This is a genomic window from Streptomyces sp. NPDC085460 (assembly GCF_044541975.1).
Lineage (GTDB): Bacteria > Actinomycetota > Actinomycetes > Streptomycetales > Streptomycetaceae > Streptomyces.
Genome location: NZ_JBITTO010000008.1, coordinates 111,838 through 225,750 on the forward strand (window position 1 = coordinate 111,838; position 113,913 = coordinate 225,750).

The 113,913-nt window shown below is 73.8% G+C and carries 97 protein-coding genes, 3 tRNA genes and 1 pseudogene (2 of these 101 cut by a window edge); 56 read left to right on the forward strand and 45 right to left on the reverse strand.

The genetic code is table 11. The annotated features are described in order from the left end of the window. The 3 genes from ACIGHB_RS21755 to fabF form a co-directional block, all read left to right on the forward strand. Positions 1-492, forward strand: the end of a protein-coding gene (locus ACIGHB_RS21755; RefSeq protein ID WP_360311330.1) for a ketoacyl-ACP synthase III. The gene continues 540 nt to the left of window position 1, outside the view; the window shows 492 of its 1,032 coding nt (coding positions 541-1,032); the start codon falls outside the window, past its left edge; it ends in the stop codon at positions 490-492. A 57-nt stretch (positions 493-549) separates the two neighbouring features. Further along, positions 550-798 carry an acyl carrier protein gene (locus ACIGHB_RS21760; RefSeq protein ID WP_030756408.1) on the forward strand — a complete coding sequence of 83 codons (249 nt, stop codon included), beginning with the start codon at positions 550-552 and terminating at the stop codon, positions 796-798. Positions 799-908: 110 nt separating this feature from the next. Beyond that, complete coding sequence (fabF, locus tag ACIGHB_RS21765; RefSeq protein ID WP_360311329.1) at positions 909-2,171, forward strand: beta-ketoacyl-ACP synthase II; 1,263 nt, start codon at positions 909-911, stop codon at positions 2,169-2,171. A 117-nt stretch (positions 2,172-2,288) separates the two neighbouring features. On the opposite strand, the gene ACIGHB_RS21770 is transcribed toward fabF, so the two are convergent. Both ACIGHB_RS21770 and ACIGHB_RS21775 read right to left on the reverse strand, forming a co-directional pair. Further along, complete coding sequence (locus ACIGHB_RS21770) at positions 2,289-3,095, reverse strand: hypothetical protein (RefSeq protein ID WP_399915202.1); 807 nt, start codon at positions 3,093-3,095, stop codon at positions 2,289-2,291. Positions 3,096-3,175: 80 nt separating this feature from the next. Then, positions 3,176-3,670: a DUF3145 domain-containing protein gene (locus ACIGHB_RS21775; RefSeq protein ID WP_360311325.1), complete on the reverse strand. Its 495-nt coding sequence runs from the start codon at positions 3,668-3,670 to the stop codon at positions 3,176-3,178. 264 nt (positions 3,671-3,934) lie between these two features. Here ACIGHB_RS21775 and ACIGHB_RS21780 point away from each other — a divergent pair, with 264 nt between their 5' ends. After that, positions 3,935-4,852 (forward strand): SGNH/GDSL hydrolase family protein, encoded by a 918-nt coding sequence (locus tag ACIGHB_RS21780; RefSeq protein WP_399915205.1) that lies wholly within the window; start codon positions 3,935-3,937, stop codon positions 4,850-4,852. A 48-nt stretch (positions 4,853-4,900) separates the two neighbouring features. Here the strand turns inward: ACIGHB_RS21780 and ACIGHB_RS21785 are convergent, their stop codons facing one another. Continuing rightward, positions 4,901-7,363 (reverse strand): glycoside hydrolase family 3 protein, encoded by a 2,463-nt coding sequence (locus tag ACIGHB_RS21785; protein WP_399915639.1) that lies wholly within the window; start codon positions 7,361-7,363, stop codon positions 4,901-4,903. A gap of 132 nt (positions 7,364-7,495) precedes the next feature. On the opposite strand from ACIGHB_RS21785, the gene ACIGHB_RS21790 reads away from it, so the two are divergent. Together ACIGHB_RS21790 and ACIGHB_RS21795 are read left to right on the forward strand one after the other, a co-directional pair. Continuing rightward, a complete protein-coding gene (locus tag ACIGHB_RS21790; protein ID WP_360311319.1) occupies positions 7,496-8,077 on the forward strand; it encodes a TetR/AcrR family transcriptional regulator in 582 nt (193 codons plus the stop codon). A 324-nt stretch (positions 8,078-8,401) separates the two neighbouring features. After that, a complete protein-coding gene (locus ACIGHB_RS21795) occupies positions 8,402-9,118 on the forward strand; it encodes a carbon-nitrogen hydrolase family protein (protein WP_360311317.1) in 717 nt (238 codons plus the stop codon). A 153-nt stretch (positions 9,119-9,271) separates the two neighbouring features. Here the strand turns inward: ACIGHB_RS21795 and ACIGHB_RS21800 are convergent, their stop codons facing one another. Then, complete coding sequence (locus ACIGHB_RS21800) at positions 9,272-11,461, reverse strand: M4 family metallopeptidase (protein ID WP_399915207.1); 2,190 nt, start codon at positions 11,459-11,461, stop codon at positions 9,272-9,274. A 136-nt stretch (positions 11,462-11,597) separates the two neighbouring features. Here ACIGHB_RS21800 and ACIGHB_RS21805 point away from each other — a divergent pair, with 136 nt between their 5' ends. Continuing rightward, positions 11,598-12,578, forward strand: coding sequence for a LysR family transcriptional regulator (locus ACIGHB_RS21805; RefSeq protein ID WP_360311313.1), 981 nt, complete (start codon positions 11,598-11,600; stop codon positions 12,576-12,578). A gap of 61 nt (positions 12,579-12,639) precedes the next feature. On the opposite strand, the gene ACIGHB_RS21810 is transcribed toward ACIGHB_RS21805, so the two are convergent. The 3 genes from ACIGHB_RS21810 to ACIGHB_RS21820 all read right to left on the reverse strand — a co-directional run bounded on the left by ACIGHB_RS21810 (position 12,640) and on the right by ACIGHB_RS21820 (position 15,091). Next, positions 12,640-13,476 carry an EI24 domain-containing protein gene (locus ACIGHB_RS21810; protein WP_399915209.1) on the reverse strand — a complete coding sequence of 279 codons (837 nt, stop codon included), beginning with the start codon at positions 13,474-13,476 and terminating at the stop codon, positions 12,640-12,642. Positions 13,477-13,585: 109 nt separating this feature from the next. Next, entirely contained in the window at positions 13,586-14,008 is a 423-nt protein-coding gene (locus ACIGHB_RS21815) for an organic hydroperoxide resistance protein (protein ID WP_360311309.1), read from the reverse strand. Positions 14,009-14,071: 63 nt separating this feature from the next. Further along, complete coding sequence (locus tag ACIGHB_RS21820) at positions 14,072-15,091, reverse strand: NADP-dependent oxidoreductase (RefSeq protein WP_360311307.1); 1,020 nt, start codon at positions 15,089-15,091, stop codon at positions 14,072-14,074. Between the two features lie 92 nt (positions 15,092-15,183). Between ACIGHB_RS21820 and ACIGHB_RS21825 the strand changes: the two genes are divergently transcribed. Next, complete coding sequence (locus ACIGHB_RS21825; protein ID WP_399915212.1) at positions 15,184-15,627, forward strand: MarR family winged helix-turn-helix transcriptional regulator; 444 nt, start codon at positions 15,184-15,186, stop codon at positions 15,625-15,627. Between the two features lie 167 nt (positions 15,628-15,794). Here the strand turns inward: ACIGHB_RS21825 and ACIGHB_RS21830 are convergent, their stop codons facing one another. Then, entirely contained in the window at positions 15,795-16,796 is a 1,002-nt protein-coding gene (locus ACIGHB_RS21830; protein WP_399915214.1) for a hypothetical protein, read from the reverse strand. A gap of 372 nt (positions 16,797-17,168) precedes the next feature. Between ACIGHB_RS21830 and ACIGHB_RS21835 the strand changes: the two genes are divergently transcribed. The 4 genes from ACIGHB_RS21835 (at position 17,169) to ACIGHB_RS21850 (ending at position 22,837) form a co-directional block, all read left to right on the forward strand. After that, entirely contained in the window at positions 17,169-18,266 is a 1,098-nt protein-coding gene (locus ACIGHB_RS21835) for a rod shape-determining protein (RefSeq protein ID WP_360311302.1), read from the forward strand. Positions 18,267-18,305: 39 nt separating this feature from the next. Continuing rightward, positions 18,306-19,844 carry a GAF domain-containing protein gene (locus tag ACIGHB_RS21840; RefSeq protein ID WP_399915216.1) on the forward strand — a complete coding sequence of 513 codons (1,539 nt, stop codon included), beginning with the start codon at positions 18,306-18,308 and terminating at the stop codon, positions 19,842-19,844. Positions 19,845-19,999: 155 nt separating this feature from the next. Next, positions 20,000-21,235 (forward strand): nitrate/nitrite transporter, encoded by a 1,236-nt coding sequence (locus tag ACIGHB_RS21845; protein WP_399915219.1) that lies wholly within the window; start codon positions 20,000-20,002, stop codon positions 21,233-21,235. 60 nt (positions 21,236-21,295) lie between these two features. Further along, positions 21,296-22,837, forward strand: a complete 1,542-nt coding sequence (locus ACIGHB_RS21850) for an acyl-CoA synthetase (RefSeq protein ID WP_399915221.1) — start codon at positions 21,296-21,298, stop codon at positions 22,835-22,837. Positions 22,838-22,886: 49 nt separating this feature from the next. Here ACIGHB_RS21850 and ACIGHB_RS21855 read toward each other — a convergent pair whose 3' ends face one another. The 4 genes from ACIGHB_RS21855 to ACIGHB_RS21870 all read right to left on the reverse strand — a co-directional run bounded on the left by ACIGHB_RS21855 (position 22,887) and on the right by ACIGHB_RS21870 (position 29,227). Continuing rightward, positions 22,887-26,570, reverse strand: coding sequence for a S8 family serine peptidase (locus ACIGHB_RS21855; RefSeq protein WP_399915223.1), 3,684 nt, complete (start codon positions 26,568-26,570; stop codon positions 22,887-22,889). 180 nt (positions 26,571-26,750) lie between these two features. Next, positions 26,751-28,007 (reverse strand): MFS transporter, encoded by a 1,257-nt coding sequence (locus tag ACIGHB_RS21860; protein WP_399915225.1) that lies wholly within the window; start codon positions 28,005-28,007, stop codon positions 26,751-26,753. Beyond that, a complete protein-coding gene (locus tag ACIGHB_RS21865; protein ID WP_399915227.1) occupies positions 28,004-28,471 on the reverse strand; it encodes a GNAT family N-acetyltransferase in 468 nt (155 codons plus the stop codon). Before ACIGHB_RS21865 ends, ACIGHB_RS21860 begins: the two co-directional genes overlap by 4 nt. A gap of 270 nt (positions 28,472-28,741) precedes the next feature. Continuing rightward, positions 28,742-29,227 carry a MarR family transcriptional regulator gene (locus ACIGHB_RS21870; RefSeq protein WP_360311290.1) on the reverse strand — a complete coding sequence of 162 codons (486 nt, stop codon included), beginning with the start codon at positions 29,225-29,227 and terminating at the stop codon, positions 28,742-28,744. Positions 29,228-29,333: 106 nt separating this feature from the next. Here ACIGHB_RS21870 and ACIGHB_RS21875 point away from each other — a divergent pair, with 106 nt between their 5' ends. From ACIGHB_RS21875 to fxsT, 4 genes are all read left to right on the forward strand, one after another. Beyond that, positions 29,334-29,750: an organic hydroperoxide resistance protein gene (locus ACIGHB_RS21875; RefSeq protein ID WP_399915230.1), complete on the forward strand. Its 417-nt coding sequence runs from the start codon at positions 29,334-29,336 to the stop codon at positions 29,748-29,750. Positions 29,751-29,918: 168 nt separating this feature from the next. Beyond that, positions 29,919-31,448: a hypothetical protein gene (locus tag ACIGHB_RS21880; RefSeq protein WP_360311286.1), complete on the forward strand. Its 1,530-nt coding sequence runs from the start codon at positions 29,919-29,921 to the stop codon at positions 31,446-31,448. Then, complete coding sequence (locus ACIGHB_RS21885) at positions 31,445-32,575, forward strand: AAA family ATPase (protein ID WP_399915232.1); 1,131 nt, start codon at positions 31,445-31,447, stop codon at positions 32,573-32,575. Before ACIGHB_RS21880 ends, ACIGHB_RS21885 begins: the two co-directional genes overlap by 4 nt. Further along, positions 32,575-36,999, forward strand: a complete 4,425-nt coding sequence (gene fxsT / locus ACIGHB_RS21890; protein WP_399915234.1) for an FxSxx-COOH system tetratricopeptide repeat protein — start codon at positions 32,575-32,577, stop codon at positions 36,997-36,999. The genes ACIGHB_RS21885 and fxsT overlap by 1 nt, the downstream gene beginning before the upstream one ends. A 28-nt stretch (positions 37,000-37,027) precedes the next feature. Here fxsT and ACIGHB_RS21895 read toward each other — a convergent pair whose 3' ends face one another. Continuing rightward, complete coding sequence (locus ACIGHB_RS21895; RefSeq protein WP_399915641.1) at positions 37,028-38,344, reverse strand: cation:proton antiporter; 1,317 nt, start codon at positions 38,342-38,344, stop codon at positions 37,028-37,030. Between the two features lie 138 nt (positions 38,345-38,482). Here ACIGHB_RS21895 and ACIGHB_RS21900 point away from each other — a divergent pair, with 138 nt between their 5' ends. From ACIGHB_RS21900 to ACIGHB_RS21930, 7 genes are all read left to right on the forward strand, one after another. Further along, positions 38,483-39,700 carry a hypothetical protein gene (locus ACIGHB_RS21900; protein WP_399915236.1) on the forward strand — a complete coding sequence of 406 codons (1,218 nt, stop codon included), beginning with the start codon at positions 38,483-38,485 and terminating at the stop codon, positions 39,698-39,700. Next, positions 39,697-40,887 (forward strand): caspase family protein, encoded by a 1,191-nt coding sequence (locus ACIGHB_RS21905; protein WP_399915238.1) that lies wholly within the window; start codon positions 39,697-39,699, stop codon positions 40,885-40,887. Before ACIGHB_RS21900 ends, ACIGHB_RS21905 begins: the two co-directional genes overlap by 4 nt. Positions 40,888-40,964: 77 nt before the next feature. Continuing rightward, complete coding sequence (locus ACIGHB_RS21910; protein ID WP_360307686.1) at positions 40,965-41,159, forward strand: hypothetical protein; 195 nt, start codon at positions 40,965-40,967, stop codon at positions 41,157-41,159. A gap of 20 nt (positions 41,160-41,179) precedes the next feature. Then, on the forward strand, positions 41,180-42,985 hold the full coding sequence (locus tag ACIGHB_RS21915; protein WP_399915241.1) for an HEXXH motif domain-containing protein: 1,806 nt from the start codon (positions 41,180-41,182) through the stop codon (positions 42,983-42,985). An 83-nt stretch (positions 42,986-43,068) separates the two neighbouring features. After that, positions 43,069-43,497: a hypothetical protein gene (locus ACIGHB_RS21920; RefSeq protein ID WP_399915243.1), complete on the forward strand. Its 429-nt coding sequence runs from the start codon at positions 43,069-43,071 to the stop codon at positions 43,495-43,497. Next, positions 43,497-44,843: a hypothetical protein gene (locus ACIGHB_RS21925; protein ID WP_399915245.1), complete on the forward strand. Its 1,347-nt coding sequence runs from the start codon at positions 43,497-43,499 to the stop codon at positions 44,841-44,843. The genes ACIGHB_RS21920 and ACIGHB_RS21925 overlap by 1 nt, the downstream gene beginning before the upstream one ends. Before the next feature lie 2 nt (positions 44,844-44,845). After that, positions 44,846-45,661 (forward strand): hypothetical protein, encoded by an 816-nt coding sequence (locus tag ACIGHB_RS21930; RefSeq protein ID WP_399915247.1) that lies wholly within the window; start codon positions 44,846-44,848, stop codon positions 45,659-45,661. A 13-nt stretch (positions 45,662-45,674) separates the two neighbouring features. Here ACIGHB_RS21930 and ACIGHB_RS21935 read toward each other — a convergent pair whose 3' ends face one another. Further along, the gene (locus ACIGHB_RS21935; protein WP_399915249.1) at positions 45,675-46,091 is read right to left on the reverse strand and encodes a PPOX class F420-dependent oxidoreductase; all 417 of its coding nucleotides are present in this window, start codon (positions 46,089-46,091) and stop codon (positions 45,675-45,677) included. 79 nt (positions 46,092-46,170) lie between these two features. On the opposite strand from ACIGHB_RS21935, the gene ACIGHB_RS21940 reads away from it, so the two are divergent. Together ACIGHB_RS21940 and ACIGHB_RS21945 are read left to right on the forward strand one after the other, a co-directional pair. Further along, positions 46,171-46,644: a hypothetical protein gene (locus ACIGHB_RS21940; RefSeq protein WP_399915251.1), complete on the forward strand. Its 474-nt coding sequence runs from the start codon at positions 46,171-46,173 to the stop codon at positions 46,642-46,644. Positions 46,645-46,734: 90 nt separating this feature from the next. Then, positions 46,735-47,301: a TetR family transcriptional regulator gene (locus ACIGHB_RS21945; RefSeq protein WP_399915253.1), complete on the forward strand. Its 567-nt coding sequence runs from the start codon at positions 46,735-46,737 to the stop codon at positions 47,299-47,301. A gap of 142 nt (positions 47,302-47,443) precedes the next feature. Here ACIGHB_RS21945 and ACIGHB_RS21950 read toward each other — a convergent pair. The 3 genes from ACIGHB_RS21950 to ACIGHB_RS21960 all read right to left on the reverse strand — a co-directional run bounded on the left by ACIGHB_RS21950 (position 47,444) and on the right by ACIGHB_RS21960 (position 47,844). Then, positions 47,444-47,517 (reverse strand) — tRNA-Ile (locus tag ACIGHB_RS21950). Between the two features lie 176 nt (positions 47,518-47,693). Next, a tRNA-Asn gene (locus ACIGHB_RS21955) sits at positions 47,694-47,766 on the reverse strand. Positions 47,767-47,771: 5 nt separating this feature from the next. After that, a tRNA-Asn gene (locus tag ACIGHB_RS21960) sits at positions 47,772-47,844 on the reverse strand. A 146-nt stretch (positions 47,845-47,990) separates the two neighbouring features. Here ACIGHB_RS21960 and ACIGHB_RS21965 point away from each other — a divergent pair. From ACIGHB_RS21965 to ACIGHB_RS21980, 4 genes are all read left to right on the forward strand, one after another. After that, positions 47,991-48,305: a YtxH domain-containing protein gene (locus ACIGHB_RS21965; protein WP_399915255.1), complete on the forward strand. Its 315-nt coding sequence runs from the start codon at positions 47,991-47,993 to the stop codon at positions 48,303-48,305. A gap of 36 nt (positions 48,306-48,341) precedes the next feature. Then, positions 48,342-49,781, forward strand: coding sequence for an FGGY family carbohydrate kinase (locus tag ACIGHB_RS21970; protein WP_360307666.1), 1,440 nt, complete (start codon positions 48,342-48,344; stop codon positions 49,779-49,781). Between the two features lie 141 nt (positions 49,782-49,922). Then, the gene (locus ACIGHB_RS21975) at positions 49,923-51,656 is read left to right on the forward strand and encodes an ABC transporter ATP-binding protein (RefSeq protein WP_399915257.1); all 1,734 of its coding nucleotides are present in this window, start codon (positions 49,923-49,925) and stop codon (positions 51,654-51,656) included. Next, positions 51,656-53,584: an ABC transporter ATP-binding protein gene (locus tag ACIGHB_RS21980; protein ID WP_399915259.1), complete on the forward strand. Its 1,929-nt coding sequence runs from the start codon at positions 51,656-51,658 to the stop codon at positions 53,582-53,584. The genes ACIGHB_RS21975 and ACIGHB_RS21980 overlap by 1 nt, the downstream gene beginning before the upstream one ends. 210 nt (positions 53,585-53,794) lie before the next feature. Here ACIGHB_RS21980 and ACIGHB_RS21985 read toward each other — a convergent pair. The 6 genes and pseudogenes from ACIGHB_RS21985 to ACIGHB_RS22010 all read right to left on the reverse strand — a co-directional run. After that, a pseudogene (locus ACIGHB_RS21985) lies at positions 53,795-54,805 on the reverse strand (RNA polymerase sigma factor); the annotation flags it as partial. 121 nt (positions 54,806-54,926) lie between these two features. Continuing rightward, positions 54,927-56,840 (reverse strand): DNA primase, encoded by a 1,914-nt coding sequence (dnaG, locus tag ACIGHB_RS21990; protein WP_360307652.1) that lies wholly within the window; start codon positions 56,838-56,840, stop codon positions 54,927-54,929. Positions 56,841-56,869: 29 nt separating this feature from the next. After that, entirely contained in the window at positions 56,870-58,129 is a 1,260-nt protein-coding gene (locus ACIGHB_RS21995) for an FAD-dependent oxidoreductase (RefSeq protein ID WP_360307649.1), read from the reverse strand. A gap of 128 nt (positions 58,130-58,257) precedes the next feature. Continuing rightward, the gene (locus ACIGHB_RS22000; protein ID WP_399915262.1) at positions 58,258-59,559 is read right to left on the reverse strand and encodes a deoxyguanosinetriphosphate triphosphohydrolase; all 1,302 of its coding nucleotides are present in this window, start codon (positions 59,557-59,559) and stop codon (positions 58,258-58,260) included. Positions 59,560-59,594: 35 nt separating this feature from the next. After that, the gene (locus tag ACIGHB_RS22005; RefSeq protein WP_399915264.1) at positions 59,595-60,383 is read right to left on the reverse strand and encodes a sirohydrochlorin chelatase; all 789 of its coding nucleotides are present in this window, start codon (positions 60,381-60,383) and stop codon (positions 59,595-59,597) included. A 248-nt stretch (positions 60,384-60,631) separates the two neighbouring features. Then, positions 60,632-61,330 (reverse strand): hypothetical protein, encoded by a 699-nt coding sequence (locus ACIGHB_RS22010; protein ID WP_399915266.1) that lies wholly within the window; start codon positions 61,328-61,330, stop codon positions 60,632-60,634. A 75-nt stretch (positions 61,331-61,405) separates the two neighbouring features. On the opposite strand from ACIGHB_RS22010, the gene ACIGHB_RS22015 reads away from it, so the two are divergent. The 3 genes from ACIGHB_RS22015 (at position 61,406) to ACIGHB_RS22025 (ending at position 65,023) form a co-directional block, all read left to right on the forward strand. Continuing rightward, positions 61,406-62,131 (forward strand): aquaporin, encoded by a 726-nt coding sequence (locus ACIGHB_RS22015; RefSeq protein WP_360307637.1) that lies wholly within the window; start codon positions 61,406-61,408, stop codon positions 62,129-62,131. A gap of 38 nt (positions 62,132-62,169) precedes the next feature. Continuing rightward, positions 62,170-62,847, forward strand: a complete 678-nt coding sequence (locus ACIGHB_RS22020) for an ElyC/SanA/YdcF family protein (RefSeq protein ID WP_360307634.1) — start codon at positions 62,170-62,172, stop codon at positions 62,845-62,847. 73 nt (positions 62,848-62,920) lie between these two features. Next, positions 62,921-65,023 (forward strand): molybdopterin oxidoreductase family protein, encoded by a 2,103-nt coding sequence (locus tag ACIGHB_RS22025; protein ID WP_399915269.1) that lies wholly within the window; start codon positions 62,921-62,923, stop codon positions 65,021-65,023. 4 nt (positions 65,024-65,027) lie between these two features. On the opposite strand, the gene cutA is transcribed toward ACIGHB_RS22025, so the two are convergent. From cutA to ACIGHB_RS22045, 4 genes are read right to left on the reverse strand one after another with little or no spacing between them, the layout of a single operon-like run. Next, entirely contained in the window at positions 65,028-65,747 is a 720-nt protein-coding gene (cutA, locus tag ACIGHB_RS22030) for a divalent cation tolerance protein CutA (RefSeq protein WP_360307628.1), read from the reverse strand. Continuing rightward, positions 65,744-67,669, reverse strand: coding sequence for an ABC transporter ATP-binding protein (locus ACIGHB_RS22035; protein ID WP_399915271.1), 1,926 nt, complete (start codon positions 67,667-67,669; stop codon positions 65,744-65,746). Before ACIGHB_RS22035 ends, cutA begins: the two co-directional genes overlap by 4 nt. Next, the gene (locus ACIGHB_RS22040) at positions 67,666-69,405 is read right to left on the reverse strand and encodes an ABC transporter ATP-binding protein (RefSeq protein ID WP_399915643.1); all 1,740 of its coding nucleotides are present in this window, start codon (positions 69,403-69,405) and stop codon (positions 67,666-67,668) included. Before ACIGHB_RS22040 ends, ACIGHB_RS22035 begins: the two co-directional genes overlap by 4 nt. A 12-nt stretch (positions 69,406-69,417) precedes the next feature. Beyond that, positions 69,418-70,053 carry an NADPH-dependent FMN reductase gene (locus tag ACIGHB_RS22045; RefSeq protein ID WP_399915273.1) on the reverse strand — a complete coding sequence of 212 codons (636 nt, stop codon included), beginning with the start codon at positions 70,051-70,053 and terminating at the stop codon, positions 69,418-69,420. A gap of 175 nt (positions 70,054-70,228) precedes the next feature. On the opposite strand from ACIGHB_RS22045, the gene ACIGHB_RS22050 reads away from it, so the two are divergent. The 4 genes from ACIGHB_RS22050 to ACIGHB_RS22065 all read left to right on the forward strand — a co-directional run bounded on the left by ACIGHB_RS22050 (position 70,229) and on the right by ACIGHB_RS22065 (position 73,355). Beyond that, the gene (locus tag ACIGHB_RS22050) at positions 70,229-71,029 is read left to right on the forward strand and encodes an aminotransferase class IV (RefSeq protein ID WP_399915275.1); all 801 of its coding nucleotides are present in this window, start codon (positions 70,229-70,231) and stop codon (positions 71,027-71,029) included. A gap of 27 nt (positions 71,030-71,056) precedes the next feature. Further along, positions 71,057-71,866: a sporulation protein gene (locus tag ACIGHB_RS22055; protein ID WP_399915277.1), complete on the forward strand. Its 810-nt coding sequence runs from the start codon at positions 71,057-71,059 to the stop codon at positions 71,864-71,866. Positions 71,867-72,109: 243 nt separating this feature from the next. Next, a complete protein-coding gene (locus ACIGHB_RS22060; RefSeq protein WP_399915279.1) occupies positions 72,110-72,649 on the forward strand; it encodes a hypothetical protein in 540 nt (179 codons plus the stop codon). Positions 72,650-72,734: 85 nt separating this feature from the next. Next, entirely contained in the window at positions 72,735-73,355 is a 621-nt protein-coding gene (locus ACIGHB_RS22065; RefSeq protein WP_360307613.1) for a class F sortase, read from the forward strand. Between the two features lie 6 nt (positions 73,356-73,361). On the opposite strand, the gene ACIGHB_RS22070 is transcribed toward ACIGHB_RS22065, so the two are convergent. From ACIGHB_RS22070 to ACIGHB_RS22080, 3 genes are read right to left on the reverse strand one after another with little or no spacing between them, the layout of a single operon-like run. Beyond that, entirely contained in the window at positions 73,362-74,147 is a 786-nt protein-coding gene (locus ACIGHB_RS22070; protein ID WP_360307610.1) for a TSUP family transporter, read from the reverse strand. A gap of 49 nt (positions 74,148-74,196) precedes the next feature. Then, on the reverse strand, positions 74,197-74,397 hold the full coding sequence (locus ACIGHB_RS22075) for a hypothetical protein (protein ID WP_399915282.1): 201 nt from the start codon (positions 74,395-74,397) through the stop codon (positions 74,197-74,199). Further along, positions 74,394-75,872: a ferric reductase-like transmembrane domain-containing protein gene (locus tag ACIGHB_RS22080; protein WP_399915284.1), complete on the reverse strand. Its 1,479-nt coding sequence runs from the start codon at positions 75,870-75,872 to the stop codon at positions 74,394-74,396. The genes ACIGHB_RS22075 and ACIGHB_RS22080 overlap by 4 nt, the downstream gene beginning before the upstream one ends. A 184-nt stretch (positions 75,873-76,056) precedes the next feature. Between ACIGHB_RS22080 and ACIGHB_RS22085 the strand changes: the two genes are divergently transcribed. The 6 genes from ACIGHB_RS22085 (at position 76,057) to ACIGHB_RS22110 (ending at position 82,954) form a co-directional block, all read left to right on the forward strand. After that, complete coding sequence (locus ACIGHB_RS22085) at positions 76,057-77,247, forward strand: NAD(P)/FAD-dependent oxidoreductase (RefSeq protein ID WP_399915286.1); 1,191 nt, start codon at positions 76,057-76,059, stop codon at positions 77,245-77,247. Then, a complete protein-coding gene (gene nirB, locus ACIGHB_RS22090; RefSeq protein ID WP_399915288.1) occupies positions 77,244-79,763 on the forward strand; it encodes a nitrite reductase large subunit NirB in 2,520 nt (839 codons plus the stop codon). Before ACIGHB_RS22085 ends, nirB begins: the two co-directional genes overlap by 4 nt. Beyond that, positions 79,760-80,089, forward strand: coding sequence for a nitrite reductase small subunit NirD (gene nirD, locus ACIGHB_RS22095; RefSeq protein WP_360307595.1), 330 nt, complete (start codon positions 79,760-79,762; stop codon positions 80,087-80,089). Before nirB ends, nirD begins: the two co-directional genes overlap by 4 nt. A gap of 38 nt (positions 80,090-80,127) precedes the next feature. After that, positions 80,128-80,712 carry a TetR/AcrR family transcriptional regulator gene (locus ACIGHB_RS22100; RefSeq protein ID WP_399915290.1) on the forward strand — a complete coding sequence of 195 codons (585 nt, stop codon included), beginning with the start codon at positions 80,128-80,130 and terminating at the stop codon, positions 80,710-80,712. 92 nt (positions 80,713-80,804) lie between these two features. Further along, positions 80,805-82,169, forward strand: coding sequence for an MFS transporter (locus ACIGHB_RS22105; protein WP_399915292.1), 1,365 nt, complete (start codon positions 80,805-80,807; stop codon positions 82,167-82,169). A 23-nt stretch (positions 82,170-82,192) separates the two neighbouring features. After that, positions 82,193-82,954: an SDR family NAD(P)-dependent oxidoreductase gene (locus tag ACIGHB_RS22110; RefSeq protein WP_399915294.1), complete on the forward strand. Its 762-nt coding sequence runs from the start codon at positions 82,193-82,195 to the stop codon at positions 82,952-82,954. A gap of 18 nt (positions 82,955-82,972) precedes the next feature. Here the strand turns inward: ACIGHB_RS22110 and ACIGHB_RS22115 are convergent, their stop codons facing one another. Both ACIGHB_RS22115 and ACIGHB_RS22120 read right to left on the reverse strand, forming a co-directional pair. Then, positions 82,973-83,386, reverse strand: a complete 414-nt coding sequence (locus ACIGHB_RS22115; protein WP_399915296.1) for a VOC family protein — start codon at positions 83,384-83,386, stop codon at positions 82,973-82,975. Between the two features lie 105 nt (positions 83,387-83,491). After that, complete coding sequence (locus tag ACIGHB_RS22120) at positions 83,492-83,959, reverse strand: group III truncated hemoglobin (RefSeq protein ID WP_360307580.1); 468 nt, start codon at positions 83,957-83,959, stop codon at positions 83,492-83,494. A gap of 184 nt (positions 83,960-84,143) precedes the next feature. Between ACIGHB_RS22120 and ACIGHB_RS22125 the strand changes: the two genes are divergently transcribed. Further along, entirely contained in the window at positions 84,144-85,304 is a 1,161-nt protein-coding gene (locus ACIGHB_RS22125) for an alkaline phosphatase PhoX (protein ID WP_399915298.1), read from the forward strand. Here the strand turns inward: ACIGHB_RS22125 and ACIGHB_RS22130 are convergent. The 4 genes from ACIGHB_RS22130 to ACIGHB_RS22145 form a co-directional block, all read right to left on the reverse strand. Further along, on the reverse strand, positions 85,274-86,302 hold the full coding sequence (locus ACIGHB_RS22130; RefSeq protein ID WP_360307574.1) for a winged helix-turn-helix domain-containing protein: 1,029 nt from the start codon (positions 86,300-86,302) through the stop codon (positions 85,274-85,276). The two genes, ACIGHB_RS22125 and ACIGHB_RS22130, sit on opposite strands and share 31 nt — an antisense overlap. Positions 86,303-86,795: 493 nt before the next feature. Next, positions 86,796-89,507: a pyruvate, phosphate dikinase gene (gene ppdK / locus ACIGHB_RS22135; protein ID WP_399915300.1), complete on the reverse strand. Its 2,712-nt coding sequence runs from the start codon at positions 89,505-89,507 to the stop codon at positions 86,796-86,798. Between the two features lie 358 nt (positions 89,508-89,865). Next, on the reverse strand, positions 89,866-91,002 hold the full coding sequence (gene dusB / locus ACIGHB_RS22140) for a tRNA dihydrouridine synthase DusB (RefSeq protein ID WP_360307568.1): 1,137 nt from the start codon (positions 91,000-91,002) through the stop codon (positions 89,866-89,868). 67 nt (positions 91,003-91,069) lie between these two features. Then, positions 91,070-91,951, reverse strand: coding sequence for a helix-turn-helix domain-containing protein (locus tag ACIGHB_RS22145; protein ID WP_399915303.1), 882 nt, complete (start codon positions 91,949-91,951; stop codon positions 91,070-91,072). Between the two features lie 100 nt (positions 91,952-92,051). On the opposite strand from ACIGHB_RS22145, the gene ACIGHB_RS22150 reads away from it, so the two are divergent. Continuing rightward, positions 92,052-93,470 (forward strand): MFS transporter, encoded by a 1,419-nt coding sequence (locus tag ACIGHB_RS22150; RefSeq protein ID WP_399915305.1) that lies wholly within the window; start codon positions 92,052-92,054, stop codon positions 93,468-93,470. 62 nt (positions 93,471-93,532) lie between these two features. Here ACIGHB_RS22150 and ACIGHB_RS22155 read toward each other — a convergent pair whose 3' ends face one another. Next, entirely contained in the window at positions 93,533-93,709 is a 177-nt protein-coding gene (locus ACIGHB_RS22155; protein ID WP_360307559.1) for a DUF6243 family protein, read from the reverse strand. A 234-nt stretch (positions 93,710-93,943) separates the two neighbouring features. Here ACIGHB_RS22155 and ACIGHB_RS22160 point away from each other — a divergent pair, with 234 nt between their 5' ends. Together ACIGHB_RS22160 and ACIGHB_RS22165 are read left to right on the forward strand one after the other, a co-directional pair. Continuing rightward, entirely contained in the window at positions 93,944-94,951 is a 1,008-nt protein-coding gene (locus ACIGHB_RS22160; protein ID WP_399915307.1) for an aldo/keto reductase, read from the forward strand. 16 nt (positions 94,952-94,967) lie between these two features. After that, positions 94,968-95,561 carry a TetR family transcriptional regulator gene (locus ACIGHB_RS22165; protein WP_399915309.1) on the forward strand — a complete coding sequence of 198 codons (594 nt, stop codon included), beginning with the start codon at positions 94,968-94,970 and terminating at the stop codon, positions 95,559-95,561. Between the two features lie 75 nt (positions 95,562-95,636). Here ACIGHB_RS22165 and ACIGHB_RS22170 read toward each other — a convergent pair whose 3' ends face one another. Further along, positions 95,637-97,019 (reverse strand): glycine--tRNA ligase, encoded by a 1,383-nt coding sequence (locus ACIGHB_RS22170; RefSeq protein WP_360307550.1) that lies wholly within the window; start codon positions 97,017-97,019, stop codon positions 95,637-95,639. Positions 97,020-97,184: 165 nt separating this feature from the next. Here ACIGHB_RS22170 and ACIGHB_RS22175 point away from each other — a divergent pair, with 165 nt between their 5' ends. From ACIGHB_RS22175 to ACIGHB_RS22190, 4 genes are all read left to right on the forward strand, one after another. After that, positions 97,185-98,186 carry a metal ABC transporter substrate-binding protein gene (locus ACIGHB_RS22175; RefSeq protein WP_399915311.1) on the forward strand — a complete coding sequence of 334 codons (1,002 nt, stop codon included), beginning with the start codon at positions 97,185-97,187 and terminating at the stop codon, positions 98,184-98,186. Positions 98,187-98,209: 23 nt separating this feature from the next. After that, complete coding sequence (locus ACIGHB_RS22180) at positions 98,210-98,974, forward strand: metal ABC transporter ATP-binding protein (RefSeq protein WP_360307544.1); 765 nt, start codon at positions 98,210-98,212, stop codon at positions 98,972-98,974. Positions 98,975-98,976: 2 nt separating this feature from the next. Then, positions 98,977-99,870 (forward strand): metal ABC transporter permease, encoded by an 894-nt coding sequence (locus ACIGHB_RS22185; RefSeq protein WP_360307541.1) that lies wholly within the window; start codon positions 98,977-98,979, stop codon positions 99,868-99,870. 82 nt (positions 99,871-99,952) lie between these two features. After that, positions 99,953-100,363: a Fur family transcriptional regulator gene (locus tag ACIGHB_RS22190; protein ID WP_360307538.1), complete on the forward strand. Its 411-nt coding sequence runs from the start codon at positions 99,953-99,955 to the stop codon at positions 100,361-100,363. Positions 100,364-100,426: 63 nt separating this feature from the next. On the opposite strand, the gene ACIGHB_RS22195 is transcribed toward ACIGHB_RS22190, so the two are convergent. The 3 genes from ACIGHB_RS22195 to ACIGHB_RS22205 form a co-directional block, all read right to left on the reverse strand. Then, complete coding sequence (locus tag ACIGHB_RS22195; protein WP_360307535.1) at positions 100,427-101,251, reverse strand: isoprenyl transferase; 825 nt, start codon at positions 101,249-101,251, stop codon at positions 100,427-100,429. A gap of 13 nt (positions 101,252-101,264) precedes the next feature. Further along, a complete protein-coding gene (gene recO / locus ACIGHB_RS22200; RefSeq protein ID WP_360307532.1) occupies positions 101,265-102,014 on the reverse strand; it encodes a DNA repair protein RecO in 750 nt (249 codons plus the stop codon). A 122-nt stretch (positions 102,015-102,136) separates the two neighbouring features. Then, entirely contained in the window at positions 102,137-102,352 is a 216-nt protein-coding gene (locus tag ACIGHB_RS22205; RefSeq protein WP_319013924.1) for a hypothetical protein, read from the reverse strand. Between the two features lie 716 nt (positions 102,353-103,068). Between ACIGHB_RS22205 and ACIGHB_RS22210 the strand changes: the two genes are divergently transcribed. The 4 genes from ACIGHB_RS22210 to ACIGHB_RS22225 all read left to right on the forward strand — a co-directional run bounded on the left by ACIGHB_RS22210 (position 103,069) and on the right by ACIGHB_RS22225 (position 107,458). Then, entirely contained in the window at positions 103,069-103,494 is a 426-nt protein-coding gene (locus ACIGHB_RS22210; RefSeq protein ID WP_399915315.1) for a hypothetical protein, read from the forward strand. 76 nt (positions 103,495-103,570) lie between these two features. Beyond that, a complete protein-coding gene (locus tag ACIGHB_RS22215) occupies positions 103,571-104,383 on the forward strand; it encodes a hypothetical protein (RefSeq protein ID WP_399915316.1) in 813 nt (270 codons plus the stop codon). A gap of 125 nt (positions 104,384-104,508) precedes the next feature. Then, positions 104,509-105,876, forward strand: a complete 1,368-nt coding sequence (locus ACIGHB_RS22220; RefSeq protein WP_399915318.1) for an FAD-dependent oxidoreductase — start codon at positions 104,509-104,511, stop codon at positions 105,874-105,876. Between the two features lie 103 nt (positions 105,877-105,979). Beyond that, complete coding sequence (locus ACIGHB_RS22225) at positions 105,980-107,458, forward strand: LuxR family transcriptional regulator (protein WP_399915320.1); 1,479 nt, start codon at positions 105,980-105,982, stop codon at positions 107,456-107,458. 95 nt (positions 107,459-107,553) lie between these two features. Here ACIGHB_RS22225 and ACIGHB_RS22230 read toward each other — a convergent pair whose 3' ends face one another. The 3 genes from ACIGHB_RS22230 to leuA all read right to left on the reverse strand — a co-directional run bounded on the left by ACIGHB_RS22230 (position 107,554) and on the right by leuA (position 111,718). Further along, positions 107,554-108,246 carry a TerB family tellurite resistance protein gene (locus ACIGHB_RS22230; protein ID WP_360307515.1) on the reverse strand — a complete coding sequence of 231 codons (693 nt, stop codon included), beginning with the start codon at positions 108,244-108,246 and terminating at the stop codon, positions 107,554-107,556. Between the two features lie 127 nt (positions 108,247-108,373). Then, a complete protein-coding gene (locus tag ACIGHB_RS22235) occupies positions 108,374-109,750 on the reverse strand; it encodes a choice-of-anchor A family protein (protein WP_399915322.1) in 1,377 nt (458 codons plus the stop codon). Between the two features lie 204 nt (positions 109,751-109,954). Continuing rightward, a complete protein-coding gene (gene leuA / locus ACIGHB_RS22240; protein WP_360307509.1) occupies positions 109,955-111,718 on the reverse strand; it encodes a 2-isopropylmalate synthase in 1,764 nt (587 codons plus the stop codon). A 295-nt stretch (positions 111,719-112,013) separates the two neighbouring features. Here leuA and ACIGHB_RS22245 point away from each other — a divergent pair, with 295 nt between their 5' ends. Next, complete coding sequence (locus ACIGHB_RS22245; RefSeq protein ID WP_399915324.1) at positions 112,014-113,081, forward strand: M4 family metallopeptidase; 1,068 nt, start codon at positions 112,014-112,016, stop codon at positions 113,079-113,081. Positions 113,082-113,102: 21 nt separating this feature from the next. Beyond that, positions 113,103-113,351, forward strand: coding sequence for a protealysin inhibitor emfourin (locus tag ACIGHB_RS22250; protein ID WP_360307503.1), 249 nt, complete (start codon positions 113,103-113,105; stop codon positions 113,349-113,351). A 4-nt stretch (positions 113,352-113,355) separates the two neighbouring features. Here the strand turns inward: ACIGHB_RS22250 and ACIGHB_RS22255 are convergent, their stop codons facing one another. After that, positions 113,356-113,913, reverse strand: the 3' portion of a protein-coding gene (locus ACIGHB_RS22255; protein ID WP_399915327.1) for a hypothetical protein. Its footprint extends 258 nt past the window's final position; the window shows 558 of its 816 coding nt (coding positions 259-816); its start codon lies beyond the right edge, outside the window; the stop codon is at positions 113,356-113,358.

The following is a 113,913-nucleotide window of genomic DNA, read 5'->3' on the forward strand; positions in this document are numbered from 1 at the left end:
GTGCCGCACATCGGCCCCACCGTCTGGGGCTCCGAGGGCGACAAGTCGGAGACGATCAAGCAGACCGTGCCGTGGGACGACTTCGCCGTCGGCGACGTCTCGAACCTGCCGCTCAACGAGGCCGGCGAGATCAAGTTCCCCGCCATCACGCAGGAGGGCCAGGCGGTCTTCCGCTGGGCCGTCTTCGAGATGGCCAAGGTCGCGCAGCAGGCCCTGGACGCCGCCGGCATCTCGGCGGACGACCTGGACGTCTTCATCCCGCACCAGGCCAACATGCGGATCATCGACTCGATGGTGAAGACCCTGAAGCTGCCGGAGCACGTCACGGTCGCCCGTGACGTCGAGACCACCGGCAACACCTCGGCCGCCTCGATCCCGCTCGCGATGGAGCGGCTCCTGGCGACCGGACAGGCGAAGAGCGGCGACACCGCGCTCGTCATCGGCTTCGGGGCGGGTCTCGTGTTCGCCGCGACGGTCGTTACTCTCCCCTAGGCGACCGGGATCTCCCGGACGCCAACCCACCGAAGCAACCACAGAAGGAGCGCCACCATGGCCTTCACCCAGGAGCAGCTCGTCGAAGGTCTCGCCGAGATCGTGAACGAGATCGCCGGCATCCCGGTCGAGGACGTCCAGCTGGACAAGTCCTTCACCGACGACCTGGACGTCGACTCCCTGTCCATGGTCGAGGTCGTCGTCGCCGCCGAGGAGCGCTTCGACGTCAAGATCCCCGACGAGGACGTCAAGAACCTCAAGACCGTGGGCGACGCTGTCGACTACATCCTCAAGCACCAGGCCTGATTCGGCCCTGGTGGACCAGGGCCCTACCGGGCCCGGTCCCCGCTGATTCGGTCCGCCACCCGGCGGTGGCGCCGTCTTTCGACCATCACACACATGGAGAACGAATTCCTGTGAGCTCGACCAATCGCACCGTGGTCGTCACCGGTATCGGCGCAACCACACCGCTGGGTGGCGACTCCGCAACGACCTGGGAAGGTCTTCTTGCGGGACGCTCCGGCGTCAAGCCCCTCGAGGGCGAGCGTTTCGCCGAACTGCCCGTCCAGATCGCCGCGTTCGCCGCGGTCGACCCGGGCGAGGTGCTGCCCCGCCCGCTCGCGCGCAAGCTGGACCGTTCGGCGCAGTTCGCGCTGATCGCGGCCCGTGAGGCGTGGGCCGACGCGGGTTACACCGCTCCGGCCGGCGAGGACGCGGGCATCGCCCCCGAGCGGCTCGGTTCCGTCATCGCCTCGGGCATCGGCGGTGTCACGACCCTGCTCGACCAGTACGACGTGCTGAAGGAGAAGGGCGTCCGCCGCGTCTCCCCGCACACCGTGCCCATGCTGATGCCGAACGGCCCCTCCGCCAACGTGGGTCTGGAGGTGAACGCCCGCGCCGGCGTCCACACCCCGGTCTCCGCCTGCGCGTCGGGCGCCGAGGCGATCGGCTACGCCATCGAGATGATCCGCAGCGGCCGTGCCGACGTGGTCGTCGCCGGTGGCACCGAGGCCGCGATCCACCCGCTGCCGATCGCCGCCTTCGCCAACATGATGGCGATGTCCAAGAACAACGACGAGCCGACGAAGGCTTCGCGCCCCTACGACAAGGGCCGCGACGGCTTCGTGCTCGGCGAGGGCGCCGGCGTCGTGATCCTGGAGTCCGAGGAGCACGCCAGGGCCCGCGGCGCGAAGATCTACTGCGAGGCGATCGGCCAGGGCCTGTCGGCCGACAGCCACCACATCGCGCAGCCCGAGCCGTCCGGCCGGGGCATCGCCTCCGCGCTCCAGCACCTGCTGGACACCACCGACCTGAAGCCGGCCGAGGTCGTGCACCTCAACGCGCACGCCACGTCGACGCCGCAGGGCGACGTCGCCGAGATCAAGGCGCTGCGGAAGGTCTTCGGCGACGACCTCGACCACGTGGCGGTCTCCGCGACGAAGTCGATGACCGGTCACCTCCTGGGCGGCGCGGGCGGCATCGAGACCGTCGCGACGGTCCTGGCGCTCCACCACCGCCTGGCCCCGCCGACCATCAACGTCGACGACCTGGACCCCGAGGTCGAGGCCGACATCGTCCGCGGCGAGCCCCGCGCCCTGCCCCAGGGCACGATCGCCGCGGTCAACAACTCGTTCGGCTTCGGCGGCCACAACGTGGTCCTGGCGTTCCGCACGATCTGACCCGCGTCACACGCGAAAGGCCCGCCCCAGTCGCCCGGGGCGGGCCTTTCGCGCACGGCCGGAGCGGGGCGGGGCCGGAGCGGCGCCGGAGCGGGCCGGAGCAGGGCCGCGCGGGGGTCAGCGGGGGGACGGGGAGGTCACCGCGGGTGGCCGGTGCTCCGGCCGCAGCGCCTCGTACCCGGCGATGCCGAAGGGGCCGCCGGCGATCAGACCGAACAGGACGAGGAAGAAGACGAGGGCGTCGGACCATCCGTCGTCCGCGCCCACGGCCGCCCCGTCAGCCGTCTTGCCGTCCGCCACCGGCGTGGGCGCACCCGGGGCCGTGGCTGCGTCCGAGGGTGCGGCGGCGCCCGGGGCTGTGGGTGCGTCCGTGGCCATGGCCGCGCCCGGGGCCGTGGGCGCGGCCGGGGCCGTGGGCGCGTCCGAGACCGTGGCCGCGCCCGAGACCGTGGCGGCGCCTGAGGCCGTGGCCGCGTCCGAGGCCGTGGGTGCGTCCGAGGCCGTGGGTGCGTCCGAGACCGTGGGCGCGCCCGAGACCGTGGCCGCGTCCGAGGCCGTGGCCGCGCCCGAGACCGTGGCCGCGCCCGAGACCGTGGGTGCGTCCGATGCCGTGGCGGCGCCTGAGACCGTGGCCGGGGCCGGGCCCGGGGGCGAGGTCGGCTGCGAGGTCGTGTGCGGCTCCGGAGTCGGTTTCCGGCCGGGCGTGTCGGAGAGGGCGGCGGCCGCCTCCTCGTCCGGGAGCAGTGAGCCGAAGACGCCGAAGAGGATCAGCGCCAGGAGCAGCAGCCCGAACGCCCACCCCGCCAGGCCCCCGGCCGCGTTCCCGGCCACCAGCTGGTAGACGAAGCCCGCCAGCAGCACGAGGGCGGCGCCCAGCGTCGTCCCTCCCAGTGCCGCGGCGACCGCCCCGACCGTCCTGCGCAAGCCCGTCATCCGCGTCCCCCCGCCCCGCGCGCCCCCTGCGCGCCCAGTGCCGGGAAGCTAGCGGGTCCGGGTGAACGGGCTCAGACGACCTGGTGAAGCCAGCGGACCGGGGCTCCCTCGCCCGCGTAGCGGAAGGGCTCCAGCTCGTCGTCCCAGGGCTTGCCGAGGAGCTTGGCGATCTCGGCCTCCAGTACGGTCTCGCCCTGCGCCGCGCGGGCGAGGGCGGCGCGCAGCCGGTCCTCGGGGACGAGGATGTCGCCGTGCATGCCGGTGACGGCGTGGAAGATGCCCAGGTCGGGGGTGGCGCTGTAGCGCTCGCCCTCGGCGGTCGGGCAGGGCTCCGCGGTCACCTCGAAGCGGAGCATCTGCCAGCCGCGCAGCGCGGAGGCGAGTTTGGAGGCGGTGCCGGTCTCGCCCTGCCAGGAGAACTCGGCTCTCCAGGTGCCGGGCGCCGCGGGCTGGCGGATCCAGTCGAGCTGGACCCGCGCACCGAGGACACCCCCCACCGCCCATTCGACGTGCGGGCAGAGCGCGCGCGGTGCGGAGTGTACGTACAGGACTCCACGTGTCGTCACCGGGACCTCCAGTGTGGGACGAGGTTCGCCTTCCCAGCGGCCTCAGTAAACAGCATCAGGCGAAGAACTCCGCAAACCTTCTGAAAAGGGACAGCATGTGACGTGATGTAATTTACCGGAGCCGGTCGGCGCGGGCGCGCCGCTGGTTCGACGGGGGAAAAGCTACCGTGCCGCACCGTCATCGGGGTGACGTACGGTCGGTCCGGGGGCGGGTGGACACGAAGCTTTCACCCGCCAGGAGGCCCGTAGCGCGAAGGAGGGGCCGTGCCGTACGGCCGACGCCGATTCCGTACCGCCGCCGTGGGCGCCGTGCTCGCGGCGGCCGCGCTCGCGGGGTGCGCGAGCGGCCCGACGGCCGGTCCCGTGGCTCCGGCGACGGCCTCCGCGCCACCCCGGCAGGCGCCGAAGCCCACGCCCCCGCCCACATCCGCGCCGGCCTCGTCCTGGGGCGGCTCCCCCGGCTCCGTCGCCGCCGTCGGCGACTCCCTCACCCGCGCCTTCGACGCCTGCGCGCTGCTCGCGGACTGCCCCGAGGCGTCCTGGGCGACCGGCACGGACCCGGCGGTGAACAGTCTGGCGCTGCGGCTGCTCGGCGCCGGCCGGGTGGCCGGGAACAGCTGGAACCTGGCCCGCAGCGGCGCCCGGGTGGCGGCGCTGCCGGAGCAGATGGCGCGGGCGGCGGCCGAGCGGCCCGGTCTGGTGACGGTGATGATCGGCGCCAACGACGCCTGCCGGCCGACGCCGGCGGGGATGACGCCGGTGGCCGATTTCCGCCGGTCGTTCGAGACGGCGATGGCCCGGCTGCGGAAGGACGCCCCCGAGGCGCGGGTGTACGTGGCGAGCGTGCCGGACCTGCTCCGGCTCTGGTACACCGGCCGGGCGAGCCCGGCGGCGCGGCGGGTCTGGGAGCTGGGCGTCTGCGGGGCCATGCTGGCGGACCCGGAGGACCTCGGCGCGGCGGCCGGGGAGCGGCGGGCGGCGGTGCGCGAGCGGGTGGTGGCGTACAACGAGGTGCTCGCGGAGGTCTGCGCGGCCGACCGGCTCTGCCGGTACGACGGCGGCGCGGTGTTCGGCTTCCGCTTCGACGGGTCGCTGCTGTCCCCCTGGGACTGGTTCCATCCGAGCCGCGACGGCCAGGCGCGCCTGGCGGAGCTGGCGTACCGGAGGATCACGGAGAAGTAGCCCCGGGGCGGGCGTCAGTTCCCGCCCCGGGGCCGGTCCCGGGGTGCCCTACAGCTCGATCTCGGCGGTGAGGCGGGCGTCGGCGAGGGAGTGGGCGGCGTGGAGTTCGTAGCGGCCGGGGACGACGGTCCAGGCGTGCTTCTCCTCGTCCCAGATCTCGAAGGCGCGGCGCGGGAGGGGGATCACCGTCTCGACGGTCTCGCCGGGCGCGGCCTCGACGCCGGCGAAGGCGGCGAGCCAGCGCGCGGGGCGCTCGACGGTGTCCCGGACGGGTGCGAGGTAGAGCTGGACGGTCTCGCGGCCGGGGCGGTCGCCGGTGTTGGTGAGGCGGACGGTGACGGTCTCGGGGGTCGCGGTGAGGGAGTCGTACGACCAGGTGGTGTAGCCGAGGCCGTGGCCGAAGGGGTACGCGGGGGCGGCGCCGGCCTTGTCCCAGGCGCGGTAGCCGATGAACAGGCCCTCGGTGTAGTCGAGTACGCCGTCGGTGGGGGTGACCTCGGTGACGGGCGCGTCGGCGAGGGCGACCGGCCAGGTGGTGGGGAGGCGGCCGCCGGGCTCTTCGGCGCCGGTGAGGACGTCGGCGAGGGCGGCGCCGCCCTCCTGGCCGGGGAACCAGCCGAGCAGGATCGCGGCGACGTCGTCGCGCCAGGGCAGTTCGACCGGTGAGCCGGCGTTGACGACGACGACCGTGTTCGGGTTGGCGGCGGCGACGGCGCGGACGAGGTCGTCCTGGCGGCCGGGGAGGGCGAGGTCCTTGCGGTCGAAGCCCTCGGACTCGACGCGTTCGGTGGTGGCGACGACCACGACGGCGGTGTCGGCGGCGCGGGCCGCCTCGACGGCTTCGGCGATCAGTTCGTCGGGGTCACGGCGGGGACCGAGGTGGACGAAGGAGAACATGACCGCGGGGAGCGGGGCGGCGAACTCCTTGGCGAGGGTGTGCCGGAGGGAGACCCGGACGGTCTCGCCGGCGGTGAGGTCGACGGTGCCGCGCTCGACCGGGGAGCCGAAGAAGGCTTCGAAGGGGTCGGTCTCGGGGCCCATCGCCTGGACGCCGTCGAAGAGTTCGCGGCCGTCGACGGTGAGGGTGAAGGCGCCGAGGCCGCGGGTGCCGAAGGCGTGGGCGCCGCTCTCGCGGGGCGTGAAGGTTCCGGTGACCTCGATGGAGGCGAGGGTGTCGTGGGTGACGCCGGCCGGGAGGTCGTCGCCGATCCACTGGACCTGGCCGTTGGGCAGGCTGCCCTCGCCGAGGACGTTCCCCTCGGCGTCGCGGCAGACCGCGCGGAGGGTGAAGCCCTGGTCGGCGGGGGCGAGTTCGTCGCTGGGGTCGGCGCCGACGGTGTAGGTGAGGCTGCCGTCGGGGAGGGCGGCGGTGAGGCCGTCGAGCGGCGAGACGACGTGCTCGGGGAAGACCTGGGCGGAGCCGCCGCCGAGGACGCGGGCGTCGCGGGCGGCGGCGCCGGAGAGGGCGACGGTGCCGGGCCTCAGCGGGAGCGCGCCGTTCTCGTTCCGCACGAGGACGACGCCGCGCCGGGCGATCTCGCGGGCGAGCGCGTCGCCGTCGATCGCGGCGGGGGGCTCGGGGACGGCGGCGGGGGCGCCTTCGAGGGCGCCGACGCGGGCGGCGAGCCGCAGCACGTTCCGTACGGCGGCGTCGACGGCGGACTCGTCGACCTCGCCGGCCCGGACGGCGGCGGCGAGGTGCTCGCCGTAGACGGTGGCGGGGCCGGGCATGGCCACGTCGAGGCCGCCGAGGATGTCGCCGGTGGTGGAGCGGGCGGCCATCCAGTCGGAGACGTTGACGCCGTCGAAGCCCCACTCGCCGCGCAGGACGTCGTTGACGAGCTGGTGGTGCTCGGTCATGGTCACGCCGTTGACCTGGTTGTAGGCGGTCATGATGCCCCAGGGGCGGGCGTTCTCGACGATCGCCTCGAAGGGGGCGAGGTAGAGCTCGCGGAGCGGGCGCGGGGCGATGTGGTTGTCGACGGTGAAGCGGTCGGTCTCGGCGTCGTTGGCGACGAAGTGCTTGACGGTGGTGCCGACGCCGCCGTCCTGGACGCCCTGGACGTAGCCGGTGCCGATGGCGCCGGTGAGGTACGGGTCCTCGCTGTACGCCTCGAAGTGGCGCCCGCCGAGCGGGGTGCGGTGCAGGTTGACGGTCGGGGCGAGCAGCACGTGGACGCCCTTGCGGCGGGCCTCCTGGGCGAGGAGCCGGCCGGCCCGGCGGGCGAGGGCGGGGTCCCAGGCGGCGGCGAGCGCGGTCGGGGACGGCAGGGCGACGGACGGGTCGTCGGCGGTCCAGCGGACGCCGCGGACGCCGATGGGGCCGTCGGACATCACGAGCGAGGCGAGGCCGATCTCCGGCAGGGCGGGCAGGGACCACATGTCCTGGCCGCCGAGCAGCCGGGCCTTGGCGTCCAGGTCGAGCCGGGCGAGCGCGGCCTCGACGGCTGCCTCGCGCGTGGCGTCCTCGTTCACGTCCGTACCTCCGCGTTGAAGTGCTGGTGCGGTCATCATGAACCCACCTACCTGTAGATCGGTAGGTGATGTGACCTTTTCGTTATCCGGCGACGTCGTGCGGGGCATGCCGTACGGTCCTGGGCGTACGGTCCTGTGGACGGGGACCTGCGGAAAGGGGGCCGGACGATGGCACGGACGGCACGGACCAGGAGCGAGGAGCGCCGCGCGGAGATCCTGCGCGCCGCCCTGGAGGTGATCGCGGAGCGCGGCTACCGGGGCGCCACGCTCGGCTCCGTCGCCGAGCGCGTCGGCCTGACCCAGCAGGGCCTGCTGCACTACTTCCCCACCAAGGAGGCCCTGCTCGTCGCCGTCCTGGAGGAGCGCGACCGCTGGGACACCAGCGGCGGCCGGGACCGGGAGGGCTGGCGGCTCGACCTGCTGGACTCGCTGGTGGAGTACAACGCGATGCGGCCCGGGATCGTGCAGACCTTCTCCGCGCTGCTCGGCGAGAGCGTCACGGACGGGCATCCGGCCCGGGAGTTCTTCACCGAGCGGTACGCGCAGGTGCGCGCCAGCATGGCGGAGGTGCTGCGCCTGGAGTTCGGCGAGCGGCTGCCGGGCGGGCTCACCCCCGAGCGGGCCGCCCCCCTGCTCACGGCCGTGATGGACGGCCTCCAGTACCAGTGGCTCCTGGACCCGTCCGCCGTCGACATGCCGGGCGCCTTCCGGGATTTCCTGCGGCTGCTCGCGGGCTCCGCCGAGCGGTAGCGGGCCCGTACGGGGCGGGTGCCGGCGTACGGGGCGGGTGCGGGGCCGGCGGGATTCGAACCCGCGCGAGCCTGCCGCCAGGTCCGGCGACCGCTCACTCTTCCCGGGTTTCGGGGACCTCCTCCACCCGGGTCCGCAATCGTCCGCTCTGCCACGGCCCCGCGCCCTGCGGCTCCGCGCGCGGAACCGGTGCGGCGAGTCTAGGTCCGGTCGCGGCGCGGGCGCCCGGGGATTTCGGGCCCCGGCCGGTCGCCGGCGCGGGCGCCCGGGATTTCGCCCCGGCCGGTCGCGGTCGGCCGGCGGGGGGCTGCGACCATGGGCGTCATGTTGCTCGCCGCCGCCCAGTTCGCCCCGGTCCCCGGGGACGTCGAGGCCAATGTCCGTACGATCGCCGGTCTGGTCCGGGAGGCCGGGGCCGCCGGCGCCCGGGTCGTCGTCTTCGCGGAGCTGTCGCTCACCGGGTACGACACCGCCCTGATCCGGGAGGACCCGGCCCTGGTCCTCGCCGAGGACGACCCCCGCCTCGAACCCGTCCGGGCGGCGTGCCGGGCGGCCGGGGCGGCCGCGGTCGTCAACGGGCCGGTGCGGGGCGCGGGTCCGCTGCCCGGCCTCGCGACGCTGGTGATCGGCCCGGACGGCTCGACGCTCGCCCGCTACGACAAGCGGCACCTGTACCACGGGGACGAGCGGGACACCTTCGCGGCGGGGACGGCCGACGGGCGGTTCGCGCTCGACGGGCTCCGGTTCGCGCTGGCCACCTGCTACGACAACCGCTTCCCGGAGCTCGCCGAGCGGGCCGCCGCCGACGGCTGCTCGGTGTACCTGGCGAGTTCGATGCTCGACGCCGCGAACGACTCCTTCGAGACCGTCTACCCGGTCCGCGCCCGGGAGTTCGGCCTGTACGTGGCGCTGGGCAACTCGCTGGGGCCGAGCGAGGTCGGCGAGGGCGGCGGCGGGTCCGGGGTCTGGGGTCCCGACGGGGGGCGGCTCGCCGACGCGGGCCCCGAGCGGCCGGGGTTCGTGCTCGCCGAGGTGGGCTGAGGCGCCGGAACGCGGGCGCGGAAGGGCCGGGCCGCCGTGGGACTCCGGCGGCCCGGCCCGGGAGCCGTACGACGGAACCCCCGGTCCGCGGTACGGTCTCCCGCCCCGGCGCGGGGCGTCAGGTGCCCCGCGCCGGGGCGCTCGCGTCGCCCGCTACGGGGCGCTCAGGCCCAGCGTGTAGGCGCCGGAGCCGCTGTAGGCGTGCACGACGTAGCGGTAGTAGCCCGCGGTGCCCTGGTAGCGGGTGTCCTCGTCGGCGCCGGCGGTGCCGCCGACGGCCACGTCCGCCCAGCCCGCGCCGTTCCACTTCTGCAGGTACAGGTCGAAGTCGGTGCCGGCCGGGCCGCGCAGGCAGCCGGTGTGGGTGCCGGGGGTCGCCGCGTAGTAGTACGAGCCGTCCGGCTGGGCGGCGGCCTGACCGGAGGCCAGCGTGCCCCGGTAGGTGTGCTCGGCGGCGTCGCAGCCGGTGGGCGGGGTGCCGGTGCCGACCGTCAGCTGGTAGGTGACGGTGTGGGTGGCGGAGCCCGTGCCGGTGACGGTGATCGGGTAGGTGCCGTTCGGGGTGCCCGCGGCGACCTTCACGGTCATCGTCGAGGAGGTGCCGGAGGTCACCGAGGCGGGGCTGAAGGAGACGCCGACGCCGCTCGGGGCGCCGCTCGCGGAGAGCTGGACGGTCTGCGCGGAGCCGCCGGTGGTGCTGGTGTTCACGGTCGCGGTGACCTGGTCGTCCGGCTGGGCCGAGCCCGAGGACGGGTTCAGGGAGAGCGAGAAGTCCGGGTTCGTGGTGCCGCCGCAGTCGGTCTCGCCGGACTGGGCGGGGACGCCGATCGCGTTCCAGGCCGCCTTCACCGCGTTGCACTCGGTGGCGCCGTAGGTGTTCTTGGCGGTGGTGAGGGTGGCGCGGCGGGCCGCGGGGTGGTTCCAGGAGGAGGTCTTCATCAGCAGGGCGCCCATGAAGATCTTGCCGGCCTTCTGGATGCCGATGCCGGTGACGGAGGACGGGCCGCCGGAACATATCGGGCTGCTGGGCTTGCCGCCGCCCGGGTTGGAGCCCTCGGCGAGCAGGTAGAACCAGTGGTTCTGCGGGCCGGCCGCCGCGTGCACCTCGGTGCCCGAGGTCAGCTGCGGGTAGCAGTTGGGGTCGTTGTTGATGAGCGAGGGGTTGTACATGTTGCGGATGGGCTGGTTGTTGCCGGTGAAGTTGAGCTCCTCGCCGACCGTGTAGTCCGGGGTGTCGTTCGGGTTGTTCGCGTAGTGCTCGGTGAGGGCGCCGAAGATGTCGCCGGTGGACTCGTTCATGCCGCCGTTCTCGTTGGACGAGCCGGCCGAGCCCGGGGTGCGGTCGAAGATCTCGTGGCCGTACTCGTGGGCCACGACGTCGATGCCGGTGAGCTGGTTGGTGCCGTTCTGGTTGCGCCCGTAGGTGGTCTTCGTGCCGTCGTAGTAGGCGTTGACCTGGGAGAGCCCGGCGCGGGCCGGGACCATGCCGCCCTGCCCGTTGATGCCGTTGTAGCCGAACCACTCCTTGAGCATGTCGGACTCGCGCTGGGCCGCGTACATGATGTCGACGCAGGCGGTGACGAGGTCGTTGGCGCCGCCGTTGCCCCACGGCGAGGAGCCGGTGTACGCGCTGCCGTTCTGGCCGCCGCACTTGAAGCCGCCGCGGCTGGTGTCGGTCATGGAGCCGGCGGCGGTGTCGATGGTGACGTTGCCGTTGTGGTGGCCGCGGCCGTCGGCGTGCCGGATCTTGTCGGTGGCCTGGGCGACCTTGCCGGTGCGGGCGTCGACGTAGGTGTCGAGCGAGCTGGGGACGTTCCCGGCGGTGGTGCCGACGACCAGGGTGTGCCAGGCGAGGACGGGCTTGCCGGCCTTGAGGAGCACGGTGAGTTCGGGGGCGCTCGCGCTCTCCACCGCGGCCAGTTGACCGCGCGCGGTGGCGAGGGCCTTCGCGGCGGTCACCCTGGCGCTCGTGGAGACCTCGATGGCCGGGGCGGCGCTGCCGCTCACGTCGCGGACCTTGCCGGAGGAGTCGGAGAGGACGACGCCGTCGCCGCCGCCGTGGACCGGGAGACCCTTGTACGTCCGCTGGTAGGCGGCGTAGTAGAGGCCGTTCGACCACGGGGTGACGGACGTCCGGACGAGGTCCTCGTCGGCTCCGTGCCGCAGCTCGTCGAGGCCGCTGGCGGCGGCGGAGTCCGCTGCCGCGAGCGCCAGGGACTTGCCGTGGCCCGGCGGGACCGGCTGCGCCTGGGGAGCGGCGGAGGCGGTACCGGCGAGGGCGGTCGCGAGGCTCGCCGAGAGGGCCAGGGCGGCCACGGCCGCGGTGAGTCTGGTGGGGTGCAACGTCGTGCTCCGTTCAGGGTGGGGGAGACGGATCGTCGCGCCGAGTATGGGCGTGTACATGGCCGGTTCGGGACATCTCATCCGGCATAAGACGCGGGTTATGGTGCGGTCGCGCGGTGCTGCGTACGCTGCTGCAATGCAGCTGGAGTTGAGGCATCTGGAAGCCGTCTGCCGGATCGCGGAGGCGGGCAGCCTGGGCCGCGCGGCGCAGCTGCTCGGCGTCTCGCAGCCGGCGCTGTCGGCGCAGTTGCGGCGGATCGAGCGGGTCGCGGGCGGGGAGCTGTTCCTGCGCGGCCGGCGCGGGGTGGAGCCCACTCCGCTGGGCGAGTTCGTCCTCTCCAAGGCCCGGCTCGTGCTCGGCGAGATGGACGCGCTCGCCGCCGGGGCGCGGGCCGCCGACCCGGACACCCCGCTGCGGCTCGGCTGCATCCTGCTGGTGCTCGTGGACACGCTGCTCGGCCGGCTCGACCAGGTCGTGGCCGGCCGGGAGATCGCGGTGACGGTGGAGCACTCCGCGACGACGCTGACCCGGCAGCTCGGCGCGGGCCGCTACGACGCGGTGCTGTACGGCGAGGTCAACGACCACGAGGTCCCGCTGCCGCAGGGGACGACGGCCCGGACGGTGGTGCCCAAGGAGCCGTTCTGCGTACGCCTCTCGGCGGAGCACCCGCTGGCCGGGAAGGAGCGGATCCCGCTGGCCGAGCTGGCGGGCGAGTCCTGGATGACGCTGGTCGAGGACGACGACGGCGGCCCGGAGGCGCTGGCCGCGGCCTGCGAGCGGGCCGGCTTCGCGCCGTCCCTGAGGCACCGGGTCTCCGACCGGAAGATCCACTACGACCTGATCGCCTCGGGCCGCGCGATCTCCCTGAGCCAGCCCACCGCGCCACCCACGGAGGGCACGGTCCTGCGCCCCCTGGAGGGTGACCCGGTGACCGGCCGCATCCGCCTCGCCTGGAACCGTTCGACGGTCTCCGCCCGCCACGCGGACCTGCTCCACCGCGCGGCGGTGGAGGCGTATCTGGCGAACGTCCCCAACAACCCCTTCCACCAGGAGTGGTGGTCCGCCCGACCGGAGCTCCACCCCGTCCTGGCGGACCGGGGCGACGCCCGGTCGTAGGCGGCGCCGGAGTCCGCCGGGCGGCGGGCGGCCGGGGCGGGACGGCGGGCGGTGGCCCGCGTCAGGGCCGGGTGGGGTGCGTGGTGCGGTCGGCCCCCGGGGAGGAGAGCCCGCCCGGCGCCTGGTGGTCGTCTTCGTCGTCCCGGTCGTCCCGGTCGCCCCGCTCGTCGCGCAGGTCGCGGACCATGAGGGTGGCGCCGGCGACGGCGCCGGGCATCAGGAAGACGGCCACGAAGGGGACGATGAAGGCGAGGGCGAGCGGGACGCCGAAGCCGAGCACGGCCCCGCGGCGGGAGCGCAGGAGGGTGAGGCGCTCCTTGAGCTCGACGCCCCGGCGCTGGAGGGCGACGGCGGTGAGTTCCTCGGCGAGGAAGAAGCCGGAGACGCAGAAGCCGAGGGCCGGGACGACGGTCTGGCCGACGACGGGGATGAAGCCGCAGGCGAAGAGCAGCACACCGTAGAAGGCGACCCGGAGCACCACCCGGAGGCTGTCGCGGGCCGAGATCAGCAGCTCGCGCCAGAGCGGCAGGCCGGACTCGGGGACGTCCCCGCCCTGGCTGCGGTCGACGTCCTCGGAGAGCTTCTCGTAGAAGGGCTGGCCGATGAGGAGGGTGACGGCGGTGAAGGTGACGACGGCGAGGAAGGCCGCGAAGACGACGAGCAGGCCCGTCATGGCGTCGCGGAAGATCTCGCGCCACAGGGTGGACCAGTCGTCGGCGAAGGGGGTCGCCCAGGCCACCAGGTCGACGGCGTTGAGGGCGAGGCCGATCATCAGGCCGACATAGAGGACGAGCGTCACCAGACCGGGCAGCAGTCCGAAGCCGAACTGCCGGCCGTGCTGTGCCACCCACTTCTGGCCCTGGACCAGATAACCGAAACCCACCCCGAAATCGCGCATGGGCGCAGCCTAGCGGCAGGCGATCACCCGCTCCGCACATGCGTGCGGGCCGCAACCCGGTCGGTCGGGGTGCGGCCCGCACGGGTCCGCGCGCGCGGCGGCCGGTGGCTCAGACGGCGAGCTCGACCGTGATGTTGCCGCGGGTCGCCTTGGAGTACGGGCAGACCTGGTGGGCCTTCTCGATGAGGCTCTTGGCGGTCTCGGCGTCCACGTTCGGGATGGAGGCCGAGATCTTCACGATGAGGCCGAAGCCGTCGTCGTTCTTGCCGATGCCGACCTCGGCGGTGACCGTCGAGCCGGAGATGTCCGCGTTCTCGTTCCGCGCGACGACGCCGAGGGCGCCCTGGAAGCAGGCGCTGTAGCCGGCCGCGAAGAGCTGCTCGGGGTTGGTGCCGGCGCCGGAGCCGCCCATGGCCTTGGGCGGGTTGACGACGACGTCGAGCTGGCCGTCGTCGGTGGCGACGCGGCCGTCACGGCCGTTCTCCGCGGTGGCGACGGCGGTGTAGAGAACGTCGGAGTGCTGGATGGACATGCTGTTTCCTGCCTTCTGTTCCCGCCTCGACTCGCGCCCACGATCGCGACGGCTGAGGGAAGACTACCGGTCCAGCGAGACGATCATCTTTCCGGTGTTGTCGCCGCGGAGCAGACCGAGGAAGGCGTCCACGCCGTTCTCGATGCCGGTGACGAGGGTCTCGCGGTACGTGAGCTCGCCGGAGCGCAGCTTGCCGCCGACCTCCTCGACGAACTTCTGCTGGAGGCCGTAGTGGTCGGCGACCAGCACGCCCTGGAGGCGGAGCCGCTTGCCGATGATCATCGCCATGTTCCGCGGGCCGGGGACCGGCTCGGTGTCGTTGTACTGGGCGATCATGCCGCAGATGGCGGCGCGGCCGTGCACGTTGAGCGAGGAGATCGCGGCCTCCAGGTGATCGCCGCCCACGTTGTCGAAGTAGACGTCGATGCCGTCCGGCGCCGCCTCGCGGAGCTGGTCCCGCACCGGGCCGTTCTTGTAGTTGAAGGCGGCGTCGAAGCCGAGCTCCTCGACGAGCCACTTCACCTTCTCGTCGGAGCCGGCCGAGCCGATGACCCGGGAGGCGCCGGCGAGCTTGGCGAGCTGGCCGACCTGGCTGCCGACGGCGCCGGCCGCGCCGGAGACGAAGACGGCGTCGCCCTCCTTGAAGGAGGCGGTCTCGAAGAGGCCCGCGTAGGCGGTCAGGCCGGGCATGCCGAGCACGCCGAGGTAGGTGGAGAGCGGGGCGAGCTCCGGGTCCACCTTGGTGGCGTGCTGGGCAGGGACACTGGCGTACTCACGCCAGCCGAGGCCGTGCAGGACGTGGTCGCCCTCGGCGAAGCCCTCCGCGCTCGACGCGACGACGACGCCGACCGCGCCGCCGTCCATCGGGTGGTCCAGCTTGAACGGCGGGACGTAGGACTTCACGTCGTTCATCCGGCCGCGCATGTACGGGTCGACCGAGAAGTGGAGGTTCTTCACCAGGATCCGGCCCTCGGCGGGCGCCTCGACGGGGACCTCGCGCAGGGCGAAGTCGGTGGGGGCGGGCCAGCCGTGCGGGCGGGCGACGAGGTGCCATTCACGGCTGGTGGCGGGCAGAGCGGTCATGGTGGGGACCTCCGGGGCAAAAGCTTCACTTGATGAAACAACCATGCGCCTGAATATTTCATGTTGTCAAGCATCGGAGTAGGATGATGCCCATGCCCACCTCACACACCGACCCCGTGACCCTCGAAGTCGTCGAGCTGATCGGCACGGTCGTGGCGCGCTACCACCAGGAGTACGAGGAGGCCGCCGCCGCCCACTCCCTCACCGGCGCGCAGGCGCGCGTCCTCGGGCTGCTCGCCCTGGAGCCCACGCCGATGCGGAAGATCGCCGAGAAGCTCAAGTGCGAGCCGTCCAACGTCACGGGGATCATCGACCGCCTGGAGTCCCGGGGCCTGGTCGAGCGGCGCCCCGACCCGGCCGACCGCCGGGTCAAGCTGGCCGCGCCCACCGACGACGGCCGGGACACCGCGCGCCGGCTCCGCGAGTCGCTGCACTTCGCGCGCGAGCCGCTCGGCGAGCTGACCGGCGTGGAGCGCACCCTCCTCCGCGACCTCCTGCTCCGGATGCTCGGCGAGACCCCGCCTCCCGCGTCCTGACGGAGCGGGGCGGGGCGGGGGGGGCCGGGTCCGGGCCGGCTCCGGGCCGTGGCCGGACAGGGGCCGGGGACGGACCGTGGCCGGGCAGGGCCGAGTCCAGGGCCGTCGCCGGGCCCGGGAAGGGCCGGGTCGGGGCAGGGGCCGGGGCCGGGGAGTGCCTCGGAGTCCTACCAGCACCACCACAGGAAGCGGTCGCAGCTCTCCGAGGGCTCCGGCGTCGGGGCGGGTGTGGCCGTCGCCGGACGGGTGGTGCTCGCGGAGGCGGTCGGCGTCGGACCGCCCGAGGGCGGGGCGGTGGTCGAGCCCGAGGCGCTCGGCGTGGGCCCGGGCCCCTCGCCCTGCGGCCCCCCGGTGACCTCCGGCACGGTCGGCGCCGGAGAGGAGGGCACGGCGGAGGACGGCCGGGCGGACGCGCCACCCGTCCCCGTACCCGAGCCCGGCCCTGAACCGGGGCCCGTACCCGTGCCCGTACCGGAACCGGACCCCGCTCCCGTGCCGGAGCCACCGCCGGTGCCCGTGCCCGCACGGCCGGCCGGGGCGGTGGCCTCGCCGGAGCCGCCGCCCGATCCCGTACTGATCCGGCGCGGGCGCACGCTCGGCGTCGCCGGGCCCGTGGAGCCCTCGGCCGCCTCCTCGCCCTTCCCGTCGTCCTGCCCCGCCCCGTCGTCAGGGGCGCGGGACGGCAGCGCGGGCGGCAGCGGGGCCTCGGTGACCTCCAGCTCCTCCACGGCCGTCGCGGGGCCCTTCTCCTCCGGCTCCTCGAACACCGACTTGGCCAGGCCCAGGGACCCCGCCGCGAGAACGAGCCCCAGCGTGCTCACCGCGACCGTCCGGCCGCGACCGCCGCGACCGCCGCGAGCGCCGCGCCCTTCGCTCCCCCGCTTCCGGCGGCGCGCGGCGGACCGGCCGCCCGCCGCCCGCTCGCCGGACCTCGGCGGCACCACCACGTCCAGCTCGTAGACATGCTCGGGGGCGAGGGGGGCAAGCGGGTCGCCGGCCTCCGGCTCCGGATCCGGCACGGGCGCGTAGGGCTCGTAGGCGTACGGATCCGGCTGGGACGCGTACGGCTGGGACGCGTACGGATCGGAGCCGTACGCCTCCCCCGGATACGACCCCACCGGATGGCCCTGCTGCGGGTACGGCTGCGACGGGTACGGCTCCGGTGTCACGGCGCCCTCGTGAGGCGCGGGGTGAGACAGGGCCTGGGGGGTGTCGTACCGCAGCCGCTCGACGGGAGTTCCGCACCCGGCACAGGCGAGGGCCCCGTTGAGATGCCGCCGGCACGCGTGGCAGTAGTCCATGGGGCTCGCACGCTAGAACGAGCGGCGCGGCCCCGGGGAGGCAAAGAAGTGAGGATCCTGTGAGGAAACCACAGGTGAACGCCGTGGCGCCGTGATTCTCCCGGTTCGCCACCCCCGGCCGCGCGGCCCCGGGCGGCGCAGCCCAACGCGCGCGCCGGGCCCGTCGGTCGCACGATGCCAACAGGAAACCCGAACCGCGACACCTCGCCCGTGTCAGCACCGCACCCCGGAGGATCCGCCGTGACCGTCAGCCTCGATCAGCTGCGCCGTTGCCATGTCGCCGTCGACCTGGGTGCCGCCCGCACCCGGGTCTTCGTCAAGGGAGCCGGGCTCGTCGTCGACGAGCCGAGCGTCGCCGCCGTCAACACCCGTACCGGAGCGCTGATCGCGGTCGGCGCGCTCGCCGAGAAGATGACCGGCCGCACCCCCGACTACATCCGGGTCGTCCGTCCGGTCTCCGGCGGCACGGTCGTCGACATCGAGATGGCCCAGCGGATGCTGCGCCACCTCCTCGGCGAGAAGCTCCGCCGCCAGCTCCGCCGCAAGCCCCGGCTGCGCGCCGCCGCCTGCACCCCGCACGACAGCGACCCGCTCGCCCAGCGGGCGGCCGTGGAGACCCTGGTGGGGCTCGGGGCGCGCCGGGTCGAGCTGGTCGACACGCTGATCGCGGCGGCCGTGGGCTGCGGCCTCCCGGTGGAGCAGCCCACCGCCACCATGATCCTGGTGTGCGGGGCGGCGACGACGCAGGTCGCGGTGCTCTCGCTCGGCGCGATCGTCACGGCCGAGCGGATGCCGGTCGGCGGCGACGCCATCGACCACGCGATCATCCAGCACCTGCGCCACCACCACGAGCTGATGCTGCCGAGCCAGTCGGTGCGCCCGCTCCAGCTCGCGCTGAGCGGCAACGGCCTCACCCCGCACGGCCCGGCGTCCACCGAGATCCACGGCCGGGACGTGGCCACCGGCCTGGCCCGCTCGGTCACCGTCGACACGGCCGCCGTGCGCCAGGCGATCCACACCCCGCTGACGGCGGTCCTCGACGGCATCGGCAAGGTGCTCCGCGACTGCCCGCCGGACCTGGTCGCCGACCTCGCCGACCGGGGGATCATGATGGTCGGCGGCAGCGCGCTGCTCCCGGGCCTGGACCAGATGCTGCGGGACGCCACCGGCATGCCGGTGCACATCGCCGAACGGCCCGACGTCTGCGCCGTGCTGGGCCTCGGCGCCATGCTGGAGGGCAAGGTCCAGCCGATGGTCCTCGACCCGCTGGGCGCCCACCGCGGCCTGACGGACGACCTCGACCGCGACCGCGAGCTCGCCGACGACCTGACGGAGTGACCAATCCCGACATCACCCGATTCGTACGCCGATGAGACCATGGTGATCATGGACGAGGACGCCGGGCAGGGAGTGGAGCAGGAGCGAGGGCGGGAGCGCGGGCGGGAACAGGCCCGGCTGCCGATGCTGCTCGAAGCCGTCCTCGGCGTCGGCACGGACCTCGAACTCCGCGCCACGCTCCAGCACCTCGTGGACTCCGCGGCCGAACTGGTCGGGGCCCGCCGCGGGGCGCTGGGGGTCCTCGACCCCGAGCGCCCCCGGCTCACCGGTCTGTTCACCACCGGGATGACCGAGGAGGAGCGGGCCCGCGCCGCCCGCCTCCCCGCCGGCCCCGACGGCCTCACCGGCCTCGCCGGTCCCGGCGGCCCGACCGGATCCGACCGCCCCGACAGCCCCGACAGCCCCGACAGCCCCGACAGCGGTCTCGGGGTCCCGATCCGCGTGCACACCCAGGTCTTCGGCAACCTCCACCTCGGCGGGAAGCCCGGCGGCTTCACCGAGGAGGACCTGGCGCTGCTGCGGGTCCTCGCCGCCCAGGCGGGGATCGCCATCGGCAACGCCCGGCTCTACGAGACGGCCCGGCAGCGCGAGCGGTGGATCGAGGGCGCGGCGGCCGTCACCACGGCGCTGCTCACCGGCGAGTCCGCCGAGGACGCCCTGATGACCGTCGCCGAACAGGCCAGGATCCTCGCCGACGCGGCGGCGGGCGTGATCCTCCAGCCCACCCCCGAGGGCGGGATGGAGATCGTCACGGCCTCCACCACGGAGGACCCCGGCGACCTGGTCGGCACCACGATCCGGCCCGGCTCGGCCGTCCTCGTCCAGCTCCTCGGCGGGGAGCCGGTCTTCATCGAGGACTCCTCGACCGACCCCCGGATGACCACACCGGTCCGGTCCCGGTTCGGGCCGTCGATGATGCTGCCGCTGCGCAGCGGCGGCAAGCTGATCGGCACGCTCGCCCTCCCCCGCCGCCGGGACGCCGAGCCGTACTCGGCGGTGGACCGGCTGCTCGCCTCCCAGTTCGCCTCGCAGGCGGCGCTCGCGCTGGTCCTGGCGGACGCGCGGCACGACCGGGAGCGCCTCGCGGTCTTCGAGGACCGCGACCGGATCGCCCGTGACCTGCACGACCTCGTCGTCCAGCGGCTGTTCGCCACCGAGATGATGCTGGAATCGACCCGCCGGCGCGCCGAGGGCTCGTCCGAGGAGGACGAGCTGCTCGGGAGGGCGGTGGACGAGCTGGACTCGACGATCCAGGAGGTGCGGACGGCGATCTTCGCCCTCCAGCAGCCGCCCGCCGAGGCGCCGGCGACCTTCCGGGGGCGGGTGCTGCGGGAGACCGGCGGGGCGGGGGTGCTGCTGGGCTTCCAGCCGTCGGTCCGGTTCACCGGGGCGGTGGACACGCTCGTGGACGAACCGGAGGCGCGGAAGCTGCTCGGCGCGCTGCGCGGGGCGCTGGCCGCGGCCCACCGGCGGTCCGGGATCGGCCGGATCCAGGTGGACGTCGGGGTCGGCGAGGAGGGCGCCTGGCTGCGCGTCGAGGACGACGGCACCCCGCCGACGACGGTCACCTGGCCGTAGCCGCGCCGCCGGAGCCGTACGACCGCGAACGTGCGCGCAAGCCCAGGAGCCGCACCGCGACCGCGAGCGTGCGCGCAAGCCCCGGAGCCGTATCGCCTCCCCCGGACGGAGCAGTCCCGCGCGCCGGGGGCCGTGGCCGGATCTTGACTGAGGGGGTGAACTCCGACGCCAAACCCCCGACCGCGGCGGCCTACCGGAACCTGGTGACGGCCACCATCGGCTTCACGCTCACCTTCTGGGCGTGGGACCTGATCGCCCCCCTCGGCAGCTGGTACGGCGAGCGCCTGGACCTGAGCTCGTTCCAGCAGTCCTTCCTCGTGGCCGTGCCGGTGATCGTCGGCTCGCTGGGCCGGATCCCGGCCGGCGCGCTGACCGACAGGTACGGCGCGAAGCTGATGTTCCCGCTGGTCTCCGCGCTGACGATCATCCCGGTGCTGCTGCTGATCGTGGTGAAGGACTCCTACGGTCTGATGATCGTGGTCGGCTTCCTCCTCGGCCTCGGCGGCACGACCTTCGCCATCGGCATCCCGCTGGTCAACTCGTGGTTCCCGCCGGAGAAGCGGGGCCTGGCGCTCGGCGTCTTCGGCATGGGCATGGGCGGGGTGGCGCTCTCCGGCTACTTCACCCCCCGGATCGCCAAGCACGGCGAGAACCTGCCGTTCGTCGTCGTGGCGATCGCGCTCGCCGTGTACGCCGTGCTCGCCGCCGTCCTCATCACCGACCGCCCCGACCGCCCGGTGCCGACCGCCCCGCTGGCGACCCGGCTGGGCTCGGCGGGCCGGCTGCGGGTGACGTGGGAGCTGTCGGCGCTGTACGCGATCGGCTTCGGCGGCATCGTGGCCTTCGGCGTCTACCTGCCGACGTACCTGAAGACCTGGTACGAGCTGGACCCGACCGACGCGGGCACCAAGGCGGCCGGATTCGCCCTGGTCACCGTCGTCTTCCGGCCGATCGGCGGCTGGCTCTCGGACCGGGTCCACCCGGCGATCGTCACCGCGTGGGCGCTCGGCGTCGTCGCCCTCTTCGCGATCGTCCAGGCGTTCGACCCGAAGCTGAACCCGGGCGGGACGATCGCCCTGCTCGTCATGGCGGCCGGCCTCGGCACCGCGAGCGGCTCGGTCTTCGCGCTGGTCTCGCAGGTCACCCCGCAGGCCAAGGTGGGCTCCGTGACCGGCATCGTCGGCGCGATGGGCGGCCTCGGCGGCTTCGTCCCGCCGCTGGTCATGGGCGCGATCTACAGCGCCAAGGACTCGTACTCGATCGGCTTCATGCTCCTCTCCGACCTGGCGCTCGCGGGCTGCGTGTACGCGTACGGGCGGATGCGCGGCATCCGGCCGGGCGGCGACGAGCCGGCGTCCGGGGCGACGAAGGTCACGGCCAAGGCGCCCTGACGGCCCGGCAGAATGCCCCTCGGCAGCGGCGTTCCCGATGCGACCCGAGGAGTACGACCGGTGAGTGCGCTCTTCCCCGCCCTGAGAAGCGGTTCCGACCGGACCGCGCTGCGCTTCGGCGCGGACCCCGCGACGGCGGAGACCCTGACGTACGAGGAACTGGCCCGGGCCGCCGGGGAGCTGGCCGTCCGGCTCTCCGGGGCGGCCCGGGTCGCGGTCTGGGCCACGCCGACCGCCCGGACGGCCGTGGCGGTGGTGGCGGCGCTGCTCGCGGGCGTGCCCGTCGTCCCGCTCAACCCGCGGGTCGGTGAGCGGGAACTGGCCCACATCCTCGCCGACAGCGCGCCCGCGCTCCTCCTGGCGGGCGCGGAGGACGAGCCGCCGGCGGCGCTCGCGGAGCTGCCCCGGATCGACGTGCCGACCCGGGTCGCGCACGTCACCCCTGTCTCGGCCGTGGTCGCGGGCGGCGCCGGGCCGCAGGACCCGGAGTCGACCGCGTTCGTCGTCTACACCTCCGGCACCACCGGCCCCCCGAAGGGCGTGCTGCTCTCCCACCGGGCGGTCACCGCCTCGCTGGACGCGCTCGCGGAGGTCTGGGCCTGGACGGAGGACGACGTCCTCGTGCACGCGCTGCCGCTCTTCCACGTCCACGGCCTGATCCTCGGGATCCTCGGGCCCCTGCGGCGCGGCGGCGAGGTCCGCCACCTGGGCGCCTTCTCGGCCGAGGGGGTCGCCCGCGAACTGGCGGCGGGCGGCACGATGCTGTTCGGCGTCCCCACCATGTACCACCGGCTCGCGGACGCCCTCCCCGGGGACCCGGCCCTGGTGAAGGCGCTGTCCGGGGCGCGGCTGCTGGTCTCGGGGTCGGCGGCGCTGCCGGTGCGCGACCACGAGCGGATCGCGGCGGCGACGGGCCGGACGGTGGTGGAGCGGTACGGGATGAGCGAGACGCTGATGAACACCAGCGTCCGGCCCGGCGGGCCGCCCCGCCCCGGCACGGTCGGGACCCCGCTGCCGGGCGTGGAGGTGCGGCTGGTGGAGGAGGACGGCACGGTGCTCGGCGGGTCCGGCGGGTCCCACGGGTCCCACGGGTCCCACGGGTCCCACGGGTCCGACGGGTCCCGCGGGTCCGACGGGGAGACGGTCGGCGAGGTGCAGGTGCGCGGGCCGAACCTCTTCTCCGGCTATCTGAACCGGCCGGAGGCGACCGAGGCGGCGTTCGACGGCGACTGGTTCCGCACCGGCGACATGGCCGTCCGGGAATCCGACGGAACGATCCGCCTCGTGGGCCGCAAGGCCACCGACCTGATCAAGAGCGGCGGGTACAAGATCGGCGCCGGCGAGATCGAGAACGCGCTGCTCGACCACCCGGGGGTGCGGGAGGCCGCCGTCACCGGCGAGCCCGACCCCGATCTGGGCGAGCGGATCGTGGCCTGGGTGGTGCCGGCCGACCCGGCCGCGCCGCCGGGGGCCGAGGAGCTGGCGGACCACGTGGCCCGGCTGCTCGCCCCGCACAAGCGGCCCAGGACGGTCCGCCTCCTCGACGCCCTCCCCCGCAACGACCTGGGCAAGGTGCTGAAGAAGCGGCTGTCGCGGGGGTGACGGCGAAGGGCCGGGCGCCTGAAACGGAGCCCGGCCCTTCGCCCGACGGTTACTTCACGCCGATCGCGTGGATCAGCTCCTGCGTGACGGAGCCGCCCCGGTCGTCGGTGGCGCCGGCGCGCAGGGAGACGGCCTTGGCTCCGGACGGGACGCGGAGCTCACCGGTCCAGGCGGCGCCCTTCCCGGACTTCCGCAGGTCCACCTTGCGCCAGGTGGCGCCGGAGTCGTAGGAGACCTCCAGGCTGCCGTCGGCGATGGTGCCGGTGCCGGCCGCGCCCTCGACGTACTCGGCGAAGATGCCGACCGGGACCCGGGAGCCGCCCCGGACGTCGCCGTACAGGTCGGTGTCGAGGTCGAAGCCGAGGTTGAGCATCGGCAGGTAGGTGATCCGGTCGGACGGGGTCTCGGCGGAGCGGACCGTCCACTCGCTGTGGCCCTTGGCGCCGAGCCGCCAGCGGGCCGGGTCGAGGGTCGTGTCGGTGACGACCTTGAAGGTGGCCTCCTCCGCCGGGGCGTCCCAGGCGTAGGCGCCGGAGCTCGTCTTGCGGTCGACCCGGACGCCGTTCACGTACACCTCGGTGTACTGGGTCATGGTGTCGTCGCCCCACACGTTGCCGAAGCCGGTGTGGTCGCGGCCGGAGTCGCCCCAGCCGGGGGTGTTGAACCGCAGGTCGTTGCCGGTGCGCTGCTGGCCCCAGCCGAGGCCGGTGCCGAGCCAGGGGTGCCAGACGGGGCCGAACCACTCGCTGCGGGTGACGGAGCCGCCCCGGTAGACCGAGCGGCCGCCGCGCTGCTCCAGGGACTCGCCGAGGTCGACGGACTCGTGCCACTGCTGGCCGGTGCCGGTGGAGACGTACTCGGTGCGCTCGGCCGGGAAGGCGATCCACTCCTTGAAGCCGACCCCGATCGGGAAGGTGTCGGTGATCGAGAAGCGGAACTCGCCGCCCAGCTCCTTCCGCTTGGTCGGCGCGTGGAAGGTGGAGCGGACGGTGGCGAGCTCGCGGTGGCCGGGGCGGTAGGCGAGGTCGGTGCCGATACGGCCGGGGTGCCCCTCGGAGAGGTCGTACACGTACGGGGTGAAGCGGGTGCCGGTGAGGTCGAGGCGCCGGCCGTGGGCGGCTCCTGCGGCGAGCCGGGCGGCGTCGGCGCGGTTCACGGTGACGACGGCGAGCGGGCGGTCCTGGTAGTCGGCGGTGCCGAACCACTTCATCAGCCGGCCGGCGGCGTCGTCGGTGACGAGGAGCGCCGTGGCGCCGGCGTCCTGGGCGGTCTGGGCGACCTGGACCGGGTCCGCGCCCTCGGCGAGGCGGACGAGCACGGCCTTGCCGGTGACGTCCTTGCCCGCGTACGCGGCGGGGGTGCCGGTGCCCGCGTCGGCGAGGCGGAGGCGGTGCCGGCCTTCGAGGAGGGCGCTGCCGTTCTGCGGGCGCAGGTCGGAGAGGCGGACGCCGTCGACGCTCGCCTCCGCCATGGGCTTGCCGAGCCGCCAGACGGTCCGGTACTCGAAGGTGCCGTTCTTCACGGGCGCGGTGGGCGCGGCGAAGAGGGAGTCGTAGGTGAGGGGCACCTGCACGATGTCGGTGTAGCCGGTGCCGTTCGCCTTGCGGTCGTACTCCATGACCAGCTGGCGGGTCTCGGTGCGCTTCTCGACGTCGGCGCGTATCTCGCGCAGCTGCCGGCCGTCGAGGGTGATCTCGCGGTCGCGGTCGAGGACGATCTCGGGGGCGACCATGAAGCCGAGGCCGAGGGAGTCGGAGCCCTTGGCGCCGCGCACGTCGAGGAAGGTGTCGACGGTGTACGTGCCGGGCTTCAGGCGCAGTTCGAGGGTGCCGGACGCGCCGACGGAGGCCGGGAAGGGGTCCTCGCCGGGGGTGAGTTCCTTGATGCCGAGCCCCGCGGCGGCGGGGGCGCCGTCACGGTCCTTGACGTGGACGGTGAGGGTGTAGCGCTCCTCCTCCTTGACCAGGCCGAGGGCGGTGTGGGCGACCGGGGCGCCGCCGGCGGTGGCGGTGATCCGGCCGGAGCTGGTGCCGACCGGGGCGGTGGTGCCGTCGCCGGTGACGGTGGTGGAGGCGGAGCCGTGGGCCGGGACGGTGAGGGTGGTGTCGGCGAGGGCGGCGGTGCCGGCCGGCATGCCCTCGACGGCGAGGTCCAGCTCGACGGGGGCGTCGGAGGAGTTGGTGTAGGTGACGGTCCTGGTGACCGGCTCGTTCTCCTCGTAGGGCCAGGCGTGGAAGCCGAGGTCGGCGGAGCCGGTGGCGGTCACGTCCGCGGCGATGGCGGCGGCGACGTCGACGCGGCCGGCACCGAGGTCGTAGGCGGAGGCGCCGAGGACCTTGGAGCTCGACATGAGGGCGTCCTTGAGCTGGGCGCCGGTCCAGTCGGGGTGCTGCTCGGCGAGCAGGGCGGCGACTCCGGCGACGTGCGGGGTCGCCATGGAGGTGCCGTTCATCGAGGTGTAGAGGCCGGTGCCCTCGGTGAGCTGGGAGCGGGCGGCGAGGATGCCGACGCCGGGCGCGGAGAGGTCCGGCTTGAGGGCCTGGTCGCGGTAGCGGGGGCCCTTGCTGGTGAAGTACGCGGCCTCGTCGGCGGAGTCGACGGCGCCGACGGTGAGGGCGGCGTCGGCGGCGCCGGGCGAGCCGATGGTGCCGGGGGCGCCGGAGTTGCCGGCGGCGATGACGAAGAGGGCGCCGGTCTCGGCGGAGAGGGTGTTGACGGCCTGGGCCATCGGGTCGGTGCCGTCGCTGCCCTCCCGGGAGCCGAGGCTCATCGAGACGATCTTCGCGTCGATGTCCTTGGCGGCCCATTCCATGCCGGCGATGATCTGCGACTCGGTGCCGGAGCCCTCGTCGCTGAGGACCTTGCCGACGGCGAGGGTGGCGCCGGGGGCGACGCCCTTCTCCTTGCCGCCGGAGCCGGCGCCGCTGCCGCCGACGGTGGAGGTGACGTGGGTGCCGTGGCCGTCGCGGTCGGCGACCTCCTGGCCCTCGATGAAGGACTTCGACTCGGCGATCCGGCCGGCGAGGTCGGGGTGGCCGGCGTCGACGCCGGTGTCGAGGACGGCGACCTTGACGCCCTTGCCGGTGAGCCCGGCCTCCCACGCCTCGGGGGTGCCGATCTGGGCATTGGACTCGGCCATGGCGGCCGTCACCCGGGCGTCGAGCCAGACCTTGGCGGGGGCGGCCGCGCGGGACGCGCCGGCCTTCCCGGTGAAGGTCTGCCAGAAGGCGGCCGGATCGGTGGCGGTGACGGCGGCGCCGCCGACGCTGGGCAGGGCGCGGACGGTCTCGGTGCCGCGCGGGGCGCCGTGCGCCGCGCGCGCGTTCTTCCCGCCGTACGTGACGATCAGCGGGAGCGCGTCGGTGACGCCCTGTTCGACGAGGCCGGTGATGTCGAAGAGGCGCGGGTCGAGGGCGCCGGACGCGAGGTGGGGGCGGGCCTCGTCGGGGACGACGGTGACGCGGCCGTCGGTGACCTGGGTGCGGACCGCGCCGGTGGCGCCCTTCGCCCGATCGACGGTGACGGTCTGCCGGCCGCCGTCGAGTCCGGTGAGGGTGACCCGGTCGCCGGTGACGAGCGTGACGGTCGCGGACACGGCCGGGCCGCGGAAGGTGTCGGGCACGTCGGCGGCCGTGGCGCCCGGCGCGGCGGCGGTCTGCCCGGCCGAGAGCATCACGAGGGAGACGCCGGCGGCGATCAGCCCGGCCCTTCCTCTGGACAGCGGTGCGGTCATGGGGGGACTCCTCGCGGACCCGGGGGTTCGGGGGTGGGATTCCGGATCCGCGAGGAGTCTGGTCGCTGGGACGGGAGTTGAGTCCTGTCGCGGCTGGCGGCTATGTGCCGTGGCGGCCAACCGCCAGACGGACGAAGACGGGTCGGTACGGGAGCGTCCGGGATGCTCCGGAACGGCGCCTCAGGGGGTCGGGTCGAGCGCGTCGTACCGGCGGAACCCCCGCGCGTACAGGGCGAACACGCCGACGGCGAGGGCGCAGACGAGACCGCCGCCGGTGATGGCGACGGCGGGCGAGGTGAGGCCGGCGACGGAGCCGGCCACGAAGTCGCCGAGCCGGGGCCCGCCCGCGACGACCACGATGAAGACGCCCTGGAGCCGGCCGCGCATCTCGTCGGGCGCGGCGACCTGCATCATCGTGTTCCGGAAGATCATCGAGGAGGTGTCCGCGTACCCGGCGGCGGCGAGGCAGAGGAGACCGATCCAGAGGTTCCGGCTGAGGCCGAAGGCGGCGATGGCGAGGCCCCAGGCGGCGACGGCGATCAGGATGGCCTGCCCGTGGTGCCGGATCCGGCCCTGCCAGCCGGAGACCACTCCGCCGAGGAGCGCGCCGAACGCCGGTGCGGCGACGAGGAGTCCGGTGGTCTTCGCGTCGCCGCCGAACCAGAGGGCGGCGACGGCCGGGAAGAGCGCCTTGGGCTGGGCGAGGATCATCGCGAAGAGGTCGGAGACGAAGGTCGCGCGCAGGTTGGGGCGGGTGCCGAGGAAGCGCAGCCCGTCGAGGACGGACGCCCTCTTCGCCCCCGTGCGCTCCGGCGGCATGGAGGGCAGCCGCCACATCGCGTACAGGCTCGCGAAGAAGGCGAGCGCGTCGACGAGATAGGCGGTCTGGTAGCCGGCCACGCCCACGATCACGCCGCCGAGGCTGGGGCCGACGAGCGTGCCGAAGGTCACCACCATGGAGTTGAGGGCGTTGGCGGCGCGCAGCTGCTCGGGCGGCAGCAGCCGGGGGATCATCGCGCTGCGGGCGGGCGCGTTGAGGGCGCCGCAGAGGGCCTGGAGGGCGACGATCGCGTAGAGGAACCAGACGTGGTGGAAGCCGGCGAAGGCGGCGCCGGCGAGCGCGGCGGAGAGGACGGCCGAGCCGATGGCGCCGGCGAGTCCGAGGGCGCGCCGGTCGACGGTGTCGGCGATCGCCCCGCCGTACAGGCCGAAGACGACCAGCGGCACGAGGGAGCAGAGGCCGACGAGTCCGACGGAGAAGGTCGAGCCGGTGATGTCGTACACCTGGAGGGAGACGGCGAGGGCGGTCATGCCCTGGCCGACCCAGGAGACGGCGTTCCCGAACCAGAGGCGGCGGTAGTCGGCGGAGGTGCGCAGCGGGGTGAGGTCGGCGAAGACCCTCCGCTTCTCCTCCCGCGGCGACTCGACGGCGGTCACGCCGTGGCCGCGGCGGGGTCGGTGAGGTCGTAGCTCAGCTCGGGGCGCTCCCAGTGGACGCGTCCGGCGGGGGCGACGGTGCCGGTGCGGCGGGCGCCGGTGCGGAGGTAGAACTCCTCGGCGGGCGGGTGGGCGACGACGCGGACGGCGTCGAGCCCGGCGGCGCGGGCCACGCCGGTCATGTGGGCCATCAGCGTGCGCCCGATGCCGAGGCCCTGGGCGGTGTCGGCGACGAAGGCGAGGTCGAGCTCGGCATCGTCGAGGAGGAGGGCGTAGAAGCCGAGGACGCGACCGCCGGCGTCGACGGCGACGTGGACCGGGTGGTGTTCGATGTAGGCCCCGCCGACCTGGTAGCCGTCCACCATGACGGCGTACGGCCCCCGGTAGGCGGCGGAGCCGCGGACGAGCTGGGTCAGGCGCTTGGAGTCGGCGGCCGTGGCGCGGCGGACGGTGATCTCGGACATGCGCCGAGTATAGGAGCGTCTTGGAGTTACGGCCCTTACATTTCGGTGACGGCCGGGCGACTGGGGGCCGAGGCGGGGACGGCCACCCGGCCGGGGTCCGGGCGCGGACAGCCGCCGGCCCGCCGCCGGGGCCGTCGGTCGCAGCAGGCGCGCGGTGCGGCGGGGCCGTCAGGCGCAGGAGGCCCGCGGTGCGCCGGGGCCGTCAGTCGCAGGAGGCGCGCGGTGCGCCGGGGCCGTCGGCCGCAGGAGGCCCGCGGTGCGGCGGGGCCGTCAGTCGCAGGAGGCGCGGAGCTCGGCGGGGTCGAGGGAGTCGAGGCGGGCGGCGAGTGCGGCGAGCCGGTCGCGCAGGTCGCCGATGGACGCGAGGTCGAGACCGGTGGCGGCGGCGATCCGGCGGGGCACACCGAGGGCCCGCTCGCGCAGCGCGGCGCCCGCCGCGGTGGGGCGGACGGTGACGGACCGCTCGTCCTCGGCGCTGCGCCGGCGCTCCACGTATCCGGCCGCCTCCAGCCGCTTGAGCAGCGGCGACAGGGTGCCGGAGTCGAGCCGCAGCCGCTCCCCGATGCCCTTCACGGGCAGCTCCCCGTGCTCCCAGAGCACGAGCATGACGAGGTACTGGGGGTAGGTGAGCCCGAGCTCCTTCAGCGCCTCGCGGTAGACGCCGTTGAACGCGCGGGTCGCCGCGTGCAGCGAGAAGCAGATCTGGTGGTCGAGCCGGAGGAACTCCTCGTCCGGGACCGTGTCGAGCGTCTCCATGACACCAGGGTACGCGAGACCCCTCGCACTATTTAGTTGTGCACAACTGAATAGTGCGCTACAAATGAGGGGCCACCCCTTCCCGAGGAACAGGAACGGACCACCCATGGACGCCATCTACACCGCCGTCGCCACCGCCAACGGGCGCGAGGGCCGCGCCGTCAGCTCCGACGGCCACATCGACCTGCCCCTCGCCCACCCCCAGGCCCTCGGCGGCAACGGCCAGGGCACCAACCCCGAGCAGCTCTTCGCCGCCGGCTACGCCGCCTGCTTCGCCAGCGCCATGGGCGTCGTCGCCCGCCAGGAGAAGATCGACATCTCCGAGGCGTCCGTCACCGCCGAGGTCTCCATCGGCAAGGACGCCACCGACGGCGGGTTCGGCCTCGCCGTCGTCATGCGCGCCGAGTTCCCCGACCACCTCCAGGGCGAGGCCGGCCGCGCCCTGCTGGAGAAGACCCACGCCTTCTGCCCCTACTCCAAGGCCACCCGCGGCAACATCGCCGTGGAGCTGATCGTCGAATAGGCCGAGCGGGCCACGTAGACCGAGCAGGCCGAGCGAGGGGGAGTAATCGGCGCACGGGGTGGCGACGGATCCGGCCCTCGCCCTACCCTGGAGGTCAGGGCGGCGGCGCCCGTACGACCCATGCCCGAGCGGGAGTTGGGAACACCGGAGCCGTGACGAGGGGGACTCTTGTCCGACGAGGGCCACGGCACTCACGCACCGGACCTCCGGCGTGAGCTGGTCGAGCAGCTGTCCGCGGTGCCCGGGCTCGACGTCCCGGGCAGCCGCGACCTCCTGATCAGCATGCTCGCGGAACGGCTGCCCGAGGTGGGCGAGGTCCGGCGGCACGGCAGCACCCGGCTGGACATCCTGGAGATCGTCCGCAGCTGCCTGCGCGAGCCGCACGGCCTGCGCGAACTGGCCGACACCCTCAGCCTCTACGCCCCCGGCTCCACCCCCGTCCACCGGATCCGGGAGCTCGCCGCCACGCCCCCGCCCTCCCCCGCGCCGGACCTCCTCCCGGTCCTGCCCGACGCCGAGTTACGCGAGGCCCGCGCCCTGCTGGCCCGCGTCCGGCACCTCGACGCGCACGGCCTGCTGTACGCGGCGGCCGACGGGCTCGCCCTCCCCCCGCTCCCCGTCGCCGGCCTCGGCGAGGCGTTCGACCTCCTCGCCCGGGCCAACGCCCGGCCCGACGGCCTCCTCCCGGTCACCGTGCTGATCGAGCACGTCAGCACCGCCCTCGACGACTCCGAGGCCCACCGGGCGACCGCCGGCGCCCTGCGCGCCTGGAACGACACCCGGGCCGCCGCCCTCGGCCTCGCCCCGCAGCTCGCCGCCGTCCGCGCGGACCTCGCCCGCGCCGCCGCCGCACAACCCGCACCCGCCTGCCTCGTTGTCCAGTTGTGCAGAAGCGGAATGGACCCGGACCGGTATCTGCTCTCCCACTGGCGCCAGATCCGGCCCGGCCCCTGGCGGCCCGAGCGCGGAGAGGACCGGCTCGTCACCCTGGACGAGGTCCCCGCCGCCGTGGGCGAACTGGTCGACCGGGCGGAGAAGGAATGGGCCGGCCGCCCCGGCCGCCCCGCCCTGGAGTTCGTCCTCCCCTTCCACCTGCTCAACCATCCGATGGAGTGGCTGACCTCCGGCCCGGACCTCACCACCGCCCTCTGCCTCAGCTACCCGGTGGTCCTGCGCAGCCTCGAACGGATGCGGGCCACCCAGCACCACCGCAAGTGGCACAACCGCTGGCAGCGCCTGCTCGACGGGCCCGACACCGCCTGCCACTGGGACACGGCAGGCCGGCGCGGCCACGACGCCGTCCGGTGGAGCAGCACGCTCGTCGCCGACGAACGGCTCGTCTCCGTCGCCCTCGGCACGCCCCCGCTCCGGGGCCCGGCCGGCGGCCGCTCCCCGCTGGAGACCGCGCTGCGCGCCGGCGTACCGCTGGCGGTCTGGGACCGGCGCCCGGAACCACCCGCCGAGTTCCGCCGGCGCGCCAAGCGCCTTCTGAAAGGAAGGGCGACCGAACTCCCGCAACGCGTCAAGCAGTTGCGGAGCGAGGCCGCCACCGCCGCCGCGGGGCAGCGGGACGTCCACGTGGGGCGGCACCTCGCCGTCCTCTTCGACGACCCCAACCGCCTCGTCGACTGGTCCGGATCACCGGGACCGGCCGCCGCGACCGCGCGCGTCGGACACGACGACGAGGGGGAAACATGAGCGGTGTCCATCATCCGGTCGACAGCAGCCGGAACGGAGGGCACGTCTCCAGCCGCAGCTGGTGGATCTACCGGGGCACCGGCCGGCCCCTGGCCGACATCCGCCTCGCCGACATCCTGCCGCCGCCCCCCGGCTGGCGGAACTTCGACGGCGGCCCCGTGCTGCCCCCCGTACCCGCCGAGAGCGCCGAGACCGACCGCCGCCTCGGCGTCATCGGCCGCGCCACCCCCCGGCAGGACCCGCACGACATCGACCTGATCAACACCGCCCTGCTGCTCCGCCGGCCGCTGCTCGTCACCGGCAGGCCCGGCATCGGCAAGTCCACCCTCGCCTACCTGGTCGCCCGCGAGCTGGGCCTGGGCCGCGTCCTGCACTGGGGCATCACCTCCCGCAGCACCCTGCGCTCCGGCCTGTACGAGTACGACGCCATCGGCCGCGCCCAGGCGTCCCTCGGCGCCCGCCACCGGACCGTCGCCCCCGCGCCCGTCCCCGCCCAGCAGACCGGCACCCCGGCCCAGGACCCGGACGGCGGCGACCCCGCGACCGCGCCCCGCATCGGCGACTTCGTCCGGCTCGGCCCGCTGGGCACCGCCCTGCTCCCGTACGAACTGCCCCGCGTCCTGCTCATCGACGAGCTCGACAAGAGCGACATCGACCTGCCCAACGACCTCCTGCACGTCCTGGAGAACGGCTCCTACGACATCCCCGAACTGGTCCGGGCCCGCCACCAGGAGGGCCGGGCCCGGGTGTTCACCGACGACCCCGACGGCACCGCCCCGGTCACCGACGGACTCGTGCGGTGCCGGGCCTTCCCCTTCGTCGTCATCACCAGCAACGGCGAGCGGCAGTTCCCCGCCGCCTTCCTGCGCCGCTGCGTCCGCCTCGACGTCTCCCCGCCCCGCGAGGACCAGCTCGCCGCGATGATCGCCGCCCACTTCCGGGACCAGGACGGCCGGCACGAGGCCATGATCCAGCGGTTCATGGAGCGCAGCCGGGAACACGGCGGACTCGCCGCCGACCAACTCCTGAACGCCGTCTACCTGCGGTCGGCCGGCGTCCGGGACGACGACGAGACCTGGGGCGAACTGCTCGACGCGCTCTGGCGGCGACTGTCGGGAGCACCCTGATGGACGACGACGCCCGCTCGCTCCCGGAGCCGTTCGAGGTCGCCGAGGCGCTGTGGCTGCACGCGTACCAGACGCTCGCGGCCCGGCTGCCCGCGTTCCCCGACGCCCCGCACCCCCGGCCGGTGCCCCCGCCGGGCCTCGCCGGCCCGACCGAACCCCCCAGACCCAGCGGCCCCGTCGGGCCCCCCGGCGACCCGCCGGCCGGCGGCCCCCGCCCCGGCCGGACGCGACCGCCCGGCGGCGCCCCGCCCCCGGCGGACGGCGCCGCCGCCGGGGCGGGCCTCCCCGCCGGGCCACCGGGCCTGCTCGCCCGGCAGTTCGCGCTGGCCCGGGAGTTCCACGAGGCGCGCGTCCGGGCCGAGCCGCTGCCCGACCTGCGCGACGCCCCCGGCATCGCCCGTCGGCTGCGGCCCCTGAAACAGGTCGTCCCCTCCCCCTTCGACGTCGAACTGGACGAGGAGGCCACCGCCGAGCACGCCGCGGAGGACGGCCTCTGGCTGCCCTACACCCGCCCGTCCGACGAGCGCCGCTTCGACCTGGTGCTCGTCGTCGACGACCACGCCACCATGGCGATCTGGGAACAGACGATCACCGAGTTCACCGCCGTGCTCGAACAGCTGGGCGCCTTCCGGGACGTCCGGATCCGGCGGATCGGCGTCCGCGCCGGCCCCGGCGGCGACGAGGCGGTGCTCCGCGGCCCGGCCGCCGCGCGGGGCTCCGGCGGCTCCCCCGCCGAACTCCTCGACCGGACCGGCCGCCGGATCGTGCTCGTCCTCACCGACGCCCTCGGCCCGCTCTGGCGGTCCGGCGCCGGATCCGGGGCGCTGGAGCTGTGGGCGGCGGCGGGACCGACCGCCGTGGTGCATCTGCTCTCCCAGCGGGACTGGCACCGCACCGCCCTCACGCCCCGCCGGGTACGGCTCGGCAGCCCCCGCTCCGGCGCCCCCAACACCGAACTGACCGTCTCCTTCCCGCCGGAGGAGTACGACCCCTTCGATCCGCCGCCCCCCACCTGGACCGCGCCCGTCCCCGTCCTGGAACTGGACGCCGACTGGCTGGGCCGCTGGGCCGCCCTCGTGGCCGGCGGGACGGGCGCCCCGACGGACGCCTCCGCCCTGCTGCTCGGCGCCCCCGCCCCCGCCGCGCCGGACGAGGACGAAGCGCCGGCCGAACCCGCCCCGCCGACCGTGCAGGAGCGCATCCGCCGCTTCCGCAGCCACGCCACCCCGACCGCCTTCCGGCTCGCGACCCACCTGGCCGCCGCCGTCCTCGACCCCCGGCTCGTCCGGGCGGTGCGGAACCGGCTGGTGCCGGAGGCGCAACCGGTGCACGTGGCCGAGCTGTTCCTCAGCGGACTGGTCGAACAGCCCCCGGCGGACGCGCCGACGGGCACCGCCGCGGGCACCCCGCTGGAGTTCGTCGACGGGGCCCGCGAGGCGCTGCTCGCCGGCGCCCTGCGGGGCGACACCGCGCGGGTCGCGCGCTCGGTCTCCGACTTCTTCGGCGACCGCTCCGAGGCGGCCCGCCGGCTCCACGGCGCCCTGCTCGCACCGGAGGACGTACCCGATCCGCCGCTGACGGAGGAGAGCCTGCCGTTCGTCCGCGTCGAACTGGCGATCCTCCGCGCCCTGTCGGGGCCGTACCTGAGCCGGGCCCACCGGATCAGCGCCGCCCTGTCGGGCAGTTCGCCGGGAGAGTCGCTCATGCCCCGCACCGCGCCATTGGTCCACGATATCCGCGATACCCCCGTACATTCCGACACGGACGGCCCTTCCATGACCGAGACCACTGCCAGTCAGCATGAGCGCGAGAACGGGGTCGCCCAGCGGACCCCGGTCCCGCCGCCCTCCGGCGCGCCGACCCCGGCCTCCGGTACCCCGATCCCGGCCTCCGGCACCACCTCGATCCCGGTCCCGGCCCGGCCCCCGCGCCCCTCCGTACCCGCCGTCTGGGGCAACGTCCCGCCGAACAACCCCAACTTCGTCGGCCGGGAGGACCTGCTCGCGCAGATCAGGGAGCAGCTGCTGACCGGCGACACCTCGGCCGTCCTCCCGCACACGCTGCACGGCATGGGCGGCGTCGGGAAGTCGCAGATCGCCATCGAGTACGTCTACCGGTACGCCGCCGAGTACGACGTCGTCTGGTGGATCCCGTCCGAACAGCCCACGATGATCCTCACCGCGCTCACCGAACTCGCCCAGCGGATGGGCCTGAACGTGAGCGACGAGGCCAACCGGGCCGTCCCCGCCGTCCGCGAGGCGCTGCGCCGCGGCGAGCCGTACGACCGCTGGCTGCTGGTCTTCGACAACGCCGAGAACGTGGAGGCCGTGCGCCCCTACTTCCCCACCGGCGGCACCGGGAAGATCCTCATCACCTCGCGGAACCAGGAGTGGGACCGGGTCGCGCGCACCCTCTCCGTGGACGTCTTCACCCGCGAGGAGAGCAAGGCGCTGCTCCGCCGCCGCGCCCGCGACCTCAGCGACGCCGACGCCGACCGGCTCGCCGAGGCCCTCGGCGACCTGCCGCTCGCCATCGAGCAGGCGGCGGCCTGGCAGGCCGTCACCGGCATGGCCGTCCCCGACTACCTGCGGCTGATCAACGAGAAGATCGCCGAGCTGATGCTCGAACTGGTCCCCTCGCCCGACTACCCGATGTCGGTGGCCGCCGCCTGGGACGTCTCGCTGCGCCAGCTCGAACAGCGCAACCCGGCCGCCCTCCAGCTCCTCCAGGTCTGCTCCTTCTTCGCGCCCGAGCCGATCTCCCGCTCGCTCTTCAACAACGCGCGGACCACCACCATCGCCCCCGAGCTGGACGAGGCGCTGCGGCACCCGATCAAGCTGGGCCGCGCCATCCGCGAGATCAACATCTACGCCCTGGCCCGGATCGAGCACCGGCACGACACCATCCAGCTCCACCGCCTGGTCCAGGCGGTGCTCGTCAACCGCATGTCCCCGCAGCAGCAGGCCGACATGCGGCACGGCGCGCACCTCCTGCTCGCCGACGCCAACCCCGGCAGCCCCTCCACGCGGGCGCTCTGGCCCCGCTACCAGGAGCTGCTGCCGCACGTGGTGGTCTCCCGGGCGGTCGAGTGCGAGTCGCCGTGGGCCCGCCGGCTCATCCGGGAGATGGCGGAGTTCCTCTACGCCTGGGGCGACCACGCGGGCTCCGCGAAGATGGCCCGCGAGGCGCTGGAGATCTGGACGGAGAAGTTCGGCGCCGAGGACCAGCTCACGCTGGAGATGGCGAAGTGGCTGGCCTTCATCCTGCGGGTGCTCGGCGAGTACCAGGAGGCCGCCGCGATGATGGAGCACACCGCGGACGTCTACCTGCGGACCGCGGGCGAGGAGGACGAGGGCACCCTCGACGCCCTCATCCAGCTCTGCAGCGGGCTGCGGCTGCGCGCCGAGATGGCGCGCGGCCTGGAGATCAACCGGCAGGTGTACGAGCGCTCCCTGCGGGTCTTCGGCGAGGACGACCCGGCCGCCCTGCGCGCCGCCCACAGCCTCGGCGTCGGCCTGCGCCTGATGGGCCTCTACCAGGAGGCGCGGGCGTACGACACGGAGACCGCCCGGCTGCGGGCGCTCGCCCTGGGCGAGGACCACGTCGAGACCCTCAACACCCTCGTCGGCCTGGCCATCGACATCCGCGAGACGGGCGACTACCTGGAGGCCGCCGCCCACCTGGAGGACGTCTACGCCCGCTACCTCGCCACCTTCGGCGAGGACAACCACGTCACCCTCGGCTGCGCCCGCGTCCTCGCGGTCTGCCGCCGCCGCGCGGGCGACCACGAAGGGGCGCTGGCGCTCAGCGAGATGGCCTGGTCGAAGTTCGCGACCCGGTACGGCGCCGACCACCCGGACGCCGTCGCCTGCGCCGCCAACCTCGTCGTGGACCTGCGCCAGGACGGGCAGCTGCGGCGGTCCAGGGAGCTGGGCGAGGCGACGCTGGAGCGGTACGCGGCGAAGCTCGGCGCCTCCCACCCGTACACGCTGTCCGCCCGGGTCAACCTGGCGATCACCCTGCGCCACCTGGGCGAGCAGGCCGCCGCCGGGGCGCATCTCGACGTGGCGCTCCCGGGGCTGCGCGCCTCGCTGGGCGACGACCACGTCCTCACGCTGACGGCGGCGATCGGCGCCGCCAGCCAGGCCGCCGCGGAGGAGCGGCACGAGGAGGCCCTGGAGCTCGACCGGCGGACCCTGGAGGCCCTGACCCGCGTCTTCGGCGCCGACCACCCGACCACGCTGGCCTGCGCGACCAACGTGGTCCTGGACCTGCGGGCGCTGGACCGCGCCGCGGAGGCCACGGCCCTGCAGACCGAGACGCTGGAGGGATTCCGGCGGCGGCTCGGCGAGGACCACCCGGCGACCGTGTCCTCCACCGCCGGCCGCCGGGCGGACGTCGACATCGCCCCGGTCCCCTTCTAGTGCCGGGCGCCGCCGGGCCCCGGGGTCCTCACGGTCCCGGGGCCGCGTCGGCGGCGACCGGGGGCGAGGTCTCCGGGCCGGTGCGGCCGTCCGGGATCTTGCGCTCGACGGGCGGGCCCTGCGGCGCGTCGGCCGGGCGGCGCAGCAGCCGGATCAGCGGGCCGGTCGCCGCGGTCGTCAGCAGCGCCATCACGACGAGCAGCGCGTAGAGGCGGGGGCCGATCACCCCGGCCCGGAGGCCGACGTCGAGCACGATGAGCTCGGTGAGACCGCGGGTGTTGAGCAGGACGCCGATCAGCAGCGCGTCCCGCCACGGCCTGCGGGCGCCGCGCGCCGACAGCACCCCCGCGCCCACCTTGCCCACCACCGCCGCGGCGACTATCACCCCGAGGATCAGCAGGTCGGAGCCGTGCAGTCCGCCGAGCACGACGGCCATGCCGGAGATCGCGAAGAACACCGGGAGCAGCAGCCCGCCGATGGACTGGAAGGGACCGAGGAGCCGGGCGTCCGGGGTCCCGTCGGGCAGCCGGGGCATGACGACCCCGGCAAGGAGCGCGCCGAAGATGAGGTGCAGGCCGAGCGCGTGGGTGGCCCAGGCGGAGGCGAGGGCGACGGTGGCGACGACCGGCACCGCGTGGGCCGCGCCGCCGCCCGGGCGGCGCGTCCACCGGACCAGCAGGGGCCGTACCGCGAAGACCATCACCAGCAGGTAGCCGGCGAGCAGGACCGCCTTGACGGCCCACTCCCGCGCCGCGCCCTGCGCGCCGCCGACCAGGACGAGGGCGAGGACCGGCCAGCTCAGGGCGTCGATGACGCCGGCCGCGGCCATCGCGATCGTGCCCGGTCCGGTCCGGGCGATCCCCTGGTCCTTGAGGATGCCGGCGAGGACCGGGACGGCCGTGATGGAGAGCGCGACCGCCATGTAGAGGACGAAGGTGGCGTCGACCGGCCGCCCGTCGTTGACCTCCGCGAAGGCGCCGGGCAGGAGCAGGACGATGGCGGCGCCCAGGGCCATGGGGAGGGCGAAGCCGGTCAGCGAGACGGCGGTGACCGTCCTGCGGTGGCGGAGCAGTCCGAGGTCGAGCTCGTAGCCGACGGCGAAGAGGAAGAAGACCAGGGCGACTTGGGCCAGCGAGGCGAGGACGGGCTGGATCTCGTCCGGGAAGAGCCTCTCGTGCACCCCGCCGGGCAGCAGGCCGAGCAGGCTGGGGCCGAGCGCGATCCCCGCGAACAGTTTTCCGATGACCGGGGGTTGGCCGCATTTTCGGGCCAGCGCGCCGGCCGCGTGGGAGGCGGCGATCACCACGGCGAGGGCCGCGACGACGTGCGCGACGACGGAGTCCATGCTCACGGCATTCCCCTTCTTGCGGCCGCGCGACCTGCGCCGGAGCCCCTGCGCAGTGTAGCCGCCCGGAGCGCAAGTGCCTTATCGTGAAAGCCATTTGGCGTACGCCGGGACGGACGGGGGACTGCGGTGACGACGGTGCTGTTCGTACACGGCACGGGGGTGCGCGAGCCCGGCTACTCCGAGAGCCTGGAGCGGGTACGGGAGGGGCTGCGGCCCGTCCGGCCCGACGTCACGGTGACTCCCTGTTACTGGGGCGGCACGGCGGGCTCCGCGCTGCGGTCCGGCGGCCTGTCGGTGCCGGGGTACGGGACCGGGCGCGAGGCGGCGGACCTGGGAGCGCCGGGCGCGCCGGGCTCCGGCGACGACGACGACGTCGAGCTGTGGGGGCTGCTCTACCTCGATCCCCTGCTCGAACTGCGCCTGGCCGCCGCGGGATCCGGCGAGCGCGTCGAACGGGCGCCGGGCGCGGTGCCGCCGGGCGGGGCGCTGTCCGCGGCGGCCCAGGCGCTCGGCGGGGACGACCGGCTGCGGGAGCTGCTCGACGCGGCCGGGATCCGGGCCGAGTTCGCCGCCGCGGTGGCCGCCGTGCTCACCTCGCCGGAGGGCCGCGATCTGCTGCGCTCCCCCGCCGCGGAAGCCGGACCCGACATCCTGGCCAGGGCGTTCGTCGCCGAGGCGGTACGCCGCCGGGCCGGCCTGAGCGGTTCCGGCACCGCTTTCGACGGGACCGCCCGGGACGCGGCGGTCGCCCGGATCACCGGCCTGCTCGCCGAGGCCCTGCCCGCCGGGAGCGGTCCGGGCACGCACCGGGGCCCGGTCGTCCGCGGCGTGAAGCGGCTCGCGGGACGGCTCGCCCTCGGTCTGGCCTCGGCGCAGGCGGTGAAGCGCAGATCGGCGCTGACCGACGCGGCCCACCCGGCGGCCGGGGACGTCCTGCTCTACCTGGCCAGGGGCGGCGCGATCCGCGAGCTCGTCGCCCGGGCGGTGCGGGCCGCCGAGCCTCCGGTGGTGCTGCTGGCCCACAGCCTCGGCGGCATCGCCTCGCTGGACCTGCTGGTCGAGCGGGAACTGCCGGAGGTCGAACTGCTGGTGACGGTCGGCTCGCAGGCCCCGTTCCTGTACGAGCTGGGGGCGCTGCCGAGCCTCGAGCACGGCCGCCCGCTGCCCGCCCGCGTACCGCGCTGGATCAATGTGTACGACCCCCGGGACCTGCTCGGCTACATCGGCTCCGGGGTCTTCCCGGGGCGGGTCGAGGACGTCGCCGTGGACGGCCGGCAGCCGTTCCCGCTCGCGCACAGCGCCTACTGGGGCAATCCGGAGCTGTACCGCCTCCTCGCGGCGGAGCTGCCGTGACCGAGGCCCGCCCGGAGCGGACGCACGCGCTCGTCGTCGGCGCGGAGCGGTACGGGGCGGGACCGTCCTGGGACCTGCCGGGGCCCGCCGCCGACGCCCGCCGCTTCACCGCCTGGCTGCGCGGACGCGGGGTGCCCGCCGCGCACATCTCGCTGCTGCTCGCGCCCCTGCCGGGGACGGGCGGTCCCGAGGTGGACGTACCGGAGGGGACGGCGGGGCGGGAGGCCGTGCAGGAGGTGCTGACCCGGCGGCTGCCGGCCCTGGAGGGCGACCTGCTGTGGGTGTTCTGGGGCGGGCACGGCGTCACCGACCCGCAGGGGCACCGGCGGCTCTTCTACGCCGACGCGGGCCCCGACGACCGGCGCAACCTCGACCTGGACGCCTGGCTGACCGCCTTCACCACCGATCTCGTGCCCGGCTTCCGGCGGCAGATCTGGCTGGTGGACTCCTGCCAGACCTTCGTCGAGGACCTGATGCTCGCCCGCTCGCTGCCCCAGGACCTGCCGCCGGGCGGCGACCGGCTGCCGGGCCGGGAGCAGTTCGTGCTGCTGGCCGCCGCGCCCGGGCAGCGCGCCGCCAACGACCCGGTGGGGCGGACCGGGGCGTTCTCCCGTACCGTGCTGGCGGCGCTGGCCGCCCCGGACGGCACCGGCGCGTGGCCGCCCGACATGGGAGCCCTCGCCGACACCGTGCTGCGGGAGTTCACCGGCGACGGCCAGCGGCCGACCTCGCTCTGGCACCGGTCCTGGGCGGGCGACGAGCACCGCCTCGACGCCTCCGCCGCGTCCCCGGCGCCCGCCCGGCCCGCCGCCGACGCCGCCCCGCCCCAGGCGCCCGCTCCCACCGCAGCCGCCGTGCCCGCCGCCCGGTCCGGGGAGCCGGTGCCCGACGCGGGCCTCGCCGCGCTCATCGGACTGCTGGCCGGCTGGCCCAGCATGACGGACCAGAACCAGCGGCAGCTCGTCCTCGGGATGCTCCCCGCCGACCTGGCCGGCGCCATCCCCCGGCTCGGGGCGGCCCGGCCCGACATCATCAGCATCGTGCGGTCCTGCCGGCGCCACCCCGGCGGCCTCGCCGCCCTCGTCGAGGCGCTCACACTGCTCGAACCGGGGTCGCTGGAGCAGCGCGAGCTGGCCGAGTGGGCAGAGCGCTGGCTGGGACCGCGACCAGGGGGCGTACCCGCCTGATCACGCCCTTCCGGAAGGCTTTCCGCTGCGTCATCATGAAAGGCCGACGGGTTCAGGCACGGCAAGGGGGATGTTCGATGCACACGTCCGACGCCTACACGGGGCCGGAGTACCTGGGATCCGAACTGGTCGATCTCAGCGAGGTGCCGCTGACCGTCCTCAAGGCGCAGCACCCCCGCCTGCACGCGGGCTCGCTGGAGCGGCTGCTCCGTCAGGTCGAGCGCCCCCGGGTCAACTTCGCCAGCGACGGGCCGCCCAAGCGGTTCGACTGAGGTTCCCGGGGAGGGGATCCGTGCAGACCGACGCAGGTCACCAGCCCGCCCGTGCCGCGCACCATCTCGTCCCCTCGGCGCACTTCGACGCCCTCGCCGCCGGCCGGGGCGGCCCCGCCGCCGTCCGCTTCCTGCGCACCACCGAGTACAGCCGGCGGCTCCTGCTGCTGCGGGCCCTGCTCGACACGGCCGGGCGGACGCCCGGCGCGCTCGGGCCGCTGCCGGCCGTGGACAGCGCGTGGTCGGCGCTGACCGCCGCCCAGGCGCGGGCCCCCGAGGAGTTCCGGGAGCTGCTGCTGCTCCCGCAGGTCGGCAGCTGGCTGGGCCACGGGCTGCGCCGGCTGCGGCACACCGCCTGGGGCGACGGCCCGCTCTGGACCGACCTCGGGCACATGTACGCGCTCTGCGCCGTCGCCGCGCTGCGCGCCGGGGTGCCGCTGCGCACCACCGTGCCGCTGCGGGACGGCGCCGTGATGTTCCCCGGCCTGGGCCTCGCGGTGCTGCCGGGGCGGCCGCCGCTCGGCACGGCGGAGGTGGCCGTGGAGGCGGGCCGGCTGACGGTCGAGCCGCACCGGGAGCGCGTCGGCCCGCCCGCGCCGCCGGCCGCTCCGCAGGGCGACGCGCCGGGCTGGCTGGCGCTGCGGGGGCTGCGGGCGCGGGTGGCGGGGCGGCCGGTGGACTGCCGGCTCGACGACGTCGACCCCTACCGGGACCTGGGGGATCCGCGCCCTCCGGACCGGCTCCCGGCCGAGGAGCGGGAGCGCTGGCAGGACGGCTTCGGGCGGGCGCTGGAGGTCCTGGAGGCGTGCGACCCGGAGTCGGCGGAGGCCCTGGTGGCGGGGTTACGGAGCCTGACCCCGGTGGACCCGTCACCGACCGGGGTGGTGCTCAGCGCCTCGTCCGGCGACGCCTTCGGCGGTGTGCTGGCCTCGCTGCCGCCGGACCCGGTGACCTTCGCGGTGACGCTCGTCCACGAGTTCCAGCACACGAAACTGGGCGCGCTGCTGCACCTGCTGACGCTGGAGCGGGACGGCGGCGAGGAACGCCACCACGCCCCCTGGAGGGAGGACCCCCGCCCGCTGAGCGGCCTCCTCCAGGGGGCGTACGCCTTCCTGGGCATCACCGACTTCTGGTCCCGGCACCTGGACCGGGCGCCGCGCGCCGAGCGGGCGACGGCCGAGTTCGAGTTCGCGCTCAGCCGCCGGCAGACGCGGGAGGCCGTCCGGACCCTCGCCGCCGACCCGGCGCTGACGGCGTACGGGCGCCGCTTCGTGGCCGGCATGGCGGCCCGGCTGGACGGCTGGTCGGGCGACCCCCGGGTGCGGCCCGCGATCGACTCCTGGGCGGCCCTCGCGGCCGCCGACCACCGCACCGAATGGCGCATCCGGCACCTGGCCCCGTCGCCCTCCGCCGTACGCGCCCTGGCCGGCGCCTTCCTCTCCTCCACGGCACCGCCCGGAGTCCCGCCCCCGACCCTCGCCCCCGACCTCACCACCCGCTGGACCCACACCCGCGCCCGCCTGATCCGCCACCGCCTGGCCCGGCCCCCCGCCGCCGAACCGCCCGCCCCCGCCGCCGACCACGCCCTCCTCGCCGGCGACCCGGAAGCCGCCACGGCCTACACGCACCTCCTCGCGGAGGACCCCGAATCCCCGGAGGCGTGGACCGGCCTGGCCCTCGCCGTCGCCACCACCCCCACGACCCGCCCCCTCCTGAACCACCCCGAACTCCTCCGCCCCCTCCACCGCGAACTCCGCACCCTGGGCACCCCCACCACCCCCACCACCCTCGCCCACTGGCTCGCCACCCCCCTCCCCACCACCTGAGGGCTCGTCAACGAACGTGTGTCCGAGGCCCCTTGTAGGCTTGTCAGACATCTGTGCCCGGTCACGGATGCAAAGGGGGAAGCATGGATTTCGCGGAGGAATGGAACCAGCTCAAAGCCGACGCGCTGCGCAGGCGCGAGACGAGCATGGCGCTCGCGTCGGCCGACGGAGGCGGGGGCGGGGGCTCCGCCGGCGTCCAGCAGTCCGATCTGGGGCTCCGGGACGCACCGATCCGTTCGAAGGCGTCGGGGTTGGTGGTCGCGAACGGCGAAGCCAAGGGCAAGACCAAGCTGGACGACGCGGCCGCCGTCGGCGGGACGCACGCGGGCTGGGAGGCGGGGGGTGCCAGCAACAGCTGCGTGACCGCGTGGCAGCGGCGGCTGCGCTCCCTCGGCGACCTCGTCGACGACGCCGCCGACGCCCTGACGAAGGGCATGGACGCCCAGATCAGCGAGGACGGATCCGTCGCCGCCCAGCTCCGGGCGGCGGCCGATTGGCTGGAGGACGCCTGATGGTCTCCGTACCCGAACTCACCGGCGCCAGGCCCCAGCAGTGGCGCGAAGCGGCGGACGACGCCGTCGCCGCGGCCAAGCAGTGCGACTCCCTGGCCTCCTACGCGCGCGACGAGGTCGCCGCGACGCTCCGCCAGTGCTGGGTGGGCGACGCCGGCCGGGCCGCCCGCGAGAAGTTCGTCAAGCACGCGGGCGACTACGAGGCCGCGTCGGTCGGCCTCCGCGCCATGGCCCGCACCTACGACGACCTCGCCGAGGCCATCGCCGCCGCGCAGCGCGACCTGTCGAGCGCGCTGGACTACGCACGTCGGCAGGGGTTCACCGTCGACGACAGCGGGCGGGTCAACCTCGCACCGGGCGAAAAGGACGCGGAGGACAAGGAGGCCGAACGGTCCCAGGCCCAGGGCGTCATCACCGACGCGCTGACGCGAGCGAGCCGGGCCGACACGAACGCCGCCCGCTCGCTGCGGACCGTCGAGGGCATGACGGCCCTCGGCGACGCGAAGCTCGCCGAGGCGGCGCTCCAGCCGAACAGCCCCCTCGCCATCGCCCTGCGCCTCACCGGCGGCCTGGACGGACTCCACCCCATCAACGTCCCTCCGAACGTCCTGTCGGCCGTCAACCTCGCGTCTGCCGAGACCGGCATCAGCCGCAAACTGCTCCTCTCGATCCTCTGGCAGGAGCAGCAGTGGTACCAGAACCACAACCCCAGCCTCCGGGGCCCGCTCACCGAGTTCGGCCGCTTCTTCGACTGGAGCCTGACCCTCGGCCCAAAACCGGACAAGTCCCTGGGCATCACCCACATGAAGACGGACACGGCCCGAGAGGTCGTCGAGAACTACCGGGACAAGTTCCGGCTGGAGGACGGCCGGTACCTCGCCGACCTCAGCGACCACGAGCTCGCGGCTCTGATCGAGCACCAGCCCGAGCTGGACGTCCGGCTCAGCGCCTACCACCTGGCCGCCCTCAAGGAGGATGAGCACGGCGCCAAGACCGACAAGCAGCTCTTCACCCTCTACGCCGCCGACACCCCCGACGTACGGGAGAAGAACGAGCAGTACGGTGACGAGTCGGAGCACCGGGGCGGCGACATCAAGGCCCGGGGCAGGAACTGGGACGCGATCGAGCCGCACCTCGACGACGCCATGGCCTGGGGGGCCCTGACCGACGAGGAACGGCTGGAGGCCATCCGGCACCTGGAGTCGCAGACGCCGGCCGGCCACCACGTCTCGCTCGAAACGCTCTACCGCTCCGGCCAGACCACCGGGACGGGAACCGGCGAGCCGGAGCCCGGCACGCCGTCACCCAGCCCCGGCCCCGCTCCGACCCCGCCAGGAAACGACTGACCATGAAGAAGACGCTGCGCGCCCTCGTCCCGGTGCTCCTCCTGCTCGCCGTCACCGGGTGCGCCGGGTTCGAGCCGCGCGGAGGTGAGCCGCTGGTGCCCATGCCGTCCCACGTACCCGAAGGCCCTGTCTACGACTCGGCAGACGACGTCGTGGCGGCGCTGGAGCGGGCGGGGCTCCCGTGCAAGGTGATCCGGCAACCGAGCACGAGTACCGCGGCCTGCACCACCGTGATCGACGGAACGACGGTGGAGAACCAGATCCAGGCGCTGAACACCACCGACTTCACGCGGGACGAGGTCGGTGACTCCATCGACAGCTGGCGGAGCCGCGGCACCACGATCGTGGCGGCGGGCAACTGGTTCGTCCGTGTCCTGCCCAACTGGAACGCCCGCTATTCCGTCCGGATCGCCGAAGCCCTGGACGCCGTCGTCCTCCCGCCCCCCTACCCCCTCCCCGACATCCCGGAGAAGCCCGCCTACGCCACGGTGGGGGCCCTCGCCGACGCGATGGAGAAGGCGGGGTTCTGCCCCGGGCACAAGGAAGCCGGCAAGGAGGAGGCGGCCTGCGGGACCCGGCTGCCGGAGAAGGACGCCCGGACCTGCTCCGGTCGGTCGTACCTGCAGCTGTACGGCAGCGCCAGGGAGCGGGACGACGCCTTGCGGCTGACGATCCGCAACGGCCGGGCGGCCGCGCTGATCGTGACCGCAGGGAACTGGACCGCGAGGTTCTGCGACAGCGCCCAGGCGCAGCGGGTCGCCGACGCGTTCGGTGCCGCCTTCGTCGATCACCGGATCCAGGAGGAGCCGTACGGCTGAGGGCCCGCGCGGGTCACTCCACGAGTCGGATCCGGATGCCCGCGGTGCGGTGTCCGGACCCCCTCAGCCGGCTGCCCAGCAGGCCGAGCCGCGCGACCAGGCCGTACTTGCGCTTCATCAGGTCGAGGTAGTGCGCGGTGTCCTGGTCGGCGGGCAGGTCGGCGATCCCGGGCACGGGCTCGCCCTTCGGGGTTCCCCGCCAGTCGCAGGGGGCGACGGTGACCCGGCCGCCGTTGCGGATCCGTTTGACCTTGCCGGCGTCGGCCGCGCTCCAGAGGGCCAGGCAGTCCCCGTCCCTCATCACCCACACCGGAGTGGGCACGGCCCGCCCGTCCCGGCGGAACGTCGTGAGAAGTACGTACCTGCACGCCGCCAGGCGCTCAACGGAACTGCCCGGTAAGGGCGCTGACGCGGATGAGGAGATGTTCATCCCGCTAGACTAACTGGTTAGTTAGGTAATGTCGCCGCGAAACCGCCGCGGTGTCCGCCCCGACGACGAGGAGTGCCGCGTGCTGAGCTTCGCCTGGGCCGTGCTCGCCGGATTCGCCCTGGGTACACCGGCCGTCCCCTTCGGCCTCTCGATCTCCCTCGCCCCTCCCGTCGCCCTCGTCGCCGTGCTCGTCGGCGCCGCCGGGTGCCTGGTGTCCGCCGTTTTCGCGGCCGGGTGGTTGCGTACCCGATGGCGGGCCCGGCGCCCGGTGCGACGGCCCGTCACCGCCGGCCCGGCGCCCGAACGCCGCCGGAACCGCCTCGACAGCGCCACCGGCCGGCGGGCCCGGCGCGTGGTGGACCGGTACGGCGTGATCGGCTTCGGCATCATCGGGCCGGCGCTCTTCGGCACCTGGGGATCCGCCCTGCTGGGCACGGCGCTGGGTTTGCCCCGGTGGCGGCTGATCGGCTGGCTCATGGCGGGTGTCACGCTCTGGTGCACCGTCATGCTGCTCGCCTCCGAGGCGCTGATCGACGCCCTCGGGCTCGGGTGACGGCACCCGCGCGGACCCGCCCCCCGACCGGCCGCGACCATGATCCCTACGCCCCGGTAAGGCCCTTGGGGCGCCTGTAGCATGGCCTCCATGTCCCGAGCCGAGGCCACCAAGGCGCGCATCCTCCAGGCGGCGACCGAGGAGTTCGCGGCGTACGGGATCGCGGGGGCGCGCGTCGACCGGATCGCCAAGGCCGCCTCGGCGAACAAGAACCTCATCTACGTCTACTTCTGCAACAAGGACGGGCTCTTCGACGCCGTCTTCGACGCCCACGTCGGGCGGGGCCTCGACATGGTGCCCTTCACCCCCGACGACCTGCCGGACTACGCCGGGCGCCTGTTCGACTTCTACCAGGAGCACCCCGAGGTGCTCCGCCTCGCGACCTGGCACCGGCTGGAACGCGGCACCGCCGCGGAACGGGAGCCCGCCGTCGCCCGGCCGGCCCGCGACGCGAAGCTCGCCTCGCTGGAAGCGGCGCAGAAGGCCCGAGGGGGCATACCGCCCTTCACCCCGGCCATGCTCCTCCCCCTCGTCCTGGCCCTCGCCTCGGCCTGGAGCCCCACGAACGCCGCGAGCGCGCCGGCGACGACCGCCCCGGCACCGGACGCCGCGGCATGCCGCGGCGCCGTCGTGGAGGCCGTGCGCCGCCTCCTGTGACAGGCGCGCTTCTGCGCCGGGGGCGTGAACCGTCCAGGTGATACCGGCGTGTCGCCACGGGATCCCGGATCGGGAAGGTGCACCGTGGGAACGAAGAAGCCCGCGGTCGCAGGAAAATCCTTCCTGCGCCCACGGGCCGCGGTGGGGCGGGTGGGACTCGAACCCACGGCCGACGGATTATGAGTCCGCTGCTCTAACCGGCTGAGCTACCGCCCCCGACGTTGACGCGCGTACAAGTGTGCGCGCCGTCCTGCCGCAGCATAGCCGCTCATACGATCTCCTGCTCCGGAAGATCGGCACGAGCGGGTCTGCTCGTCCATGAAGACCACGGGGCGGAACGGATGGTTCCCGGGAACGCGAAAAAGGACCCCTGAGGGTCCTTTTCCGATCTGCTCCCCCGACTGGACTCGAACCAGTAACCCTCCGGTTAACAGCCGAATGCTCTGCCAATTGAGCTACAGGGGATCGCGCTCCCCCGACTGGACTCGAACCAGTAACCTGCCGGTTAACAGCCGGCTGCTCTGCCAATTGAGCTACAGGGGATTGCTGCGGTGCACCGAACGGTCCTGCCCGGGTCCTCCCGGGCGGCGGGCGCTCGCTGCGAGACATACATTAGCGCAAGCAGGGGGGTGCTCCGCCAATCGGTATCGCCGGGACATCCCCAGGGCCCACCAGGGAAGGATCGCAGCGTGCGGTACAAGCTGACGTTCGCCGCGGGTCTCGCGCTCGGTTACGTGATCGGGACGCGCGCCGGGCGCGAGCGGTACGAACGGATGAAGAAGGCAGCCAAGGACTTCGCCCGGAACCCGGCCGTGCGGAACGCCGCCGAGTCCGCCGCCCAGACCGGGCGGCAGTACGCGGGCAAGGCGGCGCACGTGGTCGGCGACAAGGTGGGCGACCGCCTGCCGGCCTCCGTCACCGACCGGGTGTCCGCCCTGCGCGGACGCGTCCACGCCAACGGGCAGGTCACCGAGGACGACGACTGGGGCACCAGCAACACCTGACCCGTAACGGCCCCGCGTGCGGCAGAATCGGGTGTCATGGGGATAGTCGCCGGACTCGACAGTTCTTCGGACGCCACGCGCATCGTCGTCTGTGACACCGACACGGGAGCCGTACTGCGGCAGGGGCATGCCCCGCACCCGGTCGACGCCAAGGCCACCGACGTCGACCCGCAGACCTGGCTGCTCTCGCTCGGGGAGGCCGCGACCGGCGGCCTCCTCGAGGGCGTGGAGGCCATCGGCGTCTCCGCCCAGGCGCACGGCGTCGTGCCGCTCGACGACCGGGGCGGCCTGGTGCGGCCCGCCCTCGTCGGCAACGACAAGCGGGCCCAGGTCGCCGCCGCCGACCTCGTCGAGGCGCTCGGCGGGCGCGACGCCTGGGCCGAGGCCGTCGGCACCGTCCCGCAGGCCGGGCTGCCGATCGCGAAGCTGCGCTGGCTGGCCCGTACCGAACCCGAGCAGGCGCGGCGGATCGCCGCCGTCCTCCAGCCGCACGACTGGCTGGTCTGGCAGCTCCTCGGCCGCCCCGCCCGCCGCACCACCGACCGGGGCGCCGCCTCCGGCACCGGCTACTGGTCCGCCCGCACCGGCGCCTACCGCCCCGACCTCGTCGAGCTGGCGCTCGGGCACTCCGTCGCGCTGCCCGAGGTGCTGGGCCCGGCCGAACCGGCCGGCACCACCCCCGAGGGGCTGCTGATCTCCGCCGGCACCGGCGAGACCATGGCCGCCGCCTTCGGACTCGGGCTCGGCGCCGGCGACGCCGTCGTCTCGCTCGGCGCCTCCGGCTCCGTCATGGCCGTCCACCACGAGGCGCTGGACCGGCCGGGCGCCGCCGTCACCTCGTACGCCGACGCCACCGGCATGCACCTGCCGGTCGTCTCCGTCACCAACGCGGTCAGGACCCTGCGGGGCACCGCCGAGATGCTCGGCGCGGAGTCGCTGGACGAACTGTCCGCGCTGGCCCTGAAGTCCACGCCGGGCTCCTCCGGCCTCGTGTTCCTCCCCTACCTGGAGGGCGAGCGGACCCCGAACCTGCCGCACACCGCCGGCACCCTCACCGGGCTGCGCCGGGAGTCGATGAAGCCCGAACACCTGGCGCGGGCCGCCTTCGAGGGCATGCTGTGCGGGCTCGCCGACGCCCTGGACGTGGTGCGCGGCCGGGGGGTCGAGGTCCGGCGGATCTTCCTGCTCGGCGCGGCGGCCTCGCTGCCCGCCGTCCAGGCCCTGGCGCCCGCGCTGTTCGGCGCGCAGGTCGTCGTCCCCCAGCCGGCCGAGTACGCGGCGCTCGGCGCCGCCCGGCAGGCCGCCTGGGCGCTGGGCGTGGCCCGCGGCACCCTCGGCCCGTCCGCTCCCCCGGCCTGGCAGGGCGCCGCCGCCCAGATCCTGGAGCCGGGCGAGGAACGGCCTGTGGGCCAGGCGGTGCGCCAGCAGTACGCGGCGGCCCGGGAGCAGATCCACCCGGGGGCCTTCGACGCCTGACCGCGGGGCGGGAGGGCCGCGCGCCGGGAGGCCGCGGGGGCGGAAGGGCCGCGGGGCGGTTCGTAAAGTCTTCACCAGGGCTGGGCCGGGGGCCCGAATCCCGGTCGTAACGGTTCGCGTCCTCGGGCGATAGTGGGAACCGTGCTCATAAGACTGCTCCGGACTCATCTGCGGCCCTACCGAAAACCCATCGCCCTGCTCGTCCTGCTCCAGTTCCTGGCGACCTGCGCGAGCCTCTACCTGCCGACCCTGAACGCCGACATCATCGACAAGGGTGTCGTCAACGGGGACACCGGCTACATCCTGCGGTTCGGCGCGCTGATGATCGGCGTCTCCGTGGTCCAGGTGCTGTGCAACGTCGGGGCCGTGTACCACGGCGCGCGGACCGCGTCCGCCGTCGGACGGGACGTGCGCGGTGCCGTGTACGACCGGGTGCAGTCCTTCTCGGCGCGGGAGCTCGGGCAGTTCGGCGCGCCGTCGCTGATCACCCGGACGACCAACGACGTCCAGCAGGTCCAGATGCTGGTGCTGATGGCGTTCACCCTGATGGTCTCCGCGCCCATCATGTGTGTCGGCGGCATCGTGATGGCCCTCGGCCAGGACGTGCCGCTGTCGGGTGTGCTGCTCGCGGTGGTGCCGGTGCTCGGCATCGCGGTGTCGCTGATCGTGAAGCGGATGCGACCGCTCTTCCGGACCATGCAGGAGCGCCTGGACACGGTGAACCGGGTGCTGCGCGAGCAGATCACCGGCAACCGGGTGATCCGCGCGTTCGTGAAGGACGGGTACGAGGAGGAGCGTTTCCGCGGCGCCAACGCCGAGCTGACCGACGTCTCGATGGCGACCGGCCGCCTGATGGCGCTGATGTTCCCGACCGTGATGACGGTCGTGAACGTGTCCAGCGTGGCCGTCGTCTGGTTCGGCGCGCACCGCATCGACAGCGGCGGGATGGAGATCGGCGCGCTGACCGCCTTCCTCGCCTATCTGATGCAGATCGTGATGGCGGTCATGATGGCCACCTTCATGTTCATGATGGTGCCGCGCGCCGAGGTCTGCGCCGAGCGGATCGAGGAGGTCCTGGGGACGTCCACGAGCGTGGTGCCGCCGGCCGAGCCGGTGACGGCGCTGGACCGGCGCGGGCACCTGGAGGTCAGGGCGGCGGACTTCCGCTATCCGGGCGCCGAGGAGTCCGTGCTCCAGGACGTGGAGCTGGTGGCGCGGCCGGGCGAGACCACCGCGGTCATCGGCTCGACCGGCTCCGGCAAGTCGACCCTGCTGGGCCTGGTGCCGCGGCTGTTCGACGTGACCGGCGGCGAGGTGCTGGTCGACGGCGTGGACGTGCGGAGGCTCGACCCGGCGCTGATGGCGCGGACGGTCGGGCTCGTGCCGCAGAAGCCGTACCTGTTCTCGGGGACGGTGGCGTCGAACCTGCGGTACGGCAACCCGGACGCGACCGACGAGGAGCTGTGGCACGCCCTTGAGGTGGCGCAGGCGGCCGACTTCGTCCGGGGCCTGGAGCACGGCCTGGACGCTCCGGTGGCGCAGGGCGGCACCAATGTGTCCGGCGGTCAGCGGCAGCGGCTCGCGATCGCGCGGACGCTGGTCCAGCGGCCGGAGATCTACCTCTTCGACGACTCGTTCTCGGCGCTCGACTACGAGACGGACGCCCGGCTGCGGGCGGCGCTCGCCGAGGAGACCTCGGACGCGACCGTGGTGATCGTCGCCCAGCGGGTGTCGACCATCCGGGACGCCGACCGGATCGTGGTCCTCGACGAGGGCCGGGTCGTCGGCACCGGGCGGCACCACGAGCTGATGGCGGGGAACGAGACGTACCGGGAGATCGTGCTCTCCCAGCTGACCGAGGCGGAGGCGGCCTGATGGCGGGTCCTGGCGGACGCATGATGGCGGGCGGCACCCCCGGTGAGCGGTCCATGGACTTCAAGGGCTCGTCGCAGCGGCTGCTGCGGCAGCTGGCGCCGGAGCGCGGGGCGCTCTGGGTGATGCTGGTCGCCGGCGTGCTGTCGGTGGCCGGCGCGGTGATCGGGCCCAAGGTGCTGGGGATGGCGACCGACCTGGTCTTCGCGGGCGTGGTCGGCCGGCGGATGCCGGAGGGCGTGACGAAGGCCGAGGCGCTGGCGCGGCTGCGGGCGGACGGCGACGGCGGCATGGCCGACATGCTGTCCGGGGTCGACTTCACGCCCGGACGGGGCATCGACTTCGGCGCGGTCGGCGAGGTGCTGCTGGTCGCGCTGGCGGTGTACGTGGTGGCGGGGCTGCTGATGCTGGTCTCCACCCGGATGTCGATCAGGGTGATCAACCGGACCGTGTACCGGATGCGGGAGGACGTACAGACGAAGCTGGCGCGGCTGCCGCTGTCGTACTTCGACAAGGCGAAGCGCGGCGAGGTGCTGTCACGGGCGACCAACGACCTCGACAACGTCGGGCAGACGCTCCAGCAGTCGATGGGCCAGCTCATCAACTCGCTCCTGACGATCGTCGGCGTGCTGGCGATGATGTTCTGGATCTCGCCGCTGCTCGCGCTGGTGGCGCTGGTGACGGTGCCGGTGTCGGTGGTGGTCGCGGCGCGGATCGGGAAGCGCTCGCAGCCGCACTTCGTGCAGCAGTGGAAGTCGACGGGCGCGCTGAACGCGCACGTGGAGGAGATGTACACCGGGCACACCCTGGTGAAGGTCTTCGGGCGGCAGGAGGAGGCCGGGAAGGACTTCCGGGAGCAGAACGAGGCGCTGTACGAGGCCGGGTTCAGGGCGCAGTTCACCAGCGGCCTGATGCAGCCGGTGATGTTCTTCGTCTCGAACATCAACTACGTGCTGGTGGCGGTGGTCGGCGGTCTGCGGGTGGCGAGCGGCACGCTGTCGATCGGTGACGTGCAGGCGTTCATCCAGTACTCGCGCCAGTTCTCGATGCCGCTGACGCAGGTGGCGTCGATGGCGAACCTGGTGCAGTCGGGCGTCGCCTCGGCGGAGCGGATCTTCGAGCTGCTGGACGCCGAGGAGCAGGAGCCGGACGCGCCGGTGTCGGAGAAGCCGCGCGACGTCAAGGGCAAGGTCGCCCTGGAGCACGTGTCCTTCCGCTACGAGGCCGACAAGCCGCTCATCGAGGACCTGTCGCTCACCGTGGAGCCGGGGCAGACGGTCGCGATCGTCGGCCCGACCGGCGCGGGCAAGACGACGCTGGTCAACCTGCTCATGCGGTTCTACGAGGTGACCGGCGGCCGGATCACGCTGGACGGCACGGACATCGCGTCGATGTCCCGGGCGGAGCTGCGCGCCGGGATCGGGATGGTCCTCCAGGACACCTGGCTCTTCGGCGGGACGATCGCGGAGAACATCGCGTACGGCGCCACCCGCGAGGTGACCCGGGCGGAGGTCGAGCGGGCCGCGCGGGCGGCCCACGCCGACCGTTTCGTCCGCACGCTGCCGGAGGGGTACGACACGGTGGTGGACGACGACGGCGCGGGCGTCAGCGCGGGCGAGAAGCAGCTGATCACCATCGCGCGGGCGTTCCTGTCGGATCCGGTGATCCTGGTCCTCGACGAGGCGACCAGCTCGGTCGACACCCGGACCGAGGTGCTGATCCAGAAGGCGATGGCCCGGCTGGCCGAGGGCCGTACGTCCTTCGTGATCGCGCACCGGCTCTCCACCATCCGGGACGCGGACGTGATCCTGGTGATGGAGAACGGCTCGATCGTGGAGCAGGGCACCCACGAGGAGCTGCTGGTCTCGGGCGGCGCCTACGCCCGCCTGTACGCGGCGCAGTTCGCGGCGGCGGTCGCCGAGGTGGACTGAGCGGGATGACCGGGCCGGCGATCGACCCGGTGGTGGCCCGTGCCGCATCATGTGCGGCATGGGTCACGTAACCAACAGTTCCTGGGTGCGTACGGTGCCGGTCCCGCAGGGGCCGCAGGTGCTGCTGTTCAGCGCGGACGGCCGGTGGACCCTGACCGTCAGGGAGGTGGACTAGGGCCTGTCCGGCGGCCATGATCCGCCGGACAGGCCCTAGTCCAGGTAGCCGCGCAGCTGGTCGGCGTAGGTGTGGTCGCGAAGTTTGCCGAGGGTCTTGGACTCGATCTGGCGGATGCGTTCGCGGGTGACGCCGAAGAGCTGCCCTATCTCCTCCAGGGTGCGGGGGCGGCCGTCGTCGAGGCCGTAGCGGAGCTGGACGACCTTGCGCTCGCGCTCGCCGAGGGTGGAGAGGACGTCCTCCAGGTGGCGGCGGAGCAGGAGGAAGGCGGCGGACTCGACGGGCGAGGCGGCGTCGCCGTCCTCGATGAGGTCGCCGAGGTCGACGTCCTCCTCCTCGCCGACGGGGGTGTGCAGCGAGACGGGCTCCTGGGCGAGCCGCAGGACCTCGACGACCCGTTCGGGGGTGAGGTCGAGGTGGGCGGCGACCTCCTCGGGGGTGGGCTCGTAGCCGCGTTCCTGGAGCATGTGGCGCTGGACCCGGATGACCCGGTTGATCAGTTCGACGACGTGGACGGGGACGCGGATGGTCCGGGCCTGGTCGGCGAGGGCCCGGGACATCGCCTGGCGGATCCACCAGGTGGCGTAGGTGGAGAACTTGTAGCCGCGGGCATAGTCGAACTTCTCGACGGCCCTGATGAGGCCGAGGTTGCCCTCCTGGACGAGGTCGAGCATGGTCAGGCCGCGGCCGACGTACCGCTTGGCGACGGAGACGACGAGGCGGAGGTTGGCCTCGATGAGCCTGCGCTTGGCGATCCGGCCGAGGACGACGAGCCGGTCGAGGTCGTACGCGAGCTGCGAGTCGAGGTCGGGGGTGAGGGCCAGTTTCTCCTCGGCGAAGAGGCCGGCCTCGACGCGGCGGGCCAGTTCGACCTCCTCCGCCGCGCTGAGGAGGGGGATGCGGCCGATCTCGCGGAGGTACTGGCGGAAGAGGTCGGCGGAGGGGCCGTTGCCTCCCGGATCACCGGTGCGGCGCCGCTGGGCGGGGACCTCGTGGAGCGGGGGCAGTTCGTCCGGTTCGGTGGTCTGGATCTCGGTCTGCACGGCGGGCGACCTCCAGGAGGGGGCGGAACGGCACCGTCACCCCGCCCAGTGTGGGGTACGACACATCGCCGCCACGAGGGGCGTGCGGTGACTTTTTGGTTCCGCGCGGTGACCGACCGTGCTGTTACAGGGCGGCCGCGCCGTGGTTGCGGAGGGACTGCCCGTACTGGGTGAGGACCCAGAGCTCGTTCTGGACGGCGGCGAGCCGCTCGGCGTCGCCGTGGGCGCCGAGGCGGGCGAGGCTGCCCTGGACGTCGCGGATGCGCCGGTCGACGGCGCGGAGGCGGACCTGGACGAGCTGGGCGCCCGCGTACACCTCGTCGATGGTCTTGGCGAAGATCGTCTCGACGGCGAGTTCGGTGACGAGGGCGCGGACCGTGTCGTTCGGCGCGGCCTCGCGAACGGCGTCGAGGTAGTCGGCGGGGGCCCCGTCGGCGCCGCCGGCGTCCTGGACGCACTGGCGGACGGCGGCGTAGGGCGGGGCGGTGAACTCGTCGATGCCGTAGGCGTCGAAGGCCGGGGAGACGAGGGCCGGGTACTGGAGGGCGAGCTTGAGGAGTTCGCGCTCGGTGCGGTGGGCGGGGCTGCGCAGGTTGAGCGCGGGTCCGGCGGGGCCGCTGGGCGCCTGGACGTCGTCGTACGAGCGCTGCTGCCGGCCGTCGCCGCGCCCGCCGCGCTGCGGGCCGCCGCCCTGCTCCTTGCCGCCGCCGCGCTGCCAGCGGGCGATCTGGGCGACCCGGCGGACGACGAACTGGGTGTCGAGGATGCCGACGAGGCCGGCGAGCTGGACGGCGACCTCGTGCTGCGAGGCCACGTTCTTGATCTTGGCGACGACGGGGGCGGCCTCGTCGAGGGCGGCGGCCCGGCCCGCCGGGGTGTCGAGGTCGTACCGGTTGACGATCTGGCGGAGGGCGAACTCGAAGAGGGGGGTGCGGGGCTCGACGAGGTCGGCGACGGCGTCGTCGCCCTTGGCGAGGCGCAGTTCGCAGGGGTCCATGCCGTCGGGGGCGATGGCGATGTACGTCTCGGCGGCGAACTTCTGGTCGTCCTCGAAGGCGCGCAGGGCGGCCTTCTGGCCGGCCGCGTCGCCGTCGAAGGTGAAGATCACGCGGGCGGAGCCGTTGTCCATGAGGAGCCGGCGGAGGATCTTGATGTGCTCGCCGCCGAAGGCGGTGCCGCAGGTGGCGATGGCGGTGGTGACGCCGGCCAGGTGGCAGGCCATGACGTCGGTGTAGCCCTCGACGACGACGGCCCGGCTGGTCTTGGCGATCTCCTTCTTGGCGAGGTCGATGCCGTAGAGGACCTGGGACTTCTTGTAGACCGGGGTCTCGGGGGTGTTGAGGTACTTGGGGCCGTTGTCGTCCTCGCGCAGGCGGCGGGCGCCGAAGCCGACGATCTCGCCGCCGACGTCCCTGATGGGCCACATGAGGCGGCCGCGGAAGCGGTCGATGGGGCCGCGGCGGCCTTCCTGGGAGAGGCCGGAGACGATCAGTTCCCTGTCGGAGAAGCCCTTGCCGCGGAGGAAGCGGGTGAGGTGGTCCCAGCCGGCCGGGGAGTAGCCGACGCCGAAGTGCTCGGCGGCGGCCTGGTCGAAGCCGCGCTCGGCGAGGAACGCGCGGCCGATCTCGGCCTCGGGGGAGGCGAGTTGGCCGGCGTAGTACTCGGCGGCGATCTTGTGGGCCTCGATCAGGCGGATGCGCTCGCCGCGCTGGTGGCCGGGGTTGTAGCCGCCCTCCTCGTAGCGGAGGGTGATGCCCGCCTTGGCGGCGAGGCGCTCGACCGTCTCCGAGAAGGAGAGGTGGTCGATCTTCATCACGAAGGCGATGGTGTCGCCGCCCTCCTGGCAGCCGAAGCAGTGGAAGAGTCCCTTGCTGGGGCTGACCTGGAAGGAGGGCGACTTCTCGTCGTGGAAGGGGCAGAGACCCTTGAGGTTCCCGCCGCCGGCGTTGCGGAGCTGGAGGTACTCGGACACCACGGAGTCGATCGGGACCGCGTCCCGGACCGCCTTCACGTCGTCATCGTTGATCCTGCCTGCCACGCGTAGAGTCTACGGCTCGTTCGAACGGTTCAGAGCAGGCTCTCCAGGGCCACGGCCGGGTCGCCGAGGGCGTCCGGGTCCACGGTGGCGCGGGAGCGGATGAGCTTCTGGATCGGGTCTGTGACGTCCCACACGTTCACGTTCATGCCGGCGATCACCCGGCCCTCGTGCAGCCAGAAGGCGATGAACTCGCGCTTGCCGGTGTCGCCGCGGACCACGACCTGGTCGTACGAGCCGGGCGGGGCCCAGCCGGAGTACTCCATGCCGAGGTCGTACTGGTCGGTGAAGAAGTACGGGACCCGGTCGTAGGAGACGTCCTGGCCGAGCATGGCGCGGGCGGCGGCGGGGCCGCCGTTGAGGGCGTTGGCCCAGTGCTCGACGCGGATGCGGTGGTGGAGGGCGGGGTGCTCGAAGGCGGCGACGTCGCCGGCGGCGTAGATGTCGGGGTCGGAGGTGCGCAGCGAGGCGTCGACGGCGATGCCGCCGCCGTCGGCGCGGTCGACGAGGGCGAGGCCGGCGTTCTCGGCGAGGACGGCGCGGGGGGCGGCGCCGATGGCGACGAGGACGGCGTGGGCGGGGTGCTCCTCGCCGTCGTCGGTGCGGACGGCGAGGACCATGCCGTCCTGGCCGGTGATCTCGGTGATGCGGGCGCCGAAGTGGAAGCGGACGCCGTGCCCGGTGTGGAGGTCGGCGAAGAGCTGGCCGAGCTCGGGGCCGAGGACGCGGTGGAGCGGGGTGGGGTCGGCCTCGACGACGGTGACCTCGGCGCCGTAGGTGCGGGCGGCGGCGGCGACCTCCAGGCCGATCCAGCCGGCGCCGGCGATCACCAGGTGGCCGTTGTCCCGGCCGAGGGCCTTGAGCTCGTCGCGGAGCCGCTCGGAGTGGGAGAGCCGGCGCAGGTGGTGGACGCCGGCGAGGCCGGTGCCGGGGATGTCGAGGCGGCGGGGCTCGGAGCCGGTGGCCAGGAGCAGCTTGTCGTAGCGGATGACGGTGCCGTCGCCGAGGCGGACGGTGCGGGCGTCCCGGTCGACGGCGGTGACGGTCTGGCCGAGGTGGAGCTCCACGTCGTGGGCGGCGTACCAGGCGGGTTCGTGGACGAGGGTGGAGTCCCGGTCCTTCTTGCCGAGGAGGTAGCCCTTGGAGAGCGGGGGGCGTTCGTAGGGGTGGTCGCGCTCGTCGCCGATGAGGATCACCCGGCCGTTGAAGCCCTCCGCGCGGAGCGTCTCCGCCGCCTTGGCGCCGGCCAGGCCCCCGCCGACGATGACAAAGGTCTGATCTGCGTCGACCACGTTGATTCCTCCTCGTTGCGACCGGTTCTCTACGCTACGCCTCCGGGCCGGGCCCGGGCGGCACCGCCCCTGGACGTGCATGCGAGGGTCCCGCACGGCGCCGGAAGGCGAAAGAGGGCCCGCGATCCCTACGTTCGCGGGGTGCGGAGGTCGCTGTGGAGGGCGCGGGCGGAGGCGTCGGTGAGAGAGGCGATCTGGTCGACGATCACCCGCTTGCGGGAACGGTCGTCGGGCGCGGCGGCGAAGAGGGCGCGGAACTGCGGTTCGAGTCCGTCGGGGGCGCGGGCGACGAGCGCCTCGGCGAGTTCGGCGACGACGATCCGCTGGTCGGCGCGGAGCGCCTCCTGTTCGGCGCGCTGCATGACGTACCGGTCGGCGACGGCCTTGAGGACGGCGCACTCGTTGCGGGTGGCGCGGGGGACGACGAGTTCGGCGCCGTAGCGGGTGAGGCGGCCGGTGCCGTACGCCTGGCGGGTGGCGCCCTCGGCGGCGAGGCAGAAGCGGCCGATGAGCTGGCTGGTGGCGTCCTTGAGGCGGGCCTGGGCGGTGGCGGAGCCGTCGTAGCCGTGCGGCCACCACTCCTGGTCGACGAGCCGGTCGAGGGCTTCGGCGAGTTCGGCGGGGTCGGTGTCCTCGGGGACGTAGCGGCCGATGGCGACGGCGAAGACGTCGGCGCGCTCGGGCTCGGCGTAGAGGAGGTTGGGGTCGATGTGGCCGGCGTGCAGGCCGTCCTCGAAGTCGTGGACGGAGTAGGCGACGTCGTCGGACCAGTCCATGACCTTGGCCTCGAAGCACTTGCGCTGCTCGGGGGCGCCGCGCCGGATCCACGCGAAGACGGGCAGGTCGTCCTCGTACACGCCGAACTTGGGCGAGCCGGGGTCGCTGGGGTGGCCGCCGCGCGGCCAGGGGTACTTGGTGGCGGCGTCGAGGGCGGCGCGGGTGAGGTTGAGGCCGACGCTGACCGGTTCTCCGTCGGGGCCGGTGACGAAGCGCTTGGGCTCGATGCGGGTGAGGAGGCGGAGCGACTGGGCGTTCCCCTCGAAGCCGCCGCAGTCCTTGGCGACGTCGTTGAGCGCCTGCTCGCCGTTGTGCCCGAAGGGCGGGTGGCCCATGTCGTGGGAGAGGCAGGCGGCTTCGACCAGGTCGGGGTCGCAGCCGAGGGCGGCGCCGAGCTCGCGGCCGACCTGGGCGCATTCCAGGGAGTGGGTGAGCCGGGTGCGGGGGCTGGCGTCCCAGGCGTGCCCCCGGGTGCCCGGGGTGACGACCTGGGTCTTCCCGGCGAGCCGGCGCAGGGCGGCGGAGTGCAGCACGCGGGCGCGGTCGCGCTGGAAGGCCGTCCGGCCGGGGCGCTTGTCGGGCTCGGCCGCCCAGCGCTCGGTGGCGGTCGGGTCGTACCCGGGGGTCTCGCTGGTTCCGTCGTAGCCTGCCATGCCTCGACGGTAACCGGAGGGACCGACAAAAGGGTTCAGATGGCCGCGAGTTCCCGCGCGGGGGTGGCGGGGCTGCCGGTGCGGGCCCGGGCGGCACCGTCGTAGCGATGCAGGACGAGGCGGGCGAGGGCCGGGTGGGCGCCGAGCGGGTCGGCGGCGATCCAGGGGGCGTGGGCGGCGGCGCGGGCGGCGAAGAGGCCGGGGGCGGTGAAGCAGGAGGCGACGGCGACCCGGTGGCGGCCGCGGGCGGTGAGGGCGGCGACGGCCTCGGGGACGGTGGGGGCGGCGGCGGAGGCGTAGGCGGCGACGACGGGCACCCCGCCAAGGCGGTCGCCGAGGGCGGCGCCGATCCGGCGGAGGGTGGCGGCGGAGCGGGGGTCGCGGGAGCCGGCGGAGGCGAGGACGACTCCGGTGGCGGCGGAGGCGGAGTCGCCGGGGGTCCAGCCGGCCTCGGCGAGCCGGTCGGCGAGGGCCTCGACGAGGAGGGGGTGCGGGCCGAGCGGCGCGGCGGCGCGGGCGCGCAGGCCGGGGACGGCGGCGAGGGCGGCAGGCAGGTCGTGGGTGACGTGGTACCCGGGGGCCAGGAGGAGCGGTACGAGGACGGCCTCGCGGCCCTCGGCGGCGAGCGCCGTGAGGGTGTCGTCGAGGAGCGGCGCGTTCAGCTCGATGTGGGCGAGGCGGACGTCGAGGCGGGGGCGGAGCTCGCGGACGCGGTCGAGGAGCCGGGCGAGGGTGGCACGCGCGCGGGGGTCGCGGCTGCCGTGCCCGACGGCCACGAGGGCGGGGGCGGGGCGGTGACCGGGGAGCTGCGTGAACGACTGCATGGGCGGCGTACCTCCTGCTCGGGCTTCCCCGCCGGGGCGTCGAACGGACGCACCTGGCGGAGCTGGAGTCCGAGCTGCCGCGCGATCCGCCCCAGCAGGGCGCCGGCGTCCGCGAACATGCTGTCCGGCTCCGTCATGGACCGATCCTGACCCCGGCACGTTGCCTGCCCGTTGCGTGCCGGTCACGGCTGACGTCCATGACGGCCCCCGGTTGTTTCCCGGGCCTCACGCGCGCGTGGCGGGGGGTGTCAGGGGGCGAGCCAGACGCGGAGGGGGCCGAGCTCCGTGAGACCGGCGGCGAGAGCGGCGGTCAGGTCGTCGCCGGACTCGTAGCCGACGACGGGGAGGGCGGGGTCGGCCGCGGCGAGGGCGGCGGCCCAGACGGCGGCCGGGTCGGTGCCGTCGGCGGCGAAGAGGTTGGAGACGCCGGTGGCCCCGGCACCGGTGGAGAGGACGGCTCCGCCGAGGATCCGCCCGCCGGGGCCGGGGACGGTGAGGAGGGTGACGGCCGGGTCGTCCAGGAGGGCCGGGCGGAAGAGCGCCGCCTCGTCGGCGTCGCCGCCGCTCCAGGCGTGCGCCCAGGCGGCGAGGGCCTCGGGGGTGTCGGCGCGGGTCCAGGCGGGGCCGGGGTCGGCCGCGGGTCCGGCCGGGCGGCCGATCCAGGTGGCGTCGAAGAGCTTCCGGAAGCCCTCGGGGGCGAGGTCGAGGCGGGCGTACGAGTCCTTGACGGAGGCGCCGGGCGCGGTCAGGTCGATGACCGTGACGACGTCGGCGGCGGTCGCGTCCGCCGTGAGGGAGACGGCGTCGGGGTAGTAGAGCGGGGTGCGGCGGGGACTGGACCAGGCGCGGGGTCCGGTGGCCGTGGTGAGGCCGTGGGCGCGGCACATGCCCGCGCACCAGGCGGCGTTGTTCCGCACCGCGGCGGTCAGCAGCTCGTCGTTGATCACCGCCGGATCGTACGGAAGGCGCACCCCTCTCCTCCCCCCTTTTTTCATTCCGAATCACGGAATATCTTTTCCACTATGAGAATGTCCCCCGCGTCGCTCCCCCGGCGCGTCGCCGCCGAGTTCACCGGCACCGCCGCCCTCGTCGCCGTGATCGTCGGCTCCGGCATCCGCGCCGACTCCCTCAGCCAGGACATCGGGGTCCGGCTGCTCGCCAACGCCACCGCCTCCGCCCTCGGCCTCGGGCTGCTGATCGCGCTCCTCGGACCGCTCTCCGGCGCCCACTTCAACCCCGTCGTCACCCTCTCCGAGTGGTGGTCGCGCCGCCGCGAACCGCACGGCGGCCGCGAGGTCCTGGCCTATGTCGCCGCCCAGGTCGCCGGCGCCGTCACCGGCGCGCTGCTCGCCGAGGCGATGTTCGGCCGCGCGCCCGGCTCCTGGTCCACCGAACCGCGCGCCGCGCTCCACCTGCTGCTCGGCGAGGCGGTCGCCACCGCCGGGCTCGTCCTCGTCGTCCAGGGCCTGCGCCACATCGGCCGCCCCCAGCTCGCCCCGGTCGCCGTCGCCGGCTACATCGGCGCGGCGATCTGGTTCACCTCCTCCGGCTCCTTCGCCAACCCGGCGGCCACCGTCGGCCGCTCCCTCACCGACTCGTTCACCGGCATCGCCCCCGCCTCCGTGCCCGCCTACGCCGCCGCCCAGCTCCTCGGGATGCTGCTCGGCATGGGCCTGGCGAGTGTGCTGTACGGCACGGATCGGGCGGCGGCCGAACCGAAGGGGGCGACAGCGCGTCGGACGGGGTGACAGACCGTCCCCGTCCCCGCCCCCTGGAGGCACAGCAGATGCAGGTCCGGTTCCCCCGCACCGTCCGGGCCCGCCGCCGGGCCGTCCAGGCCGTGATGGCGGCGGCGGTCCTCGCCCTCCTCCCCGCGACCTGGATGCACACCGCCGCCGCGGGCAGGCTGCGGACGACCGCGGACGTACCGGCCCGGGACGTCGCCGTCGTCTTCGGCGCCGGCCTGTGGAAGGGGCGCCCGACGCCGTACCTCGCCCACCGGCTCGACACCGCCGCCGAGCTGTACCGCACCGGCAAGGTGAAGGTCCTCCTCGTCACCGGCGACAACAGCAGGACCGAGTACGACGAGCCCGGCGCCATGCGCGCCTACCTGGCGGCCCGGGGCGTCCCGGACGAGAAGGTCGTCAGCGACCACGCCGGCTTCGACACCTGGGACAGCTGCGTCCGCGCCCGGAAGGTCTTCGGCGTCGAGCGGGCCGTCCTCGTCACCCAGGACTTCCACATCAAGCGGGCCGTCGCCCTCTGCGAGCGGGCCGGGGTGGCCTCGTACGGCGTCGGGGTCGCCGAACCGCACGACGCCACCTGGTACTACGGCACGACCCGGGAGCTCTTCGCCGCCGGGAAGGCCGCCCTCGACGCGGCCGTCCGCCCCGACCCGCGCTTCCTCGGCCCGCGCGAGCCCGGCGTCACCGAGGCGCTCGCCTCACCCCGCATCACGCCGTGACCTGAGCGGAGAGCACCGCGCCCGTAATACGGAACGCCGCCGCCCGTAACACGCCCGACGCACCCTTGACGGCATGTCCGACGCCACCGCGGTCCCCACCCACTGCCCCTACTGCGCCCTGCAGTGCGGCATGAGGCTCCGCCCGACCGGTACGGCGGAGCTGCCCGCCGAGGTGGTCGAGCGGACCGACTTCCCCGTCAACCGGGGCGCCCTGTGCGGCAAGGGCCGCACCGCCCCCTCCGTACTCTCCTCCCGGGTCAGGCTCACCGAGCCCCTGGTCCGCAGCCCTGACACCGGGGCGCTCGAACCCGCCTCCTGGGAGGAGGCCCTCTCCGCCGTCGCCGAGGGCCTGCGCCGGACCCGCGCCGGCCACGGCCCCGACGCCGTGGGGGTCTTCGGCGGCGGCGGGCTCACCAACGAGAAGGCGTACACGCTCGGCAAGTTCGCCCGGCTCGTCCTCGCCACCTCCCAGATCGACTACAACGGGCGCTTCTGCATGTCCTCGGCCGCCGCCGCCCACCAGCGGGCCTTCGGCCTCGACCGGGGCCTGCCCTTCCCGCTGGAGGACATCCCGAGGACCGGCTGCGTGGTCCTCGTCGGCTCCAACCTGGCCGAGACCATGCCCCCCGCCCTGCGCTACCTCACCGAGCTGAGGGAGAACGGCGGCAAGCTGATCGTCGTCGACCCCCGGCGCACCCGCACCGCCGAGCACGCCGACCTCCACCTCGCCCCCCGCCCCGGCACCGACCTGGCGCTCGCCCTCGGCCTGCTCCACCTCGTCGTCGCCGAGGGCCGCGTCGACGAGGAGTTCGTCGCGGAGCGCACCTCCGGCTGGGAGGGCGCCCGGGCCGGCGCCATGGCCCACTGGCCCGAGCACGTCGAGCGGATCACCGGCGTCCCCGTGCCCGCCCTCCGCGAGGCCGTCGCGCTGTTCTGCGACGCCGAGAACGCCATGGTGCTCACCGCCCGCGGCCCCGAGCAGCAGTCCAAGGGCACCGACACCGTCGGCGCCTGGATCAACCTCTGCCTCGCCACCGGACGGGCCGGCCGGCCGCTCTCCGGCTACGGCTGCCTCACCGGCCAGGGCAACGGCCAGGGCGGCCGCGAGCACGGCCAGAAGGCCGACCAGCTGCCCGGCTACCGCAAACTGGACGACCCCGCGGCCCGCGCCCACGTCGCCGGCGTGTGGGGCGTCGCCCCCGAGACCCTGCCCGGACCCGGGCGGAGCGCGTACGAGCTCCTCGACGCGCTCGGCGGCGACGTGAAGGCGCTGCTCCTCATGGGCTCCAACCCGGTCGTCTCCGCGCCGCACGCCGCCCACGTCGAGGACCGGCTCCGCTCGCTCGACTTCCTCGCCGTCGCCGACGTCGTCCTCTCCGAGACCGCCGCCCTCGCCGACGTCGTCCTGCCGGTGACCCAGTGGGCCGAGGAGACCGGCACCATGACCAACCTGGAGGGGCGGGTGCTGCTGCGCCGGCGCGCCCTCACCCCGCCGCCCGGGGTCCGCACCGACCTGGAGGTGATGCACGCGCTCGCCGCGCTCCTCGGCTGGGAGAAGGGCTTCCCCACCGACCCCGAGGAGGTCTTCGACGAGCTGCGCCGCGCCTCCGCGGGCGGCCCCGCCGACTACTCCGGCATCAGCTACCGGCGGATCGAGGAGGAGCGGGGCGTCTTCTGGCCCTGCCCCGAGACCGCGCCCGGCGAGGACGACCACACGGGCACCCCCCGGCTCTTCCTCGACCGGTTCGCGACCCCCGACGGGCGGGCCCGCTTCGTGCCGGTGACGCACCGGCCGGCCGCGGAGGAGACCGACGCCGAGTACCCGGTGGTGCTCACCACCGGCCGGGTGGTCTCCCAGTACCAGTCCGGGGCGCAGACCCGGCGGGTGCCCGAGCTGAACGCCGCCGCGCCCGGCCCCTTCGTGGAGCTGCACCCGCGGCTCGCGGAGCGGCTCGGGGTCGCGGAGGGCGAGCCGGTGACGGTGGTGTCGCGGCGCGGGCGGGCGGTGGCGCCGGCCCGGATCACCGGCGCGATCCGCCCGGACACCGTCTTCATGCCCTTCCACTGGTACGGGGAGGGCAGGGCGAACGCCCTGGTGAACCCGGCGCTCGACCCGGTCTCCCGGATGCCCGAGTTCAAGGTGTGCGCGGTCCGTCTGGAGCGGGCCGCCGGCTGACCGGCTACGGCCGGTCGAACCAGTCGCCGCTCTCGATGACCGGGCCGAGGGGCGCGTCCGGAGCCGCCACGAACACCCAGGCGGACACCTGCGCCCCGTCCTCCGTCCGGACGACGTCCATGGCGGTCCGCTCGTACCCGACGGGCAGTTCGAGCCGGTCGAGCAGGCCGAACAGGGCGCCGTAGTCGCCGGGCGAGGGCATGAGGAGCGAGCCGATCACCCGGCCGCCGGCCTGCGGGACGACGTACGGGTAGCCGGGCCCGTCGTGCAGGACCGCGCCGGGCAGCACGGCGGCCGCCTCCGTGCCGATCCGGCCGGCCAGGAAGCGGTCGTGGTTGTAGCCGCCCGGGCGGAGCGTCCCGTACACGAAGAACGGCAGCTCGTCCCTGGCCAGGTCCTCCGCCTCCGGGCCGCCCGCCGTCTCCTCCTCGACCCAGCGGGCGTACCGCTCGGACACCCGGGTCACCCGGGTGGCGAGGATCTCCGGCGTCTCGTAGTCGTGGGCGGCGGTGAGGTGCGCCTCCAGGGCCGGGTAGCGGGCCTCGGTGGTCTTGAGGACCACCTCCCACTCCTCGGTCGTCTCGATCGCGCCCCGCCAGTGGTAGACGGAGGTGACGGGCCCCGAGATCTGGGCGCACGCGGCGAGCCGGGCCTCGACGGCGCCGCGCGCCAGGGCGTCGGCCTTGGCGCGGGCGTCGGTGGTGGTGCGGACGGTGACGATCACTCCTCCACCGTACGGGCGAACTGGGCCGCGTGCAGCCGGGCGTACGCCCCTCCGGCGGCGAGGAGTTCCTCGTGGGTGCCCTGCTCGGCGATGGAGCCGCCGTCCATGACGACGATGGTGTCGGCGTCCCGGATCGTGGAGAGCCGGTGGGCGACGACGAAGCTGGTGCGGCCGGCCCGCAGGGCGGACATGGCCCGCTGGACGTGGAGTTCGGTGCGGGTGTCGACGGAGCTGGTGGCCTCGTCGAGGACGAGGACGACCGGCTCGGAGAGGAAGGCGCGGGCCAGGGTGACGAGCTGCCGCTCGCCGGCGCTGAGGCCGCCGCCGTCCTCGTCGAGGACGGTGTCGTAGCCGTCGGGCAGGGTGCGGATGAACCGGTCGGCGTGGACGGCCTCGGCGGCGGCGGTGATCCGCTCGCGGGAGACCTCCCCGGGGACCCCGTAGGCGATGTTGTCGGCGATGGTGCCGCCGAAGAGCCAGGTGTCCTGGAGGACCATGCCGATGCCGGAGCGCAGCTCCTCCCGGTCCATCCGGGCGGTGTCGACGCCGTCGAGGAGGATCCGGCCGCCGGTGGGCTCGTGGAACCGGAGCAGCAGGTTGACCAGGGTGGTCTTGCCGGCGCCCGTGGAGCCGACGAGGGCGACCGTGCGGCCGGGTTCCACGGTGAGGGAGAGGTCCTCGACGAGCGGCCGGCCGGGCTCGTAGCGGAAGGAGACGCGGTCGAAGACGACCCGGCCGCGCCGCTCGGCGGGCTTCTCGGGGGTGGCCGGGTCGGGGCGCTCCTCCTCGGCGTCGAGGAGGTCGAAGACCCGCTCGGCGGAGGCGATCCCGGACTGGAGGAGGCCGGCCATGGCGGCGACCTGGTTGACCGGGCCGTTGAACTCGTAGGAGTACTGGACGAACGCCTGCACGTCACCGACGGTGAGGGTGCCGCTCGCCACCTTCAGGCCGCCGAGGACGGCGATGAGGACGTAGGTGAGGTTGCCGACGAGGGTGACGGCGGGCTGGACGAGGCCGGAGACGACCTGGGCGCGCAGCCCCGCCCGGTACAGCTCCTCGCCGAGCTCGTCGAAGCGGCGGACGGCCTCCTCGCGGCGGCCGAAGGCGACGACCTCGGTGTGGCCGGTGATGGTCTCCTCGGTGTGGCCGCCGAGCTTGCCGGTGACCGCCCACTGCTTGACGAACTGGGGCTGGGCGCGGCGGGCGACGAGGGCGGCGAGGCCGAGCGAGACGGGGACGGTGCCGAGGGCGACGAGGGCGAGCACCGGGGAGATCCAGAGCATCATCGCGAGCACCCCGAGGAGGGTGAGCACGGCCCGCATCATCTGGCTGAGCGCCTGCTGGAGGGTCTGGGTGACGTTGTCGACGTCGTTGGTGGCGCGGGAGAGGACCTCGCCGCGCGGTTGTCCGTCGAGGTAGCCGAGGGGCAGCCGGGCCAGCTTGTGCTGGGCGCTCTCGCGCAGCCGGTGGCCGGCCCGCTGGACGACGTCGGTGACGAGCCGCTGCTGGACCCAGGTGAGCAGGGACGCGCCGGCGACGGCGGTGCCGGCGAGGGCGAGCTGCCGGGCGACGGCGGTGAAGTCGACGCCGTGCGGTCCGGCGGCGCCGGTGAGGACGAGGTCGGTGGCGCGGCCGAGGAGGAGCGGTACGAGGACGGTGAGGCCGACGGCGGCGGCGCCGGTGGCGAGGGCGGCGGCGAGCCGGGCCCGGTCGGGGGCGAGGGTGCGCAGCAGGCGGGCGGTGGAGGCGCGGAAGTGGAGGGAGCGTTCCAGGGAGGGGGTGCCGGGGGCGCCGGGGCCGCCGCCCGGCTGGGGGGCGGGGCCGCGGCGGGCGGGCGCGGTGGGGGCGGCGGGCTTGGTGGGCGCGGTGGGCTGGGTGGGGGCGGTGCTCGTGGTGGGGCGGGGTGGGGTCGCGGTGCTCACGCGGCGGCCTCCTCGGTGGGCTGGGAGCGGACGATCTCCCGGTAGGTGGGGTCGGTCGCCAGGAGTTCCTCGTGGGTGCCGGTGGCGACGGCGCGGCCCCGGTCGAGGACGACGATCCGGTCGGCGTGGCGGATGGTGGAGACCCGCTGGGCGACGAGGAGGACGGCGGCGTCGGCGGTCTCGCGGCGCAGGGCGGCGCGCAGCCGGGCGTCGGTGGCGTTGTCGAGGGCGGAGAAGGAGTCGTCGAAGAGGTAGAGGCGGGGGCGGGCGACGAGGACGCGGGCGATGGCGAGGCGCTGCCGCTGGCCGCCGGAGAGGTTGGCGCCGCCCTGGGTGACGGGCGCGTCGAGTCCTTCGCCGAGCTCCCGGACGAAGTCGGCGGCCTGCGCGGTCTCCAGGGCGTGCCACAGCTCCTCGTCGGTGGCGTCGGGCTTCCCGTACCGCAGGTTGGAGGCGACGGTGCCGGCGAAGAGGTACGGCTTCTGGGGGACGAGTCCGACGGTGGCGGCGGTGAGTCCGGGGTCGAGGGCGCGGACGTCGGTGCCGTCGAGGAGGACCCGTCCGGCGGTGGGGTCGAGGAGCCTGGGCACCAGGCCGAGGAGGGTGGACTTGCCGCTGCCGGTGGAGCCGATGATCGCGGTGGTCTCGCCGGGGGCGGCGTGCAGGGAGACGCCGCTGAGGACGGGTTCCTCGGCGCCGGGGTAGCGGAAGGTGACGTCCTCCAGGGCGAGCCGGCCGGAGCCGCCGCCGGGGAGGGCGCGGACGGGCTCGGCGGGCGGGGTGAGGGAGGGGGCGGTGTCGAGGAGTTCGCGGACGCGGACGGCGCCGGCCTCGGCCCGGGGCAGGTGCATGAGGAGGAACAGCGCCATCATCACGGACATGGCGGTCTGGAGGAGGTAGCCGAGGAAGGCGACGAGGGTGCCGGCCTGGACGGCGCCGGAGTCGATCCGGTGGGCGCCGGCCCAGATGAGGACGATGGTGGTGGCCTCCCAGACCAGCAGGACGACCGGGAACATGACGGCCTGGAGCCGGCCGGCCCGCAGGCCGGTGTCGAGGAGGGCCCCGTTGGCGGCGGCGAAGCGGGTGCGCTCGTGGCCGTCGCGGACGAAGGCGCGGACGACCCGGACGCCGGTGATCTGCTCGCGCAGGACGCGGGTGACGCGGTCGAGGTGGGTCTGCATGCCCTGGAAGAGGGGCCGCATGCGGAGCACGACGGCGCCGACGGCGAGGGTCATCACGGGAATGAAGAGCAGCAGGACGAGGGCGAGCGGCACGTCCTGGCGCAGGGCCATCGCGAGTCCGCCGACGCACAGCAGCGGGGCGGCGACCAGCATGGTGAGGACGAGGACGGCGAAGGTCTGCACCTGCTGGACGTCGTTGGTGGCGCGGGTGATGAGGGAGGCGGTGCCGAAGCGGCCGCGTTCCAGGGCGGAGAACTCCTGGATCCGGCGGAAGACCTCGGAGCGCAGGTCCCGGGCGACGGCCAGGGCGATCCGGGCGGCGGTGAAGGTGACGGCGGCGGCCGCGGCGGCCTGGAGGAGGGTGACACCCGCCATGACGGCGCCGCCGGACAGGACGCGGCCGGTGTCGCCGCGCAGGACGCCCTCGTCGATGACGCCGGCGTTGAGGGCGGGCAGGGTGAGGGAGGCGAGGCTCTGGAGGAGCTGGAGGAGGACGAGTAACGTGAGGCGGGCGCGGTGCGGGCGCAGCCGCCCGGCGAGGAGTCTGAGCAGGATCATGACGGCCTCTCAGGCGGCGTACGGGCGGACGGACTTGGCTTCCTTCAGGGCGCGTCCCCACCAGGCGAGCTGGTCGAGCATGAGCTTGGCGCCGCTCTCCGGTCCGGTCGGGTCCTTGAAGTTCCCGTCCTCGTCGAACTGGCCGTGCGCGTTGGGCAGGACGACGCCGTCGCGGACGGTGACGGCGTGCATCTCGGCGTAGATCTGGCGGAGTTGCTCGACGGCGCGGATGCCGCCGGAGATGCCGCCGTAGGAGACGAAGCCGACGGGCTTGGCGCGCCACTCGGTGTAGTGGCGGTCGATGAGGTTCTTCAGGGCGGCGGGGAAGGAGTGGTTGTACTCGGGGGTGAGGACGACGTAGGCGTCGGCGGTCTCCAGGACGGGGGTGACGCGGGCGAGTTCGGCGCGGACGGCGGGGTCGGGGTCGTAGGAGAGGGAGGTGGGGAGCTTCGTCTCGGCGAGGTCGACGACGGTGAGGGTGAAGTCGGCGCGCTCGGCGACGCGGGTGCGGAACCAGTCGGCGATGACGGGGGCGAAGCGGCCTTCGCGGTCGCTGGCGATGACGAGCGCGAGGGTGAGGGGGGCGGTGGCGGCGGCGGTGGCGGTGGCGGCGTCGGCCTGGGCGGAGGAGTTCGTGATGTCCATGTCGAGGATCGTGGTACCTGAAGTTTGGTTGAGGTCAAGCGGGGATTTTCGCGGGCGTTCCGGGAGCGCGCCCGGAGCGGCCCTGGAGCGGCCCCGGGACGCCCCTCGAAGGCCCCCGAGCGGCCCCGGAACGGCCCGGAACGGCCCCGGAGCGGCGCGCGGCTACCGTGAGGCCATGACGACCTCCCCCTCCCCCGCCCCCGCGCACATCGAGATCGACGGGGTTCCGGCCGCCGATCCCGGGGTCCTCGCCGCCGTGCTCGGCGGGTACGGGCACTTCACCGCGATGCAGGTGCGGGACGGGCGGGTGAAGGGCCTCGGGCTGCACCTCGACCGCCTCGACCGGGCCACCCGCGAGCTGTTCGGCGAGCCGCTGCCCGGCGGGCGGGTCCGGGAGCTGCTCGGGCGGGCCGTCCGGGCGTCGGGGCGGCGGGACTCCTCGGCGCGGGTGTACGTGTACGAGGACGGGCCCGGGTTCCTGGTGGTCGTCACCGTCCGGGAGGCCGCGCCCGACGGCCTCGGCGCGCCCGAGCGGCTGCGGTCCGTCGACTACCTGCGCCCGGCGGCGCACCTCAAGCACCTGGGCGGTTTCGCGCAGGGCTACCACGGCGACGCGGCGCGCCGGGCCGGCTTCGACGGGGCCCTGCTGACCTCCCCGGCCGGCGAGGTCGCCGAGGGCGCGGTCTCCAACATCGCCTTCTGGGACGGGACGTCGCTGGTGTGGCCGACCGCCCCGCACCTCACCGGGATCACCATGGCCCTGCTCGCGCCCCGGCTGCCGTCGGTCCACCGCGCGGTCACGCTGTCCGAACTTCCGGACTTCCGGGCCGCGTTCACCGCCAACTCGCGCACGATCGCACCGGTGACGGGCGTCGACGGGGTCACGTACGCGGTGGACGAGGACCTGATGGAACGGGTCCTCGGCGCGTACGCGGACGCCCCGGCCGAGGAGATCGCCCCCGGAGCCGGAGACTAGGCCGGATCCGGCGGCTAGCCTGCGATCATGGTGTTCAAGAGACTTTTCGGCAACGGCGGGATCCCGCTGGAGATCGACACGATCGTCCGCGACGAGCCGGTCCGGCCGGGCGGGCAGCTGTACGGCGAGGTCGTGGTCCGCGCGCCCGAGCGCGACCTGAAGATCGAGTCGATAGGCATGCGGCTGGTCGTCAACGCCTCCCTCACGCACAAGGGCGACGGCGACGGCGAGGACGACGGCAAGACCATCGGCTACCCGAGCGCGAGCGGCTGGTTCGAGCTGAAGAAGGGCGAGGAGAAGCGCATCCCCTTCTCCGAGCGCCTGAAGTGGGAGACCCCGCCGAACGAGACGCGGGGCGAGCGGCTCGGCGTCTCCATCGGCGTGCGGACCGAGGTCGAGGCGGTCGGCGTCAAGGCGGCCACCGACCTGGACCCGGTCCGGGTGGAGACGCTGCCGCTGCACGAGGCGGTGCTCGACGCCTTCGCGGCCGAGGGGTACGCCTTCGAGAGCTCCCGGGTGCACGAGAACGCGATCACCCCCGCCGAGTACCACCTCTACCTGTGGCAGGGCTTCCGGCTCGTCGACGAGCGGGGCGGCGAAGGTCGGCCGCCGCGGGTGGAGCTGACCTTCCACACCAACGCGGTCGGCTGCGAGATCTTCCTGCGCCGGTTCCGGCAGGGCTCCGGCGGCTACTGGAACGACACGCCGAAGACGCTGCGGTTCGTGGCCGCGCACCACGAGGTCGGGAGCCGCGACTTCGGCGCCGACGCCCGGCAGTGGCTGGCGGACCTCGCCGCGGTGGAGCGCGGCACGGGCGAGCGGGACGACGAGGACTGAGCCGCGCCTCGCGGGGCGGCCCGCCGCCACGGGGGTCCCCGCGGGCCCGCTCACCCGTTCGGCACGGTGCGTGAGGGAACGGGCCCACACCCGCTGTGAGCTGCGGAAACGTCCGGATTCCAGTCGACGCGCCGTATCGGACGGCGCAATCCTGATGCCCCATCAGCAGGCGGGGGGCGCGCCGGGGCCGTTACCTCGGTCGTACGGAAGACCGAACGACCGCGCGCCCCGGAGGACCCCACCATGCGCCCCACTGCCCGCCTGCTCACCGGAACCGCGCTGACGGTCGTCGCGCTCGGCGCGTTCGCCGCGCCGTCGGCGTACGCGAACAACGAGGACAACTCCTACGAGGGCAACAGCAACCGGCCCCACACCCTGGAGATCTACCCGTCCTCCGCCTCTCCCGGCACCACCGTCACCGTGAACACCCTCGCCTGCGGCAAGAACGGCCACGGCGTCGGCGACGCGAACTCGGTCGGCGCCGGCGAGTTCCGGCTCAGCCCCAGCACGCACAAGGAGGTCGTGGTCGGGCAGTTCACCCTGCCCCAGCACGCCGAGGCCGGCACCCACTGGATCTCGGTCGCCTGCGACAACGGCCGGACCGCCCGGGGCGAGCTGACCGTGAAGCACCGCGAGCCCAGCGGTCACGTCAAGACCGGTGTCGGCGGCAGCGTCGGCCCCGACACCGCCCAGATCACGGCGGGCGCGGCGGTGCTGGCCGCGGCTGCCGTCGGCGGTGTGTGGCTCATGCGGCGCCGGGCGAGCGGCGCCCAGGGCCACTGAACACACCGCCCCGCCCCGCCCCCGCCCGGCTCCCGCACACGGCCGGCCGGGGGCGGGGCCTTCCCCCCGATCCCGAGGAACCGACGTGAGCAACAGGAGCAAGGGCTGGGGCATAGCGGTGGCCGCCTGCGTCGGCATCTGGCTCGTCCAGAACGGCGCGCAGGACGTCACCCCGCCCGTCCCGTCCGCCGCCCAGGCGTTCGCCGCCGGGCCCAGCGTGCACACCGACGCCGCCGCCGACCCGCTGCCGTCGTCCCCGCCGGTGCGGCTGCGCATCCCGGAGACGGACGTGGACGCCCCGATGACCCGGCTCGGCCTCGCCCCGAACGGCTCCCTGGAGGTGCCGCCGGCCGAGGACCGCAACCTCGCCGGCTGGTACGCGGACGGCGTCACGCCCGGCGCCAAGGGCACCTCGATCGTCGCCGGCCACGTCGACAACGCCGGCGGCCCGGCCGTCTTCTACACGCTGGGCGCCCTAAAGAAGGGCCACCGGATCGAGATCGACCGCGAGGACGGCAGGACCGCCGTCTTCACCGTCGACGCCGTCGAGGTCTACGACAACGACGCCTTCCCCGACGAGAAGGTGTACGGCGCCACCGACCGGGCCGAGCTGCGGGTGATCACCTGCGGCGGCGGCTTCTCCGAGAAGAGCGGCGGCTACCAGGGCAACGTGGTCGCCTTCGGGCACCTCATCGGGGTGCGCTGAGCCCGCTCACGCCCACTGGTCCCAGCCGAGCTTCGCGACCATGCCGAGGACCACGACGAGCAGCACCCCCCGGACGAACCCCGAGCCCTTGCTCAGGGCCATCCGGGCGCCGACCATCCCGCCGGTCAGGTTGAAGGCGGCCATCAGGGCGGCCAGCTGCCAGTAGACGGTGCCCTGGTAGGCGAACATGGCGAGGGCGCCCGCGTTGGTGCAGACGTTGACGATCTTGGCGGTGGCGGAGGCCGTCACCAGGTCGAGGTGGAGGACGGCGGTCAGGGCGAGCACCAGGAAGGTGCCGGTGCCGGGCCCGAACAGCCCGTCGTAGAAGCCGATGCCGCCGCCGACCACCACGATCGCCGTGACGATCCGGGCCCGGGTGATCCGGGCCGGGTCCACGCCTTCGGGCCGCGTCCCGAAGGTCGGCCGGAGGATGACGAAGGCCGCCACGGCGACGAGCACCACCATGATGAGCGGGCGCAGGACCTCCTGGTCGATCATCGTCGCGAAGAGCGCGCCGACCGACGAGCCCGCGAGGGCCGCGAGACCGACCCGTACCGCCGTCCGCACGGGCACCTTCGTCCTGCGGGCGTACGTGACGGCCGCGCCCGTCGTGCCGACGATCGCGACCGCCTTGTTGGTGCCGAGGACATAGCCGTTCGGGGCGCCCGGCACCCCGATCAGCAGCGCCGGCAGGAGCAGCAGTCCCCCGCCTCCGACCACCGCGTCGATCCAGCCGGCGGCGAGCGCGGCCAGACACAGCAGGACGAGGGTGGTCAGGGTGATCTCAGGCATGGCAGGGAGCCTAGGGACGGGATCGTTGCCCCGTCCATCGATCGCGTGATCATTGAGCAAGGTCTGAGCTTGTGTGCCCCGGCTCCCGGTCGGGGGCGGGCGGAGCCGCCGGTTCCACGGCCGTGAGAAGGGTCGCCGCGAGCGCCCCGGCGCCGAGGAGCGCGGCGGCGAGCCGGCGGCGCAGCCGCTCCTCCGAGGGCGGCCGGCGGCGGGCCCGGTGGCGGGCCGTCGGCTGGGTTCCGGTGGTCACGGGGTCGGCTCCTCGAAGTTCTCTGTGTGGACGCGGGCGGCCGGGACGCCTGCCCTGACCAGGGAGGCGGTCGCCGCGCGGGCCATGGCGGGCGGCCCGCAGAGGTAGACGTCGTGGGCGGCGAGGTCGGGGACGAGCGCGCGCAGGGCGCGCGGGGCGAGGGGGTCGTAGGAGGAGTCCGAGGGGCCGAGCAGGTAGTGGAGGGCGGCGCGCCGCTCGCGGGCGATGGCCTCCAGCTCCTCGCGGAGCACGAGCCCGCCCTCGTCGGAGGCGCGGTAGAGGAGGGTGAGGTCGCCGGGGCCGCCGGGCAGGGACTCGAAGAGGGCCCGCAGCGGGGTGATGCCGACCCCGCCGGCGAGCAGCAGGACCTTGCGGCGGGTACGGCGGTGGGCGGTGAGGGCTCCGTAGGGGCCGGAGGCGAGGACGCGGGTGCCGGGGCGGAGCCTGCGGACCCGTCGGGTGTGGTCGCCGCGGACCTTCACGGTGACGCGGAGGGTGTCGTCGCGGACGGGCGCGGAGAGCGAGAAGGGCAGGGCGGTGGCCCACAGGCCCCGGCTGAGGAAGCGCCAGCGGAAGAACTGGCCGGGTTCGGCGCGGAGCCGGGCCACTCCCCTGCCCCGGACCAGCACGGAGACCACGCCGGGCGTCTCGTCGCGGACCTCGGCGACCCGCAGGTCGTGGCGGAGCGCGGCACGTACCGGGACGACGAAGCGGTACCAGAGGAGCAGGACGGCGACGGTGGCGTGCGCCATCGACCAGAGCCAGCGGGTGAGCGGCCCGCCGAGGTCGGGCCCGGCGAGCTGGTGGACGAAGCCGAGGGCGGCGGCCAGCAGGGCGCCGAGGTGGACGGCGTGCCAGGTCTCGTGGCGGAGGCGGCGGCGGACGGCGCGGGCGGAGGTGACGCCGACCGCCGTGAAGAGGAGGGTGCCGGCGCCGGCGGCGGCGATCGCCCCGTAGGAGAGGAGGCCGCCGGTGGCGGTGACCAGGTCGGTACGGGTGTGGACGGCGTAGCCGACGAGGGCGAGGACCGTGTGGGCGGCGATCAGGCCGAGGACGTACCGGCCGCCGCGCGCGTGCCAGCGGGCCAGCCGGTCGGCGCCGACGCCATGCTCGACCGCCGGGACGCGGGCCATGAGGAGGAGCAGCACGAGGACGCCGTACCCGGCGAGGAGGCCGGTGAGGTGGGCGCCGGTGGCGAAGAAGGCGTCGAGGCGGGCGGAGGGCCGGGCCTGCACCCCCCACAGCAGGGCGACCGCCCCGGCACCGCCGACGATCCCGTCCCGCAGCCGATCGGGCGCGAGCCGCGGGGCGGCCGCCTCACCGCGACCCGCGGGCGGGGCCGACGCCTCACCGCGACCCGCCGGCGGGGTCGGCGGGGTCGGCGGGATCGGCGGCGTCGGGTCCGCGGTGGCGTACGGGACGGGGACGCGGGCGTACAGGGGGTGCTGGCGAGCCTCGGTGGTCACCTTCGGCACCCTAGGGCGGCCCGTATACGGGAAGCGGGGTCCTTAAGCCGCCCTTGAGGCGAGGCTGATCACCGCTTAATCCCGGCGGCCCCTCCGCCCTCACAGCGCGCCGGCCCGGTCGCGGAGATCAGCGTTCCGTACGGGAAACAGTCGGGATGCCGCCGGGAAACACCGGCCGCGCACCCTTCCGGGTATGAGTACACGGATCGTGGTGGTCGGAGGCGGAACGGCGGGCCTCCGCCTCGCCCAGCGCCTGCCGGTCACCCTCCTCGGCGAGGAGGCGCACGCCCCGTACAACCGGGTGCTGCTCGCCGACGTCCTCGCCGGACGGTACGCCCCCGAGGTCGTCGCCCTGCCCGAGCCCCGCGAGCCGGCGCGCCGCGGCGTGCGGGTGGTGGGGATCGACCGGGCGGCCCGGACGGTCGAGTGCTCCGACGGCGAGCTCGTCCCCTACGACCGGCTGGTCCTGGCCACCGGCTCCAACCCGGTGCTGCCTCCGCTGCGCGGTCTGCGCGGGGCGGAGCTCCCGGAGGGCGTGCACTCCTTCCGCACCCTCGACGACTGCCTCGCGCTGCGGGCCGCGGTCCGGCCGGGGATGCGGGCGGTCGTCATCGGCGGCGGGCTCCTCGGGGTGTCGGCGGCGCGGGCGCTCGCCGCGCTGGGCGCGGAGGTGGTCCTCACCCAGCAGGGCGAGGGGCTCATGGAGCGCCATCTGGACCCGCAGGCTTCCGCGCTGCTGCGGGAGCACCTGGACGGGCTCGGCGTCGAGACGCACACCGAGTGCCGGGTCAGCGGACTGCGGCAGCGGGACGGGGCGGTGACGGCGGTCGAGCTGGCCGACGGCTTCGTCCTGGACGCCCAGGTCGTGGTCCTGGCCTGCGGGGTGCGCCCCCGGGTCGCGCTGGCCCGCGAGGCCGGTCTCGACGTGCGGGGCGGCGTCGTCGTCGACGACGAGCTGCGGACCTCGGACCCGTACATCCACGCGATCGGCGACTGCGCCGAGCACGACGGGCGGGTCTACGGCCTGGCGGGCCCGGCGCTCGAACAGGCGGACGTCCTCGCGGACGTGCTGTCCGGCGCCCCCGGGGCCCGCTACACCGGCACCCGGGCGCTCACCCGGCTCACCCTCGGCGGGGCGCGGCCGCTGGACCTCGCCGCCTTCGGCGAGGCCACCGCGCGGCCGGGGGACGACGTCGTCCAGCTGGCCGACGCGACCAAGGGCGCCTACCGCAAGGTCGTCGTCCGCGACAACCGGCTCGTCGGGGGCGTCCTCCTCGGCGATCTGGCCGCGGTCGGCGCGCTCGCCCGGGCCTGGGAGGGCGACGAAGCCCTCCCCGAGGCCCCCCTGCTGCACCTGCTCACCCACGACGGAGGCTCCTCATGACCACTCCCACCATCGTCCTGGTCGGCCACGGAATGGTCGGCCAGCGGTTCCTGGAGGCGCTCGCCGACCGGGGCGTCACCGAGCGGGCCCGGATCGTGGTCCTCTGCGAGGAGCCGCGCCCGGCGTACGACCGGGTCCAGCTGACCTCGTACTTCTCCGGGAAGACGCCCGACGACCTGTCGATGGTCGAGGACGGCTTCATGGAGAAGCACGGCATCGAGCTGTACACGGACGAGCCCGTCGTGGGCATCGACCGGGCGGCGCGGACGGTGACCGCCCGGTCGGGCCGGGTCGTCGCCTACGACCACCTGGTGCTCGCCACCGGCTCGTACCCCTTCGTGCCGCCGGTGCCCGGCAAGGACGCCACCGGCTGCTTCGTGTACCGGACGATCGAGGACCTCCTCGCCATCGAGGAGTACGCGAAGACGGCGACGACCGGTGCCGTGGTCGGCGGCGGTCTGCTCGGTCTGGAGGCGGCCGGCGCGCTGAAGGGCCTCGGACTCGACACGCACATCGTGGAGTTCGCGCCCCGGCTGATGCCGGTCCAGGTCGACGAGGGCGGCGGCGCCGCGCTGCTGCGGACGATCGAGCAGATGGGGCTGACCGTGCACACCGGCACGGGCACCCAGGAGGTCGTGACGGCCGACGGGTCCGTGACCGGCATGAAGCTGTCGGACGGCACCGAACTCGCCACCGACCTGGTGGTCTTCTCGGCGGGCGTACGGCCCCGGGACCAGCTGGCGCGGGAGTGCGGACTCGACGTGGGCGAGCGCGGCGGCATCGCCGTGGACGAGCTGTGCCGCACCTCCGACCCGGCGGTGTTCGCGATCGGCGAGTGCGCGCTCGCCTCCGACGGGCGGGTCTACGGCCTGGTGGCGCCCGGCTACGAGATGGCCCTGACGGTGGCCTCGGTCCTCGCCGAGGAGGCGGGCGAGGACACCGGGTTCACCGGCGCCGACCTGTCGACCAAGCTGAAGCTGCTCGGTGTGGACGTGGCCTCCTTCGGCGACGCGCACGGCACCGCCGAGGGCTGCCTGGACGTCGTCTACTCGGACTCCCGGTCGGGCGTCTACAAGAAGCTGGTGGTGGACGCCGAGGGCCGGCTGCTCGGCGGCGTGCTGGTCGGCGACGCCGAGTCGTACGGGCTGCTGCGCCCGCTGACCGGGACGAAGCCGCCGGTCTCCCCCGAGCAGCTGGTCCTCCCGGCGGGGGCCGGGGCGCCGGTGGCGCTGGGCCCCTCGGCGCTGCCGGACGACGCCGTCATCTGCTCCTGCCACAACGTGACCAAGCACGCGATCACCCAGTGCACCTCGCTGCCCGAGGTGAAGAAGTGCACCAAGGCCGGTACGGGCTGCGGCAGTTGCGTGAAGGTGATCGAGAAGCTGCTGCCGAAGGCGGCCGACAAAGGGCTCTGCGGCTGCTTCTCCTACACCCGCAGCGAGCTCTACGAGATCGCCCGCACGCTGCGGGTGACCTCCTTCGCCGCGCTGCTCGACTCGCACGGGCGGGACGGCGCGAAGGGCGGCGAGGGCTGCGAGGTGTGCAAGCCCACCGTCGGCTCGATCCTCGCCTCGCTCAACAACGGCTACATCCTCGACGGCGAGCAGGCCGCGCTCCAGGACACCAACGACCACCACCTGGCCAACCTCCAGCGCAACGGCTCCTATTCGGTGGTGCCGCGCATCCCCGGCGGCGAGATCACCCCGGAGAAGCTGATCGTGATCGGCGAGGTGGCCCGCGACTACGGCCTCTACACGAAGATCACCGGCGGCCAGCGGATCGACCTCTTCGGCGCCCGCGTCGACCAGCTCCCGGCGATCTGGACCCGGCTCGTGGACGCCGGCTTCGAGTCCGGGCACGCGTACGGCAAGGCGCTGCGCACGGTGAAGTCCTGTGTGGGGCAGACCTGGTGCCGCTACGGCGTGCAGGACTCGGTGAAGATGGCGATCCAGCTGGAGCTGCGCTACCGGGGCCTGCGCGCCCCGCACAAGCTGAAGTCGGCGGTCTCCGGCTGCGCCCGCGAGTGCGCCGAGGCCCAGTCGAAGGACTTCGGCGTGATCGCGACGGCGAACGGCTGGAACCTGTACGTCGGCGGCAACGGCGGCGCGACCCCGCGCCACGCGGACCTGCTCGCCCAGGACCTGTCGGACGCCGAACTGATCCGGCTCATCGACCGGTTCCTGATGTTCTACATCCGGACGGCGGACCGCCTGGAGCGGACGTCGGTGTGGCTGGAGCGCCTGGAGGGCGGCCTCGACCACCTCCGGGACGTGATCGTGAAGGACTCGCTGGGCCTCTGCGACGAGCTGGAGGCACTGATGGCGGCGCACGTCTCCGACTACCAGGACGAGTGGGCGCAGACCCTGGACGACCCGGAGCGGCTGCGCCGGTTCGTCTCCTTCGTCAACGCGCCGGAGACCCCGGACCCGACGGTGCGGTTCGTGCCGGAGCGGGACCAGATCAAGCCGGACCTCACGATCCTGACGATCGGCACCCTGGAAGGAGCCTCCCGATGACAAGCGTGGAACTCAGCCACTCCCCCGACGCCTGGATGGCGGTCTGCGAGGAGGCCCGGCTGACCCCGGGCCGCGGCCTGGCGGCGCTGCTGCCGGACGGCCGGCAGGCGGCGGTCTTCCGGGACCGCGCGGGGCGGGCGTACGCGATCGACAACCGCGACCCTTTCACCGGGGCGCAGGTGCTCTCCCGGGGGCTGATCGGTACGGCGGACGGCCGCCCGTTCGTGGCCTCGCCGCTCCTCAAGCAGCGCTTCGACCTGGAGACGGGCCGGTGCCTGGACGACGACGAGGTGACGGTGGCGGTCTATCCGGTCCGCACGGTCTAGCTTGACCGATCGTTCCAGAAAGGCGTACTGTCCACGACGTGGCCAGGACCAAGGAATTCGATCCCGAGGCCGCGCTCCAGGCGGCACTCGACCTGTTCTGGGCGCGCGGCTACGAGGCGACGTCGATGGCGGACCTCGTGGAGCACCTCGGGATCGGCCGGGCCAGCATCTACGCGACCTTCGGCAACAAGCACGAGCTGTACCTGAAGGCGCTGGACCGCTACCTGGAGTCCCGGGACCCGGGGCTCGTCGAGGAGCTGTCCGCGCCGGGCCCGGCCCTGCCGGCCGTGCGGACGCTGGTCCGCCGCTTCGCCGCCGAGGCGACGACGGAGGGCCTGCGCCTGACCGGCTGTTTCGTCACCAACTCGGCGACGGAACTGGCCCCGCGCGATCCGGTGGTGGCCCGCCGGGTCGAGCTGAGCTGGGAGCAGATCGAGACCCTGCTGCACTCGGCGCTCACCCGGGCCCGCGCCCAGGGCGAGCTGCCGGAGGACCGCGACCCGCGCGCCCTCGCCCGGATGCTGCTGGTCCTGCTCCAGGGGATCCGGGTGGTCGGCAAGGCGTCGACGGACCCGGCCAGGGTCCGGGACGCGGCGGAGCAGGCACTGCGCCTGCTCGACTGAGCGGGCCGCGAGAAACGGGCGCCCTCACGGGGGCGCCTTTTCCCGGGCTCGATTCCGGAATGTACGGTCAAGTACAGATCAAGGGGGACGGCATGACGACGTACGAGGGGACCGCGGCGCCCGGAGCGCCGGTGGACCACGGGGGTGCCCGCCGGGGCTTCGCGCTGCTCGGGACCGTGCAGGCGACGCTCATCTTCACGCTCGCCTCGCTCGCCGTGCCGCTCCCCCTGATCGGCGCCGAGTTCGGCCTCGACCAGGGCGAGCTGATCCTGCTCAGCGCCGCCTATGGACTGACCTTCGCCGGGCTCCTGCTGCTCGGCGGACGGCTCACCGACCGGTACGGCGCGCGGTCGACGCTCACCGCCGGACTGCTGCTCTTCGCCGCCGCCTCCGCCCTCGCCCCGCTCGCCACCGGGTACGGCCCGCTGCTCGGCGCCCGCTTCGCCCAGGGCGCCGGCGCCGCGCTCGTCGCCCCGGCCGCGATGGGCGCGCTGCGCGCCCTGTACCCCGAACCCGCCGCGTACGGACGGGCGATGGGCACCTGGGGCGGCCTGTCCGTGCTCGGCGCCACCGCCGGGAACCTGCTCTCCGGCGTCCTCACCGCCGCCGCCTCCTGGCGCGCCTCCTTCGCCGTGCCGGTCGCCGTCGCGCTCGCCGCCCTGCTCCTCGCGCCCCGGCTGCTGCCCGCCACCCCGCCCGGCGCCCGCCGCGCCCTCGACCTGCCGGGCGCCCTGCTGGCCACCGCCGGGATCGTCCTGGCCAGCACCGGGCTCGTGCTGACCGACGCGCACCCGTGGGGCTCCGCGCCCGTCCTCGTACCGCTGCTCACCGGCCTCGCCCTGCTCGCCGGCTTCGCCCGCGCCGAGCGCCGGGCCGCCGACCCGCTGCTCCCGCCGGACTTCCTGCGCGACCGGCGGCGGCTCCTCGGGCTCACCGCCATCGCGCTCACCGCCGCCGGCACGGCCACCGTCTTCGTCCTGCTGTCGCTCGGCCTCCAGCGGGAGCGCGGCTGGTCGGCGCTGCTCACCTCGGCCGCCTTCGTGCCCTTCGCCGCCGCGCTGCTCGGCGCGGGCCGGCTCGCGGGACCGCTGCTCGGACGGTACGGACCCGGCAGGGTCACCGCCGCCGGACTCGGCACCGCCGGCGCCGGTCTCGCGCTGCTCGCCGCGGGCGCGGGCGACCCCGCCGTCCCGTACGCCTACGGGCTGCTGCCCGGCCTTCTGCTGCTGCCCGCCGGCGGGGCGCTCTCCTTCGCGGGCGCCGCCGTCCTCGCCACCGAACACGTACCGGCCGACCGGGCCGGACTCGCCGGCGGCGTCCTCAACACGGCGATGGAGCTCGGACCGACCGTGCTCTTCGCCGCCCTGCTCACCCTCGGCGGCTCCGCCGCGCCGCTCGCCGCGGCGGCCGGGCTCTTCGCCGCCCTGGCCTTCCTCACCTTCCGTCTCGCCAAGTGACCACAGCATCCAGGGGAGTTCCCATGTCCGCACGTTTCACCGGCCGCGTCGTCCTCGTCACCGGCGCCGGCTCCGGCCTCGGCCGTGAGATCGCCCGCGCCTTCGCCGCCGAGGGCGGAAGGGTGGTGGCCGCCGGGCGCACCGCCGCGGCCCTCGACGCCACCGTGGCCCTGATCGAGGCCGAAGGCGGTACCGCGACCGCCGTCACCGCCGACATCACGAACCCCGACTCCACCCGCGAGCTGGTCCGCCGCACCGTGGAGACGTACGGCGGGCTCGACGTCGCCGTGAACAACGCGGGGATCTTCCGGGGCGGCCACAGCGCCGCCGACTTCCCCCTCGACGACTGGCAGGCGCTGCTCGACACCAACGTCACCGGTGTCCTCAACGCCCTCCAGGCCGAGGTGGCGCACATGCGGGCGCACGGCGGCGGCGCGATCGTCAACATCTCGTCCAACCTGGGCCCGCACGTCCGGATCCCCGGCGTCTTCGGCTACCAGGTCTCCAAGGCGGCCGTCTCGGCGCTCACCCGGGCCGCGGCCCGCGACCACATCGCCGACGGGGTCCGCATCAACGCGGTCAGCCCCGGCGCCTCGGAGTCCTCGATGTCGCTGCTGCCCGGCGAGACGGAGGCCGGGCGGGAGGTCCGGATGAAGGAGCAGTCGCCGCTCGGCCGGATCTCCTCGGCCGCCGAGATCGCGGCGGCCGTCCTCTACCTCGCGTCGGACGCGGCGGGCTCGGCCGTCGGCACGGACCTGGTGGTCGACGGCGGCGTCTCCGCCTGAGCCCGCCCGCGAGGACGGTCAGCCCTCCATCCCGGTGGGGTCCATCCAGAAGACCTCCCAGTGGTGGCCGTCCGGGTCGGCGAAGGAGCGCCCGTACATGAAGCCCATGTCCATCGGCTCCTTCGCCGGGCTGCCGCCCACCTCCAGGGCCCGGTCGGCCAGCTCGTCGGCCTTCTCGCGGCTCTCGGCGTTGAGCGTGAGCAGCACCTGGGTGGTGGCGGAGGCGTCGGCGGTCGCCTTGCCGGGGGCGGTGAAGGTGCCGAACTTCTCCTCGGTGAGCAGCATGACGAAGATCGTGTCGCTGATCACCACACAGGCGGTGCTGTCGTCGCTGAACTGCGGGTTGATCGCGTACCCGAGCTTCTCGTAGAAGGCGCGGCTGGTGGCGAGGTCCTTCACGGGCAGGTTCACGAAGATCATCTGCTGTGCCATGGTGTGCTCTCTCTTCTCCGTCGTACGGGTCCGCCGTGCGGTGCTGTCGAGAGGTAAGACGGACCGGCCAGCCCGAACTCATCGCTCCCGGAGAAGTTTTTTCGCTCAGGCCGCCGCGCGCAGCGTGAGCGCCGCCAGCGGGACGAAACCGCCGGTCCCGCCGGTGGCCGCCTCGGCCTCCGCGCCGGGGCCGCCCAGCCGCTTCATCATCGAGACGGCGATCCGCTCCCCCATCGCCTTGGCCCGGTCCGCGAGCGGCCCCCGGTGGAGCCCGTCGACGGTGGCGTGCCAGAGCTGCACCCAGCGCCCGAAGTGGGCGGGGGTGAGCGGGCGGGCGGAGTGCAGGGCCGCGTGCGGCCCGAAGGCGTCCCGGCCGTACGCGGCGGTACGGAAGAGGGCCCGCTCCCAGAAGTCGGTGATGCGCGGCAGATGGACCTCCAGATCGGTCCCGGCGACCTCGGTGAAGAAGGGCCCGATGAGGGGGTCGGCGAAGGCGGCCGTGTAGAAGCGGCGCAGCAGCACGTCGAGGTCGTCGCGGCCGGCGATGTCGGTGGGCTCCCGGGTTTCGCGCATGCCCCCAGTCTGCCGGGCGGGGCACGGCGCCCCCAGTGCCGAAGGTCCCGGCCCGCCCCGCAGTCGCCCCTTCCCCGTCATCGGTTGTTGATGCTCAGTCAACTCCGGGCTCCTAGGTTCACTCTCCGCGCGGCCCCGCCGCTGACCGTGCGGCGGGCGGTCACCACACCCCTGGAGAGAACACGTGGAGCGACGCAGTTTCCTGCGTGGAGCGGTCATCGGCACGTCGGCGGCCGCCTTCGGCGGCACCCTGATGGCGGGGGCCGCCTACGCGGCGCCCGCCCAGCCCGGCACCGGCCCCTACGGGGCCCTCGGCGCGGCGAACGCGAACGGCATCATGCTGCCGGCCGGGTTCACCAGCCGGATCGTGGCCCGCTCGGGACAGACCGTCCCCGGCACCTCGTACACCTGGCACAACGCCCCTGACGGGGGTGCCTGCTACACGGACGGCAGCGGCTGGATATATGTCTCGAACTCGGAGATCAACCCGAGCGGTGGCGCGAGCGCGCTGCGGTTCAACTCGTCCGGCACCGTCACCGGCGCCTACCGCATCCTGTCCAACACCCGGCAGAACTGCGCCGGCGGCAAGACCCCGTGGAACACCTGGCTGTCCTGCGAGGAGGTCAGCCTCGGGTACGTCTACGAGACCGACCCGTACGGCGTGAACGCGGCGGTCCGCCGGGACGCCATGGGCCGCTTCAAGCACGAGGCCGCCGCCGCCGACCCGGTCCGCAGGGTGATCTACCTGACCGAGGACGAGTCCAGCGGCTGCTTCTACCGCTTCGTCCCCACCACCTGGGGCAACCTCGCCTCCGGCACCCTCCAGGTCCTCGTCGCGGGCAGCGCCACCTCCGGCTCCTTCACCTGGCAGAACGTGCCGGACCCGGACGGCTCGCCGACCACCACCCGCACCCAGGTCTCCGGCGCGAAGAAGTTCAACGGCGGCGAGGGCTGCCACTACGCCGACGACAAGGTCTGGTTCACCACCAAGGGCGACAACCGCCTCTGGCAGCTGAACCTCACCAACAACACCTACGAGCTCGCCTACGACGACTCGCTGGTGCCCGGCGGCGCCGCCCCGCTCACCGGCGTGGACAACGTCACCGGAAGCTCCTCAGGCGACCTGTACATCGCCGAGGACGGCGGCAACATGGAGATCTGCCTGATCACGCCGGACGACGTCGTGTCGCCGTTCCTGCGGATCACCGGCCAGTCCGGTTCCGAGATCTGCGGACCGGCCTTCTCCCCCGACGGCACCCGGCTGTACTTCTCCAGCCAGCGCGGCACCACCGGCAGCTCCTCGGGCGGCATCACCTACGAGGTGACCGGCCCGTTCCGGGCGTAACAGCGCACCTCACCGCGCCGCTGGGCCCCGCCTCCGCCGAGGAGCGCGGCGCCCAGCGGCGTCAGCGTGTGCAGCACCGCGTTCCCGTGCCGCAGCGTGGCGATCAGACCGGCCTCCCGCAGCACGCCCGCGTGCTGGCTGGCCGAGGCGAGCGACACCCCGGCCCGCCGGGCCAGCTCGCTCGTCGTCCCGCCGTCCCCGATGGCCTGGAGGACCTCCGCGCGGGTCTGGCCGACCAGCTTCGCCAGCGAGGAGGCGCCGGGCGGGCGGACCGTCGGCGACTCCCCGTGCGTCACCGGGTAGACGAGCACCGGCGGCAGCGCCGGGTCCCGCAGCATCACCGGCGTCCCCCGGCAGAAGTACGAGGGCTGGAGCAGCAGCCCCCGCCCGTCCAGGTGCACGTCCCGGTCGACCGGATAGGCCGCCTCCAGGACCGGCGCCCGCCAGGTCAGCATCGGCGGCAGCGAGTCGAGCAGCTCCTCCGCGCCGCCGTCCAGGACGGCCCGGCCCCGGCACGCCCGGTCCGCCTCCACCCGGGCCTGGATGTGCGGCCAGTACGGCTCCACCGCCGCCCGGTGGTAGCTGCGCAGCGCCCCGAGGAGCCGGTCGAAGGGCTCCGGGCCGCCGTCGGCGAGGGCCCGCAGCGAGTGCGGCACCGTGCGGCCGCCCGTCCGGTCCGCGGCCAGCAGGGAGAGCTCCGAGCGCAGCCGGCCGGGAGCGGTCGCACGGACCGCCTGGAGGCCGTCGTCGAGGCCGTGCAGGCCCTCCGCCGGGGTGAGGAAATCGGGGAAATAGCCGCGGCTCGGGACGAGGGCGGCGAGGAGCCGGGTCTCCCCGCCGAGCCGCGCCCGCGTATCCGCGCGCCATCCGCCGAACACCACCGGGCCGCGCCGGTCCCTTAAACGGTGAAAGCTGAGAATCGTTTCCCACAGGACGTCAGGACGGGCGGCGATCCGCACCCCCGCCAGATCGCCCGCGGTGAAATGAATACGAAGCATGAAGTCCCCACCTGTGCACTCGCAACCACCCCGCGGTCGAGTATGCACACCATCACTGCACGTTACCAGGGTGTTTCAGCCACAGTTGAAAAGCATCGCGGCGAACACGGCCCAACGGAAATGCTGTGCGGGTCGGGCAGGAAACCTTCAGGACCGAGGTGACGTGGTGAAGACCGTGGGGGGCTTTGCCCGTCCGGCGGCGGTCGGCGAGGGTTGCGGCTCACCTGCCCGACACCATGAAAAAGGGTGCGGCCCCCGGGTGGGGATCCGGGGGCCGCAGCCGAAACACCCGCAAACACAGACGTTCAATTTCCAATAATTCAATGCGGACGTAATTGCGCATGAATCTGACGTGAAAACGACGGGACGGACACCTCCGCACAAGGTGTCCGTCCCGTCTCTTTCGGATCCGGGACCGCCGCCCGTCGGTGAGGGTTCGGAAGGGATGACCGACGGCGGTCCCGGGGGCTTCGCGGGGCCGGGGCCCCTCGGGTCAGCGGCTGTCGCTGCCCTTCGACTCGGCGGCCGCGCGGCCCGCCTCCAGACGCGCCACCGGGATCCGGAAGGGCGAGCAGGAGACGTAGTCGAGGCCGACCTCGTGGAAGAAGTGCACCGACTCCGGGTCGCCGCCGTGCTCGCCGCAGACGCCGAGCTTGATGTCCGGGCGGGTGGCCCGGCCGGCCTGGACCGCGGAGCGGACCAGCGCGCCGACGCCGTCCTTGTCGATGGTCTCGAAGGGGCTGACGCCGAAGATGCCCTTCTCCAGGTACGCGGTGAAGAAGCTGGCCTCCACGTCGTCGCGGGAGAAGCCCCAGACCGTCTGGGTGAGGTCGTTGGTGCCGAAGGAGAAGAACTCGGCGGCCTCGGCGATCTGGCCGGCGGTGACGGCCGCGCGGGGCAGCTCGATCATGGTGCCGAGCGCGAGCTTCAGCTCCACGCCGGTCTCCGCCCGGACCTCGGCGATGACCTTCTCGGCGTCCTCGCGGACGATCTCCAGCTCCTGGACGGTGCCGACGAGCGGGATCATGATCTCGACGCGCGGGTCGCCCTTGGCGTCGATCCGCTGGGCCGCGGCCTCGGCGATCGCCCGGACCTGCATGGTGAACAGACCGGGGATGACCAGACCGAGACGGACACCGCGCAGACCCAGCATCGGGTTCTGCTCGTGCAGCCGGTGCACGGCCTGGAGCAGCCGCAGGTCGTTCTCGTGCGGCTCCTTGCGGGACTCGGCGAGGGCGACGCGCACCGACAGCTCGGTGATGTCGGGCAGGAACTCGTGGAGCGGCGGGTCGAGCAGGCGGACCGTGACCGGCAGCCCGTCCATCGCCTCGAAGAGCTCGACGAAGTCGGTCTTCTGGAGCGGCAGCAGCGCCTTGAGGGCGTCGTCGCGCTCGGCGTCGGTGTCGGCCAGGATCAGCCGCTCGACGTACTGGCGGCGCTCGCCGAGGAACATGTGCTCGGTGCGGCACAGGCCGATGCCCTGGGCGCCGAAGCGGCGGGCGCGGGAGGCGTCCTCGGCGTTGTCGGCGTTGGCGCGGACCCGCAGGCGGCGGACGCGGTCGGCGTAGGCCATGATCCGGTGCACGGCGGCGACGAGCTCGTCGGCGTCGTCGGCGCCGGCGTGCATGCGGCCCTCGAAGTACTCGACGACCGGGGACGGTACGACGGGTACCTCGCCGAGGTAGACCTTGCCGGTGGAGCCGTCGATGGAGACGACGTCGCCCTCCTCGACGACCGCGCCCGAGGCGGTGGTCATCCGGCGGCGCTTGGTGTCGACCTCCAGCTCCTCGGCGCCGCAGACACAGGTCTTGCCCATGCCGCGGGCGACGACGGCGGCGTGCGAGGTCTTGCCGCCGCGCGAGGTCAGGATGCCCTCAGCGGCGATCATGCCGTCCAGGTCGTCCGGGTTGGTCTCGCGGCGGATCAGGATGACCTTCTCGCCGGAGCGCGACCACTTGACGGCCGTGTACGAGTCGAAGACGGCCTTGCCGACGGCCGCGCCCGGGGAGGCGGCGATGCCGCGGCCGATCTGCTCGACCTTCGCGTCCTCGTCGAACTTCGGGAACATCAGCTGGGCGAGCTGGGCGCCGGTGACGCGCTGGAGCGCCTCGGCCTCGTCGATCAGGCCCTGGTCCACGAGCTGGGTGGCGATGCGGAAGGCGGCACCGGCGGTGCGCTTGCCGACCCGGGTCTGGAGCATCCAGAGCTGGCCGCGCTCGATGGTGAACTCGATGTCGCAGAGATCCTTGTAGTGGGTCTCCAGCGTCTCCATGATCTGCATGAGCTGGTCGTACGACGCCTTGTCGATCGACTCCAGGTCGGCGAGCGGCACCGTGTTGCGGATGCCGGCGACGACGTCCTCGCCCTGCGCGTTCTGGAGGTAGTCGCCGTAGACGCCGGCGTGGCCGGAGGCGGGGTCGCGGGTGAAGGCGACGCCGGTGCCGGAGTCCGGGCCGAGGTTGCCGAAGACCATCGAGCAGACGTTGACGGCCGTGCCGAGGTCGTGCGGGATGCGCTCCTGGCGGCGGTACAGCTTGGCGCGGTCCGTGTTCCACGAGTTGAAGACGGCCTCGATGGCGAGGTCCATCTGCTCCCGCGCGTCCTGCGGGAAGTCGCGGCCGGTGTCGGCCTTCACGATCTTCTTGAACTGCTTGACGAGCTTCTTCAGGTCGCCGGCGTCCAGGTCGGTGTCGCTGGCGACCTTCTTGGCGGCCTTGGCCTCGTCGAGGGCGTCCTCGAAGTGCTCGCCCTCGACGCCCAGCACGGTCTTGCCGAACATCTGGATGAGGCGGCGGTACGAGTCCCAGGCGAAGCGCTCGTTGTCGGCCTGGCGGGCGAGGCCCTCGACGGAGGCGTCCGAGAGACCGATGTTGAGGACCGTGTCCATCATGCCCGGCATGGAGAACTTGGCGCCCGAGCGGACCGAGACGAGCAGCGGGTCGTCGGCCTGGCCGAGCTTCTTGCCCATCCGCTTCTCGAGGGCGTCGAGGTGGGCGGAGACCTCGTCGCGCAGGGCGACGGGCTCCGAGCCGGACTCGAGGTAGACCTTGCACGCCTCGGTGGTGATCGTGAAGCCCGGAGGGACCGGGAGGCCGAGGTTGGTCATCTCGGCGAGGTTGGCCCCCTTGCCACCGAGCAGGTCCTTCAGGTCCCTGTTGCCCTCGGTGAAGTCGTACACGAACTTCTGATCATTGTTTTCCGACACGGGTCTCGACTCCTCGACGACTCGGTTGGCTGCCCTGACGGCGAGGAACATACCCAGATCGAAGGCTTCTGGGGAGGTACGCCTACCGGTCACACGGGCGTAACCACCCGTCCGCCCCCACTTCGAAAGTTACCGAGGCGAAGCTTCCGCTTTCACGCCCCGAAGCCCGCTTGACCCAATCCAGGGAATAAACGCTCACATGAGCGCCCTCGGCGCCCATTTGCGTTCAACTCTTGAACGCAAAAGGGGTGGCACCCAGTGCCACCCCTTCAGGCAGTGCAGCTGCCCGTAACCTGCTCATCTGAGCACCACCCCCCTCAGGGGTGGCGAGGATCACTCCCTCGAAAGGCCGAAAATCTCAGCCGCCGGACGTGTCCAGCTCGGCGTCCTCGCTCACCCCGGCGCAGTCGTAGGGGTCCTTCAGCCAGCCGTCCGGCAGGACGACCCGGTTGTTTCCGGACGTACGCCCCCGAGGACCGTCCGCACCCGCCGGCCACGGCTGATCCAGATCCAGCTCGCTCAACTGAGCGCGCAGCTCGTCCAGGGACGAGGTGATCGCCAGCCGCTTGCGCATCTCCGAACCGACCGCGAACCCCTTCAGGTACCAGGCCACGTGCTTGCGGAAGTCGATGACACCGCGCGACTCGTCGCCGATCCACTCCCCGAGGAGCGTGGCGTGCCGCACCATCACGTCGGCGACCTCCCGCAGCCCCGGCGTCCGGTACCCGCCGGTGCCCTCCATGCCCGCCACCAGGTCCGCGAAGAGCCACGGGCGGCCCAGGCAGCCGCGGCCCACCACCACGCCGTCGCAGCCGGTCTCGCGCATCATCCGCAGCGCGTCGTCCGCCGACCAGATGTCGCCGTTGCCGAGCACGGGGATCTCCGGCACGTGCTCCTTGAGCCGCGCGATCGCGTCCCAGTCGGCCGTACCGCCGTAGTGCTGCGCCGCCGTCCGCCCGTGCAGGGCGATCGCCGTGACGCCCTCCTCGACGGCGATCCGGCCCGCGTCGAGGTAGGTGATGTGGTCGTCGTCGATGCCCTTGCGCATCTTCATGGTGACCGGCAGGTCGCCGGCGTTCGACACGGCCTCGTGGAGGATCGCGCGCAGCAGCGGGCGCTTGTACGGCAGCGCCGAGCCGCCGCCCTTGCGGGTCACCTTGGGCACCGGGCAGCCGAAGTTCAGGTCGATGTGGTCGGCGAGGTCCTCGTCGACGATCATCCGCACCGCCTTGCCGACGGTGACCGGGTCCACCCCGTACAGCTGGATCGAGCGCGGCTGCTCCGTCGCGTCGAAGTGGATGAGCTGCATGGTCTTCTCGTTGCGCTCCACCAGCGCCCGGGTCGTGATCATCTCGCTCACGAAGAGGCCCTTGCCGCCGCTGAACTCGCGGCAGAGGGTCCGGAAGGGGGCGTTGGTGATGCCGGCCATGGGCGCGAGCACCACCGGCGGCTGCACGACGTGCGGGCCGATGGAGAGGGGGGAGAACGCGGTCATGGACCCCATTGTCCCGCACCGCCGAACGGGTCCGGCGGGCGCGCGGTCACGGCGGCCCGGCCGGGCCCTAGGCGGCGGCGAGCGGACGCCCGGCCCGCTCGCCGGCCACCAGGGCGAGCAGCCGCGCGCACCCCTCCCGGGTCTCCTCGTCGAGCGGCACGTAGGTGACGAGGACGGGTCCCGCGGAGGGGCCGAGCCAGAGGTTGGTGTGGTCGAAGCGGAGCGGGCCGACCAGGGCGTTGCGGATCACCTTGGTCCGGCCGCCGGGGGCGACCACGTCGTGCCGGGCCCAGACCTCGCGGAACTCGGGCGAGGCCGCTTCGAGCCGGTGCACCAGACGCTTCCAGGCGGGTTCGGCGAGGTGCTCGGCCATCTGGGCCCGGAGCTTGCCCGCGAGCAGCGCGATCAGCTCCGGCAGGTCGGTGACGGCGGCCCGGAACTCCGGGTCGGTGCAGGCCAGCCAGAGCGTGTTGCGGTCCTCGGGCGGCAGCGCGTCGAGGTCGCGGAAGAGCCGGCCGAAGACGCGGTTGTGGGCGAGGAGGTCGAAGCGGCTGTTCTGGACGGCGGCGGGCACCGGCTCCAGCTGGTCGAGCAGGGCGCGCACGGCGGGGGTGACGGCGGGGCTGGGGGTGCCGTGCCGGGGGTCGGGCTGCCCGGCGAGGGCGAAGAGGTGGGCGCGCTCGGTGGGGTCGAGGAGCAGGGCGCCGGCGAGGGCGTCGAGGATCTGCGGGGAGACCTGGATGTCCCTGGCCTGTTCGATCCAGGTGTACCAGGTGACGCCGACGGCGGAGAGCTGGGCGACCTCCTCGCGGCGCAGCCCCGGGGTGCGGCGCCTGCGGCCCCGGACCAGGCCGACCTGTTCGGGGGTGATGCGCTCGCGCCGGCTGCGCAGGAAGGCGGCGAGCTCGCGCCTGCGGGCGTCGGGTCCGGTGGTCCCTGCGGTGCTCATGGTCCCAGCCTGCCCGTCCGGGGAGCCGGGTGCCAGGCACTCGTGGTACCAGGATGAGGAGGCTCTGGTACCAGGGAGGCGGGCCGCCGATCGTCGAGGCGTGACCACGACATCGCCCCCGCTCGCCCGTCCGCCCGCCCCGGCCCTCGGCCCGCTCGGCCTCTTCACCGTGCTGCTGGGGGCGGCGCTCCCCCTGGTGGACTTCTTCGTCGTGAACGTCGCCCTGCCGTCGATCGGTCACGACCTCGGCGCGGACGAGGCCCTGCTCGAGCTGGTGGTCGCCGGGTACGGCCTGTCGTACGCGGTGCTGCTGGTGCTCGGCGGCCGGCTCGGCGACCTCTACGGGCGGCGCCGGCTCTTCCTGGCGGGCCTGGTGGCCTTCGGCGTGACGTCGCTGCTCTGCGGGGCGGCCCCGACCGCCTGGAGCCTGGTGGCGGCCCGGGTGGCACAGGGTGCCGCGGCGGCGCTGCTGCTGCCGCAGGTCCTCGCGACCCTTCACTCCTCGACGGCGGGCGCCCGCCGGGCGAAAGCGCTCGGTCTGTACGGGGCCACCAACGGGCTCGCGTTCGTCTCGGGCCAGATCCTGGGCGGTCTGCTGGTCGCGGCGGACGTGGCGGGCCTGGGCTGGCGGGCGTCCTTCCTGGTGAACGTGCCGGTGGTGCTCCTCGCGCTGCCGCTCGCGCTCCGCGCGGTGCCGGAGACCCGGGCGGCGGCCCCGGCGCCGCTGGACGTCCGGGGCACGGTGCTGCTCGGGCTGGCGCTCACCGCGCTGCTCGCCCCGCTGACGGAGGGCAGGGCGGCGGGGTGGCCGCTGTGGACGTGGGGCGCGCTGGCGGCGTTCCCGGTGGTGGCGGCGGTCTTCTGGCGGACGGAGCGGCACGCGGAGCGCCGGGGCGGCACCCCGCTGGTCCCGCCGTCCCTGCTGCGGCTCGCGCCGCTGCGCCGGGGGCTGGTCCTGGTGCTGCCGCTCTCGGGCGGCTTCGGCGGCTTCATGCTGGTGGTGGCGGTGGCGCTCCAGCAGGGTCTGGCGCTGGGCCCGGTGGCCTCGGGCGCGGCCCTCGCCCCGATGGCGCTGGCCTTCTTCGCCGCCTCGCTGGCCGGTCCTCGGCTGGTGGCCCGCTGGGGCACCCGGGTGATCCCGGTGGGCGCGGTGGTCCAGGCGGCCGGTCTGGGGATGCTGGCGTGGACCGCCTGGCACTCCTGGCCGGACGTGTCCCCCTGGACGCTCGCTCCGGGAATGGCGGTGGCGGGCCTGGGCCAGGGGCTCCAGCTGCCGGTGCTGTTCCGCGTGGTGCTCGCCGAGGTGCCGGCGGAGCGGGCGGGGGTGGGCAGCGGCGTGATGGTGACGACCCAGCAGGCGGCGCTGGCCCTGGGCGTGGCGACGCTGGGCTCGCTCTTCCTGTCCCTGGCGGCGACGGGCTCCATGGGCACGGCGCTTGCGGCGACCCTGCTGGTCCAGCTGGTGCTGGCCCTGCTGACGGGCCTGTACGCCCTGCGGCTGCCGAGGACGGCGGTCTGAGCCGAGGGGGTACGGCGAAGGGCCCGGGCCGCGGGCGGCGGTCCGGGCCCTCCGTGGGGGCACTACTCGGTGGCGGCGTCCTGGGTGCGCTCGCGCATCTTCTTCAGGAGGTCCTGCTTCTTCTCCTCCGCGGAGCGGCGGTCGGCGGCGCGGCTCTGCGCGCCGCCCTGCTGGTCGGCGCGGGACAGCTTCTTGCGCTGTCCTCCGACGCCGAGGAGGTTGTTGCGGCTCTTCGCCATGGGGGGCTCCCCTTCGATGAGGTGGGCGGTGGTCGGTGGATCGGCCTGCGCGCCGCTCTCACTCGTAGATCGGGAGGTGAGCAAACATGCCCGCACGGTATCGGGGCGGCGGGGGGCGGCGCATCCGGTTTTCCGGTGCGCCCTCACCCCGCACGGAATGACAAATATTGAAATCTGTCATCGCACATGTCATGGTTGAGGAGCACCTACCCCTCCTCCCCCCAGGAGACCGTCATGCTTCCCACCCGCACCCTCGGCACCACCGGCCCCACCGTCTCCGCGCTCGGTCTCGGCTGCATGGGGATGTCCGCGCTGTACGGCGAGGCCGACCGGGCCGAGTCGATCGCGACGATCCACGCCGCCCTGGAGGCCGGCGTCACCCTGCTCGACACCGGCGACTTCTACGGCATGGGCCACAACGAGCTGCTGATCGCCGAGGCCCTGCGCACCGCGCCCGCCGGGCGGCGCGAGCAGGCGCTGACGAGCGTGAAGTTCGGCGCGCTGCGCACCGTCGAGGGCGGCTTCACCGGCTACGACGGCCGGCCGGCGGCGGTGCGCAACTTCGCCGCGTACTCGCTCCAGCGGCTCGGCACCGACCACATCGACGTCTACCGGATCGCCCGCGTCGACCCCGACGTCCCGATCGAGGAGACCGTCGGCGCCATCGCCGAGCTGGTCGAGGCCGGGCACGTCCGGCACATCGGCCTCTCCGAAGTGGGCGCGGACACCCTGCGCCGGGCCGCGGTCACGGCCCCGATCGCGGACCTCCAGATCGAGTACTCGCTGGTCTCCCGGGACATCGAGGAGAAGATCCTGCCGACCGCCCGCGAGCTGGGCATCGGCGTCACCGCGTACGGCGTCCTCTCGCGCGGTCTGATCAGCGGCCACTTCACCCGCGACCGGGCGCTCGCCCCGGACGACTTCCGCGGCATGAGCCCCCGCTTCCAGGGCGAGAACCTGCACCGCAACCTCGATCTGGTGGACCGGCTGCGGGCCGTCGCCGAGGCCAAGGGCGTCTCCGTCGCCCAGACGGCGATCGCCTGGGCCCTGTCCCGGGGCGAGGACATCGTGCCGCTGGTCGGCGCCCGCACCCGCGCCCGGCTCGCCGAGGCACTGGGCGCGCTCGACGTGGTGCTGGACGCGGCCGACCTCGCGGCGATCGAGCGGGCCGTCCCGGCGGGCGCCGCCGCCGGCGAGCGCTACCCGCTGGCGCAGATGGCCCACCTGGACAGCGCGCACTGACGGGTACTGTCGGTCCATGGCCGCCACCGAAACCCTCACCGCCGAGCGCATCCTCGAAGCCACCGAGGAGGTGCTGCGGCGGTACGGCCCCGCGAAGGCGACGGTCGTGGACGTGGCCCGGGCGCTCGGCGTGAGCCACGGCAGCGTCTACCGCCACTTCCGCACCAAGGCGGCCCTGCGCGAGGCGGTCACCGAGCGGTGGCTGGAGCGGAACGTGACCGAGCTCCGCCCGTACGCCGAGGGCTCCGGCCCCGCCGACGAGCGGCTGAGCGGCTGGCTGCACCGCCTCTTCGCGCTCAAGCGGCGCAAGGCGGGCGACGACCCGGAGCTGATGGCGACGTTCATGGTCCTGATCGGCGAGAACAGCGCGGTGGTCGACCGGCACGTGGACCACCTCGTGGCCCAGATCGCCGCCATCCTCGCGGACGGGATCCGGGACGGGGCCTTCGCCGCCGCGGACCCCGACGTCACCACCACCGCCCGCGCGGTCTTCGACGCCACCGACCGCTTCCACGACCCGGCGCACGCCGCCGACTGGTCCGCGCCGGACATCGAGACCGCCTTCGGCGCCGTCCTCTCGCTCGTCCTCAGGGCGCTCCGCCGCCCCTGAGACACCGAGCCCGAACAGACGGGAAGCCCCCGGTCCGAACTTCGGACCGGGGGCTTCGCGCGTACGTGCGGTGGGTCAGCAGCCGATCAGGCGGCTGGCCAGGTAACCCTGGATCTGGTCGAGGGAGACGCGCTCCTGCTTCATGGTGTCGCGCTCGCGCACGGTCACCGCGTCGTCCTCGAGGGTGTCGAAGTCGACGGTGATGCAGAACGGGGTGCCGATCTCGTCCTGGCGGCGGTAGCGGCGGCCGATGGCGCCGGCGTCGTCGAACTCGATGTTCCAGTTCTGGCGCAGGTCCGCCGCGAGGCCCTTGGCCTTCGGGGAGAGCTGCGCGTTGCGGGAGAGCGGCAGGACGGCGGCCTTGACCGGGGCCAGACGGTGGTCGAGGCGCAGCACGACGCGCTTCTCCATGACGCCCTTGGCGTTGGGCGCCTCGTCCTCGGTGTACGCGTCGAGGAGGAAGGCGAGCATGGTGCGGCCGACACCGGCGGCGGGCTCGATGACGTACGGCGTGTAGCGCTCGCCCGTCTCCTGGTTCAGGTACGTCAGGTTGGCGCCGGACGCCTTGGAGTGGGCGCTCAGGTCGTAGTCGGTGCGGTTGGCGACGCCCTCCAGCTCGCCCCACTCGCTGCCGCCGAAGGAGAACCGGTACTCGATGTCGGCGGTGCGCTTCGAGTAGTGGGAGAGCTTCTCCTGCGGGTGCTCGAACCAGCGCATGTTCTCCTCGCGCAGGCCGAGGTTGGTGTACCAGTTCCAGCGCTGCTGCATCCAGTACTCCTGCCACTCCTCGTCCTCGCCCGGCTTGACGAAGAACTCCATCTCCATCTGCTCGAACTCGCGGGTCCGGAAGATGAAGTTGCCCGGAGTGATCTCGTTCCGGAAGGACTTGCCCATCTGCGCGATGCCGAACGGGGGCTTCTTGCGGGCGGTCAGCTGGACCTGGGCGTAGTTGGTGAAGATGCCCTGGGCGGTCTCGGGACGCAGGTACGCGACGGAGCCGGAGTCCTGGGTCGGGCCGAGGTGGGTGGAGAGCAGGCCCGAGAAGTTCTTGGGCTCGGTGAAGGTGCCCTTGTTGCCGCAGTTCGGGCAGTTGAGGTCGGTGAGGCCGTTCTCGGGGAGGCGGCCGTGCTTCTCCTCGTACGCCTCCTCCAGGTGGTCGGCGCGGAAGCGCTTGTGACAGGAGGTGCACTCGGTCAGGGGATCGGTGAAGGTGGCGACGTGACCGGACGCCTCCCAGACCTCGGTCGCCAGGATGACCGACGAGTCGATGCCGACGACGTCCTCGCGCGCGGTGACCATGTAACGCCACCACTGGCGCTTGATGTTCTCCTTGAGCTCGACACCCAGCGGTCCGTAGTCCCAGGCGGCACGCTGACCGCCGTAGATCTCGCTGCACGGGTAGACGAAGCCACGGCGCTTGCTCAGGCTGACGATGGTGTCGATCTTGTCGGCGGCCACGGTGCTCTCTTCATTACGACGACGAAGTGCGAATGCCACAGGTTACCGGCGCCCGCACCCCCTGTATCAAATCGGTTCGGCGGCCGGCGGCCCCACGGGCCGCGTGGCCGGGACCACAGCTCCGGCAATTGACAACCGTTTCCAATTTTGTTGAAAATGAGTGTCATGAACGTACGCCGTCTGATACCCACCACCGCCGTCGCCGGAGCCGTCGCCCTCGGACTCGTCACCCTCTCCGCCTGCGGCGGAAGCTCCTCGGCCGCCGACAAGGGGACGGACGGCAAGCTGGACGTCGTCGCGTCGTTCTACCCCGTGCAGTACCTCGCCGAGCAGATAGGCGGCGGCCACGTGGCCGTCCAGACCCTGACCGAGCCCGGCGTCGAGCCGCACGACCTGGAGCTCAAGCCCCGGCAGATCGGCGAGCTCTCCGACGCCGACGTCCTCCTCTACCTCAAGGGCGTCCAGCCCGCCGTCGACAAGGCCATCGACCAGGCGGGCGTGGAGCACACGGTCGACGCCGCCACCCTCACCACCCTCGAGGCCCACGGCACCTCGGCCGGCCACGCCCACGAGGGCGAGGAGTCCCACGACCACGCCCACGAGGGCGAAGAGTCCCACGAGGGCCACGACCACGGCTCCGAGGGCGGCCTCGACCCGCACGTCTGGCTCGACCCCGTGAAGTACGCCGAGGTCGCCAAGGGCGTCGGCGCCGCCTTCGCGAAGGCCGACCCCGACCACGCCGCCGACTACGAGAAGAACACCGCCGCCCTGGTGAAGAAGCTCGGCGACCTGGACACCGCCTTCGAGACGGGCCTGAAGAACACCGAGACCCGCACCTTCATCACCACCCACTCCGCCTTCGGCTACCTCGCCGAGCGCTACCACCTGGAGCAGGAGGGCATCACCGGCGTCGACCCCGAGTCCGAGCCGAGCCCCGCCCGCGTCAAGGAACTCCAGGACATCGCGAAGGCCGACAAGGTCTCCACCGTCTTCTTCGAGACCCTCGCCAGCGACAAGACCGCGAAGACCCTCGCGCAGGACACCGGCCTGAAGACCGACGTCCTCGACCCGCTGGAGGGAATCACGGACAAGTCCAAGGGCGATGACTACGTCGAGGTCATGCAGGCCAACCTCGCCGCGCTGAAGAAGGCCCTCGGCGCGAAGTGACCACAGCACAGCAGGAGGCACCCGTGAGCGACGAGCCCGTCATCTCCGTCCGTGGCGCCACGGCGACCCTCGGCGCCCGCCCCGTCCTCCGGGGTGTCGACCTCACCGTACGGCGCGGTGAGGTCGTCGCCCTGCTCGGCGCCAACGGCTCCGGCAAGTCCACCGCCGTCCGCGCGGTCATCGGCCAGGTCCCGCTGACCGGCGGCGCCATCGAGCTCTTCGGCACCGACCGGAAGCGCTTCCGCGACTGGGCCCGCGTCGGCTACGTGCCCCAGCGCACCACCGCCGCCTCCGGCGTCCCCGCCACCATCCGCGAGGTCGTCGCCTCCGGCCGGCTCGCCCGCCGCAGGTTCGGCTTCGCCACCAGGGCCGACAAGGCCGCCGTCGACCGGGCCATCGAGCTCGTCGGCCTCGCCGACCGGGCCGGGGACTCCGTCTCCGCGCTCTCCGGCGGCCAGCACCAGCGGGTCCTCATCGCCCGCGCGCTCGCCTCCGAGCCCGAACTCCTGATCATGGACGAGCCGATGGCCGGCGTGGACCTCGCGAGCCAGGACGTGCTCGCCACGACCCTGCGCGAGCAGGTCGCCGGCGGCACCACCGTCCTCCTCGTCCTGCACGAGCTGGGCCCGCTGGAGCCCCTCATCGACCGCGCGGTCGTCCTGCGCGACGGCTGCGTCGTCCACGACGGCCCGCCGCCCGAGGGCGTCGGCCAGCACGCGCTGCCCGGCCACGACCACGTACATCCGCACGCGGCCGGCGAGCCGCTCCGCACGGGACTGCTGACCTGACCATGGACTTCCTCGAACCCGCCTTCATGCAGCGGGCGCTGCTCGCGGCCGTGCTCGTCGGCATCACCGCGCCCGCCGTCGGCATCTACCTCGTCCAGCGCCGCCAGGCCCTGATGGGCGACGGCATCGGGCACGTCGCCATGACCGGTGTCGGCCTCGGCTTCCTCATGTCGGCCAACCCGGTCTGGATGGCGACCCTGGTCGCCGTCGCGGGCGCCGTGGTGATGGAGCTGATCCGGGCGTACGGCAAGACCCGCGGCGACCTCGCGCTCGCCCTGCTCTTCTACGGCGGCATGGCCGGCGGAGTCATGCTGATCCAGGTCGGCGGCGGTTCCAACGCGAACCTGCTCTCGTACCTCTTCGGCTCGCTCTCCACCGTCTCCGCCGAGGACGTCACCGCGATCAGCGTCCTGGCCGCCTTCGTGGTCCTCGTCACCGTCGGGCTGCGCAAGCAGCTCTTCGCGGTCAGCCAGGACGAGGAGTTCGCCCGCGTCACCGGACTGCCGGTGCGCCTGCTCAACCTGCTGATCGCGGTCACCGCCGCGGTCACGGTCACGGTCGCCATGCGGGTCGTCGGCCTGCTGCTCGTCAGCGCGCTCATGGTGGTGCCCGTCGCCGCCGCCCAGCAGCTGACGAAGTCCTTCCGGGCCACGTTCGTCCTGTCCGTCGTGACGGGCATCACGGTGACGCTGGCGGGCACCATCACCACCTACTACGCCGACGCACCGCCCGGCGCGACGATCGTCCTGTACGCGATCGGGGTCTTCGTCCTGTTGACGCTGCTCGCCACACCGCTCGCCAAACGGCGGGCCCGCGCCGCCGCGGCGGCCGCCGTGGAGGGGTGCGACACCGCCCTTCCGGGCGGCCGGAAGCCGGCCGACGACGTCAAGGTCTGAGCCGGGAGGTACCGGGACCGCCCTCGGGGCCGAGGGGGACTGGCAGAATGAGGGGGGCAACGGAATCATCTAGGAGGCCCCCGTGGCGACGGCAGGACCCCCCGTACGCGGTCGCTCCACCAGGCAGCGCGCCGCCGTGGCGGCAGCACTGAGCGAGGTGGACGAGTTCCGCAGCGCCCAGGAGCTGCACGACATGCTCAAGCACCGCGGCGACTCCGTCGGCCTCACCACCGTCTACCGCACCCTCCAGTCCCTGGCGGACGCGGGCGAGGTCGACGCGCTGCGCACCAGCGACGGCGAGACCGTCTACCGCCGCTGCTCCTCGGACGACCACCACCACCACCTGGTCTGCCGCGCCTGCGGCAAGGCCGTCGAGGTCGAGGGCCCGATGGTCGAGCAGTGGGCCGAGGCGGTCGCCGCCGAGCACGGCTTCGTGAACGTGGCGCACACCGTCGAGATCTTCGGCACCTGCGCGGAGTGCGCGGCGAAGTGACGTGACCTGACATACGGGCGGGCCCGCACCGGAGCGATCCGGTGCGGGCCCGCCCGTACGGCGTCACGCCTTGTCGAGGACGGCCAGGTCGGCCGGGTCCACGCCGCCGAAGCGGCGGTCGCGCTGGGCGAACTCGACGCAGGCGCGCCACAGGTCGCGGCGGTCGAAGTCGGGCCACAGCACGTCCTGGAAGACCATCTCGGCGTACGCGCTCTGCCAGATCAGGTAGTTGGAGGTGCGCTGCTCGCCGCTGGGGCGCAGGAAGAGGTCCACGTCCGGCATGTCCGGGTAGTAGAGGTACTTCTGGATCGTCTTCTCGCTGATCTTCGACGGGTCGAGCCGGCCGGCCTTCACGTCCTCGGCGAGCGCCTGCGCGGCGTCCGTGAGCTCCGCGCGGCCGCCGTAGTTCATGCAGAAGTACAGCGTGAGCCGGGTGTTGTCCTTGGTCTGCTCCTGCGCGATCTGGAGCTCCTTGGCGACCGACTTCCACAGCTTGGGCATCCGGCCGACCCAGCGCACCCGGACGCCGAGCTCGTCGAGCTGGTCGCGGGTCTTGCGGATGAAGTCGCGGTTGAAGTTCATCAGGAAGCGCACCTCCTCGGGCGAGCGCTTCCAGTTCTCGGTGGAGAAGGCGTACAGCGAGATCGAGCCGACGCCCATCTCGATGGCGCCCTGGAGGACGTCGAGGACCTGCTCGGCGCCGACCTTGTGGCCCTCGGTGCGGGGCAGTCCGCGCTCCTTGGCCCAGCGGCCGTTGCCGTCCATGACGATCGCGACGTGTTCCGGCACGAGCTCGGTCTGGAGCTTCGGCGGGCGGGCGCCTGACGGGTGCGGTTCGGGGGTCCGGTACTCCCGACGCTGGCGCCCGAGGAGTCGTGCGATGGCCATGGCGTGGTCTCTCCTAGCTCTTTTCCACATAACGCAGGGAGCGCAGGCCGCGCTCCAGGTGCCAGTGCAGATAGGCGGACACGAGTCCGCTGCCCTCCCTGACGTGACGCGGCTCGCACGCGTCCGCGGTCGCCCAGTCGCCGGTGAGCAGCGCGCTGAGCAGGCCGATGGCCTCCGCTGAGGGTACGACGCTTCCGGGCACCCGGCAGTCGCCGCATATCACTCCGCCCGCCGCGACCGAGAAGAACCGGTTCGGCCCGTCGAGGCCGCATTTGGCACAGTCCGAGAAGGAGGGCGCGTAGCCGTTCACGGCGAGGGAGCGGAGCAGGAAGGCGTCGAGGATGAGGTGGGGGGCGTGCTCGCCCCGGGCGAGGGTCCGCAGGCCGCCGACGAGCAGCAGGTACTGCTGCACGGCCGGTTCGCCCTCGTGGTCGGTGAAGCGCTCCGCGGTCTCCAGCATGGCGGTGCCGGCGGTGTAGCGGGCGTAGTCGGTGACGATGCCGCCGCCGTACGCGGCGATGGTCTCGCTCTGGGTGCAGAGCGGCAGCCCGCGTCCGACCAGATCGCTCCCGCGGGCGAAGAACTGCACGTCCACATGGGAGAAGGGTTCGAGGCGCGCGCCGAACTTGGACTTGGTCCGCCGGACCCCGCGCGCGACGGCGCGCACGCGGCCGTGCCCGCGCGTGAGGATCGTGATGATGCGATCCGCTTCGCCCAGCTTCTGGGTGCGCAGCACGATGCCGTCGTCGCGGAACAGACTCATGAGGCCATTCTCCCGTACGCCGGGGCGCTCCCGGCCGCCCGTGCGGATCCGGGCCGCCGGAGCGGGGGGTGGGCCTGGTCACGCGGGGCGCGGGGCGGGGGCGGAGGTGGGGGCCGGGGGGTTCAGGGGACCTCTCCGCGGCTGCGGGCGTTGGCGTGGGCGGTGGCGGCACTGAGGCGCTCCGCCGAGGTGGCCTCGCGGACCTCCTCGGGGGCCACGTCCCACTCGCGTCCGCCGCCGAGCGGGCGGATCTGGACGTAGGGGCCCTCGTGGCCCATCACTCTCGCGACCCGCCCGGTGCGGATCTCCACGACGTACGCCCCGATCGGCAGTGCCATGACCGGCCCTCCTCCCCGGCGGTCCGGGCCCGGCGGTGGCCGGGCCGGGTCCGCCGTGCGGTGTCCCTTGCGAACGAGCGGCCGCGGGGACGGCGGGGCCGCGGGCCGGACGCCGGGACCGGCGGGGGGATTGCCTCCGTGCCGTTCCCGCGCCTTTCCTGCTCCGCGCGCCGCGCCGCTCCGACTTCCCCCGTGGTCGTTCTCTCCTGGTGTCTTCCTTCACCAACGTATGCCTTTCTGAATCCATTTCCCGCTTCACCGCTCCCGGCCGGCCGGTGATCCGTAGAATCGTCGGACGCGCCAAGGGAGTTCGGGACGTTCCCGCACGCCACCGGGGCGGGATGTTCGAGCGGAGAATTCGATTCGCGGCCGTCGGGTCGGGCGTGGAATCGACGAAGTCCCGTAAATCCGGGGGATTCTCGAACGACCGTCCCGGTGTGCCGGGGAATTGTTCTCCGGGGTCCCCCGTTTTCGCTCCGGCGCACGCCGGGGCGTGCGAAGGGGGCGCGCGGAGCGGCCCTTCCGGGGCCCGCCGCGGACCCCGGACGTGGTGCGGGGCGGGCCGGTGCCCCTACGATCGGCGCGGGAGCGTCACCCTGTCGCCCGGAGGCGCCCCGGGACCGACCGACGGCGGCGGAGGAAGACGGACGATGACGGCCACCCCTTCTCTGGTCCTACACGGTGGCGAATCGGTTCTCCGCTTCGCGGGCGGACCCGTGACCCTGCATCGCCCGGACAAGGAGCACCACATACCGCTGGCGGCGATCTCCTTCGTGCACGCCGAGGGCCGCTCCGTCGCCATCGTCCTGACGGCGTCGGGGGCGAACGAGCCGACCATCTACCGGGTCACCGACGTGAGCGAGACCGACGCGCTCGCCTTCGCGGACGCCGTCACCGCCGCCCTGCCCGAGGTCCCGGCCCCCGACGGCGCCGCACTCGTCACCACCCGCGCGCCCCGCCCCCAGCCCCCGCGCACCCGCCGTCCGGCGGTGGCGGCGGCCGTCGCCCTGCCGCTCGTCGCGCTGGGCGCGTTCCTCGCGCTGAACGCCCCCCGGGGCGCGTACGCGGCGGCGCTCTGGCTCCTGGCCCTGGCCGCCGCCGGCGGCGGCTTCCTGGCGTACCGGGCGCGGCGGAGGTCCTGACGCGGTCCGGCCGGGCCCGGGGCGAGCCCGGCGAAGGAGGCTGACGCGGCGAGCGGCCGGCCTTACGATCATGGCCATGCCGAGACCTCTCGCCTCCTTCCCCGTGCTCCGCGGCCGTGACGGCGCCGTCCTGACCGTCGAGGACCTCGGCCTGGTCCTCGACCTGCCCCGCGAGCAGATCACCTTCACCCCCGACGGCCTCGGCAGGCTGCGCGCGGAAGGGCGTACGGTCCTCATCGAGCTGCGGGCGAGGAAGGGGGCGACCCCGGTCGTCCACCGGATCGACGACGTGGACGAGGCGGACGCCCGCGTCTTCGCCGACGACCTGAACGAGCTGCTGGCGAAGCGGGTGGACGACGACGACGTCGACGGGGCCCCGTTCGCCGTGATCCGCCACCTGGGGCCCACCTGGCGGAAGCGCTTCCACCGCCGGCTCCTGCGGGGCCTGCTCGGCTACCTGCTGGCGCTGGCCGTCCTGGCGGTGGTCGCCGTCGCCCTGGGCCACGGGAGCCTGCTGTTCATGGAGATCCCGCTGGGCGGCCTCGCGTGGCTGTGTCTCGGCGCCGGCTGGCACGGGGTCGGGCGCGGCCGGCGTGAGCGGTGGCTGCGCCGGCACGGTGTCGTGGCCACCGCCCGCCGGGCCACGACCCGGGGCGCGTACATCTACCCCGACGGGACCGGCGCCTACCGCGGCTTCGCGCACGGCGAGGACGACCCGACCCTCACGGTGGCCTTCACGGCGGACGCCCCGGGGGACGTGCTCGTGCTGTCCAAGCCGTTCCAGGACATGCTGAACACGTTCCTCGCCCCCGTCGTCCTCTTCGGCTGGGGCGCGCTGACGATCGTCATCGGCCTGGCCGCGGCGGGCTTCTTCACAGGCCGGCTTTGAGAAGTCATAAGCGCGCCTTATGAGGGCATAGACCGGGGTCGGGTACCACTCTTCGCCGAATGTTAATTAGGGTGGCCTAAGTGTCGGCGGCTCCGCCGCACGCCGTATGCGAAGGGAACCCAGTCATGCCCCGCCCCCTCCGGGTCGCGATCGTCGGCGCCGGCCCCGCCGGCATCTACGCCGCCGACGCGCTGCTGAAGTCCGACACGGCCACCGAGCCGGGCGTGTCCATCGACATCTTCGAGCGGATGCCGGCCCCCTTCGGCCTCATCCGGTACGGCGTCGCCCCCGACCACCCGCGGATCAAGGGCATCATCACCGCCCTCCACCAGGTCCTCGACAAGCCGCAGGTCCGCCTCTTCGGCAACGTGAACTACGGCACCGACATCCACCTCGACGACCTGCGCTCCTTCTACGACGCCGTGGTCTTCTCGACCGGCGCCATGTTCAACCGCGAGCTGAGGATCCCCGGCGTCGACCTGGACGGCTCCTTCGGCGCCGCCGACTTCGCCTCCTGGTACGACGGCCACCCCGACGTCCCGCGCACCTGGGACCTGTCCGCCGAGAAGGTCGCCGTCCTCGGCGTCGGCAACGTGGCCCTCGACGTCGCCCGCATCCTCGCCAAGACCGCCGAGGAGCTGCTGCCGACCGAGATCCCGGCCAACGTCCACGAGGGCCTGAAGGCCAACAAGGCCGTCGAGATCCACGTCTTCGGCCGCCGCGGCCCCGCCCAGGCCAAGTTCAGCCCCATGGAGCTGCGCGAGCTGGACCACTCGCCGAACATCGAGGTCATCGTCAACCCCGAGGACATCGACTACGACGAGGGCTCCATCGCCGAGCGCCGCAAGAACAAGCAGACCGACATGGTCGCCAAGACCCTGGAGAACTGGGCGATCCGCGACGTCGGCGACCGCCCGCACAAGCTCTTCCTGCACTTCTTCGAGTCGCCCGTCGAGATCCTCGGCGAGGACGGCCGGGTCGTCGGCCTGCGCACCGAGCGCACCGAGCTCGACGGCACCGGGAACGTGAAGGGCACCGGCGTCACCACCGACTGGGACGTGAAGTCCGTCTACCGCGCCGTCGGCTACCTCTCCGACGAGCTGCCCAAGCTCCCCTGGGACACCGTCAGCGGCACCGTCCCGGACGAGGGCGGCCGGGTGATGGAGGGCGAGGAGCACATGGCCTCCACCTACGTCACCGGCTGGATCCGCCGCGGCCCGGTCGGCCTCATCGGCCACACCAAGGGCGACGCCAACGAGACCGTCGCGAACCTCCTGGAGGACTTCGCCGCCGGCCGGCTCCTCACCCCCGCCAGCCCGGAGACCGACGCGGTCGTCGGCTTCCTGGAGGGCAAGGGCCTCACCTACACGACGTGGGAGGGCTGGTACGCCCTCGACGCCGCCGAGAAGGCGCTGGGCGAGCCGCACGGCCGCGAGCGCGTGAAGATCGTCGAGCGCGAGGACATGCTCCGCGCGAGCGGCGCCATCGACTGACCCGGCACGACACCGCCGGGAGCGCGACGGGAAGGGGGCATCCACCGGGTGCCCCCTTCCCGCGTCCGGTCCTACGCTGGAGGGACCGGAAGGGGTGAGACCCGTGTCCGCACCCGTGATCGACCGCGCCGGCCGGGCCCGGGACGCGGTGGCCCACGAGCGGTGGGCCGAGGCGTACACCCTGCTGCACGCCCGCGACCGGCACCCGGACGAGGCGCTGACCCCCGACGACCTCGGCGCGCTCTCCGACGCCGCCTGGTGGTCCGGGCACCTCGACGAGTCCGTCGCGGCCCGGCTGCGGGCGCACTCCGCCCATGTGGCGGCCGGTGACCACCGGGGCGCGGGGCTGGCCGCCTGGTGGCTCCACGACGAGTACGCCGGGCTCGGCAGGCCCGCCGTCGCGGCCGGCTGGCTGCACCGCGCCCACCACCACCTCGACGGCCTGCCGCCCTGCCCCGAGCAGTCCCTCCTCGCCGGGACCGACAGCGAGGAGGCCACCGCCCGGGGCGACGGACCGGGCGCCCTGGCCGCCGCCGCCCGGATGACCCGCCTCGCCGAGGACTCCGCCGACCCCGGCCTGGCGGCCCTGAGCCGCCAGGCGTCCTCCGCCGCCCTGCTCGCCCAGGGCCGCCGCGCCGAAGGACTCGCCCTCCTCGACGAGGCGGTGTCCGCGGCCGCCGCCGGCGAGCTGAGCGCCCTCTGCACCGGCCGGCTGTACTGCCAGGCCCTCGCCCGGTGCCTGGAGGCGGCCGACCTCGGGCGGGCCGTGGAGTGGACCCGTACCGCCATGGAGTGGTGCGCCGGCACCGACGACGGCGGGAACCCCTTCCGCGGGGTGTGCCGGGCCCACCGGGCCGAGGTCCTGGACCTCCTCGGGGAGTGGCCCGCGGCCGAGGACGAGGCCCGGCGGGCCTGCCGGGAGGTGCCGGTGGACCGCCTGGAGGCGGCGGCCGCCGCGTACCGCGCCGCCGGGGACGTGCAGCGCCGGCAGGGCCGCCCGGACGAGGCCGCCCGCTCCTACGCCCACGCCCACGAACTGGGCCGGCTCCCCCAGCCGGGCCTCGCCCTGCTGCGGCTCGCGCAGGGCCGCGCCGACGCGGCGGCGGCCGGGCTGCGGCTCGCCCTGGCCTGCCAGGACGTCCGCCACGGCCCGCTGGCCCGGGCCAGGCTCCTCGCCGCCGTCACCGAGGTCGCGCTCGCCCGCGGGGCCGTACGGGAGGCGGCGGACGCGGCGGCGGAGCTGGACGCCCTCGCGGGCGAGGTGCCGCTGCTGCGCGCCCTCGCCGACACGGCGGCCGGCGCGGTGGCCCTGGCGGAGCGCCCCGGGGCGGCGCCGCCCCCGCTGCGAAGGGCGCTGGACGGCTGGCTGCGCCTGCGGGTGCCGTACGAGGCGGCGCGGACGCGCACGCTGCTCGCGGCGGCCGACCGGGCCGCCGGGGACCAGGAGGCGGCCCGGCACGAACTGGCCCTCGCCCGGGACGGCTTCGAACGGCTCGGCGCCGCGCCGGACGCCCACCGGGCCGCCGCGCTCCTGGCCTCGGCGTCCCGGCGCCGGCTGCCGGGCGGACACGGCCTGCTCTGACCGGCCCGTGCTGCGGGTTTCCGGCGCGTCTCCGGCGCGTGAGGGCGGTCAGGAGACCGTGCGGGCGGAGGCCGGCAGTCGCAGTACGTCCTCGGTCAGGAGACCGTGCGGGCGGAGGCCAGCAGTCGCAGTACGTCCTCGGGCGGGAGGCCGAGCGCCGTCCCGACGGTGCCCAGGACCTCCTGCTCGGCCGGGCTGTAGCAGCCGTCGGCCAGGGCGATCCGGGCCGCCTGGAGCAGCAGCGCCTCGCGCCCCGCGGGCTCCAGGTGCGGGGTGAGCGGGGCGACGGCCTCGTGGATCTCGATGGCGAGGAGGGCGCCCTCGGGGTTGATCTCCGGCATGAAGCGGCCGGTGTCGGCCTCCAGCGCCTCGACCAGGTCGACGAGCTGGACGGCCGTGCAGTCGGCGTAGCCGGCGGACCGGACGGCGTGCACGGCCCGGTCGAGGACCTCGCGGGAGCCGGTGCCGCCGGCCGCGAGCACGGCGAGGGCGACGGTGTGGACGGCGTCCCGCAGCATCGCGGAGAAGCGGCCGGTGGTGGGCCGCTCCAGGACCTCGGTGCCGAAGTGGGTGTGGCAGGCGGCGCACTCCACGACCGGCCCGGTACAGCCCCGGGGCAGCAGCGGGACGCCGAGGACGGCGAACCGGCGGCGGCCGGTGCGCCGCCGGTAGCCGCGGTCGCCGCCGCACTCCTCGCAGAAGAACTCGCCGTCGCCGATGGTGTTCCAGGAGGTGCGGATCCCGCAGACGGTCAGCTTCCCACCACGTGTTTTCCTGGCAGAACGCACGCGCACCTCCTCAACGGCCCGGCTGCACTGCCGGTGCGTTGGCGTGATGTTAGCCACATCCATGAGGAGACGTCAGCACCTCGTCCGTACTTCGCACCGGAGTTGGCCGAGACACGACACCGGCGTTTCAGGCCCGGCGGCGGCGCTTCGCGAAGGCCAGGAACCCTCCGCCGAGCAGCAGGGCGCCGACGGCCGCCCCGATGACACCGGGCCCGATGGCCGAACCGGTCGTCGCGAGATCACCCTCCGGGGTGGTCGCGGAGGGGGCCGGCGTGGGCCCGGTCTCCTCGGGGGTCCCGGCCGGGGCGGTGCTCGCGGAGGGGGTGCCGGAGGGTGCCTCCGAGGGCGCCCCCGAGGTGGTCTCCGCGGGCGCCGGCGCGGTGGTCTCCGGGGTGCCGGGGGCGGTGGTGGCGGGCGCCGGAGCCGAGGTGGTGGCGGCGGGCGGCTCGGTGGTGGCCGGCGGGGTGGGGACCGGGGTGTCGGTCGGCTCCGGGGTCTCCGGGGTGACGACCGGGCCGGGGGTGGTCTCCCCGGGGAGGCAGCCGGCGAAGGTCATCTGGTGGGTCTCGGCTCCGGGCACGGTGACGAGGTTCTTCGCGATGACGGCGCCGTTGACGTGGCCGGGGCCGACGCCGGGGCCTCCCATGTGGACGGTGGCGCCGGGCGCCAGGATCGTGCCGGGCCAGGAGGTGTAGTTCTTCTTCACCGTGGTGGCCTGCGGGAAGTTCCACAGCAGCTTGGAGCGGATGGTCCGGTAGCCCTGGTCCGGCACGTTGTAGTCGTCGACGACGGGGGCGCCGCCGGCGAGGTTCTTGTAGTAGACGCCGTAGGTGGCGTTCGCGTTCATGTCGTACGCGGCGCCGAGCACGTTCACCAGGGTCGAGGCGCCGACCGGCACGTCGAGGGTGATCGCGCGGGCCTTCTGGAGGTCGGCGGCGTCGACGGCGAAGACGTTGAGCGTGGCGTCGGTGCCGGTGAGGAAGAGGCCGTCGCCGGAGGCGGAGACGGTGCCGTTGGGCTTCTCGCCCGCCCAGCCGGCGGACAGGGCGCGCAGGTTCGTGAACTCCTTGCCGAAGTCGACCGGGGAGGCGCCCTCGGTGATCGGGCCGTCGACGCCGAAGTTCTTGCCGCCGGAGGCGTTGACGACCTTGCCGGCTATGCCGGTGCCCTTGGTGATGACGACCTGGTTGGCGGAGAGGGTGCCGCCGACGACGAGGCTGTGGCCGCCGGGGAGCTTCCCGAGGTCGCCGGGGGTGAGCTGGTAGCCGACGGAGAAGCCGGAGGACTGCGCCGGGTCGCCGAAGGTCGCGTCGCCACCGACCGCCACCGCGCCCTCGGAGTCCGAGTGCCGCACCGAGTCGCCCTCGACGAACTCCGCGTACAGACCGGCGGTGCCGAGCGGATTCGGCGCGCACTGCGCGGGGGCGGCGGAAGCGGCGGGGGCCCAGGCGAGGGCGGCTCCGGTCACCGCGAGAACGGTGGCCACGGCAGCGGACGTGCGCATGCGGAACTCCAGGTCAGGGAGTACGGGGGAGGATGGTCCGTACCATCCGTCAGACCTTGATGTGCCGTCAACTGCCCCCATATGGCGCTGATTCCGGCATGTCCCCATGATCTTCCTTAAGTGAGCCTGAAACCGTGACGCACCTCACAAAAGAAGGCGCCCCGCCCCCCTCTCGGAGGGGCGGGGCGCCGTACGCGCGCGAGGTCAGCGGGCGGAGCGGTTGACCGCCGAGATGACCGCCTTCAGGGAGGCGCGGGTGGTGTTGGCGTCGATGCCGATGCCCCACAGCACGCGTCCGTCGATGGCGCACTCGATGTACGAGGCGGCCTGCGCGGAGGCGCCCTCGCTCATGGTGTGCTCCTGGTAGTCCAGCAGGCGGGCGTCCACGCCGACCGACTGCAGGGCGTCGAAGAAGGCGGAGATCGGGCCGTTGCCGGCGCCGGTCAGGACGGTCTCGACGCCGTCGACGACCGCCTCGACCTTCAGGGTGTCGGTGCCGTCGGTGTCGGAGGTGGACTGGTTGGCGCGCAGCTGGATGCGGCCCCACGGGTTCTCCGGGTTGGGCAGGTACTCGTCCTGGAAGACGGACCAGATCGCGGCCGGGGTGACCTCGCCGCCCTCGGCGTCGGTCTTGGCCTGGATGATCCGGGAGAACTCGATCTGCATCCGGCGGGGCAGGTCCAGCTTGTGGTCGTTCTTCAGGACGTAGGCGATGCCGCCCTTGCCGGACTGCGAGTTGACCCGGATGACGGCCTCGTAGGAGCGGCCCACGTCCTTGGGGTCGATGGGCAGGTACGGGACGGCCCACTCGATGTCGTCGACGGTCTTGCCCTGGGCGGCCGCGTCGGCCTCCATGGCGTCGAAGCCCTTCTTGATGGCGTCCTGGTGGGAGCCGGAGAAGGCGGTGTAGACCAGGTCGCCCGCGTAGGGGTGGCGCGGGTGGACCTCCATCTGGTTGCAGTACTCGCTGGTGCGGCGGATCTCGTCGATCTGCGAGAAGTCGATCTGCGGGTCGACGCCCTGGCTGAAGAGGTTCATGCCCAGGGTGACCAGGTCGACGTTGCCGGTGCGCTCGCCCTGGCCGAACAGGCAGCCCTCGATGCGGTCGGCGCCGGCCATGATGGCCAGTTCGGCGGCGGCGACGGCGGTGCCGCGGTCGTTGTGCGGGTGCACGGACAGGCAGACGTGCTCGCGGCGGGTCAGGTTGCGGGACATCCACTCGAAGCGGTCCGCGTGCGTGGAGGGCGTCGAACGCTCCACGGTGGCGGGCAGGTTGAGGATGATCTCGCGGCCGGGGCCGGGCTGCCACACGTCGCAGACGGCCTCGCAGACCTCCAGGGCGAAGTCCAGCTCGGTGTCGGTGAAGATCTCCGGGCTGTACTGGTAGCCGAAGGTGGTCTCCGGGCCCAGCAGCTTCTCGGCGTACTCCATCACCAGGCGGGTGCCGTCGACGGCGATCTGCTTGATGTCGTCCTTGGAGCCGCGGAAGACGACCCGGCGGAAGGTCGGCGCGGTGGCGTTGTACAGGTGGACGGTGGCGCGCCTGGCGCCGATCAGGGACTCCACGGTCCGCTCGATCAGGTCCTCGCGGGCCTGGGTCAGGACGGAGATGGTGACGTCGTCCGGGATCGCGCCCTCTTCGATGATGGAGCGGACGAAGGCGAAGTCGGTCTCGCCGGAGGACGGGAAGCCGACCTCGATCTCCTTGTAGCCCAGGCGTACCAGCAGGTCGAACATCTCGCGCTTGCGGGCCGGCGACATCGGGTCGATCAGGGCCTGGTTGCCGTCGCGCAGGTCGGTGGAGAGCCAGCGGGGCGCCTTGGTGATGCGCTGCTCGGGCCAGGTGCGGTCCGGGATCTCGACGGCTTCGTAGCGGCCGTACTTGTGGATCGGCATCCCGGACGGCTTCTGGGCGTGCGTCGCGTTGGTGATCGGCGTCGGACGGCTGACGAAGGGAGACTGAGACATTGCGTAGGGCTCCTCGGGGTCCTCTGAAAGGGACGGCCGACTGTCGAACGCAGCACCGAAACCCGCGGGGAGGGGGTCGGCCTACGACTACAGGCCCTCACCGCGGCAGCTAAGGAGAAGCAGCCCGAAACGCATGATGTGCGTCACCATAGCCGAGGACCGGGGAAGGCGGACGTCCTGTTTCAGTATGCGGGACGGCGGTGTCGTCAAGCCCGAAAGGTGACCTATCACTCCATTTCGCCAATCCCTGTCACTTCTCGTGACAGTGGCGTCGCACAGTGCCACATTGCCGGGTATGACCTCCCCCTTCTGCACGATCGTGCCGCCCCACCTCCTGGAGCACCTCGCCGCCTCGGCGAACCCCGCCGTCGCCCAGGCCGCCCGCCGCACCCTGATCGCCGACGCCTCGGCCCGTACCGCCCGGGTCCTCCCCCGCCCGTCCGAAGGACCGTCCGCCGCGCCGGCCGCCGCCCCGTCCGTCGCGCCGGCGGAGCCCGCGGCCCCGCGCCGGACCGTGTACGACGCCCAGCGCCGCACCGAGCTGCCCGGGGTGAAGGTCCGCGGCGAGGGCGGGGAGGCGACCGGCGACGCCACCGTCAACCGCGCCTACGCGGGCCTCGGCGCCACCTTCACGCTCTTCCGGGACGCCTTCGGCCGCGACTCGATGGACGGGGCGGGGCTGCCGCTGCTCGCGACCGTCCACTACGACGAGAACTACGGCAACGCCTTCTGGAACGGCGAGCAGATGGTGTTCGGCGACGGCGACGACGAGATCTTCCTCGACTTCACCCTGCCGGTGGACGTCATCGCGCACGAACTGGCGCACGGCTTCACCCAGTACACGGCGAACCTGGAGTACTTCAGCCAGTCCGGCGCGCTCAACGAGTCCGTCTCCGACGTCTTCGGCGCGCTGGTGAAGCAGCACGCGCTCGGGCAGACCGCCGAGCAGGCCGACTGGCTGATCGGCGAGGGCCTCTTCCACCCGAACGTGGAGGGGACGGCGCTGCGCTCGATGAAGGCGCCGGGCACCGCGTACGACGACGACGTGCTCGGCAAGGACCCGCAGCCCGCCCACATGGACGACTACGTGCGCACCAGCCGGGACAACGGCGGCGTGCACATCAACTCCGGCATCCCGAACCACGCCTTCTACCTGGCGGCGACCGAACTCGGCGGCCACGCCTGGGAGCGGGCCGGGCGGATCTGGTACGACGTGATGACCGGCGGCACCCTCACCCCCGAGACCCGCTTCTCCGAGTTCGCGGTGGCCACGGTGGCGGCGGCGAAGGCGCGGTACGGCGACGCGGCGGAGATCCAGGCCGTCACGAAGGCGTGGGCGGCCGTGGGCGTGCCGACCGACTGACCCGGCTGGTAGACAGGGCCCATGCGGATTCGAGTGCGGCGCACCGGTGGTTTCGCGGGCATCGAGCGGACGGCGGAGGTGGAGGTCTCGGGCCCCGAGTGGGAGTCCCTGGCCTCCGCCGCCCTCGCGGGGCCGGAGGCCACCCGGGTGGTCCCCGACGGCTTCTCGTACGAGATCACCGTCGACGGCCGGACGGTGCGCTGCGCCGACCCCCACCTGACGGAGGCGCAGCGGACCCTGGTGACGAGGGTGCTGAAGGAGGGCGCGTGACGCCCTAGCGTCCGAGGAGGCGGCGCCAGAGGCTGCGACGGGGAGGTTCGGGGGCCCGGGGCTCCCCGACCTCCAGGGACCAGTCGCCGTCCGCGTGCTCGACGGCCACGAGCAGCGGCCCCGCCGGCAGCGCCCGGGCGTCCTCGCGGCGCCTGCCGAAGTCGCTCGCCAGCGTGACCGGGGACCGGCCGGGGGCGCCGGGGCGGTGCGGCTTGTGGCCCCGGACGCTGAGGATGTCGTCCGACCCGCTCGGGGTCAGCCGGGTGAGCAGCTCGCCGGCGGGCCCGGTGTGGAGCAGCACCTCGGAGTTCCGCCCGGTGGCGCCCTGGCCGAGCTCGCGCGCCGCGCTCACGGGCCGGATCACGATCGTCCACGCGGCGCGGGCGCCGCCGTCGACGCGGAAGCGCAGCGGATACAGGGTGTCGCACCACATGACGTGGCGCTCGACCCGGCGGGACGCGACCGTGCCGCGGAAGCCCACGGCCTCCCTGCCGTTCCAGTCGATGGAGGTCACGCTGAAGTAGCCGCTGCCCGTCCAGGCGTAGTCGACGAGGACGTAGCC

What these genes read in the sequence shown, in the direction of transcription:
- ACIGHB_RS21760 (WP_030756408.1), top strand. Translation starts at nt 550, where the DNA reads ATGGCCTTCACCCAGGAGCAGCTCGTCGAAGGTCTCGCCGAGATCGTG.
- ACIGHB_RS21785 (WP_399915639.1), bottom strand. Translation starts at nt 7,363, where the DNA reads ATGACCGCACCAGCACTTCAACGCGGAGGTACGGACGTGAACGAGGAC.
- ACIGHB_RS21790 (WP_360311319.1), top strand. Translation starts at nt 7,496, where the DNA reads ATGGCACGGACGGCACGGACCAGGAGCGAGGAGCGCCGCGCGGAGATC.
- ACIGHB_RS21795 (WP_360311317.1), top strand. Translation starts at nt 8,402, where the DNA reads ATGTTGCTCGCCGCCGCCCAGTTCGCCCCGGTCCCCGGGGACGTCGAG.
- ACIGHB_RS21805 (WP_360311313.1), top strand. Translation starts at nt 11,598, where the DNA reads ATGCAGCTGGAGTTGAGGCATCTGGAAGCCGTCTGCCGGATCGCGGAG.
- ACIGHB_RS21810 (WP_399915209.1), bottom strand. Translation starts at nt 13,476, where the DNA reads ATGCGCGATTTCGGGGTGGGTTTCGGTTATCTGGTCCAGGGCCAGAAG.
- ACIGHB_RS21815 (WP_360311309.1), bottom strand. Translation starts at nt 14,008, where the DNA reads ATGTCCATCCAGCACTCCGACGTTCTCTACACCGCCGTCGCCACCGCG.
- ACIGHB_RS21820 (WP_360311307.1), bottom strand. Translation starts at nt 15,091, where the DNA reads ATGACCGCTCTGCCCGCCACCAGCCGTGAATGGCACCTCGTCGCCCGC.
- ACIGHB_RS21825 (WP_399915212.1), top strand. Translation starts at nt 15,184, where the DNA reads ATGCCCACCTCACACACCGACCCCGTGACCCTCGAAGTCGTCGAGCTG.
- ACIGHB_RS21840 (WP_399915216.1), top strand. Translation starts at nt 18,306, where the DNA reads ATGGTGATCATGGACGAGGACGCCGGGCAGGGAGTGGAGCAGGAGCGA.
- ACIGHB_RS21855 (WP_399915223.1), bottom strand. Translation starts at nt 26,570, where the DNA reads ATGACCGCACCGCTGTCCAGAGGAAGGGCCGGGCTGATCGCCGCCGGC.
- ACIGHB_RS21865 (WP_399915227.1), bottom strand. Translation starts at nt 28,471, where the DNA reads ATGTCCGAGATCACCGTCCGCCGCGCCACGGCCGCCGACTCCAAGCGC.
- ACIGHB_RS21870 (WP_360311290.1), bottom strand. Translation starts at nt 29,227, where the DNA reads ATGGAGACGCTCGACACGGTCCCGGACGAGGAGTTCCTCCGGCTCGAC.
- ACIGHB_RS21875 (WP_399915230.1), top strand. Translation starts at nt 29,334, where the DNA reads ATGGACGCCATCTACACCGCCGTCGCCACCGCCAACGGGCGCGAGGGC.
- ACIGHB_RS21885 (WP_399915232.1), top strand. Translation starts at nt 31,445, where the DNA reads ATGAGCGGTGTCCATCATCCGGTCGACAGCAGCCGGAACGGAGGGCAC.
- fxsT (WP_399915234.1), top strand. Translation starts at nt 32,575, where the DNA reads ATGGACGACGACGCCCGCTCGCTCCCGGAGCCGTTCGAGGTCGCCGAG.
- ACIGHB_RS21895 (WP_399915641.1), bottom strand. Translation starts at nt 38,344, where the DNA reads ATGGACTCCGTCGTCGCGCACGTCGTCGCGGCCCTCGCCGTGGTGATC.
- ACIGHB_RS21910 (WP_360307686.1), top strand. Translation starts at nt 40,965, where the DNA reads ATGCACACGTCCGACGCCTACACGGGGCCGGAGTACCTGGGATCCGAA.
- ACIGHB_RS21920 (WP_399915243.1), top strand. Translation starts at nt 43,069, where the DNA reads ATGGATTTCGCGGAGGAATGGAACCAGCTCAAAGCCGACGCGCTGCGC.
- ACIGHB_RS21925 (WP_399915245.1), top strand. Translation starts at nt 43,497, where the DNA reads ATGGTCTCCGTACCCGAACTCACCGGCGCCAGGCCCCAGCAGTGGCGC.
- ACIGHB_RS21930 (WP_399915247.1), top strand. Translation starts at nt 44,846, where the DNA reads ATGAAGAAGACGCTGCGCGCCCTCGTCCCGGTGCTCCTCCTGCTCGCC.
- ACIGHB_RS21935 (WP_399915249.1), bottom strand. Translation starts at nt 46,091, where the DNA reads ATGAACATCTCCTCATCCGCGTCAGCGCCCTTACCGGGCAGTTCCGTT.
- ACIGHB_RS21945 (WP_399915253.1), top strand. Translation starts at nt 46,735, where the DNA reads ATGTCCCGAGCCGAGGCCACCAAGGCGCGCATCCTCCAGGCGGCGACC.
- ACIGHB_RS21970 (WP_360307666.1), top strand. Translation starts at nt 48,342, where the DNA reads ATGGGGATAGTCGCCGGACTCGACAGTTCTTCGGACGCCACGCGCATC.
- ACIGHB_RS21980 (WP_399915259.1), top strand. Translation starts at nt 51,656, where the DNA reads ATGGCGGGTCCTGGCGGACGCATGATGGCGGGCGGCACCCCCGGTGAG.
- ACIGHB_RS22000 (WP_399915262.1), bottom strand. Translation starts at nt 59,559, where the DNA reads ATGGCAGGCTACGACGGAACCAGCGAGACCCCCGGGTACGACCCGACC.
- ACIGHB_RS22005 (WP_399915264.1), bottom strand. Translation starts at nt 60,383, where the DNA reads ATGCAGTCGTTCACGCAGCTCCCCGGTCACCGCCCCGCCCCCGCCCTC.
- ACIGHB_RS22015 (WP_360307637.1), top strand. Translation starts at nt 61,406, where the DNA reads ATGAGAATGTCCCCCGCGTCGCTCCCCCGGCGCGTCGCCGCCGAGTTC.
- ACIGHB_RS22020 (WP_360307634.1), top strand. Translation starts at nt 62,170, where the DNA reads ATGCAGGTCCGGTTCCCCCGCACCGTCCGGGCCCGCCGCCGGGCCGTC.
- ACIGHB_RS22025 (WP_399915269.1), top strand. Translation starts at nt 62,921, where the DNA reads ATGTCCGACGCCACCGCGGTCCCCACCCACTGCCCCTACTGCGCCCTG.
- ACIGHB_RS22045 (WP_399915273.1), bottom strand. Translation starts at nt 70,053, where the DNA reads ATGGACATCACGAACTCCTCCGCCCAGGCCGACGCCGCCACCGCCACC.
- ACIGHB_RS22050 (WP_399915275.1), top strand. Translation starts at nt 70,229, where the DNA reads ATGACGACCTCCCCCTCCCCCGCCCCCGCGCACATCGAGATCGACGGG.
- ACIGHB_RS22055 (WP_399915277.1), top strand. Translation starts at nt 71,057, where the DNA reads ATGGTGTTCAAGAGACTTTTCGGCAACGGCGGGATCCCGCTGGAGATC.
- ACIGHB_RS22060 (WP_399915279.1), top strand. Translation starts at nt 72,110, where the DNA reads ATGCGCCCCACTGCCCGCCTGCTCACCGGAACCGCGCTGACGGTCGTC.
- ACIGHB_RS22070 (WP_360307610.1), bottom strand. Translation starts at nt 74,147, where the DNA reads ATGCCTGAGATCACCCTGACCACCCTCGTCCTGCTGTGTCTGGCCGCG.
- ACIGHB_RS22085 (WP_399915286.1), top strand. Translation starts at nt 76,057, where the DNA reads ATGAGTACACGGATCGTGGTGGTCGGAGGCGGAACGGCGGGCCTCCGC.
- nirB (WP_399915288.1), top strand. Translation starts at nt 77,244, where the DNA reads ATGACCACTCCCACCATCGTCCTGGTCGGCCACGGAATGGTCGGCCAG.
- nirD (WP_360307595.1), top strand. Translation starts at nt 79,760, where the DNA reads ATGACAAGCGTGGAACTCAGCCACTCCCCCGACGCCTGGATGGCGGTC.
- ACIGHB_RS22105 (WP_399915292.1), top strand. Translation starts at nt 80,805, where the DNA reads ATGACGACGTACGAGGGGACCGCGGCGCCCGGAGCGCCGGTGGACCAC.
- ACIGHB_RS22110 (WP_399915294.1), top strand. Translation starts at nt 82,193, where the DNA reads ATGTCCGCACGTTTCACCGGCCGCGTCGTCCTCGTCACCGGCGCCGGC.
- ACIGHB_RS22115 (WP_399915296.1), bottom strand. Translation starts at nt 83,386, where the DNA reads ATGGCACAGCAGATGATCTTCGTGAACCTGCCCGTGAAGGACCTCGCC.
- ACIGHB_RS22120 (WP_360307580.1), bottom strand. Translation starts at nt 83,959, where the DNA reads ATGCGCGAAACCCGGGAGCCCACCGACATCGCCGGCCGCGACGACCTC.
- ACIGHB_RS22130 (WP_360307574.1), bottom strand. Translation starts at nt 86,302, where the DNA reads ATGCTTCGTATTCATTTCACCGCGGGCGATCTGGCGGGGGTGCGGATC.
- dusB (WP_360307568.1), bottom strand. Translation starts at nt 91,002, where the DNA reads ATGACCGCGTTCTCCCCCCTCTCCATCGGCCCGCACGTCGTGCAGCCG.
- ACIGHB_RS22145 (WP_399915303.1), bottom strand. Translation starts at nt 91,951, where the DNA reads ATGAGCACCGCAGGGACCACCGGACCCGACGCCCGCAGGCGCGAGCTC.
- ACIGHB_RS22155 (WP_360307559.1), bottom strand. Translation starts at nt 93,709, where the DNA reads ATGGCGAAGAGCCGCAACAACCTCCTCGGCGTCGGAGGACAGCGCAAG.
- ACIGHB_RS22160 (WP_399915307.1), top strand. Translation starts at nt 93,944, where the DNA reads ATGCTTCCCACCCGCACCCTCGGCACCACCGGCCCCACCGTCTCCGCG.
- ACIGHB_RS22165 (WP_399915309.1), top strand. Translation starts at nt 94,968, where the DNA reads ATGGCCGCCACCGAAACCCTCACCGCCGAGCGCATCCTCGAAGCCACC.
- ACIGHB_RS22175 (WP_399915311.1), top strand. Translation starts at nt 97,185, where the DNA reads ATGAACGTACGCCGTCTGATACCCACCACCGCCGTCGCCGGAGCCGTC.
- ACIGHB_RS22185 (WP_360307541.1), top strand. Translation starts at nt 98,977, where the DNA reads ATGGACTTCCTCGAACCCGCCTTCATGCAGCGGGCGCTGCTCGCGGCC.
- ACIGHB_RS22195 (WP_360307535.1), bottom strand. Translation starts at nt 101,251, where the DNA reads ATGGCCATCGCACGACTCCTCGGGCGCCAGCGTCGGGAGTACCGGACC.
- recO (WP_360307532.1), bottom strand. Translation starts at nt 102,014, where the DNA reads ATGAGTCTGTTCCGCGACGACGGCATCGTGCTGCGCACCCAGAAGCTG.
- ACIGHB_RS22205 (WP_319013924.1), bottom strand. Translation starts at nt 102,352, where the DNA reads ATGGCACTGCCGATCGGGGCGTACGTCGTGGAGATCCGCACCGGGCGG.
- ACIGHB_RS22215 (WP_399915316.1), top strand. Translation starts at nt 103,571, where the DNA reads ATGCCGAGACCTCTCGCCTCCTTCCCCGTGCTCCGCGGCCGTGACGGC.
- ACIGHB_RS22220 (WP_399915318.1), top strand. Translation starts at nt 104,509, where the DNA reads ATGCCCCGCCCCCTCCGGGTCGCGATCGTCGGCGCCGGCCCCGCCGGC.
- ACIGHB_RS22235 (WP_399915322.1), bottom strand. Translation starts at nt 109,750, where the DNA reads ATGCGCACGTCCGCTGCCGTGGCCACCGTTCTCGCGGTGACCGGAGCC.
- leuA (WP_360307509.1), bottom strand. Translation starts at nt 111,718, where the DNA reads ATGTCTCAGTCTCCCTTCGTCAGCCGTCCGACGCCGATCACCAACGCG.
- ACIGHB_RS22245 (WP_399915324.1), top strand. Translation starts at nt 112,014, where the DNA reads ATGACCTCCCCCTTCTGCACGATCGTGCCGCCCCACCTCCTGGAGCAC.
- ACIGHB_RS22250 (WP_360307503.1), top strand. Translation starts at nt 113,103, where the DNA reads ATGCGGATTCGAGTGCGGCGCACCGGTGGTTTCGCGGGCATCGAGCGG.